The sequence below is a fragment of the Actinophytocola sp. genome, from assembly GCF_050699935.1.
GTDB lineage: Bacteria > Actinomycetota > Actinomycetes > Mycobacteriales > Pseudonocardiaceae > Actinophytocola.
In genome coordinates this window covers 1-113,208 of the sequence record NZ_JBOHGB010000004.1, presented here as the reverse complement: position 1 = coordinate 113,208, position 113,208 = coordinate 1, and the positions used below count along the sequence as shown (strand labels likewise).

The 113,208-nt window shown below is 67.4% G+C and carries 109 protein-coding genes and 1 pseudogene (1 of these 110 only partly in view); 52 read left to right on the top strand and 58 right to left on the bottom strand.

What is annotated here, in order from left to right; translation table 11 throughout:
- The 3 genes in view from ACRDTB_RS03145 to ACRDTB_RS03135 are tightly spaced (each overlapping or abutting the next) and all read right to left on the bottom strand, a layout consistent with a single transcriptional unit that may run on beyond the window.
- Nucleotides 1-1,300, bottom strand: the 5' portion of a protein-coding gene (locus ACRDTB_RS03145; protein ID WP_431428364.1) for a UGSC family (seleno)protein. 425 nt of this gene lie to the left of the window's left edge; only the first 1,300 of its 1,725 coding nucleotides appear in the window; its start codon is at nt 1,298-1,300; its stop codon lies beyond the left edge, outside the window.
- Nucleotides 1,297-2,172, bottom strand: a complete 876-nt coding sequence (locus ACRDTB_RS03140; RefSeq protein WP_431428363.1) for an alpha/beta fold hydrolase — start codon at nt 2,170-2,172, stop codon at nt 1,297-1,299. Before ACRDTB_RS03140 ends, ACRDTB_RS03145 begins: the two co-directional genes overlap by 4 nt.
- Nucleotides 2,169-2,588: a hypothetical protein gene (locus ACRDTB_RS03135; protein WP_431428362.1), complete on the bottom strand. Its 420-nt coding sequence runs from the start codon at nt 2,586-2,588 to the stop codon at nt 2,169-2,171. Before ACRDTB_RS03135 ends, ACRDTB_RS03140 begins: the two co-directional genes overlap by 4 nt.
- 816 nt (nt 2,589-3,404) lie before the next feature.
- Here ACRDTB_RS03135 and ACRDTB_RS03130 point away from each other — a divergent pair.
- Nucleotides 3,405-4,016, top strand: coding sequence for a MarR family winged helix-turn-helix transcriptional regulator (locus tag ACRDTB_RS03130; protein WP_431428361.1), 612 nt, complete (start codon nt 3,405-3,407; stop codon nt 4,014-4,016).
- A gap of 13 nt (nt 4,017-4,029) precedes the next feature.
- Here ACRDTB_RS03130 and ACRDTB_RS03125 read toward each other — a convergent pair whose 3' ends face one another.
- From ACRDTB_RS03125 to ACRDTB_RS03080, 10 genes are all read right to left on the bottom strand, one after another.
- Nucleotides 4,030-4,770 (bottom strand): SDR family oxidoreductase, encoded by a 741-nt coding sequence (locus tag ACRDTB_RS03125; protein WP_431428360.1) that lies wholly within the window; start codon nt 4,768-4,770, stop codon nt 4,030-4,032.
- A 25-nt stretch (nt 4,771-4,795) separates the two neighbouring features.
- Nucleotides 4,796-5,101: a DUF1330 domain-containing protein gene (locus ACRDTB_RS03120; protein WP_431428359.1), complete on the bottom strand. Its 306-nt coding sequence runs from the start codon at nt 5,099-5,101 to the stop codon at nt 4,796-4,798.
- Nucleotides 5,102-5,123: 22 nt separating this feature from the next.
- The gene (locus ACRDTB_RS03115; RefSeq protein ID WP_431428358.1) at nt 5,124-5,930 is read right to left on the bottom strand and encodes an ABC transporter permease; all 807 of its coding nucleotides are present in this window, start codon (nt 5,928-5,930) and stop codon (nt 5,124-5,126) included.
- 16 nt (nt 5,931-5,946) lie between these two features.
- Entirely contained in the window at nt 5,947-6,777 is an 831-nt protein-coding gene (locus ACRDTB_RS03110; RefSeq protein ID WP_431428357.1) for an ABC transporter permease, read from the bottom strand.
- A 1-nt stretch (nt 6,778) separates the two neighbouring features.
- Entirely contained in the window at nt 6,779-7,675 is an 897-nt protein-coding gene (locus ACRDTB_RS03105) for an ABC transporter ATP-binding protein (protein WP_431428356.1), read from the bottom strand.
- On the bottom strand, nt 7,672-8,517 hold the full coding sequence (locus ACRDTB_RS03100; RefSeq protein WP_431428355.1) for an ABC transporter substrate-binding protein: 846 nt from the start codon (nt 8,515-8,517) through the stop codon (nt 7,672-7,674). The genes ACRDTB_RS03105 and ACRDTB_RS03100 overlap by 4 nt, the downstream gene beginning before the upstream one ends.
- A gap of 483 nt (nt 8,518-9,000) precedes the next feature.
- Entirely contained in the window at nt 9,001-9,603 is a 603-nt protein-coding gene (locus ACRDTB_RS03095) for a class I SAM-dependent methyltransferase (RefSeq protein WP_431428354.1), read from the bottom strand.
- Between the two features lie 112 nt (nt 9,604-9,715).
- Complete coding sequence (locus ACRDTB_RS03090) at nt 9,716-10,714, bottom strand: extradiol ring-cleavage dioxygenase (RefSeq protein WP_431428353.1); 999 nt, start codon at nt 10,712-10,714, stop codon at nt 9,716-9,718.
- Nucleotides 10,715-10,815: 101 nt separating this feature from the next.
- Nucleotides 10,816-12,132 (bottom strand): hypothetical protein, encoded by a 1,317-nt coding sequence (locus ACRDTB_RS03085; RefSeq protein ID WP_431428352.1) that lies wholly within the window; start codon nt 12,130-12,132, stop codon nt 10,816-10,818.
- A gap of 186 nt (nt 12,133-12,318) precedes the next feature.
- The gene (locus ACRDTB_RS03080) at nt 12,319-12,840 is read right to left on the bottom strand and encodes an oxidoreductase C-terminal domain-containing protein (protein WP_431428351.1); all 522 of its coding nucleotides are present in this window, start codon (nt 12,838-12,840) and stop codon (nt 12,319-12,321) included.
- A 221-nt stretch (nt 12,841-13,061) separates the two neighbouring features.
- Between ACRDTB_RS03080 and ACRDTB_RS03075 the strand changes: the two genes are divergently transcribed.
- Nucleotides 13,062-14,189, top strand: coding sequence for a zinc-dependent alcohol dehydrogenase (locus ACRDTB_RS03075; RefSeq protein ID WP_431428350.1), 1,128 nt, complete (start codon nt 13,062-13,064; stop codon nt 14,187-14,189).
- Nucleotides 14,190-14,211: 22 nt separating this feature from the next.
- Entirely contained in the window at nt 14,212-14,850 is a 639-nt protein-coding gene (locus tag ACRDTB_RS03070; RefSeq protein WP_431428349.1) for a MarR family winged helix-turn-helix transcriptional regulator, read from the top strand.
- On the opposite strand, the gene ACRDTB_RS03065 is transcribed toward ACRDTB_RS03070, so the two are convergent.
- Nucleotides 14,847-15,314, bottom strand: a complete 468-nt coding sequence (locus ACRDTB_RS03065; RefSeq protein WP_431428348.1) for an Lrp/AsnC family transcriptional regulator — start codon at nt 15,312-15,314, stop codon at nt 14,847-14,849. The genes ACRDTB_RS03070 and ACRDTB_RS03065 overlap by 4 nt on opposite strands.
- 144 nt (nt 15,315-15,458) lie before the next feature.
- On the opposite strand from ACRDTB_RS03065, the gene ACRDTB_RS03060 reads away from it, so the two are divergent.
- The 6 genes from ACRDTB_RS03060 to ACRDTB_RS03035 all read left to right on the top strand — a co-directional run bounded on the left by ACRDTB_RS03060 (nt 15,459) and on the right by ACRDTB_RS03035 (nt 23,161).
- Nucleotides 15,459-18,824, top strand: coding sequence for an indolepyruvate ferredoxin oxidoreductase family protein (locus tag ACRDTB_RS03060; RefSeq protein WP_431428347.1), 3,366 nt, complete (start codon nt 15,459-15,461; stop codon nt 18,822-18,824).
- Between the two features lie 140 nt (nt 18,825-18,964).
- A complete protein-coding gene (locus tag ACRDTB_RS03055; protein ID WP_431428346.1) occupies nt 18,965-20,260 on the top strand; it encodes an aromatic ring-hydroxylating oxygenase subunit alpha in 1,296 nt (431 codons plus the stop codon).
- A 23-nt stretch (nt 20,261-20,283) separates the two neighbouring features.
- Nucleotides 20,284-20,763 (top strand): aromatic-ring-hydroxylating dioxygenase subunit beta, encoded by a 480-nt coding sequence (locus tag ACRDTB_RS03050; protein ID WP_431428345.1) that lies wholly within the window; start codon nt 20,284-20,286, stop codon nt 20,761-20,763.
- A 71-nt stretch (nt 20,764-20,834) separates the two neighbouring features.
- Nucleotides 20,835-21,686 carry an alpha/beta fold hydrolase gene (locus ACRDTB_RS03045; RefSeq protein WP_431428344.1) on the top strand — a complete coding sequence of 284 codons (852 nt, stop codon included), beginning with the start codon at nt 20,835-20,837 and terminating at the stop codon, nt 21,684-21,686.
- Between the two features lie 3 nt (nt 21,687-21,689).
- On the top strand, nt 21,690-22,718 hold the full coding sequence (locus ACRDTB_RS03040; protein ID WP_431428343.1) for an amidohydrolase family protein: 1,029 nt from the start codon (nt 21,690-21,692) through the stop codon (nt 22,716-22,718).
- 167 nt (nt 22,719-22,885) lie between these two features.
- On the top strand, nt 22,886-23,161 hold the full coding sequence (locus tag ACRDTB_RS03035; RefSeq protein WP_431428342.1) for a hypothetical protein: 276 nt from the start codon (nt 22,886-22,888) through the stop codon (nt 23,159-23,161).
- A gap of 49 nt (nt 23,162-23,210) precedes the next feature.
- Here ACRDTB_RS03035 and ACRDTB_RS03030 read toward each other — a convergent pair whose 3' ends face one another.
- The 6 genes from ACRDTB_RS03030 to ACRDTB_RS03005 all read right to left on the bottom strand — a co-directional run bounded on the left by ACRDTB_RS03030 (nt 23,211) and on the right by ACRDTB_RS03005 (nt 29,029).
- Nucleotides 23,211-23,939 carry a FadR/GntR family transcriptional regulator gene (locus ACRDTB_RS03030; RefSeq protein WP_431428341.1) on the bottom strand — a complete coding sequence of 243 codons (729 nt, stop codon included), beginning with the start codon at nt 23,937-23,939 and terminating at the stop codon, nt 23,211-23,213.
- A 116-nt stretch (nt 23,940-24,055) separates the two neighbouring features.
- The gene (locus ACRDTB_RS03025) at nt 24,056-24,436 is read right to left on the bottom strand and encodes a hypothetical protein (RefSeq protein WP_431428340.1); all 381 of its coding nucleotides are present in this window, start codon (nt 24,434-24,436) and stop codon (nt 24,056-24,058) included.
- Between the two features lie 103 nt (nt 24,437-24,539).
- Nucleotides 24,540-26,237 (bottom strand): methylmalonyl-CoA mutase family protein, encoded by a 1,698-nt coding sequence (locus ACRDTB_RS03020; RefSeq protein WP_431428339.1) that lies wholly within the window; start codon nt 26,235-26,237, stop codon nt 24,540-24,542.
- 24 nt (nt 26,238-26,261) lie between these two features.
- On the bottom strand, nt 26,262-27,200 hold the full coding sequence (gene meaB, locus ACRDTB_RS03015) for a methylmalonyl Co-A mutase-associated GTPase MeaB (protein ID WP_431428338.1): 939 nt from the start codon (nt 27,198-27,200) through the stop codon (nt 26,262-26,264).
- Nucleotides 27,197-28,594 carry a phenylacetate--CoA ligase family protein gene (locus ACRDTB_RS03010; protein WP_431428337.1) on the bottom strand — a complete coding sequence of 466 codons (1,398 nt, stop codon included), beginning with the start codon at nt 28,592-28,594 and terminating at the stop codon, nt 27,197-27,199. Before ACRDTB_RS03010 ends, meaB begins: the two co-directional genes overlap by 4 nt.
- A gap of 12 nt (nt 28,595-28,606) precedes the next feature.
- Complete coding sequence (locus ACRDTB_RS03005; protein ID WP_431428336.1) at nt 28,607-29,029, bottom strand: cobalamin B12-binding domain-containing protein; 423 nt, start codon at nt 29,027-29,029, stop codon at nt 28,607-28,609.
- Between ACRDTB_RS03005 and ACRDTB_RS03000 the strand changes: the two genes are divergently transcribed.
- Both ACRDTB_RS03000 and ACRDTB_RS02995 read left to right on the top strand, forming a co-directional pair.
- On the top strand, nt 28,986-29,393 hold the full coding sequence (locus tag ACRDTB_RS03000; protein ID WP_431428335.1) for an oligopeptide/dipeptide ABC transporter ATP-binding protein: 408 nt from the start codon (nt 28,986-28,988) through the stop codon (nt 29,391-29,393). The genes ACRDTB_RS03005 and ACRDTB_RS03000 overlap by 44 nt on opposite strands.
- 336 nt (nt 29,394-29,729) lie before the next feature.
- Nucleotides 29,730-30,197 (top strand): annotated as a pseudogene (locus tag ACRDTB_RS02995) (ECF transporter S component); the annotation flags it as partial.
- Nucleotides 30,198-30,339: 142 nt separating this feature from the next.
- Here ACRDTB_RS02995 and ACRDTB_RS02990 read toward each other — a convergent pair.
- The 15 genes from ACRDTB_RS02990 to ACRDTB_RS02920 form a co-directional block, all read right to left on the bottom strand.
- Nucleotides 30,340-31,272 (bottom strand): LLM class flavin-dependent oxidoreductase, encoded by a 933-nt coding sequence (locus tag ACRDTB_RS02990; protein WP_431428334.1) that lies wholly within the window; start codon nt 31,270-31,272, stop codon nt 30,340-30,342.
- Nucleotides 31,273-31,284: 12 nt separating this feature from the next.
- A complete protein-coding gene (locus ACRDTB_RS02985) occupies nt 31,285-32,013 on the bottom strand; it encodes an IclR family transcriptional regulator (protein WP_431428333.1) in 729 nt (242 codons plus the stop codon).
- A 145-nt stretch (nt 32,014-32,158) separates the two neighbouring features.
- The gene (locus ACRDTB_RS02980; RefSeq protein ID WP_431428332.1) at nt 32,159-32,947 is read right to left on the bottom strand and encodes an enoyl-CoA hydratase/isomerase family protein; all 789 of its coding nucleotides are present in this window, start codon (nt 32,945-32,947) and stop codon (nt 32,159-32,161) included.
- A gap of 10 nt (nt 32,948-32,957) precedes the next feature.
- Nucleotides 32,958-33,767, bottom strand: coding sequence for an ABC transporter ATP-binding protein (locus ACRDTB_RS02975; RefSeq protein ID WP_431428331.1), 810 nt, complete (start codon nt 33,765-33,767; stop codon nt 32,958-32,960).
- A 17-nt stretch (nt 33,768-33,784) separates the two neighbouring features.
- Entirely contained in the window at nt 33,785-35,056 is a 1,272-nt protein-coding gene (locus tag ACRDTB_RS02970) for an MmgE/PrpD family protein (RefSeq protein ID WP_431428330.1), read from the bottom strand.
- A gap of 17 nt (nt 35,057-35,073) precedes the next feature.
- Complete coding sequence (locus ACRDTB_RS02965) at nt 35,074-37,152, bottom strand: acetate--CoA ligase family protein (RefSeq protein WP_431428329.1); 2,079 nt, start codon at nt 37,150-37,152, stop codon at nt 35,074-35,076.
- The gene (locus ACRDTB_RS02960; protein ID WP_431428328.1) at nt 37,149-38,912 is read right to left on the bottom strand and encodes a thiamine pyrophosphate-binding protein; all 1,764 of its coding nucleotides are present in this window, start codon (nt 38,910-38,912) and stop codon (nt 37,149-37,151) included. Before ACRDTB_RS02960 ends, ACRDTB_RS02965 begins: the two co-directional genes overlap by 4 nt.
- The gene (locus tag ACRDTB_RS02955; RefSeq protein WP_431428327.1) at nt 38,912-40,396 is read right to left on the bottom strand and encodes an aldehyde dehydrogenase family protein; all 1,485 of its coding nucleotides are present in this window, start codon (nt 40,394-40,396) and stop codon (nt 38,912-38,914) included. The genes ACRDTB_RS02960 and ACRDTB_RS02955 overlap by 1 nt, the downstream gene beginning before the upstream one ends.
- Nucleotides 40,380-41,318: an ABC transporter permease gene (locus tag ACRDTB_RS02950; RefSeq protein ID WP_431428326.1), complete on the bottom strand. Its 939-nt coding sequence runs from the start codon at nt 41,316-41,318 to the stop codon at nt 40,380-40,382. Before ACRDTB_RS02950 ends, ACRDTB_RS02955 begins: the two co-directional genes overlap by 17 nt.
- A gap of 4 nt (nt 41,319-41,322) precedes the next feature.
- A complete protein-coding gene (locus ACRDTB_RS02945; protein WP_431428325.1) occupies nt 41,323-42,213 on the bottom strand; it encodes a cyclase family protein in 891 nt (296 codons plus the stop codon).
- Nucleotides 42,214-42,236: 23 nt separating this feature from the next.
- On the bottom strand, nt 42,237-43,388 hold the full coding sequence (locus ACRDTB_RS02940; RefSeq protein ID WP_431428324.1) for a thiolase family protein: 1,152 nt from the start codon (nt 43,386-43,388) through the stop codon (nt 42,237-42,239).
- Nucleotides 43,385-43,813 carry a Zn-ribbon domain-containing OB-fold protein gene (locus ACRDTB_RS02935; RefSeq protein WP_431428323.1) on the bottom strand — a complete coding sequence of 143 codons (429 nt, stop codon included), beginning with the start codon at nt 43,811-43,813 and terminating at the stop codon, nt 43,385-43,387. The genes ACRDTB_RS02940 and ACRDTB_RS02935 overlap by 4 nt, the downstream gene beginning before the upstream one ends.
- Entirely contained in the window at nt 43,795-45,438 is a 1,644-nt protein-coding gene (locus ACRDTB_RS02930) for a class I adenylate-forming enzyme family protein (protein ID WP_431428322.1), read from the bottom strand. Before ACRDTB_RS02930 ends, ACRDTB_RS02935 begins: the two co-directional genes overlap by 19 nt.
- A 38-nt stretch (nt 45,439-45,476) precedes the next feature.
- Nucleotides 45,477-46,559, bottom strand: coding sequence for an ABC transporter substrate-binding protein (locus ACRDTB_RS02925; protein ID WP_431428321.1), 1,083 nt, complete (start codon nt 46,557-46,559; stop codon nt 45,477-45,479).
- A 118-nt stretch (nt 46,560-46,677) separates the two neighbouring features.
- Nucleotides 46,678-47,601: a phosphosulfolactate synthase gene (locus ACRDTB_RS02920; protein WP_431428320.1), complete on the bottom strand. Its 924-nt coding sequence runs from the start codon at nt 47,599-47,601 to the stop codon at nt 46,678-46,680.
- Between the two features lie 255 nt (nt 47,602-47,856).
- Between ACRDTB_RS02920 and ACRDTB_RS02915 the strand changes: the two genes are divergently transcribed.
- The 12 genes from ACRDTB_RS02915 to ACRDTB_RS02860 all read left to right on the top strand — a co-directional run bounded on the left by ACRDTB_RS02915 (nt 47,857) and on the right by ACRDTB_RS02860 (nt 60,479).
- On the top strand, nt 47,857-48,597 hold the full coding sequence (locus ACRDTB_RS02915) for a FadR/GntR family transcriptional regulator (protein WP_431428319.1): 741 nt from the start codon (nt 47,857-47,859) through the stop codon (nt 48,595-48,597).
- 310 nt (nt 48,598-48,907) lie between these two features.
- A complete protein-coding gene (locus ACRDTB_RS02910; protein ID WP_431428318.1) occupies nt 48,908-50,425 on the top strand; it encodes an ABC transporter permease in 1,518 nt (505 codons plus the stop codon).
- 5 nt (nt 50,426-50,430) lie between these two features.
- On the top strand, nt 50,431-51,597 hold the full coding sequence (locus tag ACRDTB_RS02905) for an ABC transporter ATP-binding protein (RefSeq protein ID WP_431428317.1): 1,167 nt from the start codon (nt 50,431-50,433) through the stop codon (nt 51,595-51,597).
- A gap of 62 nt (nt 51,598-51,659) precedes the next feature.
- Nucleotides 51,660-52,721 (top strand): ABC transporter substrate-binding protein, encoded by a 1,062-nt coding sequence (locus ACRDTB_RS02900; protein WP_431428316.1) that lies wholly within the window; start codon nt 51,660-51,662, stop codon nt 52,719-52,721.
- Complete coding sequence (locus ACRDTB_RS02895) at nt 52,714-53,511, top strand: SDR family NAD(P)-dependent oxidoreductase (RefSeq protein ID WP_431428315.1); 798 nt, start codon at nt 52,714-52,716, stop codon at nt 53,509-53,511. The genes ACRDTB_RS02900 and ACRDTB_RS02895 overlap by 8 nt, the downstream gene beginning before the upstream one ends.
- Nucleotides 53,511-54,869: an MmgE/PrpD family protein gene (locus ACRDTB_RS02890; RefSeq protein ID WP_431428314.1), complete on the top strand. Its 1,359-nt coding sequence runs from the start codon at nt 53,511-53,513 to the stop codon at nt 54,867-54,869. Before ACRDTB_RS02895 ends, ACRDTB_RS02890 begins: the two co-directional genes overlap by 1 nt.
- Nucleotides 54,866-55,354 carry a MaoC family dehydratase gene (locus ACRDTB_RS02885; RefSeq protein ID WP_431428313.1) on the top strand — a complete coding sequence of 163 codons (489 nt, stop codon included), beginning with the start codon at nt 54,866-54,868 and terminating at the stop codon, nt 55,352-55,354. The genes ACRDTB_RS02890 and ACRDTB_RS02885 overlap by 4 nt, the downstream gene beginning before the upstream one ends.
- Nucleotides 55,348-56,514: an acyl-CoA dehydrogenase family protein gene (locus ACRDTB_RS02880; RefSeq protein WP_431428312.1), complete on the top strand. Its 1,167-nt coding sequence runs from the start codon at nt 55,348-55,350 to the stop codon at nt 56,512-56,514. The genes ACRDTB_RS02885 and ACRDTB_RS02880 overlap by 7 nt, the downstream gene beginning before the upstream one ends.
- 1 nt (nt 56,515) lies before the next feature.
- Nucleotides 56,516-57,025, top strand: a complete 510-nt coding sequence (locus ACRDTB_RS02875) for a MaoC family dehydratase (protein WP_431428311.1) — start codon at nt 56,516-56,518, stop codon at nt 57,023-57,025.
- A gap of 14 nt (nt 57,026-57,039) precedes the next feature.
- Entirely contained in the window at nt 57,040-58,245 is a 1,206-nt protein-coding gene (locus tag ACRDTB_RS02870; protein ID WP_431428310.1) for a CaiB/BaiF CoA transferase family protein, read from the top strand.
- Entirely contained in the window at nt 58,246-59,628 is a 1,383-nt protein-coding gene (locus ACRDTB_RS02865) for an MmgE/PrpD family protein (RefSeq protein WP_431428309.1), read from the top strand.
- Nucleotides 59,625-60,479: an HpcH/HpaI aldolase/citrate lyase family protein gene (locus ACRDTB_RS02860; RefSeq protein WP_431428308.1), complete on the top strand. Its 855-nt coding sequence runs from the start codon at nt 59,625-59,627 to the stop codon at nt 60,477-60,479. Before ACRDTB_RS02865 ends, ACRDTB_RS02860 begins: the two co-directional genes overlap by 4 nt.
- 352 nt (nt 60,480-60,831) lie before the next feature.
- Here ACRDTB_RS02860 and ACRDTB_RS02855 read toward each other — a convergent pair whose 3' ends face one another.
- The 14 genes from ACRDTB_RS02855 to ACRDTB_RS02790 form a co-directional block, all read right to left on the bottom strand.
- A complete protein-coding gene (locus ACRDTB_RS02855; protein WP_431428307.1) occupies nt 60,832-61,752 on the bottom strand; it encodes an amidohydrolase family protein in 921 nt (306 codons plus the stop codon).
- Entirely contained in the window at nt 61,752-62,753 is a 1,002-nt protein-coding gene (locus ACRDTB_RS02850) for an isocitrate/isopropylmalate family dehydrogenase (RefSeq protein WP_431428306.1), read from the bottom strand. Before ACRDTB_RS02850 ends, ACRDTB_RS02855 begins: the two co-directional genes overlap by 1 nt.
- On the bottom strand, nt 62,750-64,039 hold the full coding sequence (locus tag ACRDTB_RS02845) for an acetyl-CoA hydrolase/transferase family protein (protein ID WP_431428305.1): 1,290 nt from the start codon (nt 64,037-64,039) through the stop codon (nt 62,750-62,752). Before ACRDTB_RS02845 ends, ACRDTB_RS02850 begins: the two co-directional genes overlap by 4 nt.
- Nucleotides 64,040-64,084: 45 nt before the next feature.
- Nucleotides 64,085-64,336: a hypothetical protein gene (locus tag ACRDTB_RS02840; RefSeq protein WP_431428304.1), complete on the bottom strand. Its 252-nt coding sequence runs from the start codon at nt 64,334-64,336 to the stop codon at nt 64,085-64,087.
- Nucleotides 64,336-64,740, bottom strand: coding sequence for a cysteine hydrolase family protein (locus ACRDTB_RS02835; protein ID WP_431428303.1), 405 nt, complete (start codon nt 64,738-64,740; stop codon nt 64,336-64,338). The genes ACRDTB_RS02840 and ACRDTB_RS02835 overlap by 1 nt, the downstream gene beginning before the upstream one ends.
- Nucleotides 64,703-65,956, bottom strand: a complete 1,254-nt coding sequence (locus ACRDTB_RS02830; protein ID WP_431428302.1) for a CaiB/BaiF CoA transferase family protein — start codon at nt 65,954-65,956, stop codon at nt 64,703-64,705. The genes ACRDTB_RS02835 and ACRDTB_RS02830 overlap by 38 nt, the downstream gene beginning before the upstream one ends.
- Nucleotides 65,946-67,130, bottom strand: a complete 1,185-nt coding sequence (locus tag ACRDTB_RS02825; RefSeq protein ID WP_431428301.1) for an FAS1-like dehydratase domain-containing protein — start codon at nt 67,128-67,130, stop codon at nt 65,946-65,948. The genes ACRDTB_RS02830 and ACRDTB_RS02825 overlap by 11 nt, the downstream gene beginning before the upstream one ends.
- Before the next feature lie 6 nt (nt 67,131-67,136).
- On the bottom strand, nt 67,137-68,624 hold the full coding sequence (locus tag ACRDTB_RS02820) for a tripartite tricarboxylate transporter permease (protein WP_431428300.1): 1,488 nt from the start codon (nt 68,622-68,624) through the stop codon (nt 67,137-67,139).
- A 63-nt stretch (nt 68,625-68,687) separates the two neighbouring features.
- Nucleotides 68,688-69,290: a tripartite tricarboxylate transporter TctB family protein gene (locus ACRDTB_RS02815; protein WP_431428398.1), complete on the bottom strand. Its 603-nt coding sequence runs from the start codon at nt 69,288-69,290 to the stop codon at nt 68,688-68,690.
- 44 nt (nt 69,291-69,334) lie between these two features.
- Entirely contained in the window at nt 69,335-70,330 is a 996-nt protein-coding gene (locus ACRDTB_RS02810) for a Bug family tripartite tricarboxylate transporter substrate binding protein (protein ID WP_431428299.1), read from the bottom strand.
- A gap of 43 nt (nt 70,331-70,373) precedes the next feature.
- Entirely contained in the window at nt 70,374-71,453 is a 1,080-nt protein-coding gene (locus ACRDTB_RS02805; RefSeq protein ID WP_431428298.1) for a hypothetical protein, read from the bottom strand.
- A gap of 47 nt (nt 71,454-71,500) precedes the next feature.
- Entirely contained in the window at nt 71,501-72,043 is a 543-nt protein-coding gene (locus ACRDTB_RS02800; protein WP_431428297.1) for a UGSC family (seleno)protein, read from the bottom strand.
- Between the two features lie 39 nt (nt 72,044-72,082).
- Nucleotides 72,083-73,702, bottom strand: coding sequence for a UGSC family (seleno)protein (locus tag ACRDTB_RS02795; RefSeq protein ID WP_431428296.1), 1,620 nt, complete (start codon nt 73,700-73,702; stop codon nt 72,083-72,085).
- On the bottom strand, nt 73,699-74,382 hold the full coding sequence (locus tag ACRDTB_RS02790; RefSeq protein ID WP_431428295.1) for a GntR family transcriptional regulator: 684 nt from the start codon (nt 74,380-74,382) through the stop codon (nt 73,699-73,701). The genes ACRDTB_RS02795 and ACRDTB_RS02790 overlap by 4 nt, the downstream gene beginning before the upstream one ends.
- Nucleotides 74,383-74,592: 210 nt before the next feature.
- Here ACRDTB_RS02790 and ACRDTB_RS02785 point away from each other — a divergent pair, with 210 nt between their 5' ends.
- Nucleotides 74,593-74,934 (top strand): NAD(P)-dependent oxidoreductase, encoded by a 342-nt coding sequence (locus tag ACRDTB_RS02785; RefSeq protein WP_431428294.1) that lies wholly within the window; start codon nt 74,593-74,595, stop codon nt 74,932-74,934.
- A gap of 71 nt (nt 74,935-75,005) precedes the next feature.
- Here ACRDTB_RS02785 and ACRDTB_RS02780 read toward each other — a convergent pair whose 3' ends face one another.
- The gene (locus ACRDTB_RS02780) at nt 75,006-75,206 is read right to left on the bottom strand and encodes an acetyl-CoA carboxylase biotin carboxyl carrier protein subunit (protein ID WP_431428293.1); all 201 of its coding nucleotides are present in this window, start codon (nt 75,204-75,206) and stop codon (nt 75,006-75,008) included.
- A 305-nt stretch (nt 75,207-75,511) separates the two neighbouring features.
- On the opposite strand from ACRDTB_RS02780, the gene ACRDTB_RS02775 reads away from it, so the two are divergent.
- On the top strand, nt 75,512-75,721 hold the full coding sequence (locus ACRDTB_RS02775; RefSeq protein ID WP_431428292.1) for a hypothetical protein: 210 nt from the start codon (nt 75,512-75,514) through the stop codon (nt 75,719-75,721).
- 54 nt (nt 75,722-75,775) lie between these two features.
- Here ACRDTB_RS02775 and ACRDTB_RS02770 read toward each other — a convergent pair whose 3' ends face one another.
- Together ACRDTB_RS02770 and ACRDTB_RS02765 are read right to left on the bottom strand one after the other, a co-directional pair.
- Nucleotides 75,776-76,036 (bottom strand): hypothetical protein, encoded by a 261-nt coding sequence (locus tag ACRDTB_RS02770; RefSeq protein ID WP_431428291.1) that lies wholly within the window; start codon nt 76,034-76,036, stop codon nt 75,776-75,778.
- A 646-nt stretch (nt 76,037-76,682) separates the two neighbouring features.
- A complete protein-coding gene (locus ACRDTB_RS02765) occupies nt 76,683-77,570 on the bottom strand; it encodes an alpha/beta fold hydrolase (RefSeq protein ID WP_431428290.1) in 888 nt (295 codons plus the stop codon).
- A 233-nt stretch (nt 77,571-77,803) separates the two neighbouring features.
- Here ACRDTB_RS02765 and ACRDTB_RS02760 point away from each other — a divergent pair, with 233 nt between their 5' ends.
- From ACRDTB_RS02760 to ACRDTB_RS02735, 6 genes are read left to right on the top strand one after another with little or no spacing between them, the layout of a single operon-like run.
- Nucleotides 77,804-78,994: an ABC transporter substrate-binding protein gene (locus ACRDTB_RS02760; protein WP_431428288.1), complete on the top strand. Its 1,191-nt coding sequence runs from the start codon at nt 77,804-77,806 to the stop codon at nt 78,992-78,994.
- A 33-nt stretch (nt 78,995-79,027) separates the two neighbouring features.
- Entirely contained in the window at nt 79,028-79,894 is an 867-nt protein-coding gene (locus tag ACRDTB_RS02755; protein WP_431428287.1) for a branched-chain amino acid ABC transporter permease, read from the top strand.
- Complete coding sequence (locus ACRDTB_RS02750) at nt 79,891-81,711, top strand: branched-chain amino acid ABC transporter ATP-binding protein/permease (RefSeq protein WP_431428286.1); 1,821 nt, start codon at nt 79,891-79,893, stop codon at nt 81,709-81,711. The genes ACRDTB_RS02755 and ACRDTB_RS02750 overlap by 4 nt, the downstream gene beginning before the upstream one ends.
- Nucleotides 81,689-82,393: an ABC transporter ATP-binding protein gene (locus ACRDTB_RS02745; protein ID WP_431428285.1), complete on the top strand. Its 705-nt coding sequence runs from the start codon at nt 81,689-81,691 to the stop codon at nt 82,391-82,393. Before ACRDTB_RS02750 ends, ACRDTB_RS02745 begins: the two co-directional genes overlap by 23 nt.
- A 4-nt stretch (nt 82,394-82,397) precedes the next feature.
- Complete coding sequence (locus ACRDTB_RS02740; protein WP_431428284.1) at nt 82,398-83,219, top strand: alpha/beta fold hydrolase; 822 nt, start codon at nt 82,398-82,400, stop codon at nt 83,217-83,219.
- A complete protein-coding gene (locus ACRDTB_RS02735; RefSeq protein ID WP_431428283.1) occupies nt 83,216-84,502 on the top strand; it encodes an FAD-dependent oxidoreductase in 1,287 nt (428 codons plus the stop codon). The genes ACRDTB_RS02740 and ACRDTB_RS02735 overlap by 4 nt, the downstream gene beginning before the upstream one ends.
- 6 nt (nt 84,503-84,508) lie before the next feature.
- Here ACRDTB_RS02735 and ACRDTB_RS02730 read toward each other — a convergent pair whose 3' ends face one another.
- Entirely contained in the window at nt 84,509-84,829 is a 321-nt protein-coding gene (locus tag ACRDTB_RS02730) for a carboxymuconolactone decarboxylase family protein (RefSeq protein ID WP_431428282.1), read from the bottom strand.
- 197 nt (nt 84,830-85,026) lie between these two features.
- Here ACRDTB_RS02730 and ACRDTB_RS02725 point away from each other — a divergent pair, with 197 nt between their 5' ends.
- The 8 genes from ACRDTB_RS02725 to ACRDTB_RS02690 all read left to right on the top strand — a co-directional run bounded on the left by ACRDTB_RS02725 (nt 85,027) and on the right by ACRDTB_RS02690 (nt 91,262).
- Nucleotides 85,027-85,905, top strand: coding sequence for a hypothetical protein (locus ACRDTB_RS02725; RefSeq protein WP_431428280.1), 879 nt, complete (start codon nt 85,027-85,029; stop codon nt 85,903-85,905).
- Between the two features lie 31 nt (nt 85,906-85,936).
- On the top strand, nt 85,937-86,974 hold the full coding sequence (locus ACRDTB_RS02720) for an ABC transporter substrate-binding protein (RefSeq protein ID WP_431428278.1): 1,038 nt from the start codon (nt 85,937-85,939) through the stop codon (nt 86,972-86,974).
- Nucleotides 86,975-87,077: 103 nt separating this feature from the next.
- On the top strand, nt 87,078-87,812 hold the full coding sequence (locus ACRDTB_RS02715) for an ABC transporter permease (RefSeq protein ID WP_431428277.1): 735 nt from the start codon (nt 87,078-87,080) through the stop codon (nt 87,810-87,812).
- Between the two features lie 9 nt (nt 87,813-87,821).
- Nucleotides 87,822-88,628: an ABC transporter ATP-binding protein gene (locus ACRDTB_RS02710; protein ID WP_431428276.1), complete on the top strand. Its 807-nt coding sequence runs from the start codon at nt 87,822-87,824 to the stop codon at nt 88,626-88,628.
- Nucleotides 88,629-88,678: 50 nt separating this feature from the next.
- A complete protein-coding gene (locus tag ACRDTB_RS02705; RefSeq protein WP_431428275.1) occupies nt 88,679-89,425 on the top strand; it encodes an ABC transporter permease in 747 nt (248 codons plus the stop codon).
- On the top strand, nt 89,416-90,084 hold the full coding sequence (locus ACRDTB_RS02700; protein ID WP_431428273.1) for a cysteine hydrolase family protein: 669 nt from the start codon (nt 89,416-89,418) through the stop codon (nt 90,082-90,084). Before ACRDTB_RS02705 ends, ACRDTB_RS02700 begins: the two co-directional genes overlap by 10 nt.
- A gap of 12 nt (nt 90,085-90,096) precedes the next feature.
- On the top strand, nt 90,097-90,474 hold the full coding sequence (locus ACRDTB_RS02695; protein ID WP_431428272.1) for a hypothetical protein: 378 nt from the start codon (nt 90,097-90,099) through the stop codon (nt 90,472-90,474).
- Between the two features lie 95 nt (nt 90,475-90,569).
- The gene (locus ACRDTB_RS02690) at nt 90,570-91,262 is read left to right on the top strand and encodes a GntR family transcriptional regulator (protein WP_431428271.1); all 693 of its coding nucleotides are present in this window, start codon (nt 90,570-90,572) and stop codon (nt 91,260-91,262) included.
- On the opposite strand, the gene ACRDTB_RS02685 is transcribed toward ACRDTB_RS02690, so the two are convergent.
- Genes ACRDTB_RS02685 through ACRDTB_RS02670 form a run of 4 tightly spaced genes read right to left on the bottom strand, consistent with a single transcriptional unit; the run spans nt 91,241 to nt 95,488 of the window.
- Nucleotides 91,241-93,082, bottom strand: a complete 1,842-nt coding sequence (locus ACRDTB_RS02685) for a CoA-transferase (RefSeq protein WP_431428270.1) — start codon at nt 93,080-93,082, stop codon at nt 91,241-91,243. The two genes, ACRDTB_RS02690 and ACRDTB_RS02685, sit on opposite strands and share 22 nt — an antisense overlap.
- A complete protein-coding gene (locus ACRDTB_RS02680; RefSeq protein ID WP_431428269.1) occupies nt 93,079-93,864 on the bottom strand; it encodes an enoyl-CoA hydratase-related protein in 786 nt (261 codons plus the stop codon). Before ACRDTB_RS02680 ends, ACRDTB_RS02685 begins: the two co-directional genes overlap by 4 nt.
- A gap of 24 nt (nt 93,865-93,888) precedes the next feature.
- Nucleotides 93,889-94,287, bottom strand: coding sequence for a Zn-ribbon domain-containing OB-fold protein (locus tag ACRDTB_RS02675; protein WP_431428268.1), 399 nt, complete (start codon nt 94,285-94,287; stop codon nt 93,889-93,891).
- A 25-nt stretch (nt 94,288-94,312) separates the two neighbouring features.
- Nucleotides 94,313-95,488 carry a thiolase family protein gene (locus ACRDTB_RS02670; protein ID WP_431428267.1) on the bottom strand — a complete coding sequence of 392 codons (1,176 nt, stop codon included), beginning with the start codon at nt 95,486-95,488 and terminating at the stop codon, nt 94,313-94,315.
- Nucleotides 95,489-95,730: 242 nt separating this feature from the next.
- Between ACRDTB_RS02670 and ACRDTB_RS02665 the strand changes: the two genes are divergently transcribed.
- The 13 genes from ACRDTB_RS02665 to ACRDTB_RS02605 all read left to right on the top strand — a co-directional run bounded on the left by ACRDTB_RS02665 (nt 95,731) and on the right by ACRDTB_RS02605 (nt 111,891).
- Complete coding sequence (locus ACRDTB_RS02665) at nt 95,731-97,044, top strand: hypothetical protein (RefSeq protein ID WP_431428266.1); 1,314 nt, start codon at nt 95,731-95,733, stop codon at nt 97,042-97,044.
- Nucleotides 97,037-98,251, top strand: a complete 1,215-nt coding sequence (locus tag ACRDTB_RS02660) for a thiolase C-terminal domain-containing protein (protein ID WP_431428265.1) — start codon at nt 97,037-97,039, stop codon at nt 98,249-98,251. Before ACRDTB_RS02665 ends, ACRDTB_RS02660 begins: the two co-directional genes overlap by 8 nt.
- Nucleotides 98,248-99,879, top strand: a complete 1,632-nt coding sequence (locus tag ACRDTB_RS02655; RefSeq protein ID WP_431428263.1) for a class I adenylate-forming enzyme family protein — start codon at nt 98,248-98,250, stop codon at nt 99,877-99,879. The genes ACRDTB_RS02660 and ACRDTB_RS02655 overlap by 4 nt, the downstream gene beginning before the upstream one ends.
- Before the next feature lie 1,773 nt (nt 99,880-101,652).
- The gene (locus ACRDTB_RS02650) at nt 101,653-102,243 is read left to right on the top strand and encodes a UGSC family (seleno)protein (protein ID WP_431428262.1); all 591 of its coding nucleotides are present in this window, start codon (nt 101,653-101,655) and stop codon (nt 102,241-102,243) included.
- A gap of 127 nt (nt 102,244-102,370) precedes the next feature.
- Nucleotides 102,371-103,306 (top strand): ABC transporter substrate-binding protein, encoded by a 936-nt coding sequence (locus ACRDTB_RS02645; protein WP_431428261.1) that lies wholly within the window; start codon nt 102,371-102,373, stop codon nt 103,304-103,306.
- A gap of 12 nt (nt 103,307-103,318) precedes the next feature.
- Nucleotides 103,319-104,497, top strand: coding sequence for an FAS1-like dehydratase domain-containing protein (locus ACRDTB_RS02640; protein WP_431428260.1), 1,179 nt, complete (start codon nt 103,319-103,321; stop codon nt 104,495-104,497).
- Nucleotides 104,497-105,723: a CaiB/BaiF CoA transferase family protein gene (locus ACRDTB_RS02635; RefSeq protein WP_431428259.1), complete on the top strand. Its 1,227-nt coding sequence runs from the start codon at nt 104,497-104,499 to the stop codon at nt 105,721-105,723. The genes ACRDTB_RS02640 and ACRDTB_RS02635 overlap by 1 nt, the downstream gene beginning before the upstream one ends.
- Before the next feature lie 62 nt (nt 105,724-105,785).
- Complete coding sequence (locus tag ACRDTB_RS02630) at nt 105,786-106,868, top strand: hypothetical protein (RefSeq protein ID WP_431428257.1); 1,083 nt, start codon at nt 105,786-105,788, stop codon at nt 106,866-106,868.
- Nucleotides 106,868-108,127 (top strand): CaiB/BaiF CoA transferase family protein, encoded by a 1,260-nt coding sequence (locus ACRDTB_RS02625; RefSeq protein WP_431428256.1) that lies wholly within the window; start codon nt 106,868-106,870, stop codon nt 108,125-108,127. The genes ACRDTB_RS02630 and ACRDTB_RS02625 overlap by 1 nt, the downstream gene beginning before the upstream one ends.
- A complete protein-coding gene (locus ACRDTB_RS02620; RefSeq protein WP_431428254.1) occupies nt 108,124-108,981 on the top strand; it encodes an ABC transporter permease in 858 nt (285 codons plus the stop codon). Before ACRDTB_RS02625 ends, ACRDTB_RS02620 begins: the two co-directional genes overlap by 4 nt.
- A 26-nt stretch (nt 108,982-109,007) precedes the next feature.
- Nucleotides 109,008-109,874 (top strand): ABC transporter ATP-binding protein, encoded by an 867-nt coding sequence (locus ACRDTB_RS02615; protein WP_431428253.1) that lies wholly within the window; start codon nt 109,008-109,010, stop codon nt 109,872-109,874.
- Nucleotides 109,875-109,936: 62 nt separating this feature from the next.
- On the top strand, nt 109,937-110,692 hold the full coding sequence (locus ACRDTB_RS02610) for an SDR family oxidoreductase (RefSeq protein ID WP_431428252.1): 756 nt from the start codon (nt 109,937-109,939) through the stop codon (nt 110,690-110,692).
- Nucleotides 110,689-111,891, top strand: a complete 1,203-nt coding sequence (locus ACRDTB_RS02605; RefSeq protein WP_431428251.1) for an acyl-CoA dehydrogenase family protein — start codon at nt 110,689-110,691, stop codon at nt 111,889-111,891. The genes ACRDTB_RS02610 and ACRDTB_RS02605 overlap by 4 nt, the downstream gene beginning before the upstream one ends.
- A gap of 23 nt (nt 111,892-111,914) precedes the next feature.
- On the opposite strand, the gene ACRDTB_RS02600 is transcribed toward ACRDTB_RS02605, so the two are convergent.
- Entirely contained in the window at nt 111,915-112,493 is a 579-nt protein-coding gene (locus ACRDTB_RS02600; protein ID WP_431428250.1) for a TetR/AcrR family transcriptional regulator, read from the bottom strand.
- Nucleotides 112,494-113,208 lie beyond the last annotated feature (715 nt).

The window sequence follows — 113,208 nt, the reverse complement described above, 5'->3', positions numbered from 1 at the left end:
CGGTGCAGTGCGAGGCAATCGCCTTCGCCAGCTGCTGGGAATCGGTGTGTCCCTGAATGCTGAGGTCCCATTCCCCGCCGGTGAAGAAGACGGTGACCACACTGTCCGTCGGGTCGAAACCCTGGCGGACGTGGTGCGGTTCCCACGGGCTCTCCGCCTCGTTCTCCGCCAGCACCACGATGTTCTTCCTCGGCGTACCGATCGAGTCGAGGTCCATGACGCCGTGCCGCCACTTGCCCAGGTTGCGCAGGCACAGCCCGATCGCCCTGCTGATGCGGATGTTCGCCGCGTTCTGCTTGCCCGGCCCGAGACAACCACGGCCGCCGTTGACCCCCGCCCGAGCGGCGATCGGCCCGTTCACCAGAACCAGCGGGGCGTGCGCACTGGTGGACATGAGCGCGACCCTGGTGGTGGTGCGGTGGTGGTTGGCGATGGCGCGGAGTGCCGCGGTGACGATGGGCACCTCGGCGGGACGGCAGCCCGCCATTGCGCAGTTGACGACCACGCGAGCCAGCGTGGCCTCGCCGTTGCCGGGCGGCAGCAGGCAGATCACCTCGTCTGGGTCCGCATCGATGGCGTCGAGCAGCCCGTCGACCCGGTCCCGCGTGGGTGGCCGTACGGGGTAGCCGTCGGTGCAGTCCCGCTCGAGCAGGAACTCGTCGACGGCTTCGTGCCATGACTCGCCGTCCACGACGGAAATATCCAGTGTGGACATTCGCTGCCGTTCTCCGGGCTCGGTGCCCGCCTCGCGGGGTTGCGTGGTGAGCAGGGTGATCAACTCGTCGATCACCGGGTCGGTCTGCGCCCGCGACTGCTCGGCGGTGAGGTTCGTGTAGGGGCGTTCAACCACGACGTACTGGAGTCCAGGCAACGCGAACGCGGCCGCGGTGGCGTCTATGTCGTCCTCGAAGCCGTCGGATGCGACGAGAATCGCCGGGCACTTCATGCGCTCCAACTGAACGCAATCGTGGGCCAGCCACGATGTGCAAGCGCCTCAATCGGCGGTGAGCGCGATGACGGCATCGGCCTCTGTGGCGGCTTGCTCCAGCAGTGACCGGTCGGACGGCATCGCTCCCGTGTACAGGTTCACGGTGAGGTCCGGGAAGTCGGCCGCGATCCTGGCGGCCGCATGCTTGAGGGCGACATCGCCGTTCGGCTTGCCGTTCCAGAGCAGCCCGAGTGTCTTGCCCTCAAGGCTGTCCGGTCGCGCGGCGAGGTGGCTGGACTGAGTCCGCTCACCGAAGTTGCTCGCCCGCGGATCGAGTATCTCGACGTTGCCCCGAGTGTGGTCAGCGCTCACGGCACAGGCCTCTCTGCTGAGTGGTGGAGGTGGGTTCGCATGGCGAAGTCGTGCTCGGCGGCGTCAGCGACGATGCCGGCGACGGTGTCCGGGCTCTCCACCATGGGAAAGTGCCCGACGCCACTGATGACTCCGGAGGTGACAGGGGCGAACAGCGCCACGGCCTCATCCAAATCGGACGGTAGGCAGGAGTAGTCGTACTCACCGGTGTGCAGGTGGACCGGACACCCGGCGTCCTCCGACTCGCGCGCGACGCGGCGAGCATCCCACTCGTCGCTGTAGAAACGCAGGTCGCCGTCGTAGACGCCCGGAGCGGACTGAGCATAGATCCAGCTGGTGTACCGCCTACGTGCTTCGGGCGTCCGCGGTGCGTTCAGCCCGAGCACATAGGTCGCGACCACCGTCGATCCGTCACACTGTGGATGATGAAGGAACGGGTTGCGCCGACCCGGCGACCGGGTCGGCGCTCCGAATGCGACGGCGCCCCGAACGGATGTCGACCGAGTGCGGGCCAGCAGCAAGGCGAGGCAGGCACCCATGGAGCACCCGACGACCACAGGCCGACGTAGGCCCACGGCAGCCATGAAATCCAGCACGGTGTCGCGGTAGTCCATCGTGGTGAGAACATGCTCACGACACCACCACTCACCGGCTGGCATGGACCGGCCATGCGCCGGCAGATCGAACGTGACGAGCTGATACCTGGCCAGAAGCGGGTGCCGCATCACCGGATGCCACTGACGGCCGTCGGCTCCCGCGGTGTGCAGGAACAGAATCGGCCGGCCACTCCCGACGGTCTCGTAGTAGACGGTGGCGATGCCGTGAGCCGTCGGCAGGTCCACGTAACGACCGACGATCTCGCGGCGGGTCATGGTGCCACCGACCGGAAGAGCGTGAGCCAGCGCTGGACCGCGGCCGCGTTCTGCATGAGTGCCAGCCGATCGCCCAACAGCAGGAACTCGGGTACCCGAAGCACGAGCGAGAACAGGTCCGCGTGCAGCGGCGGCGGAACAGGTTGACAGACCTGTCGCCACGTGGCCAGCGGAGCCATGAAACCGAAGCGCCACCCATGGCCGAGTGGTTCGACGGGGTGCCGCTCCATGCCGCCGGCGTGCAGCCGGACCCAGTGCTCGGTCGTGTCGACGAACAGCCCGAGCACACAGTCGCACTGCCGCGCGGCCACCGCGAACGGGCCATCCGACGCGGTCCGGGCGACGAGACCGGCGAACCACTCGTCTCCGAACAGCGCCCCGCACACCGGAACCGGTTCGGACAGCTCAGTTCGCATCCTCGCGCCTTTCACCCCACACCCGTAATACCGTAATACGGTATTACGGGTGAGTCCAGCCCTCACGTTGGGACGTTGGTGCGCCTCGGCACACCGTCGAGACGTTGGTCAGCGCCGGCCGCCGCTGGATCATCGACCGAGCCCACGAGCGCGGAGCACCGCATGACCGGGTTGTCGATGAGCGCCGCGTAGTCGATAGCGCGTCCTCTGGCGCACGCGCCCGCAGATCCGGGTATGAGTGCTTGGGCTCGAGCGGCGCTGGCCGGTGGCGCGGTCGTTGAACCTCGATGCCGGTGTCGACTGCTTCGGCCCCGGCAACTACGGCGACGCGGTGCTCGGCCGGGCAGGTACACGTTCCGCGCCGCGGAGAACACCGCCGCGACGAAATGGGCACCGTTCCATATCCGGCGTGGACTGTCGCAGGGTGACAGTGCGGCGGTGATCACCCGAATGGCGGCTGTTCGAGATGCAACCGGCTTCCGTCAAGGCTGGTCTCCTCCCGAAGCTCGCGGAGTGGGCCGATGGCTCCACGAGTCCACCGCGCTCCGCCTGACCTACGTCCTCCGGCACATCCACGACCTTGATGACCGCCGACGGCATCCCCGAAATCGCCCGGGTGCTACGCCTGGCCTACACAATGTGCTGGCGAGGTGATCTTGGTAGCGCGCCGGGTTTCGATCGGACGGAGAGCATGTGCATCGAGCGACCGGGTTGCCGAGGCCACTGTGGGGCGGCGTCAGCGGCGCGTGGGCGATACGCGAATCAACTTCGGAGTACCTACCTGGTTGCCGGACCTGTCGCCTTACGATTACCCGAATGAATCCGACACCTCGGACCGGGCGGCACACATTGACGGCACAGGGCAAGCAGCGAGGGTTCCGGTCGGCCAACCAGTTGCTCGACCAGCATCTGCAGCGCGCTCAAGCAGAGCATGGCGATGAGTTCGACGTGGTTCCGCTGTCGCTGACGTTGCTGCTGCACCGCGTCACCGGCATGTTGACCAGGGCAACCAGCATGGATCTCGAGCCGTTACAGCTCAGCCCGACGCAGTTCAACGTGCTTGCCGTGCTGCACCGTTCGGACGAGCCATTGACGATGCGGACTCTCGCGGCCTACTTATCGGTGCGTCCTCCAAACCTCACTTCGGTCGTGGACCAGATGGTGGCCAGAAAGCTAATCGCCAAGCAGGTCAGTCCCAACGACCGCCGTTCGTACCTCGTCGTCACGACCCCTCGTGGTGACCGGCTGATGGCAAGGTTCCTGCCCGGCCATTGGCAGATGATGAATGAATTCTACGGAGGGTTGAGCGCGACGGAGCGTCACCAGCTTGCTCGCCTGCTGGACAAGCTGCTCGCCAGCGTCCAGCCGGAGGACGACTCCGCCCAGGTCGCCGAGCGAATCGTCCAAGCCGCACTCGAGGCAACGTGACTTTGCCGTGTGGTTACATGAGGCCGCGATTGCTTCCGCCATCCACCGGTATGGATGCGCCGGTGATGAACCGGGCGTGCTCGGAGCACAGGAAAGCCGCGACGGCCCCGAAGTCCGCCGGCCTGCCCAGGGTCTGTGCCGGGATCGCCCTGCTCTCCATTTCTAGGTGCTCGCCGTAGACCTGGACGAGCCGGTCGGTCGAATGCAGTCCGGCTTGCAGTGAGTTCACCGTCACGCCATGAGCGGCGTACGCGGTCGCGGTGCTCTTGAGATAGCCCGTCAACGCCGCGCGCGCCGTCGTCGACGGGACCAGCTCGGGTATCGGCTGCTTGACGGTGATGGAGCTGATCGCCAGAACCCGACCCCAGTGGCGGTCCGCCATGCCGGGCACAGCAGCTCGACACATCGCGATGGCCGGCAACGCCGTGCCCTGCAACGCGTCGGCGTACGACTCCAGCGGAGCGGCCACGGCGTCGCCCGGAGGCGGGCCTCCGCCGTTCAACACGAGGATGTCGGGCGGCCCGACCTTGTCGTCGACCATGTCGAGAAACCGCTCGGCGCCCTCGACGGTGGATACGTCGGCTATGAGTGGCACCGCGCCCAGCCGCTGCGCCGCTCCGTTGAGGCGCGCCTCGCCGCGCCCGCACATGGCCACTCGAACGCCTTCCGCGGCCAACGCCGTCGCCACGGCCAGGCCGAGGCCGGCCGACGCGGCCGGGACGGCGGCGATCCGGCCGGTGATCCCTAGGTCCATCGGGCGGTCCTTGGCCGCTCGCGGGTCACGATTGGCCCTGGTCGTCGGCGCCCTGGACGATCACGCCGCGGCTGGTGGACGCCCGGTGCCTGATCTGTACGACCTCCTGGTACTCGGGGGAGTCGTACCAGGCTCGTGCCGCGCTGAGGTCGGGGAACTCGATTAGTACGACCCGGCCGGGCTGCCAGTCACCTTCGAGTCTCTCGGCATGGCCACCCCGCGCCAGGAAGCGGCCGCCGTGCGCCTCGACCAGCGCTGTGGAACGGGGGACGTACGTCTTGTATTCCTGCGGGTCGTCGACCTGAACGTCCACGATCACGTAAACTGACACAGTTCCGTCCTGTCCTCGCGGCTCAGCTCGTCGCCGACGTGATCCAGCGCTCGAGTCTCCAGAGCAGCATGCTGACACCCATGGCGATGATCAGAGCGAGCATCATGAGCGCGAACATGCGCTCGGTCTGCTGCAGTCCGTAGGCGTTCAGCAGCTCCTGTCCGAGCCCGGTGTCGGCGACGAACATCTCCGCGGACACGACCGTCACGAATGAGACGCTGAACCCGAGCCGGAGCGCGGCAACGATGGATGCCGCAGTAGACGGCAGGTAGACCTTGAAGACCGTTTGCAGCCGAGTACAGCCCAGAGTGCGTGCGACATGGGTCAGGATCGGCCGGATGTTGCCGACCGCCGCGATCGTCGTGATCAGAATGGGGAAGAAACCCGAGATCGCGGCCAACGCCAGCTTCGATGGCACGCCAATACCGAACAGTGCCAGCATCGCCGGATAAATCAGGATCCGCGGGATGCTGAACACGGCCGAGATCAACGGATCGAAGGCCTTGCGCAGGTAGGGTGACCGCCCGACGAGGACGCCTGCGGGCAGTGCGACCGCCGCGCCGACGAGGAAGCCCACCAGCACCGCTCTGAACGTGCTCCAGAGTGGGTCCAGCAAGGTGTCATCCGCGAACTCCGCGGCGAGCGCGTCGAACGTGGGAAACACGGTTGGCACCAGCCCGCCGCTCACGAGGCCGACACATTGCCAGACGATCAGTACGACAAGGAGAAGCGCGGCGTGCCCGAGTACGACCGCCGTTCGCTTGTGCCGAGGCGCTCCCTCGCGCAGTTGCGCCGGCAGGACCGCTTCTTGCGGGACCCTCACGCTCACGTCCTCACCTTCCAGGTCACGAAGTGACGGTGTCACGCCGAACACGACGCTCGGCGCGCGAGAGAGCCCAGCTGACGGCCATGGCCAGCACAGCCACGACAACGATCATCGACCACATGTCCGTGACTCGGAACTGTCGGTACGCTTCACCGGCCCGAAACCCGAGACCGCTGTCGGACTGGATGAATTCCATGGCGATGGTGGCGATGACGGCGTAGATACAGCTCAGGCGCACACCGGGGATGGCCAGGGGCAGTGCGGAAGGCACGATGATCGATCGCGTCATCCGCAGTCTTGAGCAGTTGAGCGAGCGGCCGAGGTTGAGCAGCGCCTGCGGAACTGCTCGTAGTGCGATGCAGGTGCTGACCGCGGCTGGGACGACGGCGGCGAAGGTCGCGATCAGGACGGGCGGCCAGATGGTTATTCCGAAGACGACCATCAAGATTGGGTAGAACACCACGATGGGCATCGCGTACAGGGCGATCAGGTAGGGCTCGAGAACCTTCCAGACAAACGGCAGCCGCCATCCGAACGTGCCCAGGAGAACCCCGATGACGCAACCGGCGGCCGACGACATCGCCACGGTGAGCCCGGTTCGGGCAAGGTCGCTGCCGAACTGGGCAGTGGGAAGCACGTCGACCATGCCGAGCAGGATCTCCGAGGGTGGTGAAAGGATCAGTGAGCTGATCGCCTCGAGCCGGGTCAACACCTCGAGACCCAGGATGGCGACGATCACCACCACCACGCGGAGGATGGCCGGAGAAGGAAGCCACCTTCTCGCCCGCATGGCCTTCCGGCGGCGGTTGGTCGGCGTGGCCGATTGCCGCGACGGCGCAGTCGTGACCATCTCAGCTACGTCCTCGGCGTTTCTTTGGTCCCTTGGCGGCGACCTCTGACCGGGACTGGACGCGTTGGTTAGCCACCTCTTCCGCGATGAATCCCCACAATGTGTCGACGTACTTGTGGAACTCGGGCGTCCGTCGCATCTCCGGGTGGCGTGGGCGGTCGAGATCGATCGCGACCTTGGACCGGACCTGCGACGGTCTTGCGCTCAGGACCCAGACCTCGTCGGAGAGGTACACCGACTCCTGAATGTCATGGGTGATGAACATGACGGTCTTGCGGGTTTCTTCCCATATTCGCACGAGCTCTTGGCCGATGAAGGTGCGAGTCTGCTGGTCCAACGCTCCGAACGGCTCGTCCATCAGTAGCACGCGTGGATCGAGCAGCAAGGCCCGTGCGATGGCCACGCGCTGTTTCATGCCACCCGAGAGTTGGCTCGGACGATGATGTTCGAAGTCCTCGAGCCCCACGAGGCGGATGAGTTCACGGGCTCGTTCGCGGCGCTCCTTGCCCGGAATCCCCTGTACCTCGAGTCCGAAGGCGACGTTGTCGATCACCGTGCGCCAAGGAAGGGTCGAGTCCTCCTGGAACACGACGGCCAGATCGCGTCGTGGCCCCTCAACCGCTTCGCCGTCGATACGAATCGCGCCACTGGTGACCGGCTCCAAGCCGGCCACCATGTACAGCAGCGTGGTCTTTCCGCATCCACTCGGACCGATGACGGATACGAACCGTCCCTGTTCGATGTGGCCGGACACGTCGCCGATAGCCTGCACTCTGCCCGCGGCGGCTTCGAACGTCTTGCTGACGCCGTCGAGATACACGCCCTGTCGGTCACCGGGCGTGGGCGAACCTTGTGTGGACGTATCGCTCACGCGGCCGCCTGCCAACCGCTGGCTCATTCGGTGACACCTCCTGGAAGGTACCGATCGTCGATGAGCGCATCGAGGTCTACGTCCTTCTCCACGAACCCGCCCACCTTGGCCGCTTCCGCGACGCTCTCCAGGCCTTCGCGGTCGATGCTCAGGTTCAGGATGTCCCCGTGCTGGTGAAGCACCTCCGCCGCCACGTCTTCCGGGAGACCGGTGTGCTCGGCCCAGATGGCGGCCGCTTCATCGGGTGTGCTGTGCACGAACTCGACGGCCTCCTTGAGCGCCAAGAGAAGCCTTCGCGTCGCATCGGGGTGCTCGGCCAGGTGTTGCTCGGTCGCGATGACCTGGTTGTCGACCCATCGCGGAACCAGTTCGCTGTTGCTGTACACCACCGCGAGCTTGTTCTTCTGCGTCTCCGAGAACGGGAGCGCGGACCAGCCAACGTCGACGACTCCGCGTTCCACCGCCGTCGCGGAACCGGCTGCCTCGGCGACGTAGGTGATCTTGACGTCGCTGTTCGAGTCGAGGCCGGCGTCCTTGGTGATTCGTCGAGCGAAGTACGTCGCGATCGAGTCCGGGGACGGACAGGCGATGGTCTTGCCCCGGAGATCGTCGAAGGGGTTCGGTTGGTCCTGCTTGCCGAGCCAGTTCGTCGTCTGACCGTTGATCAGACCGCCGACGGCACGGAACATCGTGACTCCTCGCGACTGCGCCGCCATCGCGGCGATCGGCGCTGCGACCCCGATACCCGTGTTCGTCTGGATGACCTGAAGCGAGGAGGACCCGCCACCCGAGTTAATCAACTCGATCTCGAGATCGTGCTTGGCGAAGTACCCTTTGTCACTTGCCGAGTACAGGACCGGGCCGCCCATGCTGAAGTCCAGGTGGCTGACGGACAGCTTGCCGGTGTAGGGCTGGCCCTTGTCCGGTGCGTCAGCCGGGTCACCTGAGGGCGAAGAGTCGCCGCAACCAGCCAACCCACCGAGAGCAGCGGCCCCGCCGACGAATGCGACGCCACTACCAGCCAACCGAACGAACCGACGCCGAGAGATGTTCATAGTCACGGACGCTCCAAGATCCAGGGCCGAACATGGCATTCCTCGATGCCATGCCAAACGTGAATTCCCACCCCGACCTCCTTGTCGCGGTACTGTGCGGGGGAGTCCGCCGGATGCTTGTCCACATCCACCAAAGGAACGTTCTGAACCATAACTGTTTGCGTACTCGGTGCCAAGACCTACATCTGTGGCGAAGAAACGAGATTTCCAGCGCCTGAACGCATGAATGAACCGATCGACGCCTCGACCGATGGTTTGGGCGACGACCCAGCAAGTGTTACGTCGTCTTCGCTATTCCTACCCGAACTCACCTCCGCCGTTGATGGGCCGGCGCGCCATGAACAAGCACATCCCGAATGCCCGCCACGGCATGTCGACGTCGTCGAGGCCGGCAGCCCGAAGAGCTTCGAAGTGCTCGGGAACCGTTGCGAACCGATACCTGTGCTCATGGCTGGGCTGTGAGCGTGCTTCCGGAACCATGTCCATGTAGGTGTCGAGAAGCCGCTCGCTCCAAGGCTTCGCCAGGCCGACGTGGTCGAGGTTGATGAGCCATCCGGGATCCGAGAGGCGGTCCGCGGCTTCGGTATAGAACCGGCGGACCTGACTGACTGGTAGATGGTGCAGGGCTCGTGATGTGACGATGACATCGACGTTCGACGGAAGTCCCGAGGTGTTCTCGAACCCGGCCAGTGTGAATGAGACGCGATCGCCGTATCGAGCCAGCCGCTCCTTGGCGAGTGTCATCATGGGCTCGGATATGTCATACCAGATCCCTCGTGTGGTGTTGAACCGTGCGAGGAATGCCGAGAGGAAGCTCCCCGGCCCGCCGCCCACGTCGACGACCAGACCGGGTTCGCCGAGTTCCTTCTCGACGATGTTGAGGGCGATCTGCCTTGGCAACTCCAGAATGCTTTCGCGCGTGTCCGAGCGTGCCCAACGGGTAACGGTTGTCAGGTCATTCCAGTCGCTATCGCTCTCGTTGTGTCCTCGCGTCATCGTTGACAGCATCTTCCTACTTGTACACGGCGAAGCACTTGTTGGAGTTGAACACGTCGGTGGTACGGAAGGTCGACCACTCCCGCTCGAGGCCGAGTTCTTGAACCGCGCCAAGCATGCAGAACCAGTTGAGCATCTCGTGCTGCCCCGCCTCGACCACCTCCTTGATGGTCACGGAGGCCAAGGTCTCGTAGTCGTCGACGAGCAGGGCTTCGTACAGGCGCTGGTCTGCTTCGGTGTCCGGCCACAGATGCCAGTCCTTGTCGTTGAGAAAGGCGTGTGACCAGCTGGACGACGCGACCAGCGCGACCCGCTTGTCCGAGCTTCGGAGTGCCGCCGCAGTCGCTTTGCCGAGGGCGACGCACCGTGCCGGTGACGGGCCGACGGGGTCGAGCTCCTCGTCCTTGATCTCGGCGAACCGGGCGAGACCACCGCGGCGAGCGATCGCGTGCTGGCCATAGCAGTTCACCGTGATCGGCAGAATCTTGTACGGGAACGCTCGTCCGGCGTTGTCGTAGTCGAGGAAGAGCTGGGTGTTTGCGATCGCGTGGGGAAATCGCGAGTCCTCGCGCTTCTCATAGGAGTACGCGACGTCGAAACCACGCCTGAGCAGATCGTCGGCGAGCGCGCGCGATGACCTCGGGTCGCCGTGCAGTGTGATCGTCATGTCGTCCGGGAGTCCCCACGCGTTCGGATTTCCGAACTCGTTCATGTGGTGGAAGGGGTGTATGTCCAGGTCCGGATAGACCAGGACGCAGAACGACGGGACGATCTCCTCACGGAAGTTCTCGTATTGATCGTCACCCCAGATCACAACAAGGTCCGGATCGAAGGCATCGAGGGCCTGACGGCATCTGCGCAGGTCCTCGCACAGGACGCGGCGGTGCTCCGCGGCGGCGGCGGTCCCATGGTCGGCGGCCCACTCCTCGCGCATTGCCACCGGCCAGTTGGCTGGGTCCTTCAGGTCGCTTGGAATGTCTGGGTCACGTAACGTCCACGCGAGAAGGTCGGCCATGTGGTCGTCTCTCCCGGCGAGGAGGGGAAAGTGCGTCATTCCGATAGCGAGAAATTCCGCCACTGGGTCTCCTTCGTCGCGCTGGAGGGCACGTTTCTACGTCAGGCGTAGATGTACGCCGCGGGGTCAGCGGCATACTTCTTGTAGCTGCCAGGCATCGATATTCCGGGAATGGGAGCCTCCCAAGGGGCGGACAGGACCTCCTTCGGATCGCCGTACCGCGCGGCTGTCTCGACCACCTCAGGGTCATCGAGGGCCGTCAGGTGGCCGTTCTCGATGACGGTGAGCGTTTCCCCATCTACGGTCGTGATCGTGAGTGTCGGGAAGAGCAGATGTACGTGGAGATGGCCGTAGGGCACCTTCTTCTCCGCGGCCCACTTCTCCTCGTCACCGCCCCAGGCGCTACCCAGTCCGAGGTGGATCACTCCGGAACGCCGCCGTTCCCACTCGAAGCCGCCGGAGCTGAGGTGGCTGATGTTCGCCGGGCGCTGGATCTTGGGATGGGTACCGATCGCCACTTCCCAGAGGTAGAACAGCCCTGGCTCGGGGAAGCAGGGATACTTGATGCCGCTGGTCTCGTCGAGGAGCTCGCGCCAGGCGTCGCCGTAGCCACCACCCCCGTGAACGGCGACCACCCGACCGTTGATCAGCTCGAGGTGAACGCGCGGGAACGCTCGTGAGAAGTGGTTCGTCGTCCCGGCGATGACTCCCGTCGCGTCTTCTTCCGGAAGGATCGGAGTGGGCCCGTGGCCCATGAGATGGCCCCAGAACGGCGTTTCGGAGTAGGCCCGAGCCGAGACACCGTCGCCGGTCCGTCGATACCCGGTCCAGAGCGTGTACTCGATGTCGGTGCCCTCTGGATCGGTCAACTTGACCCGGCCGCCCGCTCCCTTGTTCCAGAACTTGTCCCAGGTCTTGATATTGACAAGGCGGTGCACGTCGCGTGGGAAGTAGTTTCCGACATCGCCGAACTGGTCTGGCTGTTGCCACGGCACCGCCTCGTAGCGGTGATCTGTGACGGGTATGCCGCCGCCCTTCTTGTGGATGAGCAGGTCGTAGCCGCCCTCCGCCGCTCGGCGTTCGATCCACGGGATGGCGTCCCACCGGCGCGGGTTGATCTCGATGGAGCCGCGGCGGATGAGGACGTCGATCTCGTCCGTCTCATTGAAGACGCGATCAGGGCCGATGTCGGAGATCACGACGTCCACCCGTGCGCCTCGCTCACGCAGCGGTTCGACCAGGCCGCTAATGACCGCCGGGTGGTAGTGGTTGTCCACTCCGACCAGAATGCGATCGCCTGGCTTGACCTCTCCGTAGCCGATGAAGCCAACCCCGGTTCGTCGTATTCCAGGCTGTTCGGAGAGGAACGCTCCGATCTGGTGCTCCAGAGACTCTTGTTGGCTGTGTTCCTCGCACACCGGCTTCCTCCTCGCGTGGCCGCAGCGGACTCACGTGATCCGGAACTACTGGCCCATGTGGACGTTCGATGATTTCCTCGCACTGGACTGGTCACCGTTGTGTCCGGTTGACACGCAAGCCCGCCGATGCGTACCCCGGGACGTCCGGGTGCCGTGACACGCGGTTGCGTACTCCGCACAAGAAGGTTATGAGATGTAAGCAGATTTCGCAAGGGGGTGGCAGCCCGCCAGCGAGGTGGCCGCGTCCAGTCCACGCGGGACTTCCGCGTGCATCGGCGCGTGGTGGGCCGGACTGTTCGCCAATGCGGCACCCGTGCCGCGTCCGCGGTGGCGGTACTCGATGACGAATCGGGATCCGTTCACGTCACCGTCGAGCACCCGTGCCTCGTCGGAGCAACGTGGTATTCCGAGTATCTGCAAGCGCAGTGAGTACTGATCGGACCACCGCGTTGTCCCAATGCTCGAGGCGAAGGGTCCGACTGTAGCCGTGTCCAGGAGCAAGACCTCCTTGCCGGGCGTGCGACACGTCGCGGCTACCTCTGTACCGATGAAGCCCGCGCCCACGACCGCCACCCGGCGAGCGTCGACGAGCCCGGCGCGGAGTCTGTCGACAAGGTGCGCGTCTCGAAGTACGTCACCTGGTGTCCGAGTAGTACCTCGGCGGCCGGCGGCCTCGACACACGCGGCGTCGTCTGCTCGCGTCTTCATCGTCCAGCGAGGTATTGCCTCGACAGCGCGGCCGGCCGGCGGCAACGGCGAGCTCCAGGCCGATCACCGCCGGCCGGCCGCGTGGTCGAGGGCCGGGCGAGCTCATCGGGCCATCGCGTGGCGAACGTTCCCGAACATAATCGTTCCCGAACATAATCATCGGCCGGTCTCGGCGCAAGCTTATGAGTTATAATAGGTTGACAGCTGTCCCTGTCCACGGCGTGGCCCAGCTCCTGACCGGGGGTACCGACAACGTGTCAACTGCTCGTGCGGCGGTGCTGACGGCTCCGCGGACCTTCGACATCCAAGACCTCGAGATTCCGGCTCCCGGCGCGGATGCGGGCCTGATGCGTATCGAGGCGTGCGGCATCTGTGCGGCCGACGTCCCTGTGTGGCGGGGTGAGACATCGTTCGAGCTTCCTGTCGTACTCGGGCATGAGATCGTCGGTCGGGCGGAGCAAGTGGGACCCGATGCGGCTCGCAGGTGGCAGATCGACAACGGTGATCGGATCATCGTCGAGCGATGGATTCCATGCGGGCACTGCACGAACTGCCTAGCCGGCAACTATCGGCTCTGTGTGCGGGAGATCGATGGTCACCGACTGTTCTACGGCGGGGCGCCGACGATGTTGGCTCCCTCGCTGTACGGCGGATATGCCGAGTACCTGTACCTCCATCCGAACTCCGTGGTCTACAAGGTGTCGCCCGATGTGCCGGCGTCCGTGGTGCCCCTGTTCACACCGCTCGGCAACGCCATCTCCTGGATTCAGAAGGTCGGTGGCGCGGGGATGGGCGACACGATCGTCATTCAGGGTCCCGGCCAGGAGGGGCTTGCCGCAGTCGTCGTCGCCAAGGCGTCAGGTGCCGCCCAGATCATTGTCACCGGTCTGGCGCAGGACGCGGCCAGACTGGAGATGGCGAAGGAGTTGGGCGCCACCGCTGTGATCAACGTCGAGGAGGCAGACCAGGTCGACGTCGTGCGGCGGCTCACTAGGGGCGAAATGGCGAACGTCGTCCTCGAGTTGACCAGTAGCCCGGACCTGCGGCCCCTTGAGGCCGCGATGGAGATGGCGGGAACCGGTGCCACGATCGTACTACCGTCGCTCCACGCGGAGCGCGGTCTGCGGTTCGACAGCGAGCGGTTCGCCAACAAGATGCTGACTCTGCGGGGCGCATGGGGCCGCGACAGGTCCTCAGTCTTCGCGGCGATCGCGATGATCGAGTCGGGTCGTTTTGGGCTCGATCGGTTGTCGACGCACCACTTCGGGCTGGACGAAATCGACTTGGCATTACGTACGGTCGCTCGTGAAGCAAACCCCGACGCGCTGCATGCGTCGATCGTCTTCTGACGTACCAACAGGAGAGCCGCCAGTGAGCAACCCGACTCTGCCCCGAAAGTCAACGCATCGTCCGGAAGATCCCGGGCGCGATATCGTCAGTTCGGACGTGTTCGACCACTTGCGTAATGACGAGGTGCGACGGCAGGTTGCCCGCGCCCGCAACGAGTACGGTGAGGAGTTCGACGCAGCGCCTCTGACAATGATTCTGCTTCTGCACAGGGTCGCCTCGGCACTCCGGAGCGCCGAGTCCTACGAGCTGGAGTCCATCGGCCTCACGCAGACGGGGTTCAACATCTTGATGGTGCTGCATCGCGCACCGGCCCCGCTGACGATGAGTCAGCTCTCGGTGGCGGTCTCGGTCAAACCACCGAACCTGTCCGCCGTCGTTCGTGAGCTCGTCTCGGACGGGCTCGTTCGCAGGAATGGCAACTCGCGCGACAAGCGCTCACTGATGGTCGAGATCGCACCCGAGGGGCGGCGTCTCCTGAAGCCGTTCCTGCCGGGTCATTTCGACTTCCTGGACTGCCTTTTCGAAGATGTCGACGCGACGGCTCGGACAGACCTCATCCTGATTCTGGATCGAGTTCTCGCGTCGCTCTCGGATGACAGTGGACTTCGAGGAGTCCCGCAGAGGATCATTCGCGCGGCGTCACACGCGCGCGGCGACTAGGGCCGGTCCTGCCGCGCCTGCTGGGTGCGGAACCAGGAGTCGAGCACTATCATGGTCTTGCTGCTCGTGACGCGCCGGCTGCGCCGTATCTCGTCGATCGTGCGCTGAAGATGGACCATGTCCCGCACGCGCAGCCACACCAACGCGTCCGCGTCGCCGGCGATGGTGAACACCGCCTGAGTCTCGGGCATCCTCAATGCGGTCGCCACGATGTCGTGGACGTTGGTCGTGCCCAGGAAGCGTAGTTCAGTGAAGGCCTGGACGCCCCAGCCGAGCTTGGCGTAGTCGATCTGCACGGTGAATCCGGTGATGACACCCGATCCCCGCATCCGGTCGATCCGGCGTTTGACAGCCGCCACGGACAGAGTGACACGCTCCGCTATGTCGGACAGCGTTCTGCGCGCGTCCTCATGGAGCAATGCCAAGATCTCGTGATCGGTTGGATCGAGAAGATCGTCAGCCATGGACTGTCATGATAACGCAAAAGATCTGATGCATAAGTACTCTCTTGGGTCCCACATTTGCGTCCCCCGCAGGATTCGGCCGCCTTGAGTTGCGCGTCGTGGTGATCATTCGATGTGCTCGTCATCGATGAGAGGAGCTCGGTGATGGACGCGTTCGGCCTCGAGGATCGGTATCTGCGCGAGGACGGCGAGGTCTATCTCACCGGTATCCAGGCGTTGGTACGGGTCCTCTTCGACCGACTCCGGCACGATCGTCGCATGGGGATGGCCACATCCGTGTTCGCCTCTGGGTACGAGGGATCCCCGCTGGGCGGGTTCGATCTGGAACTGACCCGGAGGCGTGGCCTGCTGGGCATAGACCACGTGGTACACCAACCCGGCTTGAACGAGGAGCTGGCAGCCGCGTCGGTGATGGGAAGTCAGCTGGCGGCTCGCGTCGGTCTGCGAACCGATGGTGTGACCGGGTTCTGGTACGGCAAGTCCCCAGGGCTGGATCGGGCGAGCGACGCCATGCGTCACGCGAACCTCGCCGGTACCGATCCGCGTGGTGGTGCTGTGGCCTTCGTCGGAGACGATCCGAACGCGAAGTCGTCGAGCGTGCCATCGGCGTCGGAGCTCGCGCTGGCCGATCTGGCTATCCCGGTGCTGTTCCCGGCGGACTCACAGGACATCATCGACCTGGGCCGGCATGCCGTTGAGTTGTCACGCGTGAGCGGATTGTGGTCGGCGCTGAAGGTCGTCGCCAACGTCGCCGACGCGGCCGGCACGGTGGTGGTCCGCGGTGAATGGACTGCGCCGGCCCTGGCGGAGGGCGCCTACCGGCACCAGCCCGACGCTCGGCTGTTGGGTGGGAACCTCGCTCGCATGGAGCGGAGCCTGCACCGGGTTCGGCTTCCACTGGCCCTGGAGTACATCCGGGCGAGCGGGCTCAACCAGTTCGTGAGCCGCGGCGGCCACGACCGACTTGGCATCGTGACGGCGGGCAAGTCCTATCTGGATGTTCGGCAGGCGTTGCGGACCATCGGACTGACGGACAGTGACCTGACCCAGTTCGGCATCCGGCTGTTGAAGCTCGGGGCGATTCACCCCCTGGAGCCGGGAATCGTGCGGGAGCTCGCCGACGGACTGGACGAGATCGTTGTGGTCGAGGAGAAGCGCGCGTTCCTCGAACCCGCCGTGAAGGCGATCCTCTACGGGCGCCGCGACGCACCGGCGGTCTGGGGCAAGGAGCTGTTCAGCGAGCTCGGGGAGTTGGATCCAGACATGATCGCCCAAGGGTTGCGCAAGCGGTTGGGCCGCTACCTGGAACTCGCGCCGGTCCGGTCCCGGGAACGCGAGCGGATAGACCTCCCACTGCTGGTCCGCACGCCCTACTTCTGTTCGGGCTGCCCGCACAACTCGTCGACCAAGGTCCCGGACGGGGCGATCGTGGGTGCCGGTATCGGATGCCACACGTTGGCGCTGTTCATGGCGCCCGAGTCCGTGGGGGACGTCGTGGGCCTCACCCAGATGGGCGGCGAGGGGGCCCAATGGCTTGGGATGGCGCCGTTCGTCGAACCGCGTCATTTCGTGCAGAACATCGGCGACGGGACATTTGCCCACTCCGGCAGCCTTGCCGTCCGTGCGGCGGTCGCGGCCGGTGCGAACATCACCTACAAGCTGCTGTACAACTCCGCTGTCGCGATGACCGGCGGACAGGATCCGATCGGTGCCATGCCGGTGCACAAGCTGGCCCAGCTGTTGTTGCTGGAAGGGGCGGCGCGGGTGGTGATCACCAGCGATGCGCCCGGCCAGATTGAACGTGTCAAAGGAGTCGAGGTCCGCCACCGTGACGAGCTGCTGCGCACCCAGGCCGAGCTGGCCGCGGTCCCTGGGGTCACCGTGCTCATCCACGAGCAGGAGTGTGCCGCGGAGAAGCGCCGCAAGCGGCGCCGCGGCAAGGAGTCCGCACCGGCCGCCAAGGTGTTCATCAACGAACGGGTCTGCGAAGGCTGCGGTGACTGTGGTGTCAAGTCGAACTGCCTTTCCGTTCAGCCGGTCGAGACCGAGTTCGGACGCAAGACGGCGATCAACCAGTCCTCATGCAACCTGGACTATTCCTGCCTCGACGGTGACTGCCCGTCGTTCCTGACGATTGTCCCCAGCGGGCGGCGGCAGCATCGTGTACTCGACGCGCTCCCGGCGGACGCCTTCCCGAACCCGGTACCTTCGGGGCCCGACTTCACCGTCCGAATCACCGGGATCGGCGGTACTGGCGTGGTCACGGTGTCGCAGGTTCTGGCGACCGCGGCGTTCCTGGACGGGTGGCAGGTGCGGACGCTGGACCAGATCGGTCTTGCTCAGAAGGGCGGGGCGGTGGTGTCCGACGTCAAGGTCACCGCCAAACCGGTCGAGCAGGCGCCGAAGCTCACCACTGGTGAATGCGACCTCTACCTTGCGTGTGACGTTCTGGTCGGTGCCGATCAGACGCATCTGCGCGCCGCCGATCCTGGCCGCACCACCGCCGTCGTGTCCACAACAGAGGTGCCCACGGGACAGATGATCGTCGATCCCAGCGTGTCGTTCCCCAGCCAGGCAAGCATCCGGTCGCAGTTGGACGCGGCGACCGCGCGCACGTACTACCTGGACGCGCGAGGTCTCGCACAGGCACTGTTCGACGACGAGCAGTTCGCCAACATCCTCCAGTTGGGTGCCGCGTACCAAACCGGCACCATCGCCGTCACCGCCGCGAGCATCGAGCGAGCCATCGAGGTCAACGGCGCCGCGGTAGCCGACAACATCCAGGCGTTTCGCCGTGGCCGCCAGGCCATCGCGGACCCCGGGAGCTTGGCGCGCCAGCTCCGCCCCTCGGCGCTGCCGTCGACGCTTCCCGAGGCGCCGGCGATCCGGTCCGTGGTCGCGGCCGAACCCGACACGGAACTCGCTCGCCTGCTCGACATCCGCATCCCCGACCTGGTCGCGTACCAGAGCGAGGCCTACGCCGCCGAGTATGCCCACTTCGTCGAGCGCGTGCGACGCCGAGCACCCGAGCTCGCCGAGGCGGTCGCAAAGAACCTGTACAAGCTCGTGGCCTACAAGGACGAGTACGAAGTCGCACGGCTGTGCCTGGATCCACGGCTGCGGACCGAGGTAGCGGAGCGGTTCGGCGCCGGCTCGCGCATGTCGTACCACCTGCGTCCGCCGATCCTGTGTGCCCTCGGCATGCGCGGCAAGATCACCCTTGGCCCGTGGTTCCGTGTCGTGTTGCGCATGTTGCGGACACTTCGCAGGCTTCGCGGCACGCCACTCGACCCCTTCGGCTACACCCACATCCGCCGTACGGAACGCGCGTTGATCTCCGAGTACCGCGATGCGATCGAGCACGCGCTCGACATCGCTCCGGGGCACCCGCTCATCCAGGAGTTGGCCGAACTGCCCGACCTGGTACGCGGCTACGAACGCATCAAGCTGACCAACGTGATCAAGTATCGCGAGCAGCAGGCGGAGATCATCGCTGCCCTCGACTCCTGACGGCGACCGCCCATATGCGACGAACGGTGCCGCACGGCGGAGATTCGGGTGGGCGCTTGGCAACCTGTCCGGAAACAGTTATGTTGTACAACAAGCCTTGCTGAACGGCCTGATCAGGGCTGAGTGACGGAGGACGCGCGATGTCGATCGATTACCGCGACTACGTGAAGGAGGACAGGGTTCACTCCCGGATCTTCACCGATCCAGCGGTCTTCGAGGACGAGCTGCGAAACATCTTCTACCGCACGTGGGTCTTCCTGGGACACGAGGACGAGGTCGCGCACCCCGGCGACTACAAGCTGAAATGGATGGGGCGCCAGTCCGTCATCATGAGTCGCGACGAAGACGGTGTGGTGCATGCGCTGATGAACCGGTGCCGCCACAGGGGCAACGCCGTCTGTGCCGCCGAGCAGGGAAATGCCTCCTTCTTCCGCTGCCAGTACCACGGATGGACGTATCGGAATTCCGGTGAGCTGGTGGGGGTGACCTTCCCAGACGGATTCGGGGGCGACTTCGACAAGTCGAAGCTCGGGCTTTCGCCGGTACCGAGACTGGCGATCTACCAAGGACTGGTCTTCGGCAGCTTGTCTCCGGAAGGTCCGAGTCTCCAGGAGCATCTCGGTCTCGCACGCGATGTCATCGATCTTGCCGTACAAGGTTCGCCCACGGGGAAGCTGCGGCTGAGCAGTGGTGTTCACAAGACCGTCTTCAAGGGCAACTGGAAGTACGTGGGCATGGACGGGTACCACGTGAACTTCACACACGCGAGCATCAAGCGACTCAACCGTCGCAAGGAGGCATCCAAGCGAGAGGTGGTCGCCTCGGACAACGACTTCTCCGGCAGCTCCGAGAACCGGACTGTCGACCTCGGCAACGGACACGTACGTCTCGACACGACGATCAACCTCGCGATCGGCTACGACCAGGCCATCGCACCCGCATTGCAGACGCCAGGCGGACAGGAGTGGATCCGTGCCCTGGAGGCCGCGTACGGACCGGATAGAGTTCGGCAGATCGTCGTGGTGGCGAACGACCCGCACATCGGAATATTCCCCAATCTTCAGCTGATCAACTCACAGATCAGGGTGATACGCCCGCTCGCCCCGGATCTCACCGAGGTGTACATCTACCCCACGAGCCTCGACGGTGCGCCCGACGAGATCAACGAGACCCGGCTCCGCAAGCACGAATGGTTCTACGGGCCGGCTGGGTTCGGGCAGCCGGACGACAGCGAGATCTTCGAACGAAACCAGCTCGGCCTGCAGGCGGAGGTCGACCCGTGGATCTTGCTAGCGCGGGGCCTGCATCGGGAGAAGCACCTGTCGGACGGAAGCGTGGTGGGCCACATCAGTGATGAGCTCACGCAGCGGGCTCAGATGAGAGCCTGGTTGAACGCGATGACGGCGGTCACGGAGACGCCTGCCGGCAGCAGCTAGGATCACGAGCTTCGAGGAGCTACATGTCATATCCCGCCGACGACGCCGAGATCCTGAAGTTCATCTACCGGGAGGCAAGGCTGATCGACGAGGGCCGCCTGAAGGAATGGCATGCCCTCTGGACGGACGACCCCCTGTACCTTGTTCCCTGCAACGACGCCAACGTCGACACGGCCAAGCAAGTATCGATCATCTTCGACGACGGTAGGCGGCTCGAGGAGCGGATCTTCCGTCTGACGAACGCCGACGCACATTCGCAGGAACCCCGCTCGAGGGTGACTCATCTGGTGACTGGCGTCGAGGTGTACCGCGACGATCCCGGTGAGGTTCGTGTCCATGCCGCGCTGATCATCGTCGAGGTACGCAAGGGCGAGCAGGAGATCTACGCGGGGCGGGCCGACTATCGGCTGGCCGTGCTGGACGGCGAGATCAAGCTGGCGGAGAAGCGAGTCTTCCTGACGCGCAACGACTCTCCGCTGGGGAATCTGACGTTCATCATCTAGCGTGGCTGGGACGCCATCGTGATGTGCCTCGTGCAAGCGCTCTGCATCGACGAAGGGGACCAGGTGGCGGCATGATCGACGAACGCGAAGGTAGTCGATACGTCGAGGTCGACGGACTCAAGCTGCACCTGCATGACATCGGGGATGGACCGGCCTTGGTGCTGCTGCACGGCGGTGGCCCCGGTGCCTCGGGTTGGAGCAACTTCAAGCAGAACGTGCCGGCCCTGTCCAAGCACTTCCGGGTGCTCGTCATCGACCTGCTGGGGTACGGTCACAGCGACAAGCCGGAGTTCAACGAGCCCTACTACACGATGAGCGCGCGGGCGCTCCGGGGTGTGCTGTCCGCTCTCTGGATCGAGAAGGCGCATTTCATCGGAAACTCACTTGGCGGTGGAACCGCGATACGGCTGGCGCTTGACTATCCGGAGTGCGTGGGAAAGCTCATCCTGATGGGGCCGGGTGGTGCCTCTCCCAGCCTGTTCACGCCCGAGCCGACAGAGGGTCTCAAGCACCTGATCCACTTCTACGACGATCCCGGGCCGAGCCGCGACAAGATGCGGAATATCGTGAGCACAATGGTCTTCGACGACTCGTTCGTCACCGACGAGCTGATCCGGGAACGGTACGACGCGGCCCTCGCCCCGGGAGCGCGCGAGGGAACGCTACGGGCCCTCACCTCCATCGCGTCCAAATCGGATCCTGACGATGTTCAACTGTGGCGGCACTTCGGCCGGTTGGACAAGCCCGTGCTGCTCATCTGGGGCCGTGACGACCGAACGATCCCGCTCGACGGTGCCTTCCTCGGTCTGCGCCAGATGCCCGATGCGCGCTTGTACGTGATACCCAAGTGCGGTCACTGGGCCCAGTTGGAGCACAGAGACACCTTCGACCGGCTGGCGATCGACTTCCTCACGCAGGCCTGAGCGATGGGCGCCGCGCGCAGGCTCGCCACGTCGCAAGCCGGAATGATCGATGTGCACACACATGCCATCGACCCCGATCTGGCCGACGTCAGCGCTCGCTTTCCGGGTGTCTACCCGACGGTGCAACGGACCTCGGAGGACACGGCGCAGATCTGGCTCGATGGTCGCATGTACCGGGAGATCGACAGCCGCTGTTGGTCGGCGGCCGACCGGGTTCGCGACATGGACGCCGAAGGCGTAGCCATGCAAGTGGTCTCGCCGATTCCGGTGACGCTGTCGCATTCGGAACCTGCCGACGGCGCGGCCGCTCTCGCCGAGGCACAGAACAACTTCCTGGCGAAGCTCGTCGAGGACGCGCCGGGCCGGTTGGCGGCCTTTGGCTGTGTCCCGTTGCAGTCGCCGCGGCGGGCCATCGCGGAGCTGGCGCGGTGTATCGAGGACCTGGGCTTCGTCGGTGTCGAGATCGGAACGCGTGTCGGCGATCGTGAGCTGTCCGACCCGGAGTTCTTGCCATTCTTCCAGGCGGCGGGCGAGTTGGGCGCGACGGTGTTCATTCACCCGGTGGACAGGACTCTGGACACACGATTGGCCAAGCTTCGCCTCACCTTCGGCATGGGCATGCCGACCGAGACCGCGATAGCCGCCGCAGGACTTCTCGTGGCGGGGGTGCTCTCGGCGGCGCCGAACGTTCGCATCTGCCTGGCCCATGCGGGCGGAGCGTTGCCCTCCGTGCTGCCCAGGGTCGCGTTCGGTCAGCGCATCGTGGAGGGGGTGACCGTGGACGAGTACATGGCAACCCGGCAGGCGCGCAAGCTCTGGTCCGACTCCCTCACCTATGACATCAACAGTCTGCGGCTCGCACTGACTCGGTACGGCGAGGACCACGTCGTACTCGGGACGGACTATCCGTTCACGGCAATGGAGACCCCCGCCGGCGCCGTCCTCGCGGATGTGCTGAGCCAGTTGGGTCGGTCCACCCACGATGCCATCGCCCGGGGAAACGCTCTGTCCTTGTTCCCGGATCCGGCGTGAACGCAAGCGGAGGAGAGCCGTGACATCGGGCGGCGTGGCCGAGTACCTTCGACGCGACCGTGGAGGGGAGTGCGCGCCCTTCGCGATCTCGGCGCGTAGCTCGGTGCAGCGCTGGTGTTCTGGTCCACAACAGACAACAACCGCCGCGAGAGTGGGTGTCAAGCGCCATGATCGGTTCCGACCGGGTCGAGTCCGGGTGCAACGGTGCACCGCCGTCGATGGTGCTCCACAACGAGTTCGCGACCGTGACCCTGAGCGTGGACTCGGACGCCAATGGTCCTCGCCTGAAGATCGTCGACCAGCGTTCGGGTCAGGTCGGGTTCCTCGACCCGCTGGAGCTGGAGAGTCTCGTGTGGGCGCGAAGGAACCAACTCGAGGCGCTGCTTGATCCCGGCGCGACACGGTGGACCGGCCCGGTGGACCTACGACTGGATGAGTTCTAGCCGCATGGGGCCGCGGTACGACTCCTCGTATGTGCGCGGGTGGCGGATGTCAGGTGGCCAGGATGCGGTCCTGGTAGAAGCGGGTGATGTGATCGGCGACCAGGTCGGCGGCTCGGTCGCCGTCTCCCTTCTCGATGGCGCGGAGGATGCCCTCATGCTCGGTGGCCAGTGAGTCGGCGACACTGCGCCAGTCCGATAACCGGGCGAACGCGGCTGCCATTTCCGACTCCACAGCGCCGCGCAACGCCTGCATCAGGTCGGCGGCCAGCGCGTTGCCCGAGATGCGGGTGATGCCGACATGGAACTCCGCGTCCAGCGCGTTGAACTCGCGGTACTCCTCCCCGGTCGCACGCATGGCGTCTATCAGCGCTGCCAGCCGTTTCAGATCCTCGGGTGTGTGGGTCGACGCTGCGGCGCGGGCGGCGTTGCGCTCCAGTTGCACACGGATCTCGACGAGGTCGGCGAGGCTGATCTGGGCCAATGCGATGTGGAGCCGCAGCAGGTTCGTCAACGCCGTCGTGGACTGTGACGTGATCACAGAGCCGGCGTCCGGACCGGAGCCCGTGCGGGCCTCGACGATCCCCATCGCCTCGAGTGCTCGCAGTGCTTCGCGGACGCTCGTCCGGCTCACGCCCAGCGCGGCGACGAGTTCCCGCTCGCTCGGTAGCTTCTGGCCTGGGCGTAGGCTTCCGTCGAGGATCTTCCGTTCTATCTGCTCCAGCACCTGCTCGTGGGTGCGTACTCGTCGGACGGGCTCCCAGGCGGCTTCGCTGGTCACTGTCGGTTGCTCCTTCGGCTCATGCCGGAGTGCTCTTCATCGTGAATCGTCACTCAAGGTAACCAGAGGTCTGAGGGACCTGTCAATGTGACCTCTCTGATGGTATGACCACACGGTCAACAGATGCCGAAGGGTACTCGTGCGCTTTCCTCCTGCTCTGTGTGGAAGGCGATGACCAGCAGCACGTCGGGCAGGACACGCAGGTACTCCGAACTCGTCTGCCGTGCGGCGCGGCGGCTGATCGCGGCAGCGAGCTTGAGCAGCCCGGCGGCGGCGCTGTATCCGCCAAGCACCGGGAAGCCGTGCGGCGGCTCGACGCCGTGGCGGCGCAGCGCGAAACGCAGCCGATCGGTGGACGGCGCGCCGCCGTCGGCGTGATCCAGCAATTCGTACTGGATCTCGCTCAGTAGCGACCGGAACTCGCGGTGCAGCGAACCTGTTGAGATCGCGGCGCCGATCGCCGCGTTCGCTTCGTCGACGGCGTCGCGCGCGCTCATGAAGGCACCATCCGAGGCACGACAGGCGTGGCCGGCGGTGCGGAAATCTGTCGGTACATGGAAACCTCTGCGATCTCTCGACATCGCGAGTTCAGGGACGAGCTCAGAACACGGGTGTCTCCGTGTAGGAGCCGAAGATCTCGCGCAGAGCACCGGTGATCTCGCCCATCGACAGCTGCGCCTCGACTGCCTCGATCGTCGCCGGCATCAGGTTGGCATCGGGGTCCTTCGCCACGGCGAGCAGCCGGTCCATCGCCGCGGCCGCCCGGTCCGGATCCCGGTCTACGCGGACCTGCTTGAGCCGCGCGAGTTGGCGGGCCTCGGACTCGGGATCGAGCTTGTGGGTCTCGATCTTCTCGCCTTCTCCCTCGTCGACGTAGGAGTTCACACCGATCACCGGGCGGTCACCGCTGGCCTTGCGGCGTGCGAAGTCGTAGGCGGTGTCTGAGATCTCGCGCTGGAAGTAGCCTTGCTCGATGGCGTTGACGACTCCGCCGAGCTCCTCGATCCTGGTGAGGTACTCGGAGATACCGCGATCCAGCCGGTCGGTCATGTTCTCCAGGTAATAGGAGCCGCCGAGCGGGTCGATCACGTTCGTCACTCCGGTCTCGTGGGCGATGACCTGCTGGGTGCGTAGGGCTACCTTCATCGCCTGCTCGCTCGGAATCGTGTACGCCTCGTCCAACCCATTGGTGTGCAACGACTGCGCGCCACCCAGCACCGCAGACAGTGCCTGCAGCGTCGTGCGGATGATGTTGTTCAACGGCTGAGGTTTGGTCAGCGTGGCCGCTGCGGTCTGTGCGTGGAACCGAAGCCGCATCGACTGCGGGTTGGCGGCGCCGAAGGTCTCCTTCATCATTCGTGCGTAGAACCGCCGCACCGCGCGAAACTTCGCCACTTCCTCGAATAGGTCGGCTTGGCTGACGAAGAAGAACGACAACCTGGGGGCGAAACTGTCCACGTCCACGCCGGTCGCCACCACGTCCTCGACGTACGCTTTGGTGATGGCCATCGTGAAGGCGATCTCCTGTAGCGCGTTCGCCCCGGCCTCACTGATGTGATAGCCGCTGATGTTGACCGGGTTGTACCTTGCCATGTGTTGGGAGCAGTAGACGATCGTGTCGCGCACGATCCGCATGCTCGGCCGAACGGGAAAGATCCATTCCTTCTGCGCTACGTACTCCTTGAGGATGTCGTTCTGGATCGTGCCGGATAGCTTGTCGAGATCGTAGCCGCGCCGGCGTGCCACCACGATGTACATCGCGAGCAGTATCCAGGCGGACGGATTGATCGTCATGGACACGCTGATCCGCTCGAGGTCGATCCCGTCGAAGAGCGCCTCCATGTCGGGCAGTGTGTCTATGGCGACACCCTCGCGTCCCACCTCGCCGAGGCTCATCGGGTCGTCGCTGTCCAGCCCCATGAGCGTCGGCATGTCGAAGTCGACCGACAGCCCGGTCTGGCCCTGCGCGATCAGGTATTGGAAGCGTTTGTTGGTCTCCTCCGCCTGCCCGAAGCCGGCGATCTGCCGCATAGTCCAAGTGCGACCGCGGTACATCGTCGGGTAGGGCCCACGGGTGTACGGGTACCGGCCGGGCAGACCGATGTCGTGCCAGTCGGTCGGCAGGTCTGCCGGCGTGTAGACGCGCTTGACCGGCATGCTGCTGCCCGAGCGGTACTCCTCGCGCGACTCAGGCTGGCGTCGCACGAATGCCGCGAGCTCGTCACGTTCCCAGCCCACGAGCTCTTCGGTCACGGCATCGGCGAGAGCATCGGTGGTCAGCCGGAACTCCTCGTTCACCACAGTCTCCTCGTGTCGCTCGTTTCACAGCTGGGCGACCAGCCGGCGCGCGGCCGACAGCGGGTCGCCGCGACGGGCGGTCACGTCGTCGACCGCATCGTCGAAGTCGGGGATGCCGGGGCGAAGCCGGTCGAGCACGAGCTGCTCGGCTAGCCACCGGATGCGTGTCGCGGTGTTGCGCCGGTCGCGACGTTGCCGCTCGCCGTGCTGTGTCATCCACGCCAGGTGTTCGGCGAATCGGTCGGCGAGTTCGGGCACGCCGAGCCCCGAGGTCGCGACGGTCTGCTCGATCGGCACGTTCCACTGGTGTGGGCGGCGGCGTGCCAGACGCAGCATGTCGCGCAGCTCGGCAACGGTCTTGACCGCACCCTCGCGGTCGGCCTTGTTCACGACGTGCACGTCGGCGATCTCCAGGAGCCCGGCCTTGATCGCTTGGACGTCGTCGCCCATGCCGGGCACGCTGACCACCGCGACCGTTTGCGCGGCGCTGATCACGTCCACTTCGGCCTGGCCGACGCCGACCGTCTCCAGCAGGATGACATCCTTGCCGGCGGCGTCGAGCACGGTGATCGCGTCGAGCGTCGCGCGTGACAGCCCGCCGAGCGCACCTCGCGTCGCGATCGAGCGGATGAACACGCCGCGGTCGCCGGCCAGGTCGGTCATCCGGATGCGGTCGCCGAGTATGGCGCCGCCGCTGAACACACTAGATGGGTCCACGGCGAGGATTCCGATACTGCGCCCTTGCCGTCTGTAGTGCGCCGCCAGGGCCGTGACAAGCGTGCTCTTGCCGCTGCCCGGCGGGCCGGTGAGTCCGAGCACGTGGGCGGAGCCGGTGTGCCGGTGCAGCGTCGCGAGCGCGTGCTCGATACCGTCGACGCGTCTCTCGACGAATGTGAGCATGCGGGCGATCGCGGCGTGTTCGCCGCCCAGCACGCGATCGGTCAAGTCCGCCGGTGCCGTCATCGACTGCTCCAGAGGTTGCGGAGCAGGTCCCGGTCGTCGATTACCCTGCGGGCCTTGAACTCCGTGCGGTCGAACGTGAGGTGCTCGACCGGTACCACGATGGCGCCGACCCCCAGCACCTTGCGCAGCCGATCGGCGATCCCCGCCGCCCAACCGGAGAGGTCCGGTACGTCCTGGTACTCGACTTGAACGACCAGTTTGTCCATCGTGGACTCGCGGCTGATGACGATTCGATGCTCGCCGCCGTAGCCGTCCGCCGCTATCACGACATCGTCTATCGCGCTCGGATAGACGTTCTCGCCGCGCACGGTGAACATGTCGTCGATGCGGCCGTAGATTCCGTGTGGCAGGAACGGATAGGTGCGTCCGCGGTCGGCAGACGGAGCTTCCCAGCGGGTGAGATCGTTGGACAGCAACCGGATCATCGGTTGGCTCGTACGTTCCAGCGTCGTGTAGACCGGCGTGCCCTCGCCGCCGTACTCGACCCGGCGATGGCCGACTGGGTCGCACACCTCGGTGTACACGAGGTCTTGCCAAGCGAACACGCCCGGCTCATTGCTGCCGGCGCCAAGGTGCATCCACGGGCTGACCTCGGCCATGCTTCCCGAGTCGTACACTTCCGCCTGGAACGCGTCGACGATCCGCGCGCGGATCGCGGGAACGCTCGCACCTGGCTCACCGGAGAAGAACAGCTTGCGCAGTCCCAGATCCGCGGGGTCCACCCCTTCGTCCACCGCGACCTCGGCCAAGTGCAGGGCGTAGGACGGCGTACCGTAGAACACGGTCACGCCCATCTGCCGCATCCATCGCACGGTGCGCGCGGTCTGTCCCGGATTGCCCGCACCGAACGGAAAAACCCGTGCACCGAGCCGCTCGGCTCCGATGTAGGCACCCCATGAGCCCCAGTACAAGCTCAGGGGGGAGGCCACCAGCACCGTGTCGTCGGCACGGATGCCCATCGCCCACATGACCCGCGCGTGCGCGTTGGCGACGCTGCGCCAGTCCCGTTCGCAGATGCCGAAGGCGGTCGGCCGGCCCGTCGTACCGGACGTGCCGTTGATGTGCTTGATCTCCGACGGCGTCACCGCGAGGTAGCTGCCGAACGGTTCGTGCTCGGCCTGGTCCGCCCGCAGCTCCTCCTTGCGCACAACGGGAACCTTCTCGAAGTCGGACAGGCTCCTGATGGACGATGGGTGGACCCCCGCCTCGCTCCACTTGCGTCGATAGAACGGCGCGTTGTCCCACGCGTAGGCCATCACCTCGCGGATGCGGGCGAGGATCGCGTCGTCGCGCTCCTCCGCCGGCATCGTCTCGCGCCGCGGGAACCAATGTCGCCGCGATTCCGGCGGGACGTAGGTCTCGTCGTATCGCGGGGGCCAGCTCCACTGCTCCATCACGCCTCCCGATCAACGGTCCGTGGCCAGCTCGTGGATGCGGCTGACGATCGCCTCTGGCGTGGTGTCCTGCCCGAGCACGTCGGCCACCCCTAGTTTCCTGAGCTCGTCGACGTCCTCGTCCGGCATAACCCCGCCGGCGACGATCGCGAACCGCGGCCGTTCCGGCAGCTCGTCGATCAGCTGGAAGATCCGCGTGAAGATCGGCAGGTGCGCGCCGGAGAGGAGGCTGACACCGAGCACGTCGACGTCCTCCTGGACTGCCGCCTCGAGCACCTGCTCCGGGCTACGGTGCAGGCCGGTGTAAACGACTTCCATACCCGCGTCCCGAAGGGTGCGGGCGACCACCTTCACACCCCGGTCGTGCCCGTCAAGGCCGATCTTGGCCAGCATGACCCGGATCGGCTCCTGGTCGACGACCCGCGCATGGTCCATGCCCACCTCCCATGGCGTACCTCGCATGAGGTCAGACCATAGCCCTGGTCAGGCGTCACGACAAGATGTCCGCAAATCTGGCCAAAGAGCCCAGGTAAGCGGGTTGCCGAGCCCGCTTCCTCGCTTCACATGTCCGCAAAGCCACGTGAGGACGAGACTCCCGGGACGAATCGATTCCGAACCTCGCGCCCGCCGACCCCGACGCCTACTGACCGGGGACCTGCCGAACCCGGTGGATCGGCCGACCGGATGCGCGTTCCGAGGCCGGTGCTGGAAGTCCGAGGAGGTATGCACGAACCGCGAGCCGATCCTGCTCAGCCCGCGTCAGGCAGGGCACGCCGTCGCGTGCCACGTGCCCGAGTAGCGTCCGTCAACAGCGGTAGGCTCGTGACCGTTCACGCGTCTGGTCCCGCGGACCCCGGGCGACCTTCTCTACCTCGGCACCCGTGCGCGCCGAATGCGACCAGGCGGACGCCGGGCCGGCCGCCGAACCGGGTTCCTGCCAGGCACTGCTCGACGAACTCACCCGCGGCCTGGACTACCGGGCCAAACGGCAACGTACCGCGGTGGTCGCCGGGCTCGCCGCCACGGCAAGGCGATCGTGCTGGCATCCCACGACGTCGAGGTCGTCGCGAGCGTCGCCGACCGCGTCATCGTGCTCGCCGAGGGCGAGACTGTCGCCGACGGCCCGACCGCGCAGGTGGTCGTCGCCTCCCGGCTTTCGCGCCCCAGGTGGCCAAAGTGCTCCATCCGGACCACGCCGCGTACGGCCGTGACGCTGAGCCTGGCCTCCGTCGCCGGCGTCGCCATGTTCTTCTGGCCTCTGTTTCGCCGCACCCGAGCCGGAGGCCATGGCACACTCCGCCGATGCGCCGCTGATCTTCGTCAGCACGCTGCCGGTGCTGATCGCGGTCGCGCTGGCCGAGATGTCCAGCGGCGGCATCGACTCGAATGCCCTCGCGATGCTCGGCGTCGTGTCCGCGGTTGACGTCGCACGTAGAACGCTCGGCGCCGGCACCGCCGGCATCGAGACCGTGTTCTTCGTGCTCGCCGGCCGCGTGTTCGGCCCCGTTTCGGCTTCCTCCCCGGCGCGACCAGCCGGTTCGCATCCGCGCTGCTCGCTGCGGGCGTGGGCCCGTGGCGGCCCTTCCAGATGATCGCGTCGGCCCGGGGTCGGACTGTTCGCCGGGCCTGCTCTGCTCGCCGTCCTCCGCCGAGCCTCTCCCGCGGGCGGCGTTCGACGCACCGGTCACATTCGCCTCCCATTACAGGCGCGACGTTGTCCCTTTGTCCCGCTCTGAGTGGTGGCGTTAGGTATCGGAGCCAAGCTCAGGGCAGGCGCTGGAACGGAGAAGTGGCCATACCTCCTTGGCGAGCAGCTCGATCATCGCGGGGCGGGCGTTGTCGGGGCAGGCCAGGGCGCAGATGACGTGGTCGGCGCCGGCCGTGGCGTACTCGCGTAGCCGGGCGGCGACCTGTGATGGGTCGCCGGTGGGGACGTACCTGTCCAGTAGCCGGTCGGTGTTCTGGCGGTACACGGCGGCAAGTTTGGCTTCGGCGACGTGGCGGGCGTGGGTTGCGTCGTGGTCGACGGCGAGCCAGGTGAAGACCGCGCCCGTGACCGGCGGTCGTCCCGCGGTCGTGGTCATGTCGCGGATCCGGTGCAGGCTGGTTGCCAGCATGTCCGGTGTGTACATGTACGGCATCCAGACGTCGCCGTGCTCGGCGGCTCGGCGCATCGCCGCCTCGCTGCGGCCGCCGATCCACACGGGTGGGCGCGGACGCTGGACCGGTGTCGGTTGCAGGGCAAGCCCGCTCACCTCGGTGTACCGGCCGTGGAAGGTGATCGGTTCGCCGGTGAAGAGCTTCTCGAGCAGGAGCAGGGCTTCGTTGGTGCGCGCGCCTCGTTCGGCGACGGGCACCCCGCAGGCGGCGAACTCCGCCGCGGACTCGCCGCCGACACCGATGCCGAGGTTGAACCTGCCGCCGGAGATCCGGTCGACGGTGGCAGCGAGCTTGGCAGCGAGGGGTACCGGGTAGAGCGGCAGCAGCGTGACCGTGGAGACGAGCCGCACCGACGTGGTCGCGGCCGCCGCGGCGGCGAGGGTCACGAACGCGTTGGACGTGGGGCCGGTGAAGAAGACATGCTCGCCCGCGGCCACATGGGACAGGCCAAGCGACTCCGCCAGTCGTGCCTCGGCGACGACATCGGTATGTCCTGACAGGACGATGCCGAGCTCCATGGGTGGTCCCCTTCAGCCGATGCGGGCCTCAATGGTGCTCGCCGCCCGCAGAACGGTCGCGGCCAGGTCGGACTCCTGCGCGGAGTCGAAGCGGTGCACGGGGATGTTCAGCCCGATGTCCGCGACGGGCGCGCCGGTGGCGGTGCGGATCGGCGCGAAAATGCCAACCGCCCCGCTGACACGCTGTCCGGAGGTGATGGCGTACCCATGTTCCCGCACGTGGGCGAGCGTGTCCTCCAGTTCGGCACGGTCGCGCCACGGTGAGGTGCCGGCACGCATCTCGTCCTCGGCCTGCGCGAAGGCGTCCTCGAGTTGGTCCGCCTCGGCGTAGGCCATGACGGCCACGCCGCTCGCCGCGCGGTGGATGGACATCCACCGGTGCAGTTCGGCCACGTAGCGGACGGGGTGCTTGGACTCGGCCATGGTGGTGAACATGATCTGCCGGCGGGCAGGGTCGTACTCGGCGAACAGGGCGGTCTCGTTGGTCACCGCGGCCAGCTCACGCAGCGCGGGGTCGGCGAGCTCGACCAGGCCGTAGCGAGCGCTGATCCGCCGCGTCAGCCGCAGGAAGTCGTCGGCGAAGCAGTATCCCTCGCTGTCGTCCTTGGTCAGCACGCCGCATTCGGCGAGAGTGCTGACCAGCCGCTGTGCGGCCGCGGGACCGATGCCGAGATGCCGGGCGATCTCGCGCACCCCGGTGTGGCGCCGCGGGCTGCCGGCGAGATACTCGATGATCGCCATGGCGCGCACGATGGGTTCCCGGCGACCGGGCTCCGCCTCACGTCGGGCGGTGCCGTCTCGATTCTTGTCCGATGTGGACAGTTCGCGGCTTGGCGGTTGCATCGGTGCTCCCGAAATCGGGGGGTCCGTCGGCGGTCGGACGCGGTCAGCCCGCACCGCGGCCGTTTCCGATCTCGGCGAGCCGCGCGCGAACCTCCGGCAGATCCCGCAGCAGGGCCGCGTCGGAGGCTATCACCGCGAATGCCTCGCTCCGTGACAGGCGGGCGGAGTCGTAGACCGACCGCTTGACGGCCCGGACGAGTTCGGCGGGCTTGGCGGCGATCTCTGTGGCGAGCCGGACGGTGATCGCGAGCACCTCCCGTGCGGGGACCGCGTCCAGCGCGAGCCCGCATCGGACCGCCTCCCGCCCGGTCAGCCGGCGTCCGGTCCAGAGCAGCTCGAGCGCGCGCTCGGTGCCGACGATGCGCGGCAGCAGGTGGGTGGCGCCGTTTCCGGGGAACAGGCCGACGTTGACGTAGCTCGCGGCCAGGACGGCGTCCGCGGCGACGAGTCGGATGTCGGTCTGCAGCGCGAGGTCGAAGCCGGCACCAACCGCGGCACCGTTGACCGCGCCGAGAACCGGCGTCTCCATCGCGAACAGTTGCTCGGCGACGGCGTGTGCGCCGATGCGCAGCCGGTGGCGGAACCGGGGTCCGGTCTCGCCTGGGTCGATGGTGTCGAGGTCCACGCCGGAGCAGAAGCCCTTGCCGGCGCCGGTGAGCACGACCGCCCGGCACTCCGGGTCGCCTTCGCAGTGCGCCAGCCGCGCGCGCAGTACCTTGAGCATCGGCTGGTCGAAGGCGTTGCGCTTGGCCGGCCGGTTGAGCGTCAGCACGGTTACCGCACCCTCGGCCGCGCGTGCGGTCAGCACCGGGTCGTCGTTGTCCTCCGCCATGATTCTCCGTTCAGACGTCCAACAGTGACCGGATCTCGCGGCCGAGTTCGGCGATCTCCGGCCTGGCCAGCATGTCCAGCTGCCGTGGCCGGTCACCGGGCACGTCGTGAACGCTGACGATCCGGCCCGGCCGGGCGGACATGACCACGACGCGGTCGGCGAGGAACAGCGCCTCGTTGACGCTGTGGGTGATCAGGAACACCGTGGTGCGTTCCTTGAGCCAGATGTCCTGCAGCAGCAGGTTCAGCCGGTCGCGGGTGAGCGCGTCGAGCGCGCCGAACGGCTCGTCGAGCAGCAGCAGGCTCGGCCGGTGGATGAGCGCGCGGACCAGCGCCGTCCGCTGTTGCATACCGCCGGACAGTTCGAACGGGTACCGCGTCACGAAGTCGCTAAGGCCCACCGCCTCCAGGAGCTCGAGGGCCCGGTCGCGCGTGCCCGGCGGCATGCGGCGATGCATCCGCAGCGGCAGCAACACGTTGTCCAGCACCGTCTTCCACGGCAGCAGCGAGTAGCCCTGGAACACCACGCCGCAGCCCCGCCGCGGTCCAGTGAGGCGGTCGCCGTAGTAGTAAGCCTCACCGCTGCTGGGCATGACCAGGCCGGCGAGGATGCGCAACACGGTCGTCTTGCCGCAGCCGCTCGGGCCGACCACGGCGACGAACTCCCGATCGGCGATGTCGAGGTCGAGCGGTCCGACGGCGTGGATGTGGCCCTTGCTCGTCGGGTAGTGCATCTGCAGGGTGCGCAGCCGCACGGCCGGCGGGGTCTCGGCGGGCCGCGCGGCTGCTGACTCGGGGGTGGTGGTGTTCCGGGTGCGCATGGCTCTGCTCCCAGCGTTCATCGGCTGCGGTCGGCGTCGGTGTGGCGGAACAGGTCGAGCACCGCGCCGAACGCGTGGGCGTGGTCGAGGCGGTAGATCGAGTCGACCAGCGCGGCGTCGACGACGCCCGAAGTGAGCGCGGCGGCGTGGTCGGCTCCCCACGGACCGAGCTCGCTCATGGCGTGCTCGCTGGTGTGCCCGCCGGGGCCGCTGACTCGCACGATCGCCTCGTCCAGTCGAGTGCTGAGCGCGGTATCCATGTGCAGGGCGACCTGGTTCGCCGCATCGGTGACCGAACCTGTCGGCTCCCACCGGTCGGCGGCGCCGCAGAACGCGGCGTAGCCGGTGCCCGCACCGGACACGATCCCGGCGACCGCCTGGGCACTGTTGCGCGCCGCGCGCACGCCGGCCGGCTTGGGGTTGTCCAGATGCGGGATCAGCGGCATGTCAATGCGGAGCAGGCCGGCGCCGTCCGGAGGGAGATCCCGCAGCGCCAGGACGACCAGGTTCAGGTAGATGTTGCACGGGTAGTGCTTGAAGATCACGTCCCCCGCGGTGAGGGCCGGTCTGGACTCCGGGGGTGGTTCGGTGGCCATGCCGGGGAACAGCGTGTCGAGGGCCTTGCCGAGGTCGTGCGATGCCGTCCAGCCCTGGGCGGCGAGGAGCGCGGCCTCGAGGCCGTGTGCGGTGCCCCAGCCGAAGTGGGTCAGCCCGATGCGCGTGGCGGCGCTGTTGACGGCCAGCCCACCCGCGCGGGTCAGGGCGATCGCGACAGCGTCGGCACACGCCGCACGGCTCAGGCACAGCGTGCGGGCGGCGGCGGCCGCCGCGGCCACCGTGCCGAACACGCCGGGGCTGTGGAAGCCGACGCCCGGCCGGGTGCCGGTGATCGTCCGGCGTAGCCGCAGCGCCACGTCGATTCCGGCGAGCACGCCGTCGGCGATCCGTTCACCCGGCGCGCCGGAGACGGTCGCCGCGAGCCCGCTCGCCAGCGTGGCCGACAGTGGGGTGTGCGACGGGCCGATGTCCATGGGGTCGAGGTCGGCGGCACCGGCCAGCGTGCCGAGTGCGACCGCGGTGCCCAGCAGGTCGCGGTCAGCCGTGCCGTCCAGGTCCGGCCACCGTTGCGGCAGTACCCACCACTCGCCGGCGATGCCGAGCGCGGTGCACACCAGCACCGCTCGCAGCGCCTTGTCCACGGTGTTCCGCAACGGTTCCGGTGTCCGGTCGAACGACGTCAGCGCGACCGCGGCGCCGAGCGGTTCGAGGTGGTCGACGGGTCGGGGCATGGCGTTCGGCCTTCCGGTCAGGAGGTGATGCGGATGTCGACGGCGACCGCGCGTGCGGGTGTGACGATCACGGGGTTCAGCTCGATGCTGGACCAACCCGCGGTCGGCAGGCCCGTTGCCCAGCGGGAGAAGCGGGCGACGAGCTCGGCCAGCGGGTCGATCGGGCACGGTGGCAGGTCGCGGAACCCGGCGAGCACGCGCCGCCCGATCGCGAGCTCGGCGACCCACTCCCGGCTGTCGCGGGCGGAGAGTGGGGCGAGCCGGAAGGCGGCGTCGTCGACGAGGTCGGTGAGCACCCCGCCCGAGCCGACTACCGTCAACACGGCGCCGTCTGCGTTGTTGACCGCGCCCACGAGGACTTCGTGCCCGGTGATCTGGGGCTGCACCACGATGCGCGGTTGGTGCCCCGCGGCCGCTGCTGCGGCGGTGAGCCGGCGGAATGCCGACCGGATGCCGGCGGCGTCACCGACGTGGGTGACGACGCCGCCCCAGTCTGTCTTGGCGCCGAACCCGTCCGGCAGGCTCTTGAGCACCGCCTCGCGGCCGGCTGCGGCGGCGACGGCATCGTCCGGAGTGGACACCGCGACGGTGGGCACCACCGGCACACCGGCTGTCGCCAGATCCTCGGCGGCTGCGGGGAAGTCGACCGGTATCCGCCCGTGTCGCCGCTCCTGCCGGCGTGGCGGTGCGACGGTGTCGCCGTGCCTGGGAGGTGCCAGCGCGGCGGCCATGACCGCGGCGGCGCCGCGTGCGGTCGTGGCCCATCCGGTGCGGCTCCGGTTCAGCAGGGCGCGGTTGGCCTCGGTCGGCTCCGTGTAGGACCAGACCACCAGCGGCTTGCCCGACTCGGCGAGTACTCGCGGCCACGGCTCGGTGGTCAGGTCGCGGTAGCCGAGCAGACCGACCAGCAGCACGCCGTCCACCTCGGCGGCGCGCATCAGCCGCTCCACCACCGATGCGGCCACCGGGCCCAGCGCCACCTGAGCGCTCACGTCCACCGGGTTGGCGGTGGCCGCGTACGGTGGCAGCAGTTCGTCCAGTGTGGACCGAAGAGACGCCGGCAGCTCGGGAACCTCGAATCCCGCGGCCAGCAGGTGGTCGGCGGCCAGGATTGCCGGGCCGCCGGCCGCGGATACCACCGCCACTCGCCGCCCACCGGACGATCCCGGTGCCGTCGGTGGCCGGTGCGCGGCCAGCGCGACGAGTGTGTCGAGATCGTCGGCGACGGCGATGCCGCAGCGGTCGAATACGGCCCGGGTGATGCGGGCGGATGTGGTGGCACGACCGGTGTGCGACTCGACCGCGGCCCGGGTTCCCGCGCTCGTGCCCAGCCACAACGCGACCAGCTGGCAGCCGGCCGCCCGCGCGACGTCCACCGAGCACAGGAACCTCGGCACGGCGCCGAGCGACTCCACGGTCAGCGCCAGCACGTCGCAGCCACCGGACGTGGCGCCGTACTCGAGGAAGTCGCACAGGTCGAGGTCCGCTTCGTCCCCCGTGGACACCACGGTCGTCACCCGCGCGCCGCGCGCGTCGAGTCCGGCGAGTGCCGCGAACGCGAGCGCGCCACTGTGCGAGACGATCCCGATGCGTGGCCGCGGGTCCGGCTCGTCCGTCCCGGTCGCCGTGGGCGGTGCGGCGCCGATCGCGTTGAATGTCAACGGAATCGGCCGTGTCCAGTCCACCAGGCCCTCGCTGTTCGGGCCTACCAGCCGGGTGCCGGTGCCGGAGACGAGGGCCCGCAGGCGGTCGCGGCCGGCCTGGTCGAAGCCGGCACTGCCGACGATCACGTACGGCACACCGAGGCCGATGGCCGCGCCGACCGCGTCGAACGTCAGGGCGGCGCGCACGAGCACGATCGCCACGTCCGGTACGACGGGAAGCTCGGCGAGCGAGGCGTACACGCGCCGGCCGTCGATCTCGGCCCGGCGCGGGTTCACCAGGTACAGCTCCGGTCGCGGGCAGGCGCGCAGAAGGGCGCGGTACTGCCGGTCGCCGATGCTGCTTGGCGTGGCCGACGCGCCGACCAGCGCGACGCTCTTCGGTGCGAACAGCCGATCGAGCGCCCGCGGATCGGTGCGGTCGGGCTGGTTCATCGCGGGGTGACTCCCACCCACGGGAAGATCGGGTGGTTCCATACGTCGCCGAGCTTGAATCCACCACCGGGCGGGGCCGACGACGCGCGGTCCACGATGACGTCGATAAGCGCGGGACCGTCGTGGTGCAGGCCCCAGTCGAGGGCGGACTTGCAGTCGTCGATGGTCTCCACACGGCGGGCGGGAACCCCGGCCGCCTCGGCAACCGCGGCCAGGTCCAGCCGGTAGTCCCGGGTGCCGCCGCCGTTGAACTCCGCGAACGACGTCCGGCCGTACCGGTTGAGCTGGGAGTTGACCACCGCTCCGTAGGCGCCGTCGTCGATCACCACGAACAGCACGGGCACGTTGTGCTCGGCGACCGTCGGCAGGACGGGGAGCGACATCGACATGCCGCCGTCGCCAACCCAGGCGATCGTCCGTGCCCTCGGCCGGCCGAGCGCGGCACCGACCGCACCGCACGGTCCAATGCCCATGGTGCCCGCGCCCATGCTGCTGACCACCATGTCACCGGCGTGCACCGGGAACTGCTGCGCGACCCACTTGTGGTGCTTGCCCACGTCGCACACGATGTTGAGGGGCTGGTTCGCGGTCTGGTCGCGCAGCGCGGACAGCACCGGACCGACCGGCATGGGCTGGCCGGACTTGCTGAGCGCGTTCAGTGCGACCTGTGCCCATTCGTCGCGGCGGCGACCGACCTCGTCGCGCCAGTCACGCGGAGTTGTCCACGCGTCGAGAGCTTCCCGCAGGTCGGTGAGCACGGCGGACGCATCGCCGAGCAGACCAGCGCCGACGGGGAAGACGTTCCCGATCTCGGTCGGCTCGATATCGCTCTGGATCAGCACCGTGCGGTTCGGGTCGAAGGCACCGTTCGGCTGCCACGAACTGGTGGCGGACTCGGTCATCCGCGCGCCGACGGCCAGCACGACGTCGGCATGCTGGGCGGTCCAGTTCGCGACCTCGGTGCCGACCCAGCCGACCACGCCGACGGACTGCACGTGGTCCTCCGGGAACGCGCCCTTGCCCGTGACCGTGGTGGCGACGGGAATCCCGGTCGCCTCGGCGAGGGCGAGGAGCTCGGGCTGCGCGCGCCCGAGGTTGATGCCGTTGCCCGCGACGATCAGCGGTCGCCGCGCCTTCGTCAGCGTCGCCACCGCGCGGTCCACGGCGGCCGTGGTAGGGCGGGACTCGCCCGTGGCGGGCAGGTAACCGGTGAGGTCCGGCCACTGGGGGATCTCGGCCTCCTGCTCCCACAGCTCGAAGAACACGCTCAACGACACCGGGCCGGGACGGCCGGTCGTCGCGGTACGCAGCGCGCGCAGCGTCTGCTCGACGATCTGCAGCGGGGTGTGGCACTGCCACGCCCGCTTGGTCACGTGCCGCAGCACCTGCGCCATGTCGGCGTCCATGCCGCGGGAGAATTCCTGGTAGGCGCCGCGGCCGAGGGTCGCGCGCACCTCCTCGCCGTGGATGACCAGCATCGCGGAGGAGTCGGCGTAGGCGGTCCCGATCCCGGTCACGAGGTTCGCGGTCCCGGCGAAGGTGTGCGCGAACACCGCCATCAGCTTTCCGGACACGCGGTAATAGGCGTCCGCGGCGAACGAGGCGATGCTCTCGTGTCGGATCAGGAAGGGCCGGATCCGCGGCTCGTCGAGCAGTGCGTCGGCGAGGGCGAACGTGGTGTGGCCGGGGATGCCGGCCACCACCTCCACGCCGGCGTCGGCCAGGGTCCGCACCATCAGTTGCGCTGTCGTGGCTCGCATCAAGACCTCCCGGAATCGCTCGCGGTACCGACCACATGGGTCTGCGGAACGGAGTACTCGTGCATGGCCTCGAGCCCGTTCTCCAGGCCGAAGCCGCTGTTCTTGCGGCCGCCGTAGGGAACCTGCCAGTGGCCGGGGCGGTAGGCGTTCACACATACGACGCCGGTCTCGAGCGCGTGCGACACCCGGCCCGCGCGATGCGTGTCGGTCGTGCACACGGCGGCGACCAGTCCATAGTCCGAGTCATTGGCCAGCGCGACCGCCTCCTCCTCGGTGTCGAACGCCAGGACCGCGACGACGGGACCGAAGATCTCCGCCCGCCACAGCGGTGAATCGGGGCCGGCGTCGGCGAAGATCGTTGGTGTCACGAAGAATCCGGGCCGGCCGGTGACCGGTGTCCCGCCGCGGATCAACCGGTGCCCGGCACGCCTGCCGGCCTCGATGCTCGCGGTGATGCGGTCACGTGCCGCGGCCGAGATCACGGGCCCGACATCGGTCTCCATCGCGGTGGGGTCGCCGAGGCGCAGCGCGCCGGCCCGATCCGCGAACCGGCCGAGGAACCGCTCGTACACCGGGCGCGCGACCAGCACCCTGGACACTTGGGCGCAGGACTGGCCGGCGGAGCGGAAGCCCACCCGCGCGGCGATGTCGACGGCCAGGTCGAGGTCGGCGTCGGCGAACACAAGCAGGGGTGTCTTGCCGCCGCTCTCCACCGTGGCGGGGACCAGGCGATGGCCGGCGGCGGCGGCGACCGTGCGGGCGGTGCCCGTGCCCCCGGTGAAGGTGACCTTGTCGACCCCGGGCGAGTTGACGAGCGCGGCGCCGACCGTGCCGTCCCCCGTAACCACGTTCACCGCGCCGGGCGGGAATCCCGCCTCGTCGATGAGCCCCGCCAGCACGGTCGCCGTCACCGGCGCCAGCTGCGATGGCTTGAGCACGACCGTGTTCCCGGCCGCCAGTGTCGGACCGAGCTTCCAAACGTACTGGTAGATCGGCGAGTTCCACGGGGTGATCGCCGCGATCACCCCGTAGGGCTTGCGATAGGTGCGGACCTCGAGCCCGTCGCCCATCGGAATGGTGTGGCCGTACAGCTTGTCCGCGGCGCCTGCGAAGAACCGGAGCCACCGCGCGGCGCGAAGGATCTCCTCGCGGGTGTCGCGCAGTGGCTTGCCGTTGTCGGTGGTCTCCAGGAGGGCCAGCATGTCGCGGTGGGTGACCAGCCGATCGGCCAGCCGGTACAGGCAGGCGCCGCGCTCACCCGGCTCCACCCGCGCCCAGGCGGTGTCCAGGCAGCGCCGGGCGACGGCGACGGCCTCAGCGACCTGCTCGGGTCCGGCGGCGTCGATCCGTGCCCACACCTGTCCCGTGGCCGGGTCGACCGACTCGACCGGCTCCGGCGCGGTGCCCGTGCGGTGCTCGCCGTCGATGTACACGCCGTCGAACTCCCGCGCCCCGGCGGTGGTGTTCCTACGCGCCGACGACATCCGTGCTCCGTTCCTCGGCCCAGAACAGCAACCTGCGCTCGATCACTCGCACGATCAGGAACAGCGTGACGCCGATCATGGTCAGCAGGACGAGTGCCGCGAACACACCGGCCTGGTCGAACACGGTGGTGTAGATCTGCACCCGGCCGCCGAGCCCGTCACCGCCGGTGGCGAACTCGCCGACCACGGCTCCGGTCAGGGAGAACACGACGGCCACGTTGAGGCCCGCGAAGATCATGGGCAGTCCGGAGCGGAGCTTGACGTGCCAGAACACCTGCCACCGCGTGCCACCGAGTGCGCGCACGATGTCCAGCCTCTCGGCCGGCACGATCTGGAACCCGGAGCGGGCGTTGACGAGCATCGGGAAGAACGTCAGCAGCGCCACGATGGTGAACTTCGGCAGGTACCCGGGGCCGAGCAGCAGCAGGAACAGCGGCGCGATGGCGACCTTCGGCGTCACCTGCATGGCCACGATGTAGGGCGCGAGGACCGCCCACGCGCCGGCGAACTCGGCCAGCAGCGCCGCGACGAGCACCCCGGCCACGCTTCCGACCGCCAGGCCTCCCATGGCTTCCTGCAGCGTCTCGAGGATGCTGCCGTACCAGGCGCCGGGCGAGTCGATCGGCTGGGTGAACCCCGACACCAGCGAGTTCCACACGTCGACCGGAGAGGCCAGCACGACCGGGCTGATGTCGAACACCACGATGGCGAGCTGCCAGCCACCGACGATCACCACGAGCACCAGCGCCTGCCAGAGCAGCAGCAGCCGGTGGCGCTTGCGTCTGCGGACTGGCGGCGCCGCAGGCGCCTCGTCGCCGGCCGGCCGCGTGGTCTCTGCCGCGGTCCCGTTCGGCTCTCCGGCAGGGGAGTCGGCGGGGGAGTTGTCGTGCACGTCGCCGGACACGCCACTGGGTCTGGTCATGGCCTCACACCACCGCGATCGGGGCGAGCGGGCCGCCGGTGCCGCCGACGACCGGTAGCGGGTTGAACGCCAGCAGGAACTCGAAATGGCCGGCCGCGGCCAGCTCGTCGAGCGCGAGGAGCTCGATCAGCGGCAGCCCCTGGTTTCGCAGGAGTTCCAGGTGTAACGGCATCGTCGTGCCGTCCTCGCCGGGCACCACCTCGACAGCGGCGGTGTCCGCACCGACCACGCACGCCTCCCCGTCCACCAGCCATTCGGCGACCTCGCGGCCAATACCGGGCCGGGAGCCGCCCTCGAACAACTCGGCGCCGAGCTCGTCGTAGGCGCCGAGCCAGCCGGTCCGGAACAGCACCGCGTCACCCGACTCGAGCCCGCCGACACCCTGCCGCGCGAGGGCCTCCTCGACGTGATCGCGTCCGATGACGAGACCGGGTTCCAGGTACGGCACACCGAGCAGGCCGGCGACGTCGACGAGGACACCGCGGGTCAACACCGGGCCCATCGTGTGCACACTGAGCTTGCGCGCCCCGGAGCTACGCACGGTCGAGGACGGAAAACCGTTGTACAGCACGCCGTCCGACCATGCGTGGCAGAGCGCGTCGATGTGGGTGCAGCCGTGCGTGGGCAGGAAGACGTAGTCGTCGGCGACGCACAGCTGGCCCTCCGCGGCATCGGTGTAGTCGCCGCCGGTCAGCCGCATCAGGTGCAGCGGCCGGTTGCGGGTGCGCGTGCCGGCGAACGGGCCGGATCGGCGGATCGGGATGCACAGCGAGAAGCACTCGCCGCGGCTGACCAGCCCGATGCCGCGCAACGTCGCGGCGGTGTCGACGAAGTTGAGCGCACCGCGCTCGTCGTCGCCGCCCCAGCGGCCCCATCGCGACTTCAGAGAGTCCATTGTGTACTCCTCAGATCCCACTTCTACCGCCTGGCCAGGACGACGGTGCTGTGCAGGTTGAGCGGCCCACCGAACCCGTGCACGACGGCGAACTCGGGGTCGCGCACCTGGCGCTCGTCCGCCCGACCCTGCAGCTGACGCACCGACTCGATCACGTGCGCCAGCGAGTTGATGCTGTTGCCCCAGGACAGCGCACCGCCGTGAGTGTTGAGCGCGACACTGCCGCCGGGCGCGAGCTCACCCGCCTCGGCGAGCTCGGCTGCCTCTCCCGGGGTGCAGTAGCCGATCTGCTCCAACAGGAGTAACGGCATGAAGCTGAACGGGTCGTACAGGCCGAACAGCTGCACGTCCCGGGCGGTCACGCCGGCCGACCGCCACGCGCGGTTCGCCGACATCGCCGCGCCACCGTCGTCCAGGGCCGTGAAGACGTCGGTGTAGCCGCGCCGCGTGTAACACTCGCCGGAGCCGAGCACGGTCACCGGTGCGCGTCCCGTGCGGCGGGCCCGCTCGGGCGTGGTGACCACGACCGCGCCCGCGCCGTTGTTGGTCTGGCAGCAGTCGAACTTGCGCAGCGGCTCGGCGATCATCGGTGCCGCCCGGACGTCCTCCATGGACAGTGGGGTTCGGCGCAGCGCCTGCGGGTGGTGCAGTGCCCACTTCCGGGCCGCGACCGCCACGTGGCCGAGGTGGTCCATCGTGACGTGGTGGCGGCGCTGGAACTCGCGCGCGATCATGGCGAACCAGGACGCGGCGAGGCTGCCCCACGAGGCGTCGAACTCGCCGTGCATGTAGGCCATCTCACGGACGATCTCCTTGCGGCTGCCGCGGATCCAGCCGCTCACCACGACCACCGTGTCGCACAGTCCGGCCGAGACGTGCGCCGCGGCGTGCGCGACGCACGCGCCGTGCGAGGCGCCGGCGACGTCCACCATGTGGTGGTAGTGCAGCGGCCTGTCGAGCAGCTCGGCCCACAGGCCCGGCGCGGAGACCGCGGCGCTCTTGCTCTCCGAGCGAACGTTGGCCACGCCGTCGACCTCCGCCAGGTCGATCTCCGCGTCGGCCAGCGCACCGAGGATCGCTTCGCGCAGCACGTCGTGGTGGGTCCGGCCGGTCAGCTCACCCTGGTCGGTGGTGTACACGCCGGCGATGGCCGCCCCGCGTCCGTGGTCGGTCATGCCGGCCCGCCTCCCACCGGTGCGAAGAAGTAGAGCGTGCGGCCGTCCACGTCACGGAACACCGTGCGTACCCGCGTACCGACGTCCACAGTGGATGGATCGCAGTCGATGACATTGCTGAGCAGCCGGACCCCAGCGTCGGCGAGCTCGACGAGGGCGATCACGTAGGGCGCCTCGAACACCGGCAGTGGTGGCCGGTGCACCACGGTGAACGCGCTGACGGCCCCGTCTCCGGACACCTGCCGCCAGCCAGGGTCGCCGAGGCCGCAGCCCGGGCAGATCGGCAGCGGCGGATGTATCCAGCGTGTGCAGGCGTCGCAGTGCTGGATCACGAGCCGCTTCTGTTCGACGGCCTCCCAGAACGGCCGGGTGCCCGTGCTCACCTCCGGCAGCGGCCGGCCGGTGGTCACCTCGCCGGCAGCCATGCGTCCACCTCCTGTCCTCCGTCCCGACCACCCTCTGCCGCCGGGGGCCACAGCTCGCGGCCCCACGTACGCAGCTGGCTCCTGCTCACCCGCCCGGCGGCGCCGCGCGGGAAGTCCTCCACGAGCACGATTCGGCGGGGCAGCTTGAAATCCGCCAGGGCGGCCCGGCAGTACGCGCGCAGTTCGGACACGTCCGGCGACGCGCCGCGCTCGGCCCGGACGAAGGCGATCGGCACCTCCTCCAGGCGCGGGTCCGGCACGCCGACCGCGTAGCACTGCTCCACCTGCGGGTGTTGTGCCAAGATGGCCTCGACCTCGGTCACCGACACGTTCTCGCCGCCGACGCGGATCTTCTCGCCCAGCCGTCCCGTGTAGATGATGTGACCGGTCGGCAGCACGGCGCCCGTGTCGCCGGTGTGCAGCCAGCCCTCCTCGTCGATGCTCGTCGACGTGGCGGTCGCGTCGCCGTAGTAGCCGTTGAAGACGCAGCCACCGCGGACCAGCAGCTGGCCCTCCTGCTCCGGTGGGAGTCGTCGACCGGTGTGCGGGTCGGCCGCGACCACCTCGATCCCCGGATGCGGGAGGCCGAACGTGTTGTCCTGCGCCCACAGCGTGTCCAGCGGACCCGTGAGCGAGACGTTGCCGTGCGCCTCGGACAGACCCCACATCGACAGGATGGTCGGCACCCGATAGGCGGCACGCACCTGCCGGCGCAGCTCCGGGTCGGCACCGGCGGCGCACACCCGGAGGCTGGACAGGTCGAACCGGTCCACTCCGAACCGAAGCTCGTCGTACATCATGGTGGCGACCGCGAAATGCAGGGTGCAGCGGTAGCGCTCGAGCGCCGTCAGCGCCGTCTCGGCGGTGAACGCCTCCAGCTGGACGAGCGTCGCGCCGCGCAGCACGCAGCAGAGCAGGCCCCACACGTGGCCGCCGATGTGGAAGAACGGCAGGCCACTGCACCAGCGGTCGCCGGGCCCGAGACGCAACCGCCGGGTGCACTCGGCGATGTTGGCCCGCACGCCGTCGTGGCGCAGCACCGCAGCCTTGGGAAAGCCCGTGCTCCCGGAGGTGAACACCAGCTCGGCGACATCACCCGGCCGGACCGCGGCGACCCGCCGGTCGAGCTCGGCGTCCACCGCGTCCCCCGTCCCGTCGGCGATCTCTCCCAGCAGCACCGCACCCGCGGGTCCACTCTCGCCGAGCGACATCATCGTGTCTACTGTGGATCCTCCCGCCGAGGCAGCGGCGAGGGTCGCGGCAATGTCGCGCGTGCGGACTCGCGGTTCGAACAACACCGCCCGCGTGCCGGTCACCCGTAGCGCGTGCGCGAACTCCTCGGCCGACCACCGGGTGTTCAGCAGCACTGCCACCGCGCCCACCCGCAGGATCGCGAAGTAGGCCACGACCCACCGATAGGTGTTGCCGGCGGCGAGGGCGACCCGGTCCCGCGCCGCGATGTCGAGGCAGACGAGCCGGCGAGCCAAGTCCTCCACATCCGCCGCCAGCGTGCGGTAGGTGATCGCGCCCTGCTCAGAGCGCAGTGCGACGGAGTCGGGATAGCGCCGCGCCGAGTCCCGCAGACACGCCCAGATCCCGCCGCCTGCGCCGCCGTGCTGAGTCATCGTCACCTCCCGGTTCGCCGTCCGCCGCGGTCGGCCGGTCATGGCTTGAAGTCGCGCGCGAATGCTTCGATCTCGGCCCGGTCGAAGTCGTTCGCCGCCTTGATCAGGTCGTTCGTGTAGTACTGCTCCGGGTCCACCTTGGACAGACCTTGGTAGGACAGGTAGTCGCGCCAGCCGTTCGGCGGGTACTCGCCGATGGCTAGGCCCTGCGGCGGCAGCACGATCTCCATCCGCTTTTGCAGGCCGGGTACGAACTGCTCCACAGCGTCGTCAACCGAGGTATTGGTCGGCAGGGTGTCCGGGTACATGTCGAAATGCAGCCGCAGTGCGGCCTCCGGGTTCACCGAGGTGAAGACCTCGGCCTTGGCGGTGACCCGCGCGGCGCCGACCGCCGCCTCCCGGTGCTGCTCCAGGAACGTGTTCGCGCAGCCGAGAGAGTTGCCCACGCGCAGCTTCTTGATGAAGTCCGGCTGTTCGAGCAGCCGGATCTCGTGGCCGTACACCGTCTCGTCGGCGACGAAGTCGGTGTCGAACGACACGATGCAGTCGATCGTGCCCTTCTCCAGGGCGACCGCGGCGCCCGGCCCGTACAGGGGCACGAACTTGACGTCCGTCTGCGGGTTGATCCCGACCGACTCCAGCACCTTCTGCGCGTAGTAGTGGCTGGCGCTGCCGAGCGCCTGCACGGCGAGCTGTTTGCCACGCAGCTGCTCGAACGTCGTGATCGGGCTGTCGGGTAGTACGCCGAACCAGTAGAGGATCCCGTACGTGGCGTTGAAGAACATCTTGTACGGCTGGGCGACGCCCTTGTTCACCGCCTGGAACATGGGGTCCTGGAACCCGACGCCGATCTGGACCGCACCCTGCTGTATCGCCGTAAGCTGCACGGTGGCGCCGTTGTAGCCGGTCCACTCCGCGTCGATGCTCTCGTCGGCGTACCAGTCGAGCTTGGGGCTCAGGCCGATCCAGTAGTAGCAAATGGACGGATTGAGGATCGTGTTCGCCAGCGCGAACTTGACGGAGGTCCTGCCACCCGAGCTGGGCGGGGCGGTCTGCTGCCGTCCCGCGCAGGCGGCTAGCGCCGGCGTCGACACCGCCGCCGCGCCCGCCAACGCCGCCACACCGAGGAAGTTCCGTCTGGATATCGAAGAAGAACGCATGATCTGACCTCGCGAATTCGCGCAAGACCCCCGCCGACAATTCCCCGCCGCTGACACACGACCGTCGGAGGGCGACTCCTCAGGCGCGCCACCAGCGCTCGACCGAGCTCCCTGTCCGCATCCATGGGTAGTTCCCGGCGTTGCCGAACCCGAAGATCGGGTGGTTGCCACGCCGGATCGCCTCCAGGTTGGCCATCTCCTCGATCCGCGCGTTCGCGATGTTGACGTCCGGGCCGAAGGTGCGGACCAGCCAGAACTGCAGCCATTGCCGGTTCTGCTTCGGCCGCAGCCCGGAGACCTCGAACATGATGTTGTCCTGACCGACCTGTCTGGCCACCTCGAGGACCTGCTGCGTACCCGTTCCGGCCTGCGCACGGATCCCGTCCGGGTCGTCACCCATCACCATCCGCAGCAGGTGCCCCTCCCAGTACACCTTCCACGCGCCCGCCTCGAGCAGGCGGGTGAACTCGCCGACCGTCACGTCGATGTCGATCACGTGCTCGGCCAGCCGGGTCTCGTCGCCGTCCGCGAACTTGCGGCCGACCTCGCCGACCACCCGGTAGCCCAGGTCCACGGCGGCACGCACGAGCTCGCTGTGCTCGTCCAGGGTTCCTCTCGTGGAGGTCGTGCTGGACACCTCGACACAGTCGAAACCGAAGTCGCGCAGGCGCTTGAGCACCTCGCCGGTCTTGTCCTGTTGCTCGGCCACCTCCAGGAACAATCCGCCAGGCTGCACCAGCACGTCGTGCTTGAGGTAGGCCTCCACGCGGCGTCGGACATGACGCACCGAGCTGAGCAGCAGGGGGTCCCACAACTTCACGACGTCGAGATAGGACCCGAACGCGTCGAGCATCCCGTCGACGAACTCGATCGGCCACCCCTGGTCCATGACCATGGTGAGGCCCTTCTCGCGAGGCTTGCCCTCGGTTCGAGGCGCGACGGCCAGGTGAAGGAAGTCCAGCGCGGCCGTGTTGTCGTCCGGGACCGCCGTCTGCGAGCTCATGGAGCCTCCTTGGTCCGACTACGCCACGTGTTCGTCCGATCGCGACTGTTCGCTTCAACGAAACGGGCGTTCCAGAACTGTAGATCGGTCACCCTCCTCAGTCAACGGGGTGCTGGCGGCGATCGCCGAAATTCACCCGGTCGTACCCCTGCGGCGGCTGCGGAGCGTCTGTCCAAAGTGGACGAACGGAAGCTTGTCGGGCTACGATCACGAAGCGCCCGTTCGCCCGCGGTCCAAACGGGCCGGCGATGTGCGATGCTGGGCGGCATCCGCGCACGACAGGGGCCAGGAACCATGCCGACGGTCAATGAGTCATCACGGATTGCCCGACTGCTTCGAGACTTGATCCTCAGCAAGGAGATCGGCGACGGCGGGAAGCTACCGCCGGAGGTGGCGCTGTCGTCGAGCTTCGGAGTCAGCCGCGCGACCGTTCGCGAAGCCCTGCGCATACTCGCCGCCGAAGGACTGATCGTTTCGAGGCGGGGCGTGGGCGGTGGCACCTACGTCGTGTTCCCCGATGTCGACTTCGTGAGCGATCAGGTCAAGAACAACATCGAGCTGCTCTCCTACGGTAGGACCGTCGACGTGTCCCACCTGCTGGAGAGCCGGATCCTGCTAGAGGTACCGGCTGCCGGCAAGGCCGCCGAACGGCGCTCCGACGCCGATGTCGCCGAGCTGTACTCGCTGCTGCTGGAGCCGGGCGAGGTGCCCAACACCGAGATCTGGGCCGCCAACAAGGCGTTCCACCGCAAGATCCTCCAGGCGACCGGCAATCCCATCCTCGAACTGCTCGCTTCCCCCCTTCACCTGGTGGTGCACGAGCGGTTCGCCCGCGGAAAGGTGGACGATGCCTTCTGGCGCAAGATCACGGCCGAGCATCGCGGCATCACGCAGGCGATCGAGCGGCGCGACGCCGAGGAATGCGGTGCACTCATGCTCCGTCACCTTGAGCGACTGACCACCCTGTACATGGAGATCGACAGCCGCGAGGGTTGACCTCGTCTTGACAGAGACGATTCCCTGTCCCATAGTCTGACCTTGGAACGCAGAGCAGCGTGAGGATCGATTATGGACGGCCAAAAGTATGTCCGGGACTGACCTGTCCCGGACTCTCATCGACCCGGAGACGACCGTGACGGCTCCGTCTCGCGCAGACACCTCCGCTCGCATTCGGGCTATTGTCCGCGGTCCGGCAGCGCGTGTAATTGTTTTTGGGAGCACGGTCGCTCTGCTCGCGCTGGTCCTCTATCCCATCGTGATACTGCTTTACCGGAGTTTCGCGGATTTCACACACAGCTCGACCGCCGTGCTCGGCGTCTACGGGTTGTCCCGGATCGTGGTCAACACGGTCGCCCTGGCCCTCGGGTCGGTCGTGCTCGCCTTGCTGGCGGGCCTCGGCCTGGCGGTGGCGGTCGCCGAGCTGCCCAACCGGTGGCAGCCGCGCACGGTACTGGTGGCGGTGTTTCCCATGCTGCTGCCACCGATGGCCGGCATCACCGGCTGGGCGTTCGTCTTCGCGCCCACGGTCGGCTACGGCAACCAGGTGCTTCGCGCGCTCACCGGCAGTGAAGCGTCCAGCGGACCGCTGAACATCTACACCGTGCCGGCCATCACGCTGGTTACCGCCCTGTACCTGACGCCGTACGCGTTCATCTTCCTCTTCCCGGCGGTGCGTGGTATCGACCCGCGGCTGTTGGACGCCGCGCGGGTACACGGCTCGGCCGGCTTCGTCACCCACCTGAGGGTGACCGTGCCGCTGATCCGGCCGGCGCTCACCTTTGCCACGGCGATCCTGCTGCTGCTCGGCCTCGGGCAGTTCGCCGCGCCGCTGCTGCTCGGTCGCGCCGAGGGGATCGACGTGCTCACCACCAGCATGTTCCGGTTCGCGGTGGTCTTCCCGGTCGACCGCAACGCGGCCGCACTGCTGTCACTGCCGCTGGTGCTGGCCGCCCTCGCTCTGGTCCTCGCCCACTCCCGGCTGCTCGCGCAGCGCACGAAGTACCAGACCGTCGCCTCGGTTCGGACGCCGCGGGCGAGTACCCGCCGTTGGCCGGCGATCGTGGTGTTCGGCTATGGCGTCATCGCGGTGGTGCCACCGGTCGCCGCTCTCGTGCTGGTGTCGCTGCAGCCGTTCTGGTCGGGCCGGATCTCGCTCGCCGACGTGACCTTCCGCCACTTCGAGGAGTTGTGGAGCAACCCGACCAACCGCGCGGCGGTGTGGAACACGATCGAGTTCTCCGTACTCGGCACGGTTGTCGGCGTGGTGCTGTCGGCATGGCTCGGCCTGGTCATCGTGCGTGGCCGAGGGGTCGTGAAGCGACTCGCCGATCTCGTGGTCAACCTGCCGCTCGCGGTGCCCGGCGTCGTGCTCGGCATGGGTGTGTTGCTCGCCTACGGGCTCGGGCCGCTCGGCCTGTACGGCTCGCGGGTGGTGTTCGTCCTGGCCTTCGCGGTGATCTTCCTGCCGCTCGGGGTGCGCATGGTCGCCGCGTCGCTCATGCAGGTGGGCCCTCAGTACGAGGCAGCGGCCCGTACCTGTGGTGCGGGCCCGCTGCGAGCCGCCGGGCGCATCCTCCTGCCGTTGGTCCGGCCTGGGATCGCGGGTGCGGCGATGCTGTTGTTCGTCATGATGAGTCACGAGTTCGCGGCGGCGCAGTTGCTCGCGACGTCGGGTACCCAGGTGATGTCCACCCAGCTGTGGGGCCTGTGGGAGAACGGGTCCTACCCGGCGGTGGCCGCGGTCAGCCTCGTGATGACCGCCATCTCGTTCGCGGGGGCGCTACTGCTGGCTCGGCTGGGCGCCATCGACGCCCTGGGAAGGTGAACGGCGTGCTTCGAGGTGCCCAACACACCCGTGAGGAGACCGGGGCCGCCGCCGCTTCGGACGCCCTCCGAACAGGCGACCTGCTGATCGACCGGCTGACCGTGGAGTATTCCAAGGGATCGCGGGACGGCCACGCCGTCGTCGCCGTTGACGAGGTCGACCTGACCGTGCCCGCCGGCAAGATCCTCGCCCTGCTCGGGCCAAGCGGCTGCGGGAAGACCTCGCTGCTCAACGCCGTGGCCGGGCTGCTCCGGCCCGCGGGCGGGACGATCACCGTCGGTGCTACCCCGTTCTTCGACGCCGGACGCCGGATCCTGCTGCCGCCCGAGCGGCGTGAGCTCGGCATGGTGTTCCAGAGCTATTCGCTGTGGCCACACCTGTCCGTGTCCGAGAACGTGGCCTACCCGCTGCGCCGGCGCACCAGGCTCGGCCGCGACGAGATCGCCGCACGGGTGGCCGGCGCACTCGAGCTGGTGCGCTGCGCCGGCCTCGGCGACCGGTTGCCCGGCCAGCTCAGCGGTGGTCAGCAGCAGCGGATAGCCCTGGCCAGGGCGTTGGTCTCTCGGCCACCGCTGGTGCTGTTCGACGAACCGCTGAGCAACCTCGATGCGCGGCTGCGGGCCGAGTTGCGGGTGGACGTACGCCGGCTGCACGGCGACATCGAGTTCACCGGCCTCTACGTCACTCACGACCAGACCGAGGCGTTCGCCGTCGGCGACATCGTCGCGGTCATGCGCGACGGCAGGGTCGCCCAGTTCGGCGAACCGAGCGAGGTCTTCCGCTCACCCAGGTCCAGTTGGGTCGCCGGTTTCCTCGGCGCTCATCTGGTCCCCGGCCGGCTCGGCCCCGGAGGTGTCGTGCGAACCGCGTTCGGGACCTTCGAGCCGACGCCACGGCCGCACCAACCGGACGGCGAGGTGACGGTCGCGTTCTACCCCGGTTCGGTCGCACTGCACCCAGAGCCGGACGGTCCGGCCAGGCTCCTGCTCGCCAGGGAGCTGGGGCACGGCACCGAGATCACCCTGCAGAGCTGTGACGGGACGGACGAGCGGCTGATCGTCGCACTCGCCGATCCCATCTCGAAATTGGGCACGGAAATTGGACAACGAGTCCGACTCGTGCTCCCAGGCAACGAAGTAAAGGTCTTTCGCGAAGATCCGGACGATCATTAGAACGCTATCAATTCTGGCCCTGCGTCCTCTTTACTGACAAACGAAGCCACGAGAGGTTCGTCATGCTATTTGAGCTGCGCTCCGGGCTGCGGAAGAGAACTGCTTTCGCCGCCGCCCTGCTCGTTCTCGCGTCGCTTAGCGCGTGCGGAGACGACGAGGCCCAGGCGGGCGGCGAGGTCGCCACCGGCGGGTGGGACAGTGTCGTCGCGGCCGCCGAGAAGGAGGGTTCCGTCGTCTTCTACGGCGGTAAGGGCGAAGAGGTGCTGCGGCGGGTCGCGGACGCGTTCGAGAAGAAGTACCCGAACATCCAGGCCGAGTTCGTCAGGCTCACGAGCGGTGAGCTCGCCGAGCGCGTGGACGAGGAACGCACGGCCGGCAACCTGGGCGCGGACGTGGTCTGGAACGCCGAGATCCGCTGGCAGGAAAAGCACATCGAGGCCGGCGACGTGATCAAGCCGGACGGGCCGTCCACCGATGGCTGGAATCAGGAGGACTACGCGAGCGGGCGGGTCCGGCTGTCCACCGACCCGATCGGGATCATGTACAACACCGAGCGGGTCAGCAAGCCTCCGACCGACTGGCCCGACCTGATCGACGACGCGTACCGGGGCGCGATCGTCTCCATCGACACGGTCGCCACGCCGACCCTCGCGTTCTACGACTTCCTCGAGACCAAGTTCGGTCGCGAGTACCTGGAGGATCTGGGCGAGCTCGGCGTGGTGCTGCAGCCGAGCTCGGCACCGAGCGCGCAGAGCGTGGCCTCGGGCGAGTCCGCGATCTGCCCGTATGGCTACTCGTGGCTGGCCGTGCCGCTCGCCGAGCAGGGCGCGCCGGTCGAGATCGTGTACCCGTCGTCTGGCACGGTCACGTTCGATCAGAGCGCGGTGGTATTCAACGACGCACCACATCCGAACGCGGCCCGAGTACTGCTCGACTACATGATGAGCGAAGAAGGCCAGCTGGTGATCAATGGAGACAAGCAGGGCTTCAGCGTCGTGCCCGGCCTCGACACCGGCCTGGACATCGCACCCGAGCTGCTGAACGTGCCGGACTGGGAACGTTACGACGATCCCGCGGTGCGGCAGCGGATCGAAGCCACAGTGGACGAGCTGCTCCGTGGTTGAGACGGGCGGAGCGGCAATCGTCACCGGCGCGTCCGGCGGTATCGGCAGAGCGATCGCGGTCCGGCTCGCCGCGGACGGCTATGCGGTCATCTGCGGCTACCGTACGTCGGCGGCATCGGCGGAGGCGACCGTCGCCGAGATCGCCAGCTTCGGCGGCAGGGCGGTGACACAGTGCGTGGACGTCACCAGCGAGTCGGACGTGGCCCGGCTGGTGTCCGCGGCCGTCGACCGCTTCGGGCGGCTCGACACGCTGGTGAACTCGGCCGGGGTCAACCGGATGGCCGGCGGTGCGGAGCTGTCCTTCGACGAATGGCGTTCGATCCTTGACGTCAACCTGGACGGCCCCTTCCTGTGCGCGCGGCATGCGGTGCCGGCGATGCGGGCCGGTGGGGGTGGTGTGATCGTGAATATCGGTTCGGTCGCCTCGCGCCTGGCGCCTGTGGGTGCCAGCGCGTACGCAGCGGCGAAGGCGGGCCTGCTCGCGTTCGGACGGACACTCGCCGGCGAGGTCGCCGGCTTCGGCATCCGCGTGGTCACCTGTACGCCCGGCATGGTCGAGACCGAGATGACACGACGGACGTTCAGCGCCGACCGCGGCGGGCGGCTCGGCCGGATCGCCTTGGGCAGGTTCGGCCGGCCGGAGGAGATCGCCGCGGCGGTCTCGTTCCTCGCCTCACCGGCGGCGAGCTACGTCACCGGAACGGAGTTCGAGGTGACCGGCGGGCTCTACGCCGTACAGGACGTGGCGGTGCCCGCGCGGGTGCCGGCCGAGCAAGGAGGACAACAGTGATGACCACCACGGCTGTCGGCGCTGTCGCGGACTTCGCTCTATCTACTGTGGACATCAGTGGGGTCGTGCACGAATACGAGCGCTGCATCCTCAACGCCTTCGGAGCCGCCGGCAACGCGGCCCGCACCGAACCGATCGACGCGTTGCGCCGAGTCGCCGGGCCGGGGCCCTGCACGGCGATCTTCTCCGACCGCGGGCACCCGGTGGAGGAGACGGCACTGATCAACGCCGCCACCATTCACCTGCTGGACTTCGACGACACCTACGTCCGGGCGCTGTGTCACGCGACGTCGCCGGTGCTCGGGGCAGTGCTCGCGGCCGCGCAGGCCGCTCCCGGACCGGTTTCCGGGCGTGAGTTCCTGGAGGCGTTCGCGGTCGGGTTCGAGGTCGAGGTGGCGTTGGCGGACATCTTGTGGGAGCCGGTGTACGACCGCGGCTTCCACGTCACGCCGTTCGTCGGTGCACCCGGCGTGGCCGCCGCGATCTCGCGTCTGTGGCGGCTCACACCGGCACAGGCCCGGCACGCGATCGGGATATCCGTGACTGGTGCGGTGTCCTATATGGAGAACTTCGGGTCACACGTAAAGGCCTACGGCATCGGCAACTCGACGCGCAGCGGTATCCGCGCCGTGCAGTTGGCCATGGCGGGCTTCACGAGCATGGAGTCCGCGTTGGATGGTCCAAGCGGGATGTTGAGGGCCCTCGCCACCGACCCCGCTCGAATAGACCTCGGCCCGCTGGCCGAGCTCGGCCGCAACTGGCGGGTGCGCGACTCCATGTTGCTCAAGTACTACAGCACCGGGACGATCATGCAGGCCGCGCTGCAGGCCGCTCTCGCCGAGCGGCCGAAGGCCAACGGCACGGACGTAGCCGCCATCCGCGTCCGCGGGTTCCGCGGGATCCGCCAGGTCTGCGTGCCCGAGCGGCCACCGGCCAGCTCCCTCGAGGCGAAGTTCGACTTTCCCTACTGCGTGGCGGCCGCGTGGGTGGACGGTCAGTTCCTCGAGCATCAGATGAGTGCCGATCGATACCTGGACCAGGAAGTGCTGCGCGTGCGCTCACTGGTCGACGTCGTCACCGGCGACGAACTCGGCCCGCTGGACTGTGACATGGAGATCGAGCTCGTCGACGGCCGGACACTGTCCTCGAGCGTGCGCCAGGCCAAGGGTTCCCCGCAGGCGCCACTGACCGACAGCGAACTGGAGGACAAGCTGCGGTTGTCCACGTCGGACCTACCGGTGGACCCGAAACGGATCGCCGACGAGGCATGGCGGTTGGAGTCCGCGCCGAGCCTCGAGCCGCTCCAGTCGAGCCTCACCCCGAGCCCCGCACACGCTGGGGCACGGTCGGGCCGATGACCACGACGCGCCGGGAGCGTGGCTTCCTGTTCGAGGACTTCGAGATCGACAGGACGTTCGACCATCACTGGGGCCGAACATTCACGGCCGCGGAGAGCATGGTGTTCGCCACCTCGACGATGCACTACAACCCGCTTTACTTCGACGACGAGTACGCGCGCTCGGTCGGGTTCACGCGGGCGCCGGTCATCCCTTTCCTCGTGTTCGCCACCGTACTCGGCCTGAGCGTGGAGGACCTGTCCGAAGCCGGCGGACCGTTCCTCGGACTCGAGGATCTCCGTTACGGCCAGACCGTCTATCCGGGAGACACCGTCCGCGCCAGTTCTGTCGTGGTCGCGGCACGTCCATCCGCGTCCCGTCCGGGCTGGGGGATCGTGGAGTGGGAGACCACCGGTACCAACCAGCGCGAGGAGATGGTCATCCGGTACCGCCGCACGAACCTGTCACGGCGGCGCGCACAAGCCGAGGAGGAGCCGAGATGTTGACTGCCGCGCAGCAGGAACTTCGTGATGCGACAAGGGAGTTCACCGAACGGGAGGTGGTCCCGATCGCGGCCGTGATGGACCGCGAGGATGGGCAGATTCCAGCTGAGCTGCTGGAGAAGATGGCTCGGATCGGCTACTTCGGGGTCAACATCTCCGAGGAGTACAGCGGGCTCGGACTGGACACGGTCAGCCTCTGCGTGATCACCGAGGAGCTGTGCCGGGGGAGTCTCTCGGTGGGCAGCGTGATCCACCGCAACGCGACCTGCGGCAAGATCCTCGAGCTCGCCGGCACCGAGACGCAACGGCAGCGCTGGCTCGCCGACATCGCCACCGGCCGGATCCAGACGGCCTCTGCCGGCACCGAGCCGCAGGCCGGCTCCGATGCGGGCAACATCCAGACCAGGGCGCGCCGCAACGGTGACAACTACGTGATCACGGGTGCGAAGCAGTGGTGCACGTTCGCCAACCGGGCGGACGCGTTGTTCACCTACGCACGCACCAGCGACGCGAGCAAGCATGGCGGCATCAGCCTGTTCGTGGTGGAGAAGAAACCCGGCGACGACTTCGCTCCGCCGGAGTTGACCGGCACCAGGATACCCACGGTCGGCTACCACGGCATGTACTCCTACAGCCTGCACTTCGACGGCCTGGAAGTATCGGCGGACAACCTCGTCGGGGGAGTAGAGGGACAGGGCTTCCGGCAGTTGATGGGTGGGTACGAGGTGGCCCGGACGACATTCGCCGCCCGGTGCGTCGGCGTCGCACAGGCGGCCTATGAGGCCGCGCTGCGCTACGCCACCGACCGAGTGCAGTTCGGCAAGCCAATCAAGGAGTTCCAGGCGGTGCGGTTCCGGCTCGCGGACATGGCGACCCAGATCCGCGCGGCGCGGGCGCTGACCCTCGACGCGGCCAGGATGGTCGACGGGGCACACCGGGCCGACGTGCAGGCCGGCATGGCCAAGCTGTTCGCCTCGGAAATGGCCCAGCAGGTGTGCTGGTCGGCGCTTTATATCCACGGCGGCAACGGATACGCGGTCGACTCGGACGTCAACCGGTACTGGCGGGACGCCGCGCTGCTGCCGATCGGCGAGGGCACCAGTGACATTCAGCGTGAGGTCATCGCACGCGGCATCGTCGACCGACGCGTGGAGTGGAGCTGACGTGGGCTATACCTCAACCGGTAGCTACTTCGAGGAGTTCGCGGCCGGCGACACGTTTGAGCACGCGAGGGGCCGGACGGTGACCCAGGCCGACAACCTGGCGGCCACCCACGGCACGCTCAACACCGCGCAGGCACATTTCGATCTCCGCTACAGCACCAGCATGATGGACGGAGCGTTCGCCGAGCGGTTGGTCATGGGCGGTCTCACGCTGGCGATCGTCGTCGGCCTCACCTCGGCGGATCTGAGCGAGAACGCACTGGGCGACCTGGGGCTCACCGGTGTCCGGTTCCCCAACCCCGTCTACCCCGGCGACACGCTCTGCGCGCGCAGTGAGGTGCTCGCCGTGGCGGACGTGCCCGAACGGTCCGACGCCGGCTCGGTCCAGTACCGGTTCACCGGTTCGAAGGACGACGGCTCGACGGTCGTCGAGGGTGTGCGCACGATCTTGGTGAAGCGGCGGATGGTCTACGGCGAGCGGGACGGCAACGCGGCCGTGCGGGAGGTCTGAGGGTGTCCGGAGGCATGGAGCACATCACCGTCGTCGACCTCACTCAGGGGGTGTCCGGCCCGTTCGCGACCAGGTTGCTCGCACAGATGGGGGCGCGGGTGATCAAGGTGGAGCGGCCGGGGCAGGGCGACTTGATCCGGTCCTGGGACAACTACGTGAACGGCATGTGTTCAGGACACGCGTGGGTCAACCCGGGCAAGGAGAGTCTCGCCGTCGATCTGTCCACTCCGGAGGGTCGGGAGGTGCTGCTTCGCCTGGTGGCTCGGGCGGACGTGCTCGTGGAGAACTTCGTACCGGGCACGCTCGAGAAGTGGGGGCTGGCACCGGATCTGCTCCGCGAGCACAGCCCAGACCTGATCTGTTGCCGCATCTCCGGGTTCGGTCAGACCGGTCCCTACCGGGATCACCCAGCGTTGGACCTGATCATGCAGGGCGAGGCTGGGCTCATCTCGACCAATGGTGCGCCCGATGCGCCGGCGAAGATCTCGCTGTCGGTGGCGGATATCTCCGGCGCGATGTACTCCGTGATCGCCGTCCTGCAGGCGCTCCTGCACCGGCAGCGGGGCGGGCCGGGACAAGTCATCGACCTCGCCCTGTTCGACACGATCATGACCTGGAGCGGCTACTTCCCCTACATGTGGTGGTACGGGAGACGTACGCCCGGCCGGGTAGGGCTGCACCACCACACGATGGCGCCGTACGGGCCGTACCGGGCGGGCGACGGGAAGATCGTGATCGTCGCGGGCGGAGCCGGCAACTACGAACAGTGGCGGCGACTGTGCGAGTGCCTGGAATGCCCCGAGATCGTCGACGACCCACGATTCATCGACAACGCCGGCCGCATCGCCAACCGGGAGGAGTTGAACCGCTGTATCGAGGAGGCGTTGGCCAGGCGCGGCCGCGACGAGTGGCTGACCCGGCTACTGGCGGCGGGAATTCCGGCAGGTGCATTGAACGAGTTCGACGAAGCGCTGACCCATCCCCGCATCGCGCATCGCGGCCTGGTCACCGAGGTGCCCAGCGCGGTAGGACCGATCAAGGTCATGGACTACCCGCCGCAGATGTCCTCGTTGCGGGCCGTCAACGACCTCGGTCCGCCGCTGCTCGGCGAGCACACCCGCGCCATCCTCGCCGAGCTCGATCTGGCTGGTGAGACCGACGAACTCGCCCGGCGCGCGATCGTGCAGCTCGGTGAGCCGCGCGATGAGCAGGTGAGCTGAGTGGGCACGCCCGTCGAGGTGACCCGGCGGTTGGCCGAGTTCGCCGCCGGCATCCGGTCGACTGATCTGCCCGCCGAGGCCGTCGGCCTGCTGAAGATGTGCTGGCTGGACTTCGTCGGCCTGACCGCATACGCGAGCCGGCACGCGGACTCCGGCCCGGCCGTGCTGGCCGCGGTTCGGGCATTGGGCAGTTCGTGCGGGGGCCCGGGCACGGTGGTCGGGTCCGCCGAGACCTTCGCACCGGCGCACGCGGCCCTGCTCAACGGAACGAACGCGCACAGCTTCGACTTCGACGACACCAACGCCTATGGGACCCTGCACCCGGGCGCGCCGGTGATCGCGGCAGGGTTGGCGGCGGCCGAGTCAGTCGGCGCATCCGGCCGGGAGCTGCTCGTAGGTCTGGCCGCCGGCTACGAGGTGGCGGCACGGGTTGGCGCCGCGCTCGGCGAAACCGCCTACGACCGTGGGTTCCACCCCACAGGCGTCGCGGGGATCTTCGGTGCTGTCGCGGCGGGCGCCCGCGTGCTCGGGTTGTCGGAGCGGGAGCTGCTGTCCGCATGGGGCGCGGCTGGCTCCTTCGCATCGGGCTCGATGCAGTACCTGGCCGACGGCGCGTGGAACAAGCGCGTGCATCCGGGTTGGGCGGCGCATGCCGCGCTGTTCGCCGTACTGCTTGCGAAGTCGGGCTTCCACGGCGCGGATCTGCCGCTGGAGGGCCGTTACGGGGTGCTCAACGCCTATGGCGACGCGCCCAGGCCGGAGTTGGCGACCGCCGAGCTCGGCGAGCGCTGGGTGCTGCTGCTGACGGCGATCAAGCCGTACCCGTCGTGCCGGTACACCCACGCCGCCGTCGACGCGGCGCTCATGCTTCGGAAACGAGTGGGCGCCGCGTTCCGCGCGGGTGGCACGGTGTCACTGCGACTCTCGCCGTACGCACACCAGATCGTCGGCGAGCGCGTCGGACCCAAGCTGCGGCCGCGCAATCTTGTGGACGCGCAGTTCAGTGTGTACTTCCAGGTGGTGGCCGCGCTGCTGGACGGTCGCGTCGGCCTTGACGCCTACGCCCACATTCGTGACGGCGAACGGGAGGACCTGACGGCCCGGGTGTTCGCCGAACCCGATCCGGAGCTACCGGCCCTCGCGGCGGTGGCCACCTACCGGTCGCCGCTCGGCGAGGAAACCACCGTGCGGGTTGACGCGCCGGTCGGCGAACCGCCCGAGGGAATGCCGTGGGGCGCGATCGAGGACAAGTTTCACTCGCTCGCGCGAAGCTGCTTCGCCGAGGACGTGCGGACTCGCATCGTCACGTCCGCGCACGAGCTCGAGGGCGTCGTGGACCTCCGCCCCGTGTTGGCCGACCTGCGAACGGTGGTGGCGCGGTGACCCGCGGTCTGGCTCGATCGGTGTTGATCACCCCCGCGACCTCGGAGCGCATGCTGGAGCGCGCTGCGGGGTCGGCCGCGGACATCGTCGTGATCGACCTGGAGGACTCGGTCACCGCGTCGGACAAGGCAGCCGCGCGGGGCCGTGCCGTGGCGGCGGTGCGAGGGCTGGACTGGGGCGGGTCCTCCGTAGCCTGTCGGATCAACGCTCTCGACGGGCGCTGGGGTGCGGCGGATCTCGACGCCTTGCTCGGTGAGTGCGCTGACCTGCTCGACTCGGTCGTCGTGCCGAAGGTCCGCCTGCCGGAGGACCTCGCGCCGGTGCGCGGCGTGCACGCGAGCGTGATGGTCGAGGATGCCCGCGCCTACGCGTTCCTACGGGAGATCTGCGCAGTCGATGGCGTGAGGTCACTGATCTTCGGGCACGGCGACTTCGCGGCTTCGCTCGGCGTCGCGTCTGCCGTCTTGACGCCCGGTGCGGCGCCGGACCCGGCCGGACCCTTCCCTTCCGTTCGGGCCCACTTCGCGGTGATGGTGAAGGCCTTCGGCCATGTCGCGGTGGACACGCCGTACCCCGATTTCCACGATCCGGACGGATTCCGCGCGGAGGCACGTTGGGCGAAGTCAGCGGGGTTCGACGGCAAGCTGTGCATCCATCCCGATCAGGTGCCACTCGCGAACGACGTATTCGGGCCGACCGGTACGGAACTCGCCGCCGCCGCGGAGATGATCCAGGCGTTCGAAGTCCAGGAAGCCTCGGTGTTCGCCTGGCGGGGGCGCATGGTCGACGAGGTGGCGCTGCGGGTCGCGCGGGACACCTGGGAGCGGGGGAGGCAGGCCGGTCTGGTGTGATCCGGTCAGCCGGGCTACTCCTCGGCGGGGACCCGGAGCCGGGGAAGCGCGCACTTTCCATGAGGCAACGAACCCACCTACACGAGAATCCCGGGGCCAACGGCTACCGGTCTCCGGGCTGCGGTTCCCGGGCACCGAGGCCGGGCTCCGGCCGGAGGATGGCGCATCACCGCCACTCGCACAGGGGCGACGGGTCCTTGCGGCGGGCATGGATCAGCAGTGTGTCGACGACTGGGTCGCGTCCGCCCGCGCGGCTGCCCCGGGGAGTCAGTGAGGTATTTCGACGCAGCGCTGCGGGAACACGATCCTGGCGCGTACATCACCTACCGTCGGCTCACCAGGCCCGGCGTTTTCACGTGCTGTCATCGGTAGTTGCGGGCGCAGGTGGTCGTATTTGTTGTTCCGGTGGCATACGGCGAGTTGGAGTCGAGCGACGTGGCCGCAGCCTCCGATGAGGCGTTTGCCGAGGCGGCCAGTCCAGCCACTCCGAGATCCCACGGCCCATGACCCAGTCGATGTCGTCGCCCCACACTGGACGGAGGTCTTCGGTCATCTGCCGGACCGAGGTGCTGTAGTCGCAGGGCAGCCGCGTCAGGTCGGATCCCCAGAATATCCGTCGTACTCCGAAGGCGTCGCGGAGCGCGCGGACACTGTTCGCCAGAAGGGAGGCCGGGTAGTCGGTCGTGAAATGGCGGGGGAGCGCGGAGAGCTTGACCGCTAGGTTCGGGTACTGGGCCATCCGGCACAGCCGGGTGATCCAGGTGGCAGCCGCCTGGTTCCGTGCCCCGGTCGGCAGGTTCGCATGATCGAGGATGAGTCGCAGCGCCGGTTGCTGGGCGAGAAGCGCTTCGATTGCGTGCATGCCTTGCGGTGCGTACATCATTACCGGTATGTCGGCGCGGTCTGCGAGCTGCCATAGCCAGTCGAGGGTACCGTCCGCCAAGGTTCGTAGTCGGTTCTCGGTGTGCAGTGCTACCCGGACTCCTCGGAAGGACTCGTGACGCCACCTGGTCAGCACGTGCTCTCGGTCAGCCGGTTCGAACGGGGACAGTCTTGCGATGAATGCCAGCCGGTGCGGCACCTTTGACACGGCGGAGAGCAGGATCTCGTTGTCGTCGGCGCTCCACGTGGGCAGTAGGGCCATGGCGCGGTCGACTCCCGCACCGTTCATCGCCGACAGAAGCCGGGACGGGGTGAGGGGCGTGGTCTGATGTGGTCGCGCGCCGGGCGTGACCCGCCACCAGACGTGGACTTGGGAGTCTGTAACGATCATCAGCGCATGGCAGCCAGGACGGCTGCCATCACTTCGTTTGTGGTGGCGTGGCCTCCCTGGTCCACTGGCAGCGTCCGGCCCTCCCGCATGACGTCGGCGACGGCGGTACGCACCTGTTTGGCTGCCCGGTCCAACCCGATGTGCTCGAGGAGGAGGACTCCCGAGAGCAGGAACCCGATGGGGTTGGCGCGTTGCAGCCCTGCGTACTTCGGCGCGTTCCCGTGGCCTGGCTCGAACACCGTCGTGCGTTCTCCGTCGGTGTTGAATCCCGGCATCATGCCGACGCCGCCGGTGATGCCCGAGCACAGGCCGGCGAGCACACCGCCGTAGGAGCTCGGGCAGAGCAGGATCTGGTACGCCAGCGGGTCGAGTGCGAGGTGCATGGTGAGTACATCCATCGCCTCGCCGGCGATCTTAAGGTCGGGAAACTCCTCGGCCACATCCATCGCGGCGGCGAGGAACAAGCCGTCGGTCGCTCTGTTGGTCGGGGCCTGGTTGGCGACCGTCACCCGGTTCAGGCCATGGTGGAGTGCGTAAGAGTAGGCGTAGCGAGCCACCCGTTCGGCCCCGCGTCGGGTGATGAACTTCAGTTTGACGCCGGCATCGGGACCTATCGGCTGCTCCGCGCCTCTGGTGTCCTCGGTGACGTCCCTGATGATGACGATCTCGGTGCCGGGGAACCGTGTTCGGGCACCATCGAAGCTCGATGCCACGCGTACGTTGCACCACAGGCCAAGTTCCGCTCGTAGCCGGGAGTTGGGGCTGGTGTAGCCGGTCATCGGCACGCCCATCGGGCCCTTGACGCACAGTCCGTGGTGGCGTACCGACTCGACCACGTCGTTCGGCAGTGCGACACCACGGCGTTCGTACGCGGACTCGCCGGCTTCTACCTCGTCCCATTCGAGATCGGGAGCGGCTGCGTGCAGCACCGGCATGCTGGCGGAGACGATCTCCGGACCGATGCCGTCGCCTGGGATGAGCGTTACGCGGCGAGATGTCATTGCGATTGCTCCTTGTCGACCCGGTCACGATGATCTGGATGACATATGGACAGCAGCGCTTGTGCGCGTTCCTGCGCGGTGTGTCCGCGAAGTTCTGCTACGCCGTACTCGGTCACGACGTAGTCGACCAGTGTCGCCGGGAGCGTGGCGACCGGGTCGTCCGTGAGTCGGGCGACGATCCTGGAGTAGCGCCCGCCGCCGGCGGTCGACGGTAGGGCGACGATGGACCTGCCGCCTGGTGACAGTGCGGCGCCGATGGCGAAGTCGAGCGAGCCTCCCGTGCCGGCGACCTGACGGCCGCGCAGCGACTCGGCGTTTACCTGGCCACGTAGGTCCACTTGCAGGGCTGAGTTCAGTGCGGTGAAGCGCGGGAGCTTGGCGAGGACGGTCGGGTCATGGGTGTAGGTCGCCGACCGCATCTCGACCGCCGGGCAGGACTCCGCGAACGCGAACAGGTCCGCGGTGCCGATGACCTGATTGGCGATCATGAGGCCGCGGTCTACCGGCTTCCTCGCGCCGGTGATCGCCCCCGCGTGGTAGAGCCACATCATGCCGTCGGTCAGGAGGCCGGAGTGGATGCCGAGATCGCGGTGCGTCTTCAGGGCCCGCAAGGTCGCGTCCGGTACGCCCCCGATGCCGACTTCGAGCGTCGCCCCGTCCGGTACCAGCTCGGCGATGAACGCGCCGATTCGTTCTGCCACCTCGTCTACTGCCGGCGGGGTCGCCGGTGTCGGCGGCTGCGCGACCTCGACGATCCGATCCAGCTGGGTGACGTGTATGCGTGGCACGCCGCGGATCTTCGGCATGCTGGAGTTGACCTGGGCGACGACGGTGCGGGCCCGAAGCGCGGCGATCGCGGTGAAGTCGACCGAGGTGCCGAACGAGCAGTATCCGTCCTCGTCTGGGGTCGAGACGTTGACCAGTGCCACGTCCGGCGTGATGACGCCGTCTTCCAACCAGCGGCACGCGCGGTACACCGAGCACGGCAGGTAGTCCGCGTGACCGTTGGCTACCTGCGCTACGGCTTGGCCGGCTGGGGCGTAGGTGATCAGCCGGAAGCCGCCCGAGCCGATCGGGTCAGCGAGAATCTCGCGAGTTCCACGCACTGCCTGAAACCCGCGGCACCCAGCGAGTCTTGACTCGGTCACCAATGCGTCGATCAGCTCCTGCGGTTCCCCGCCGTAGGAAGTGAATACGAGCAGGCTTCCCGGCTCCACCACCTGGATCGCGGCCCGTGCGTCCACGCAACGATCTCGGTACACGGCCCGCCAGCTTGGTTCGCTCACAATGCTCCTACCTTGGCTCCCATCGCGGCGCGACGGCATGTCGCGCTACTCATTCGGATACCGCAATGACACGTGTCGGACCGTCGCCGGGAGCCGGTCCTTGATCATCTCGAGCATGATCGCCTTCGGCACGAGGCAGTCGGCGCAGGCGTCCGGGCCGGCGACGATGCTGACCGCCACGTTCCCCGCGGCCACGGTCTCGATCGCCATCTCGTATCCATCGGCGGCGAGCACCCGTGTCACGTCCGCAATCGCCCGCGAGACGTCTCCCGCCATCTTCCGGTTCGCGTCTTCCATCAGACCGCCAGTTCCGCCACGTCGATGACGTTCGCCAGCCGAGGTAGCACTTTCTCGAGAGTGAATGTGTGAATCTCCGGGTCGGGCGCGGCGCAGCAGTCCTTGAGCACCGTGACGGCCAGGTCGCGGTCCACCGCCGGTCGCACCGTCGATTCGACGCCCAGGTCGGTGCGCACCCCACCGATGATCAACTCCCGCACGCCGAAACCGCGCAGAAACAGGCAGGCGGCGGGCGACCGCAGGCGGCTGGTGGAAGGTGAGCATGGCAGGTACCGTCTGGGGCCCTCAGCACGTCGTTCTGCATGTCGATGACAACCAGAGCCGAGCGTGAGTCGTTGTCTCGCATGCCGATACCGCCCTTGCCGCTCACATTTCCGTGCCTCTCTCGTCCAGAGAGGTGGCACCGGACGCGACGAGCTTGGAGATGTCGTCGCGGTCGTAGCCGAGGAGGCTGGTGAGGATCTCCACCGTGTGCTCGCCCAGGGTTGGCGCCGGCCGCAGCGGCGGACGTCGGTGGCCGGGGTACTTGATCGGCCGTCCAGTGATCTGCAGGCGACCCGCTTTCGGATGCTCGACCTCCTCGATCATCTGTCGGGCGAGCGCGTGTGGGTGACTGGCGACTTCCCCGACGGAGAGGATGGGCGCGTTGGGGATGTCCTCGCGATCGAGGATCTCGCACCATTCCGCCCGGGACTTGGTGCGAAACGCGTTCGCCAAGATCGCGCTGAGCTCACCCTTGTGCTCCACCCGGAGGTCATTGGTCGCGAACCGCTCGTCGCGAGCCAGCTCCGCGACGCCGAGGGCATTGCACAGTCGCCGCCAGAAGGAAGTCTGGAAGGCCGCGACGACGATGAAGCCGTCATTGGCTCGGAATCCGCCGTACGGATAGATGCTGGGGTTCCCCGAGCCCGCCTTGGGCGGCTCTTTCTCAGTGAGCAGGTAGTCGGTGTAGTAGTAGTGCATCACGCTCATCATCGAGTCGTACAGGCTGATGTCTATCGGACCGCCGACACCGGTGACGGATCTCCTGTGCAGTGCGGCGAGCACCGCGATGGCGCCGAACATGCCACCCGCGATGTCGCCCATCGGAGCGCCGAGCCGGACTGGAGGTCCGTCTACTTCCCCGGTGACCGCCATGGCACCAGTCATGGCCTGGGTTACGACATCGAACGACGGGCGGTCACGCAGGGGCCCGGTACCTCCGAACCCGGAGATCGAGCAGACGATCAGGCCCGGCATGTCCGCCTCCAGCTGGTCGTAACTGAGGCGGAGGCGACGCAGAACGCCTGGCCGGAAGTTCTCGACGAGCACGTCGCACCGCGCGGCCAGTTCGCGGGCGACACGCAGGCCATCCTCGTTCTTCAGGTCGAGCACGATGCTTCGCTTGTTCCGGTTGGCGGTCATGAAGTGCGTGCTCTCCCCGCCCACCTTCGGCCCGCTGTACCGCGATTCGTCACCCTTGCCCGGACGCTCGACCTTCAGTACCTCCGCTCCGAGATCCGCGAGCACCTGCGTGCTGAACGGGCCGGCCAGCACCCGAGTCAGGTCCAGTACCCGTACTCCGTCGAGCGGCCCGCGGCTGTGGTCTTCTCCTCGGTTCTCGTAACTGTCAGTCGGCACGCCGAATCACCCCTTCACGTTCCATGGACAGGTCCTCGTCTTTCCCGGTCGTGGCCGAGGGAAGCGCGATTGTGGCGGTGGCGGTGGCCGTGGCTTCGCCCCGCTGGTCCACCGCGCGCAGGTCGCATTCCACGGTGTGGGTACCGTCGTCGATACCCTTCGCCGTGACGACTCCGGACAGGGTTGTCAGATCGCCTTCCAGGTTGAACCGCCGTACCTCGACGCGAAGGCGCTGAAGCCAGCCGTCATCTCCGCACCAGTACGTCGCCAACGTGCAGAACCAGCCAATTCGTTCCGGCCCGAGGTCATATGCTGCCGGCACGCCGATGGAACGGGCGAACTCGCTGTCCCAGTGGCCTCTCGACGGGCCCTCCGGAATGCCTTGGCCATTCAGCACGCCGGCTCGTGGATGACGCCGTAGAAAATCGAACCAGTATCCGTGCGATTTCAGGAACTGCCCGCCGTAGGCCCGCAGGAAACCGATCGACGTGGTGGCGGTCCACGGCCCGCGGATGAGCGGACCGATGGTGTCGCCGACCCGTACGTCCTCCCAGTAACGCGGGGTCGATCCCCGTATCAGAGTTGGCTCCTGGGCGTACTGGTCCGAGATTCGCTCGATCTCCTCGGGGGGGTATGTCGCGGGTGTCAGTGTGCTGGTCGAGCCGTTCGTGGAGCTCCGTTGTCGCTCCATCCGAAGACCCCATGGCCAGGTGCGTGCGACGACTTCCTGGTGCTGGTTGACGAATTCCACCTCGGAGACCTGTTTTATCATCCGGCCGCCAGATCGCCGTCTCAGTTCCACTACGTCACTCAATGACATCGTCACGGAGATCGAGTCATTGCGCCGGACCGGTAGGTACCATTCGTGATCGGCGCCCGCGAAGAACGAGTGGACACCGGGCAGTCCGCTCCGGTCGCCGATCGCCTGCAGGCTGAAGCCGTACAGCATGCTCGGCTGGGCGATGATCCCGCCATAACGCGTGGCCGAGCTGTACTCCTCGTCAGTCCACAGTGGATTAAGGTCGCCTATCGCCCGAGCCCAGATGCGAATCGCGTCCTTCGTTGCCTCCTCGAGTGTCGGCTCCTCCCGGGTCCGCCGCACGGCTCCGATCCGCTCCCGTAGGCGTGTGACGGCTTCATCGGTTATGCGGACCGCCGTGTCGTTCTTCTGCACCGAAGGTCACTCCCCTTGGTTCATAGTCGTACTGCTCGCAACGTTCGATGCTTTTCTGGGCCGCCGACGAAATCGGCGGGGCAGCCAGGACTGCCAGACCAGCAAGACGACGGCAAGGATCAGTAGTGTCAGAGTCACCGGGCGGGTGAGGAAATCCTGCAGGCTGCCACCACTGGTCAACAACCCTCGCCGGAACGACGACTCGAGCAGGCTGCCCAGGATGAAACCTATCGCCGTCGCCGCGACCGGAATCCTGTACACGCGCAGGAAGTAGCCGAGCACGCCGAAAGCCATCGCCGTGTACACGTCGAACCACGACCCACGCACCGTGTACCCGCCGAGCAGAATGAGCAAGACGCTTGTCACCGCGACCACCGGTGGCCAGACCAGCTCGATCCGTTTGGACAGGCTGCACGCCAGGTACCCGATGGGAAGTAGCGCGACACCCGCCAGCAGCAGTCCGGCAGCGGTGATTCCGACCAACTCGGGGCGGTTCGCATACAACAGCGGGCCTGGCTGGACCCCCTGCACCACCAGGGCGCCTAGCAGGACCGCCATCGACGCGGACCCCGGGATGCCAAGGCCGAGCGTGGGTACCAGGTCGCCGCCGAAGCAGCTGTTGTCCGCTGTGTTCTGAGCGAACAGGGCTTCCTTCGAACCCTTCCCGAACAGCTCCGGCCGTTTCGCCACCAGCCGTGACTGCTGGTACACGATGAAGCAGGCGGCCGTGGCGCCAACGCCAGGGATGATGCCGAAGACGAATGCGATCGCGGCACCGAGCAGCCCGATCGTGGCGTAGGCGCGAAGTTCAGAGAAGGGGACGGAGATTCGCCCGAACCGGGGCCAGGACTCTCCACCGGTGCTCGCCGAGCCGCTCGCGAACGTTCCCTGGTCGATCTTGTGCAGCAGCTCCCCCAGCCCGAGCAGCCCGACGATCACCGGGACGACCTGGAAGCCCCCGAACAGATCGTTGACACCGAACGTGAACCGCGGTACCGACGAGATCGGATCGGCGCCGATCGTCGCGGTGATCGCCCCGAGCAAGACCGCGCCGATTCCTTTCAGCACATCGCCCTCCGCGAGTCCGGCGACGGAAAGCAGGCCGAACACGGTGATCGCGAAGATTTCCGGCGGCAGTACCGACTTGGCGACGAAGGTGAGCGGCAGAATGGTCAGCGTGAACATCAGCGCGCCGAAGATCTGCCCGAACACCGCTCCGATCAGGTTCAGGTACAGGGCGGCACCGCCCTCCCCGCGGCGAGTCAGCGCGTGTCCCTCGATCGCCGTAATGGCGGCCGGCGGTGTGCCCGGCACTCCGATGAGCGTGGCGGTGAGGCCGTCGCCCAGGTGCGCCCCGGCAGCCGTCGCCACGATGAGCACGATGCCGTGGCCAGGGTCCATCGCGAAGGTGAAGGGAATGACGAGCGTGATCCCGATGAGGGTGGACACGCCGGGTAGCGCTCCGACGATGATGCCCCACACCACGCCGATCACGAGCAGCCCGAGAACCGAGGGCGTCAGGACCTCGCGAACACCGTCCAGCAGAAGTTCCACGAGCTACCTCCACTGGCTTACAAAGTATGGCCACAACGGAATGTCGTACCCGAGGAAGAGGACGAAGACGGCATAGCAGATCGCACTACACAACAGGCTGAACACGACGAACCGCAACCACTGGTTCGATCTCGCTGTCGCCCGGGTGAGGGCGAGCAGGAACAGTGGTGCCGTTACGAGATATCCGAGGTAGGGCAACAGCAGCACGAAAGGAATCGCGGTCGCCACTGAGTACCACCGACCACGCGCGACCGTGCCGATGGGCGCGGTGTCAGCCGTCTCGCTCTCGCCCGTTTCGGCCGTGCCGATCTTTTCGGTGTCGCGTACCTGGGCGGCACCTTTTCGCCGTCGACGCCCGTATGCGGCGAAACCGCGTCCGAGAACGGCGATGCCGACGGCGGCGAGCAGGATGCCGAGAGCTCTTGGCATGGTCGCCGGCCCAACCGCCCCTGTGCCGGACAGCATTCCCGTGTCGCGTATCGTCTGCGCCCCAACGAAGAGTGACACACCGACGATGACAAAGAACGTGCCAGGAACCAGGTCGATGGACGCCCCTCGGGTCGCCTGCTCGTCACGAGCGCCGGGTGGCCGTGGCTCGTCCGGCATGCGCACCGGTCGCAATCTGCTCGTCATGTCTGGGCACCGAGGAGCTAGGCCAGGCCAAGATCTTTGGCGAACTGCTGCGCTTGCTCGTAGATGTCCGTCATGTCCTCCTGCGTCTGCTCGGCGTCGACGTAGCCCGCATGCCACTGCAGCTTGCCTTCGAAGAGGTCGTTGAACGCCTTGTTGTCGACACCCTGATGGACGAGATCGCTCAGCACCGAGATGCGGTTGTCGGGCACCTTGCTCGACGCCACGACCATGAACATGTTCTCGATCTCGATCTCGTACCCAAGCTCGGTGAGCGTCGGGACGTCCTCGGCGAGCGGACTGCGTTCGGCACTTGTGGAGGCGAGCACGCGGGCGTCGTTCGACTCGATGTACTGGGTGAGTCCGGACAGCGACCCGATGGCGATGTCGGCGCCGCCGCCGAGCAGCGTCAGCATTGACGAACCCGCATCCGGATGTGGAATAACGGTGAACGGTGCCGCCGTCGCGCCGACGGCATCACCGAGCCGTGCGATCGTCAGGTGGTGGATGGAGCCGACGGACGCCGGCAACGCGACCCTGATCTTCGCCGGGTCTTTCCGTGCAGCGGCCGCGAAGTCGTCCACGGACCGCCACGGTGAATCGGATGGCACGGCGAGCGCGAGCGGGCTGCTGCCCAGAGCTGCGACGCCGCGGAACTGATCGAACGCGAACGGCGCCTCGCCGACGGCCGTCGCCACGACTGTTGCGTTCGTGATGATCGCCAGCCGGTGCCCCGAGTCGGCCTCCGGCTCGGCCAGCATCCTTCCGACCGCGTCATTGGTGCCGGCTCCCTGTACGGCGTTGACGCGCACATCGACCGGCGAGATGGGCCGTATTCCGGACTCGGCCAGGGAGCGCCCAACGATCTCGGCGGTCCCGCCGGGATTGGGAAGCGTGAAAACGATCGGTTCGGTCGGAAAGTCGGCCGACTGCTGGTCGGAGCCTGGGCCGGTCGCTCCGCAACCTGCCAGGACAAGTGTTGTGATGGCAAGCAGGATGCTTGGTCTGCGTCTCATGGTGTACCTCTACGGCGTTGTAGGTGAGCTCGACTAAGGGGAGTCAGGGTTTGATCAGCCGGGTAACGGCACGTGTGGCGCCGTAGGTGGGAATGAACGCTGAGTGCCGTCCGGGGCCTCCGGACACCACCAGCATGATGTCCTCCCATTTCTCGGCAATCGGCATTGTCGCGTCCTCTCCGCCACCGTCCAGGTAGGACATCGCCGCCTCGCGTCGAAATCCGGTCCAACGGCCGACATGGTGGCGTTCGACGAGTGATCGTGAGAACCTCGAGAGCCTGATTCCGCTCAGCTCGAACAGTGCCCTCTTGGCATCATCCTTTGTGTAGCCGTCGTTGGCGATCGTCGCGGCATGCTCCGGCGAGAGCATGACCAGGGGCTCGGCGTCGTAGTAGACGTTGTTCGACCCGGTGGTGGCCATCGCCCCGGCAATCGTCGTCAGCATGCCTATGGCATCCGTCGACCCGTGGTCATTGATGTTGTGCGGAGCCTCGGCGCCGACGATGGTGACCGTGCTCTCCGAGTCCGCGAATCCCCGCTCCGCCCGCAGGCTTGGCCATGGGCTTTCTTCTTCGTTCTCCCCGGCGCAGTAGCTGTACTTCGCCGGCGACCCATGCGTCGCCTTGTCCGAATCGCCCGGTCGACAGTTCCCCGCGTTCATCAGGACGAGTCGCAGTGCTCTGCCGATGCACGCGTTCGCCCGCGTGCCCTGCCCGAGGACGTTGTAGCCGCTGTTGATCCCGACCTGTTGCCGAACGGGGCCGTTCACGATGATCAGCGGGGATACGGGATGGGTGGTGGTCTGGATTCCCGCGATGTTGAGCTCGGGCGCCATGGTGGCCTCGACGGCGGCGAGGACGACAGGGAGGTGCCCGGGTTTGCAGCCCGCCATGACGGCGTTCACCGCGACCTTTTCGACGGTCAGCAGGCCCATCGCGGGCGGCACGAGCCCGAGAACTTCGGCCGGTTGCCGCGATGTCCCGGACAGCATCGCGGCCACCCGGTCATAGGTGGGCGCGACGACCGGTAGTCCGTCCGTCCATCCGTTCGTTTCCGCGAAATCCAGGAATTCCTCGTCCTCGACGAGGATCCGCGTCGATTCCAATGAACGCGTGGTAGGCATGAGTCTCCCGTTCTCTGAACCTCGGTGTTCTCGACGGCCCGGTCGCGTCAGCTGGGACTGCTGGCGAGCAGGAGATTGGCGACTTCGGGGATGATCTTTCTGGCAAGGTCCACGACATCGGATGCTTCCGGAACGTCGAACGGGTGCGGGACCTCGATCATTGAGATGCTCGGCAGACCGTTGGCCAATGCCTCGGCGGTGGCCAGGTTCACGAAGACCTGGCTGGCGATGAGTACGGTAGGAATGCCGACTTCCTCCAAGGCGAGCATGTCCCGGACGAGCCAGGACGTGCACGAGCCGCAGTCAGCTACCGCCAGGATCACGGCATCGCATTTCTGCTCGAAGTGCCGAAGGTCGTCGGCACTGATCCGTACCGGTGCTTGTGGCTTCCGTACTCGCAGCGCCTCGGTCATTTCATACTGCTCGCCAAGTTGGCTGGACAGTTCGTCGAACAGCACCGGGACGTTCGGCTTGTTGTTGTTCACAAAACCTAGACTGCGTCCATTCAGCTTCGCGAGTCTGGGAGCTGGTGTAATCGCCAATGCCGACCTCGGCGGCACAGTCGGGTCGAGGACCTCAATGCTTACCATTTTTCTTCCTTTTCTTGTCGACCCCCGACACGTGCGAGTTCAGAGCGCTATCAACGCCGTGGCGGCACGGGACACGCCGAAGGTCGGAATCCAGCACGAGTGTTTTCCAGATCCACCGGCGACTACCACGAGGATGTCTCGCCAGTCCGCGGTGATGGGCACGAGGCTGTCGCTGTCCCCGTCTTCGATCCACCTGTCCCAGAACTTCACGAACGAACCGCGGTCTCGTACGGCGGCCATCGGCTTTCGCGCGTTCTCGTACAGGAACCTGCGTACATCGTCCTTGGTCCAGCCGTCAGCACGGATCCGACGGGCGTGGTAAGGGCAGAGCACGACCACGACCTCCGACCCGTGGTGGTGGATGTTGTTTCCCGCGCTCGCCGCCATGCTGTCGGCGACGGTCCGCACGATGCCGTGTGCGCTCCCGTGGACATGCTCGTTGATGTTGTGCGGCGCTTCGGCGGCGATGACGGTCACCGTGCTGTCCGACGTTTGGAACCCCAGTTCGACGTGCAGTGGCGACCACGGGTTGGCGCCTTCGTTCTCGGCCATGCAGTAGCTGTACTTCCCAGGCATGCCTTGTGTGGCGCGGTCGACCTTTTCGGGCACCGCTCCACCTATGTTCGTCAGGCACAGGCGCAACGCACGCCCGATCGCCGCGTTCGCGATGTTGCCTTGGCCGAGGACGTTCGCTCCAGAGTTCATGCCGGTGGCCTCAGCCCACGGGCCGTTGACGATCAACAGTGGCGTGCATGGATTGGTCGTCGTCTGGATGCTCTCCAACATGAACTCTTCGGCCGACGTCGCCTGCACAGCCGCGACGACCGCGGGGAAATGCGCAGGCCGGCAACCGGCGATGGCGGCATTGACCGCGACCTTCTCGACGGTGGCGAGGCCATATCGCGGGGGCAGCACGCCGAGCACATGGTCGGCCGGATAGGACGAGCACGCGACCAGTTCGGCTACGTACTTGGGCGTCGGTAGGCCAATGGGCAGTCCGTCCGCCCATCCGCGCGCGTAGAATTCCGCATTGGCCTCGGTGACGCCGTCGATATCGTTGGAGACGCTGAGGTACTCCGGCCCGGGGCGCGGCGCGCTCCTGGCCGCGTCGGCGAGCGCAGCGGCGACCAGATTGTCCACTGGGTCGGTCAGCACCTCGAAGATGTCCCGCACGACAGCCTCGGCCAGGCCAACCACCTCGTCCTGCGGAAGCTGGGACAGAGCGGGCACGACGACGACGGGCAGGCCGGGCAGCCCTTCGGCGGCAAGGGTGAACCTGCACTCGGTGATCACCTCGGTGCAGGCGATGAGTGCCGTCGGTGTCCCCGACCGCTCGAGCCGAACCGCGTCGCGTACGGTCCAGGACATCGCCGCGCCGATGTCGGCCGCCGCGACGAGCACCAGGTCGCAGTCCTCGAACATGTCGAGGTCCGGTTCGGGGACGCCGACATGTCGTTTCGTACGCCATGTCGTCAGCTGTGCCGACGTCGTGGCCACGATCTCTTCCACGCAGGCGCGAAGAAGAACGTCCGCATTCGGTCGGTTGTTGTACAGAACGCCGATCCGCGCGCCGTCCAGCTTGACCAACCGCGGGGCGATATCCGACCGTTCGGGAATTTCCGGGGCCGCGGCGGGGCTCAACAACTGAATGAATTTCATGCGGTCTGCTCTTTGCTCATCGCCGAGATAAGAAATTCATGTGCGCGCTGCAGGTGGGAAGCTATTTCGTTCTCCGCCGTGCCTACGTCCCCGTCTCGCACAGCAGCGATGATTCTTTCGTGCTCCTCATCGGTATGGTGCAGCCGTGGCGGGCCCTGGCCGCTGCTGGAGAAACGGTACTGGTCGACCCGGTTGTACACCTGAATGAGAAATCGCTCGAGCATTTCGTTGTTCGTCATGCGATAAATGGTCTCGTGAAACGCCCGGGCCGCGTCGACGGCGGCCATGGTATCGCCGCCAAGCAGTTCGTACCGCATGTCGTGCAACGTCTTTTCCAGCTGGCGCGCCAGTTTCTTCCGGTCTCCCGCCATCGCTTGGCGGATCGCCAACTTCTCCAGCGACAGGCGAATGAGATGGATGTTCGTCGCCTCGGTGATCGTAAGGCCTGCGACCACGAGCCTGCCTTGCTGCCGGACCGCCAGGCCTTCCGACTCCAGCTGCTGAAACGCCTCCCGCACCGGCGTTCGGCTGACGTTGAGCCGGGCGCTGACGTCTGGCTCCGACAACCGCTCCCCAGGAGCGAGCTCCCCTCGGAGGATCTCGTTCCGGAGGGCGTCAAAGGCCAGCTCAGAGGCAGACCGTGATGCTCGTCCAGTCCTACGGGGTGGCGTCGTCAGCATACATGTATACTTGCATGCACGGATACACGAGTCAAACGATCTTCCAGTGTTCGACCACTGAGTGCACCTGTGTGTTTGGCATTGAGAAGCGCGTGAACCACGCTCGTGCCGCGGGGCGGCACACTGGCTGCCGCCGCCCATGGGTGGCGTGCGGGATTCGCGGCACCGCCTCCGGTCTAGGACCCGCACGTCGCGAACAGCGAGCCTGAGGTGTCCCAAGTGGACGATTTGAGTACCTTCACGGAACGCAGCGACGTGGTGACCATCCACACCCCGCTGCTGCCGGAGACCACGGGCCTGATCGGCGCGGAGGAGCTGCGTCGGCTCGGATCGGACGACCTACTGATCAACGTAGCGCGCGGCGGGATCGTCGACCAGCAGGCGCTGGTGGAGGCGCTGGAGGCCGGCACCATCGGCGGGGCGGTCATCGACGTCTACGATCCAAAGCCGGCCGACGAGCATGAGCAACCCCGCGGTGGTGTTCCCGTGACGGTGAACCGCGAGTCCGCCGAGCAGCTCGGTAAGGGTCCGCCCGAAATGGTCATCTGGTAGTCAGACACCATGATTCGTCGCAGACCGACAGTACGTGCGCATTGATGAAGTCGATGCGCGGTAGCGCCGCATCAGCGCGACGAAGTTCTCCACGAGTCTTCCCCTTGGGATGTCTCAATCTTGGCGAGCACCGCGCCGGTGTCCACGACCTCGCCTATCGCGTGGGTCAGGGCCGTGATCTCCATCTTCATGGCCTCGAGCACGGCGATCGGGCTGCCAGCCGTGACGGTGTCTCCCTCTGTGACGGCGAATGCGACGACAACGCCATGCATGGGAGCCGACGATCTCCCGTGTGTCGGACTTCACCGGGTCTGGCGCGTTGGGCGTCTCGTCGCTGGGCCGGATTCGGGCAGCGCGACCGGCCGGACGGCGGCCGTTGCGGACTCCGTCGGGTGTCGGCGAGCCGTGCACCGTGACTCGAATGGTGCGGTCGGCGAGGCGCAGCTCGATCTCGCGGGGTGGGCCGGCGCCGTTCCGCGCGTGGGTGCCGCGTCGTTCGTTCTGTGGTCGCAGGGACGAAAGGTCCCATTCGGACTCCACGGAACCGTCGAGTGGTGGCCGGCGACGAACGCGGGACATGCGCGCGGTCACTCCCGACCTGTTCGGTGCCTACACGACCAACTTTCCGATCATGGAGTCGTACTCGGGTGGCACGGTCGATCGCGTGACCGTGCATGCGTACGGTGTTCTGGTCGAAGCCGAGCCGTCGCTTGGGGAGAGCCGCAACTGTGCCTGGACGATGTCGATTCCGGTCACCAAACTCGGTGACCGGATGCTCGACCTGTAGCCGGGTGTTCATCTCCGGGAACTGGAAGACTCACCGTCGTCGTCGAGCAGGAACTCACAGGTTTCCAGCGTTGACGTAGCCGGCGCGCTTGACGAGGCGAACGGCGGCCTCGGCGAGCTGCGCTCGGATGTGGTCGAGCACACCGGCAGCGGGAGTTTCCTCGACGAGCTTCTGCTGCCGTCGTTGCAGTGAGCAGTCGCGTTCGCCGAGGTGCACGACGGTGCCATTCTGGTCCGCGAGGATCTGTATCTCGACATGGCGAGGTCGGGTGAGGTAGCGCTCCAGGTGGCATTCGTCGCGGCCGAAGGCGGCCAACGACTGTGTTCGTCGGCGAAGGCCGTGGCGTCCTCGAGGCTGTCCGTTGGCTGCCCGGTGCTGGGGATGACTGGGACATCAGCAGCCCTGGCGATCGCGTGTGCGGTGAGCTTGTCGCCAAGCTGGGAGATAACATCTGGCGGCGGTCCGACGAAGACCATCCCCGCTTCGGCCACGGCCCGGGCGAAATCGTCGTGGGCGACGCCGATGGCGTGGGTCGCCATCTTCGCTGCCCGAGGTGACCGGGTTCGCCACTGGACACCGTTCAGGACGACGGCCTCTTCGGCCCTGGCTGTGAGCCGGGGCTCGCGGAGGTGGACCCGGTGCTGCGTCCCGGCGGCTCGCTGGTGATCGTCGACCTCGAAATGCGGCGCAGGTCCACGGCGACTGGATACGCACGGACATGCCCAGGTACGACACCGCGGAGGTCGACGCGTTCTTCGACCGGGGTTCACCGCCCGCCAGGTCGAGACGGTCTGGCGGGCGCCGACCATGCGGACCTGGTCGCGATGCTTCGGATCGAGTTCTCCGCGCGGGTCGCCGTGCGGAGCGATCGGCGAGGTCGTGGGCCTCCGGTCGGCTACCGGGTTGTACCGGCGCGTGCCGACCGGCTCGCCGCGTCCGTAGCAGGGTCACTCCCTGCGGATCATCTCGCCAGGAAGCTCCCGATGAGCCCAGCGAGCTCGGCGGGCCGGTCGAACTGGACGAAGTGGCCGCACTTCGAGAAGAGATGGAACTCGACGTCCTGGATGGTGTCGATCAGCGGCAGGGCGCGCTGGTAGGGCGAGTTGGCGTCCTCGCGGCCGAACACCATGAGGCACGGCTGGCGAATCGAGCGCATTCGCTCGCGAAACTCGGCGGCGTTGTGTCGGTGGTAGAAGGTGAGCACGTCGGAGTCGGACATGCGACGCAGATAGCGGTCCATTTGGCCGTCGTGGACGAAATGCTCGTAGGACGCGGTCAACCACTCGTTGTCGAGCCGGTCCGGGTGGTATACCTCGCCGCGCCACACGGTCATGAAGTTCGCCAGGCTGTTATCCGTCGTGACGCCGAAGCCGACCAGCCGGGAGACCTGGGCGGTGTAGCCGTTTCCGTCCAACGCCAGGTGCCCGTCGGGAGCTATCGACCCGGCGCCGAAGCCGACCAGCCGTGAGACGAGGTCGGGGAAGGCAGCGGCCAGCTCGATCGCCACCCGCGCGCCGCGGGAATGCCCCACCACCGCCACGTCGGACACCTGCAACGCCGCGCAGAGCCGGCTCAGGTGCCGCGCGACGTTGGCCGGCTCGTCGGGTACTGCCATCGGCTCGGAGCGGCCGTAACCCGGCAGGTCCGCCACGATGAGCCGGTAGTCGGGCAGCCGGGGCAGCAGCGGAGCCCACGACATCATCCCGGTGTTCCCTGGCCCGGAGCCATGCACCAGCAGGACCGGCTGACCGGTCCCGATGTCCGCGCCGATGTGCGTCCGGACACCGTCCACATCGATGATCTCGCCGATCGTGCGTGGATGATGGCTCGTCGGAGCTGGATCGTTCATGCGACCTTCCTGGTTATCCGAAGGCTCGATCGACAAACCGTATACCGTCGTCGGGCAGTGGTCAAAGCTGGATCACGGCACGCAGGTCAGCGTGCCGCTGCGGCTTCTAGCTGGCATGAAGAGCCGAATCATGGCTTGACCGAGAATTGAAATACGGTATACGGTCAGCACTGTTGATCGCCAGGGGTAGCCAGCCGGGCGACGTATACCCGGTATTTCCTCGGGAGTGGGTCGTGAACAACAGACATCGCCTTGTTCGCCTGGCACTCGCGCCGGTGCTGGTGCTCGCGGCCGCCTGCGGCGGGAACGACTCGGACGGCGCGGGCGGCGGCGAGCCGGTCATCACCCTCGGCGGGATCTTCCCGTTGACCGGTGGCATCGCCTCATTGGGACAGTCCATGGCGAACGGTACGAATATCGCCATCAAGGAGATCAACGATGCCGGCGGCATCGAGATCGACGGCCGGCGTCACCGGCTGGCAATGGACACCTGCGACGACGAGGGAACCGCGGAGGCGGCCATCGCCTGTGCGAGGAGGCTCGCCGCCGACGGACCGCCGGCGATCATCACGTTGGGCACCTACGCCGCGCTGCCGATGCTGGGCTTCAACGAACGCGACGGATACGTCCTGCTCGCCGCCAGCTCGGTACCGGAGCTGACCGAGCGGGGCAACAAGCTGGTCATGCGCATCGTGCACAAGACGAGCGACTCGGTGCCCAACCTTGCGGCGAGCACGGCCAAGCACTACGAGGAAGGCTCTGCCGAGGTGACCAACGCCGTCGCGCTTCGGGTCAACACCGACCTTGGTGCGGAGTGGGTCGAGGCATTCCGGAACGGATGGCAAAAGGCGGGGAAGGTCGCCGACAAGGTGATCGACTACGACCAGAACGCCACCGACTTCTCCCCACAGGTGGGCGCGGCTCTGAACAGCGACCCCGACGTGATCGCCTTCTCGGCCGGCTGCAAGCCAACAGCGATCTTCATCAACCAGGCGATACAGCAGGGATACGACGGCAAGTTCGTCTTCGGCTCCCCGTGCGCGGATCTGCCGACCCTGACCCCGCTGCTGGACGACATCGAGGTACTCGAGGACGCCGTGCTCGAGGTGACACCGTGGACACTTGGCGGGCCGGAGGTCGAACGGGTCCGCGACGCGATCCAGCGAGAGTACGGCGGTGAGCCCGAGTGGGTCGCGGGTCTCGGCTACGACGGGCTCCGAGTCCTGGCCAGGGCGATCGAGCTCGCCGCGTCGTCCTCGGACCCGCAGCAGATCCACGACAGGCTCCCCGATGCGCTGACCGAGTTGCGCTCCGAGTTGCTGATGGGTGCGCAGCAGATGGATCCCGAGACCGGGGACACGACCTTCAAGACGTCGGCTGCCGCGTATCAGCAGGGCGAGTTGGTCGAGATCGACGCGGGCTGACCGCCTAGCCCGCCGGCAGGAGGTGATCGGAGCGTGGAGCTGTTCGCGCAGCAAGTCGTCAACAGCGTGATGTTGGGCTCGACCTACGCCCTGATCGCGGTCGGCATCACGCTGATCTACGGCGTGCTCGACATCGCGCACGTCGCGATCATGCAGGTTGGTGTGATCGGTGCGCTCACCATGACCACGGTGATCGGCTGGGTGGGCAACTACTGGATCGCGCTGGCCGTCTGCGTCGTGGTGGCGACAGTGGTCGGAATGGGGTCCGGCCTGCTGGTGTTCCGGCCACTGGCCAACGATCCGCCGGTGAACGCCTTCATCGCCGGATTCGGGCTCCTCGTCTTCCTGGAGGCCGTCGGGCTTCTGCTGTGGGGGCCCGACCCGATCCGCGTGCCGGCGGCGATCACCGGCGTGGGCGAGATCTTCGGCGTGCGTGTCGTGCTGCACGGGCTGGTGGTCGCAGTCGTGGCCAACGCACTGCTGGCCGCTCTCGCGGTGTTCCTGAGGAGGTCGAGGCTCGGGCTGGGCATGCGCGCGCTCGCGCAGGACCGGTACAGCGCCGCGCTGATGGGCATCAGCCGGCCCCGGATCGAGCTACTAACGATGGCCGTGGCCAGTGCTTTCGCCGGTCTTGCCGCCGGCCTGCTGGCACCGACGACCTTCGTCCAGCCGGCGATCGGGCTGCTGTTGGTGGTCAAGGCGTTCGCCATCGTCGTCGTCGGGGGTATGGGGAGCATCAAGGGCGCGCTGATCGCGGCATACCTGCTTGGCTTCACGGAGAGCCTCGGTGCGGTCTACGGGTCGCCAGCGCTGGTCGACTTCTACGCGCTCGGCATGCTCCTGCTGGTGCTGGTGGTGCGCCCGAGAGGGTTCTTCGGTCGGCTGGAGGAGGTCCGATGAACCGGCCGGCTCGGCTCGGCGCACTCGCCTCCCGGCTCGCCCTGTGGTTCGTGGCGATCGGCGTGCCGGCCGTGTTCATGTGGTCGCTGTGGGGGATCAGTGGGGGATATCTGGTCACCGTCCTGCAGCTGACCATCGTCCTGGCCATCCTTACCTACTCGGTCGACCTCGTACTCGGCTACGGCGGCCTGGTCTCCGTGGCGCACGGATGCCTCTACGGCATCGGCCTCTACACGGTCGCCATCCTCACCACGAGGTTCGGCACCGGTTTCTGGCTGGCCTTGCTCTGCGGATGCCTGGCCGCGTGTGTCGTCGGCGGCGTGTTCGCGGTGATCACGCTGCGGCTGTCAGGGCACTACTTCACCTTCGCTTCGGTCGTTTTCGGCGCCGCCGCGTTCACCGCCTTCGACCGGTTCGACGGGCTGACCGGCGGGCCCCGGGGCATCTCGGGGGTGCCGCGCATCCCGCCGATCGGCCCGCTGCGGTTCGACTCGGACCTGTCACTGACCTTGTTGCTGCTGTTCGCGCTCGGCCTGGTGGTGCTGCTGATCAGCGCGATAGCCCGCAGCCAGGTCGGCGACCGGCTCGTCGCCTCGCGCGACAACGCGAGGCTGGCCCAGTCGCTCGGGGTGAACGTCGCCCGCGTGCGGATCTTCGTGTTCCTGATGAGCGCACCCATCGCGGCGTTCGCCGGTGGCCTGTACGTCTCGCTCATCGGTTACGCCAGCCCGGCCGACGCGGACGTGCTCACCGGCTTCGACAGCGTGATGTACGCGCTGCTCGGAGGGTCGGGGCAATTACTGGGCCCGAGCGTCGGCGCAGTGCTCGGCGGGTTCGTCCCCGAGGCACTGCGGGCCGTTCCAGAGCTGCGTCTGGCTCTGTTCGGCCTGGTGCTGATCATCGTGATCGTCTGGCGGCCCAAGGGAATCGTCGGCATCTACCGGGAACTGTTCGCGCCACTGCGAGCGGTGCGCCGCTCACCAACGGCGTCCGGGGTTGTGTCCTCCGACGAGCTCGTCGCCCGGCCGAGCCTGCGGCAGGTGCGGCACCCGAGCGGGCCCGAGGTCGTGCTGGCAGTCGAGTCGCTCAAGGTCAGGTACGGCGGTGTCACCGCCCTGGACGACGTGGCGCTGACCGTTGGGTGCGGCGAACTGCTCGCGGTAATCGGGCCGAACGGGGCCGGCAAGAGCACCCTCTTCGACGCCGTCGCCGGTCGTGTCCAGCCAGAGCGCGGCACCATCCGGTTGCTGGGGGAGAACATCTCCCGGGCGCCGGTGCATCGACGTGCGGCAATGGGTGTCTGCCGAACTTTCCAGGCGGTGGAACTGTTCAGGTCGCGGACGGTCTTTGGGCACCTGCGAATGGCCGCCCGCCACACCGACCTGGGAGCCGACCGCGTCGACGGCGCCCGCCCCTGCGTTCTGCGTCCGGATGAGTCCGGCCTGCGGTTCCTCGGCCTCTACGAGCGCAGGCACGAGTATCCCGAGACATTGAGCCTGAGCGAGCAGCAGCGGCTGGCTATCGGCTTGGCCCTGGTGCGGCGGCCGGCGGTGCTGCTGCTCGACGAGCCGTTCGCCGGCCTCAGCGGCGCCGGGCAGCGCGAGCTCATGGAAATCATCCGGGAGTTGAAGGACGGCGGCCTGTCGATCTGCCTGATCGAGCACAAGATGCACGCGGTCATGGCGCTGGCCGACCGGATCGTGGTGCTCAACGAGGGCAAGGTGCTCAGGACCGGCACACCGGAGGCGGTCCGCGGCGATGAGACCGTGCTGAAGGCATACCTGGGAGCGAAATATGCTCAAGTTCGAGAATCTTGACGTCTCCTACGGCCTCCGGGCGGCCCTGCGGGACGTGACGATCTCGGTCGGCGCGGGTGAGATCGTGGCGGTGCTGGGCGCGAACGGCGCAGGTAAGACCACGCTGCTGAACACCATGTCGGGCATCGTCAGGTCATCGTCGGGCCGGATCGTGTTCGATGGCCAGGACGTCACATCGTGGCAGACATTCCGGCGGGTGACGGCCGGCATCGTGCACTGCCCGGAGGGTCGGCACGTGTTCGCCGGCATGACGGTCGAGGAGAACTTGATCGTCGGCGCCTACCGCCGGCCGGCGGCGGGCCGCACCGAGGCTCTGGAGCGGGTGTACGCGCTGTTCCCGGCATTGGTGCGGCGAAGATCGATGGCTGCCGGCGTGCTGTCCGGCGGCGAGCAGCAGATGGTCGCCATCGGGCGCAGCCTCATGGCGCGACCGCGCTTGCTCGCTCTGGACGAGCCGTCGCTGGGTCTGGCGCCGTACGTGATCGAGGAAATGTACCAGGCGATCCTGGAGATTCGCCGGTCAGAGGAGTTGAGCATGCTGCTCGTCGAGCAGAACGCCGCGGCCGCGCTGGACGTCGCGGACCGGGGATATGTCATCGAGTCGGGATCGATACGGCTGTCCGGCACCGGGCCGGAGCTGGCCGGCGATCCCCGGGTGCGCGCGGCGTATCTCGGTGGGTAGGCCGGTGGTCGAACCCGCGGCACCCGGGTACCTGGTGGCCAGGGCGGTGCGCATGGCGTTCCTGGCGCGCGGGACGGGCCCGCGGCACCTCACGTTCCTGCCCGGAAACTTGTGCACCGTGCACTCCTGGTCGGAAGTGCTGCGGCGGCTGCCCGAGCCGGAGTATCGCTGTCTGGCGGTGGACTACCTGGTCGGGTCGGATCGGCCCTGGGGCGGTTGGACCGTGTCGGGCATCGCCGACCTGACCCGGGACGTGCTCGACACCTCGGGTGTCAGTCGGACCGTGCTGGTCGGCCATTCCGCCGGTGGGCTGGCCGCGCTGCTGTTCGCGCTCCGATTCCCGGAACGCCTCGCCGGATTGGTGGTCGTGGCGTCGGGCGCCAGGATGACAGGGCACCGGACCTTCGATGGGCTGGCCGAGGCGCTGTCCAGGCCCGAGGTGCCGCAAGGGTTTCTCGAGCGGGCACTGACCGGCATGTGGTCCGTGCCGCCCCCGGTCGAGGTGCTGGTCCGCGACCTTGGCCTGCTGGGCGCGGTGCGGGAGCGGATGCGGGATGTGCTGCTCTCGTGTGCCGACTACGACCTGCGCGGCCAACTCGGGTCGCTGTCGGTCCCCACGCTGGTGTGCCAGGCGGAGCTGGACCGCGGCCGGCCGCTGGCCCACGGCCAGGAACTGGCCGAGGGCATACCCGGCGCGCAGCTGGTCCGGTTCGACACCGGGCACATGATCCCGCTGGAGGATCCGGCCGGACTCGCGCACGCCCTGCGTGTGTTCGTGGGGACCGACGCCTGGGATGAGGAGACGGATCAACGGGAGAAGCGATGACGGCTGCTGAAGTCACCGCGGAGGCGGACCTGGTCGTACTCGGCGGTGGCATGGCCGGCCTGACCGCGGGCGCGTTCGCGGCCCGCCGGGGTCGGCGGGTCCTGTTGGTGGAGAAGGCGCCGCAGATCGGTGGCAGCGCGGTGCTCTCCAGTGGCTACGTGTGGACCGCGCCCTCGATGGCGGCCCTGCGCGAACGGGCGCCGCGCGGCAGCGTCGCGCTCGGAGAGGTGCTGCTCGAGGAGTTCCCAGCCACGATCGAGTTCATCCGGTCCTCGGGCGTGTGGATGTCGGAGGAGGTGACGGTGCTCGGCTTCGGGCGCGGGCACCGCATCGACGTCCTTGCCTACCTTCGACGCTGCGTGTCGATCATCGAGAATGCCGGTGGGCACGTGGTCCTGGCCGCACGGACTGTCACACTGCGCCAGCGCGAAGGGTGCGTGATCGGTGTGTCCCTGCTGGAGAACGGCGCGGAGGTCGAGGTCACCGCGCCGGCGACGATCCTCGCCACCGGCGGATTCCAGGGAGATCGCGCCCTGGTGGCGGAGGCCATGGGCCAGCAGGCCCCTGACCGCCTGCTGCTCAGGGCGAATCCGTACAGCACCGGGGACGCGCTGCGGTTGGCCAGGGCGATCGGCGCCGCCACCGCGGGGGACATGGACTGCTTCTATGGCCACCTGGTGGTGTCCCCGCTGGCCAGCTTCACCCAGCCGGACTTCGCCCGGCTGGCTGCCTACTGCTCGGACCGCTGCCTGCTGTTCAACATCGCCGGCAAGCGGTTCACCGACGAGTCTGCCGGCGACTTCGCGAACGCGCAGCAGGTGCTGCGCCAGGAGCAGGGGCGCGCGGTCATGATCATGAGCAACACCGTGCGGCACACCGCGGCGGTGGCGCCGGCGGTGCCCGGCCTGGAGGCGATCGACCTGATTCGGGAGGCGACCGCCGCCGGAGCCCGAGTCTGCTCGGCGCGCCGGCTCGACGAGTTGGTGGGACAGATTGAGTCCTGGCAGTTCCGAGCGCAGCCGATCGGGGACGCCCTGCGGGCCCGTCCCGACCCGCTTGACCCGCCGTTGTTCGCACTCGAGGTGCGGCCGGCGATCACCTTCACCCAGGGTGGGCTGGCGGTCGACCGTGACGCGGCTGTGCTCGACACCTCCGGAGTCCAGATCGACGGACTTTACGCCGCCGGCGCCGATGTGGGTGGGGTGTATCAGGGCGGGTACGCGGGCGGGTTGTCGCTCGCGGGGGGATTCGGGTTGCGGGCGGTTAGGAGCGTGACGGGTTGATGAGCTTCAGCCGTCGGGCGAGGCGTCGAGGTCGCGCAGCACCTGGACGACCTCGATCATGGTGGTGAAACCGGTGCTGAGCGCCACCAGCGCACCGGCCTGGAACAGCTGGTCGGAGGTTGCTCCGGCGGCGAGTGCCCGGCGGGCGTGGGTCTGCATGCTGATCCGGTAGCGGATCGCGGCGGCTCCGGCGAACAGCAGCAGCTCCCGGTACAGCGGTGGGATGTCTGCCTTCGTGGTGATGTGCGCGATGTAGTCGACCATCTTCCCGTGCGCCGTCTCGTCATGCCGGGCGACGAGCTCCTGCCAGGTGGGTTGTCCGGCCACGGTGGCTCCTAATCCATCAACGAGATTAGGATACGGTATACCGACCGTGAGTGTGACGCAACGTACCGATGGCTCAGGCAGTACCTCCAGATCGGGGTACGACATTCACTTATCGTAGCGAATCGGGTGTATGCAGTTTCGATTGACCGATCACAGGATCCGGTATACCGTCGTCCGTGCTGCAGAGGTGGTGTCCAATGGTCGAGCGGAAGCGGTTGTACATGGCAACCGAGCAGAACTGGGACTCGGCGGAGATATCCGATCAGGAATGGGCGTCGATGTCGTCCTGGTACGCCGAGACCCACGGCGAGGGCGGTCTGGACCTCGTGCCGTTCCTGCCGTTCATGCGGGAGCACCGTCCGGACGCGCTCAAGCGCTACCGGCAGTGGAACGAGATCGTCCAGGAGGGCGCCGGGCTGCGGAGTCCGCTGCCGGGCACCGTCATAGCGCTGCTCTACCTGCACTACTACACCACCCGCGCCTACCGGCACGGAATCCTCTACGAGGTGATCACCTCGCGCATGTGGCAGGCGAACAAGGCTGAGGTGCGGGACGTGCTCACCTTCGCGTGGCTGCACGCCGGTCCGCTCGGCATCACCGCGGCAGCGGAGTCCTCCGGCGAGTACCTGTCCACATGGGACGAGCAGGACGGCGCGCCGAGCACGGTGGACTGGCCGGCCGGCTGGGCGTTCGACTCGGACACCTTCGCCGCCGGCCTGGACTTCAGCCACCGCGAGCTCAGCACGGACGAACTGGCCGCCCTGAAGGACTGGCACCGTCGGACCGAGGGCGAGGTGCCCCCGTATGTGTCCTACCTGGGCGATCACTACCCGGAGGCGCTGAAGGTCTTCAGGTACCGCTATGAGACGGCCATCAAGGTGCTGCCCAAGCAGATGATCCCGTTAATGGAGCTGCACCTCGCGTTCCTGACCCAACGTCCGGCGGCTGCGCGCCGCGCCGCGCACCACGCGGCGACAATCGGTGTGACCGCACAGCAACTGGCGCATGTAGGTGCCAGTGTCCAGGTCTATCTCGGTTCGACCGGGATGGACATCGTCGCCGAAGTGCTCGCTTAGCTGGTCAAAGTCCGAACCCTTGGAGTCAGTCATGCTCAGACGTACTCTCGCGATCATGCTGGCCGGCCTGCTGCTGGCCGCGGGCTGCTCATCCGATGACGGGAACGGTGCTGGCGGCGCGGACGGGGCCGAGCCCGGGACGGTCGAAGTGTCGATCGGGATCAACAGGAACCTGCTGTTCCTCCCGGTGTGGGTAGCGGAGGAGCAAGCATTCTTCGCTAAGCACGGCGTGGATGCCTCGCTCGACGAGGTCGGGCTCGGCCCGGCTCTGCGGACCGCTCTGCTCAGCCGCACCGTCGACATGATCGCCCAGTCGCCCGAGGGGTCAGCGCTGCTGTGGGAGCAGGGTGAGACGGTGGTCAACCTGGTTGCGACGCAGGGAAAGCTGAGCTGGCAGCTGATACTGCGGCCGGGTCTGGAGGGCCAGGTCACCCCGGGTGACTACGAGGACCTGCGCGGGCTGCGGCTGGCCATGGTGGCCCAGGCAACCGGTCCCGACTATTACCTGCAGGCACTGCTTCGCGAGCATGGCCTCGAGCCTGGCAAGGACGTCACGCTGGTCGGTCAGGGCGCCGACTTCGCCTCGGGCCTCGCCCTGCTGGACCGAGGCGAGATCGACGGCATGATGACCGTCGAGCCAGCCACCTCGCAAGGCATCAACGACCACGACGCGTTCTCGTTCATCAACTTCGGCACCGACGAGACGTTCCAGAACGCCGGTGAGGTACCGATGGCCGCGGTGGCGAGCCTCGGCTCGTATCTGGAGGAGAACGAGGATGCGGCGCGGCGGGTGGTAGCGGCCGTCGTGGACGCGATGAACTACATCTCCGAGAACCCGAAGGAAGTGGCGGCCTACGCTGCCGAGCTGACCGGGCTCCCTGTGGAGGTCGCCTCGGGGATCATCGATCGAGAATTGGTGGACAACCGTGCGGCGATCTCCAAGGAGGGCTGGGACGCCCTGACCAAGGCCCTGCGGGACGGTGGGCTGGAGAAGCGCGCTCCTTACGAGTCTGTCGTGGCCACGCAACTCGCCGACGCGTGGGATGAGTACGGGGCGGACGGGTCCTAGGCGAGTTCTAGGTGAGTTTGACTCGGCCCGCCCATCGGGGAAGGAGGAGTCAGAGGTGGCAAGCACGAGGTTCGATCGCCGCCCGGTGGCTTATGGGTACCGCATGCTCCGAACCTTCGGTTGGCTGCTGGCCGTCGCAGTGATCCTGCTCGCCTGGCAGCTGGTCACTGGATTGGGACTCGTCGATCGCTCGGTCCTGCCCTCGGTCACCGACACGGTCGCCGCCGTGTACACCGACGTCCGGTCGGCCGCGTTCTGGCAGGACGTGGCGCATACGTCGCTCTACACCGCGGTGGGCCTGGTGGTGGGTATGGTGATCGGCATCGTCGGTGCGGTGATCTGCTTCGCGATACCGGGTGCGTTCCGCCTCCTCAGCCCGTACCTCACGTTCCTGAACTCGATGCCGCGAGTGATCCTGGTCCCGCTCTTCGTACTGTTCTTTGGGCTCGGCGCGTCCAGCGAGGTCGCCGTGGCGGCCTCGCTGGTGCTGTTCCCGGTCCTGTTCGGCGCGTACGGCGGGTTCGCCGAGCGGCGGGAGGACCTGGTGCAGTCCATCCGCATTCTCGGTGGCAGGGCGTCCAGCGTGTGGCGGTTGGTGATAGTTCCCTCCGCGCTGTCGTCACTGATCGCCGCGGCGCGGCTGGGTTTGTCCCTGGCCCTGCTGGGCACGGTGATCACCGAGATGTTGATCGTCCCCTACGGGCTCGGAGCGCTACTTCGGTTGCGCGCGGGCGTCTTCGACGTCGCGGGGCTGTTCAGTGTGGTGCTGGTGCTCGCGGTCATCACGCTCGTCGCGAACGCCGTGGTCGATGCTGTGGCCGCCCGGCTGAGGCACTAAGGAGTACGGATGACCTCAGTAACTGTGGACCGGCTCTCGGTTGAGTTCCGGCCGAAGTTGAGCGAGCCCGCGGTGCTCGCGCTGGACGACCTGTCGTTCGAGGTGGGTGAAGGCGAGATCCTGTGCCTCGTCGGACCAAGTGGTTGCGGCAAGTCGACCGTACTGAACGTGCTGGCCGGCATCACGAAGTCCAAGATGGACGGTTCGGTAGCGGTCTCGGGCAAGGCCGTGGTGGACGACTCACGCGGTGCGTCGCGTGGCAAGTCCATCGGCTACATGTTCCAGCGCGACACACTGTTGCCCTGGCTGACCACATTGGACAACGTCGCGCTGCCGCTGCGGTTCCAGGGCGTCAAGGACCGGGCCGGCATCGCGCTCGGCCTGCTGCGTACCGCCGGACTCGAACAGTTCGCCAAGATGTATCCCAACGCGCTCTCCGGCGGTATGCGCAAGCGGGTGCAACTGGTGCAGGTGCTCGCTCAGGATCCCACGGTCCTGCTGATGGACGAGCCGTTCGGTGCCTTGGACGCGCAGACCAGACTCCTGATGCAGCTGGAATTTCTCGCGGCATGGGAGCGGGACCGCAAGACGGTCATCTTCGTCACCCATGATCTCAACGAGGCGATCCTGGTCGGCGATCGGATAATCTGTATGAGCGCGCGGCCGGGTCGGGCCAAGTTCGAGCTGCCGGTCTCGATCAAGCGTCCGCGTTCGATCGAGACGCTGGCCGGGACCAAGGAGTGGGTGGAGCTGTACGAGTCGCTGTGGCTCGCGCTCAAGGACGAGGCCCAAATCGCGCTGTCGGGCCGGACATGAACCGGGCGGTGACAACTCGAGCACGCCTCTCGAGAGTCGACGCAGGGGGCGTGCGGCTGCGTCGCGCTGGGCTGCACGCCCTGCTCGTGATCTTCGTGTTGGCCTGCTGGGAAGGCTACGTGCGTAGCGGTTTGGGACGGGCGATCGTGGTCAGTCGCCCGTCGGACGTGCTCCCCGAGATGATGACGATAGGCCGCGATCCCGAGTCGTGGCAAGCCATCGGCACCACGGCGCTCGGTGTCGGCGTCGGGATGGGCCTGGGGCTGGTCATCGGCGTCGTGGCGGCCGTGACACTGAGTCGGTCCGAGTTGGTGCGCCGGGCGATCGACCCGGTCCTCATGGCGTTCTACACCGTCCCCCGGCTGGCCCTGATCCCGCTGTTCATCGTCTGGTTCGGCACCGGGCTCGCGTCCTCGATCGTGGTGGTCTTCTCCCAGGCCGTCATCGTCTTCCTGCTCAGCACCTACGCCTCGCTGGACAATGTGGATGATGCCTCGGCGAGTTCTATGCGGCTGATGGGCGCCCGGCCGTGGATGCTGCTGCGGTGCCTCTACGTCCCCAACGCGCTGCCGTTCCTGTTCTCCGCATTCCGGCAGGCGCTGGCGCTTGGGCTCGGCGCGGCGATCATCGCGGAGATGTTCGGCACGCTGGGCGGGGTCGGGGCGCGGATGGCGGTCGCGCTGGCCCGATTCGACATGACCGAGGTGCTCGGCTGGGTGATCGTGACCGCCCTGCTCGCGCTGGTCCTGGACATCGTCTCGAGCTTGCTGGAGAAGCGGATGATCCGATGGCGTTGAACGCGTCCCTGCTGGGCGTGCGGGTCGAGCGGCTCGCACCGGTGGACACCGCGCTGCTCGTGGTCGACATGCAGGTGGCCTACCTTGACCAGGAGACCGGCTGGACCCGGTACTTGCGCGAGCGGGATCCGGCCGGCCATGCGTATTTCGCCGAGCGTGCCGCCGGCACGCTCGTGCCAAACGTGGCCACGCTGGTGCGGGCGGCGCGGGAGGCCGGCGTTTCCGTCGTCTACACCGCCAACGGATACGTCATGGACGGCGCGCGGGACTACCTCCGGACCCGGCGCGGTCACGTCCTCGACATCGGGTTCGTGCCGCGGGTGGACACCCACGAGTACCGGATCGTCGACAGCTGCCGGCCCGGTGCGGCGGAGATCGTCCTGCGGAAGTTCTCCACCAGCGCGTTCACCACCACGGGCCTGGATGCCCTGCTGCGCAATCTCGAGGTGGCGAACCTGGTGGTATGTGGTACAGCGACGGACGCGTGCGTCGGGCTGACCGCCCGGGACGCGGCCGACCGCGGGTATGTGACCGTGCTCGCCGCGGACGCGACCGCGACTTACAGCCAGGCACGCCAGGAACACTTCGTGGAAATGTTCGGAAGCTACCACGGCGGCGTGTGGTCGACCGGTGCCATTGTCGAAGAATGGCGGAGTTGAAGGAAGTGGAAATTGTACAAGGCCATTGTGTTGCTCAAACGGAGAGCGCATATCTCCAGTGATGACTTTGAGAGCTGGTTTCTCGGGGAGCATGCTCGGCACGCCGCTGAGGTCGGCGGCGAGCGCCTGCTCAAGTACACGGGATCCTTCGTGGTGGCACCGGGGCCCCGGTCGCCGTGGCCGAACAACGAACCGGCCGTGGATGTGGTCAGCGAGTTTTGGTGCACCGATCGCGCCACCGTCGAGGCGACCTATGCCGACCTGGCTGGTGCGCGGGGCGAGGTGAACAACGTGCTGGGCATGGTGTCGTGGCGGGAGGCGTTCGTGGCCGAGGAGATCGACCTGCTCGCCGACCTGAGGCACCGCCCGCGGCGCCTCAGGTCGGATTGATCTTTGCCGACTATAGTGACGCACCGGCCGACGCCAACATACGGTAGTACCCCCTCGCCCCTGCGTGTGGCGCCCCTGTGTTCGGGAGGAGAACAGTGGATGTCAATTCAAATCGTGCCCGCGGGCGGAATTCGGTGCATCGGGCTTTCCTCGGAAGCCAGATAGCCGACGTTCTTCGCCGCGACATTCTGCTCGGACGCATCAAGCCAGGGACCCGGCTGGCCCAACAGCAGCTGTGCGAGCAGTTCGGCACCAGCCGCATGCCGGTGCGGGACGGGTTGCGCGCCCTCTCACACGAGGGCCTGCTCACTGTCGACAGCGGCCAGCACACCGTCGTCGCGCCGCTGAGCAAGGCGGACCTGGCCGACTCGTTCCTGGTCGAGGGGATGCTGACCGGACTGGCGGCACGCCGGGCCTCGGAGCGGGCTTCGGACGCCGAGCTCGACGAGCTCGACGAGCTGCACCGCAAGATGATCGCCGCGGCCAAGTCGCGTGACCAGTCCGCTATGGCGGGGCTGAACTGGTCGTTGCACCGTCAGATCAACCGCCTGTCGGGGTCGCGCAAGCTGCTCGCCGCAATCCGCGCGGTGTCCCTCGACGTGCCACAGGACTTCCTGGTCCAGGTGCCGGACTGGTCGATCAAGTCCAACCGAGAGCATTACCAGATCCTGTTAGCCATGCGGGAGGGCAGGCATGACGATGTCGAGCGGCTGATGCTGGAGCACGTTGTCGCGTCTGGCAACGGACTGATCGCCTACCTGGAGTCTCAGGGGCTCAAGCTGGAGTGACGCCCGAGGAACAACGACTGTGGATCGAAGACCCGCAGCTGGTCGAGCTCGGTGCGGGTGGGTGGCGGCTCCGACGACAGGTCTCGGGCGAGGTCGAAGTCCCAGCCGGTACACGAGCGGATCCGGTCGACTGCCGCGCGCTGGTCCTGGCCCGCGGCCGGCGACGTGCGGCTCAGCACGAACTCGGCGCCTTCCGCCCGCTCGAAGACACCCAGCGTGGTCACGATGCTGCGCACCCGGTCGCCCGGACAGGTCACGTAGGGCACCTCGGCCACGAGCCGCCCCGGCAGGTGGCTGACCGTGACCACGACCTCCTGAGCGGCCGTCATGAGATCGTTCGCGCCGCCGGAGCCGACGATGAAGCTGCCGGTGGGTGAGTAGGTGGAGTTGGTGGCGCCGGTGCGGTCGATCTGACCCGCGCCGATGACGCCGATCGAGCGGGTCGCATCGCCGGCGACGAGTGTGCCGAGCACCCCCATGACGTCGGTGAGCATGGTGCAGGTGGGCACGTTCCGGTTGGCGAAGATGAACGGCTCGCCGGGCCGCGGCGTGTAGCCGAACATGCCGATCTCGGACATCAGCTGCACGTCCACGCCGGTGTCGCGCAGGTTCTCCACGCCCACCCACGCCGAGAGGTTGGCCAAGCCAACGCCGGCAAGCACCGCCTGGTGGTCACCTGCCCGCACCCGGCGGGCGAGCTGCCGCGCGGTCAGCACCACCTGGGTCTCGAGGTCGGTCGCGGGGGCGCCGGAGGACCAATGGGGGCTCAACTCCGCGCGCCATACGTCCTCGCCGGCCGAGTCAGCCAGCCGGGCCAGCCGGGCCGAACCGAGGCGGTCCAGGTACCCCGAGTGGTCCCTGACGCCGAGTATCCAGCTCTCGATCCAGTCCAGGAACCCATCCGGGTCGCCGGCGGCGGCCAGCGCGTCGGCGACGAACTCCTCGTCCTCGACGTAGCTGTGCACATCGGGGACGCCCGGGTTGTACAGCCCGTATGGATGGCTGCCGAACGGTACCTCACAGACCGCCAGCACGGCATGAGCTGGGACGCGCACCAGCGTGTTGAGCTGCCTGATGGTCGCCGTGTCGACGATCCGCTCGACGCAGGCGATGACGCCGCGCCGCGCGGCCAGCGCTCCCCAGTGGCTCTCCCCGTAGGGCGCCGACATGATCACGTTGCCCTGCGGGTCCGCAGCCACCGCCTGCATGACCACGACGTCCGGCCGCAGAGCGGAGACCAGGCTGGTGGGTTCCGCGGAATCGTCTCCTGCCAGCTCCATGTACTCGCCGCGGGCGGCGGCCTCGATGGCCATCGAGCTACCGGCCAGGGAGCGGACGGGAAAGTGCGACACGCCGAGCGCGCCCGCGGCCAGACGCGCGATGAGGCTCCACAGCGACCAGTTCTCGATCCGGACCCGCCCTTCGCGGACCGCGCGCACCATCGCCGGGTTCGGCCGCGCAAGCGGGTAGTTCTCCCCGGCGAAGGACGCGATCACCCGGTCCACCACGCCGAGCTCGAGCAGCGCGTGCTGCGCGTTCACCAGCCCCGCCGTGACCAGTGTCAGCCTTGGCTTCGTGCCGGCGAAGACCCGGGCCAGCTCGAACAGTGCCGCGTTGGGCCTGGCGTCGGAGTACGCCACATGCACCGTCGAGCCGGGTGTGACATGGGTGCGCAGCGCCTCGGCAAGCGTGGTGACCTTGGAAGTCCCGCTGTTCGCCGGCAACCGGAAGCGGTGCTCGAGCCGATCCGCCAGGCTGGCCATGTCCTGCTCGGGCGTGCGGTCCGTACCTCCCGGGCCACCCCGGCCTCGTGCCGTCACCTCCGAAACCGACCGAAGTTCGGCGGGCGCTTCTCTAGGAATGCCTTCGTGCCCTCGTGAAACTCGTCCGTATCGTGGATGAACGAGATCATCTGATGGCCGTGCAGCACCGAGGGCCACAGCTGGTCGGACTCGAAGTTGAGGGACAGCTTGGCCACACGCAGCGCCTGCGGGCTCAGCGAGAGCAGGCGCTGGCACCAGGTGTCGACCGCGGTGTCGAGTTCCTCGGCCGGCACCACCTTGTTGATCCAGCCCATCTCCAGCGCCTGAGCGGCGGTGTACTGCTCGCAGAGCATGACGATCTCGCGGGCGCGTTTCTCACCCACGAGCCGGGGGAGTAGCTGGGTCCCCCACCAGATCGGAACGCTACCCATCTTTGGGCCGGCCTGCCCGAACTTGGCGTCCTCGGAGGCCACGGTCAGGTCGCAGAGCAGCTGGAGCTCGTTGCCGCCACCGACAGCGTAGCCACGTACCCGGGCGATGACCGGCTTCCCGCAGCCGCGCATGATCATCGACAGGGTCGTGGTGCGGCGGTTCATCTGCACCGCACCCGCCGAGTCGGAGTCGTCTTCCCAGCTGATGTCGCCGCCGGAGCAGAACGCCTTCTCGCCGGCTCCGGTCAGCACGACAACTCCGACTTGCGGGTCGGCCTCGGCCTGGCTGAAGGACTGGATCAACTCGTCCAGGGTCTCCCTTCGGAACGCGTTGTACCTCTCTGGCCTGTTGATGGTGATTCGGGCAACACCCTCGGCCGCCTCGTATCGCACGTCATGGAATTCCATCTTGGTTCCTTCTGCTCGGGGTGCTCAGCGTTGGTGGAACACAGGCCGGACGAACTGGTCGGTTCCGTCTCCGAAGGAGTGGAACTCGACCCTGACCCGGTCGCCGTGTTTCGGTTCCGGTGCGCCCTCGGCAACGGCCAGCGGGGCGAACACCCGCACTCCTTCGGCCATGTCGACGTAGCCGACCCAGTAGGGCGCCTGAAAACCGCTGGGAGCGAGCGCCACCAGCACCGCCTCATAGACGACTCCGTGCCCGGACAGGGCGTGTCGCCGCATCTCACCCAGGTCGATCGGACACAGCTCCCGATACGGGTATCGGATCTCTCCGCAGCTGTCGCAGCGACCGCCGATCAGACACAGCCGGCCGGACTCGTCCTGCCCAACCACCTGCTCTAGTGCTCGGCTGCCCTCGCGGTCGACCATCGCCCCACACCTCCCTTGACGCGCGTCAGGCGCTGAGTCGCTCCAGAATCGTCACGCCGCTGGTGGCGAAGTCGCCCTCGTGGAAGCCGCCGGAGATGTGCGCCAGACCGACCCGGGCGTCGGTCACCTGGCGTGGCCCGGACCGGCCCCGAAGCTGGTCGGTCAGTTCCACGATCTGGGCCACGCCCGTGGCGCCGAGTGGGTGGCCTCGGGTGAGCAGGCCGCCGCTGGTGCTCACCGGCAGCTTGCCGCCCAGCGTGGTCACCCCTTCGGCGACCAGCCGTCCGCCCTCGCCGCGCGCGCAGAACCCGAGGTCCTCGTAGTGGATGATCTCCGCGATGGAGAACGAGTCGTGCACCTCGGCCACGCTGATGTCCGCCGGGCCGAGTCCTGCCTGCTCGTAGGCGCGGCGGGCACATGACTCATCCAGTGAGAAGGAGGTCAGGTCGCGGGCCTGGTCACGGTATAGGCCGGTGCCGGCAACCGCGGCCGACACTCGCACTCGCGGCGTCAGGCGGAGCCGAGCAGCGCCCTCGTCACTGACGATCACCGCGGCCGCGGCGCCGTCCCCGGTCGGGCAGCAGTCCAGCAGGTGCAGCGGGCCGGCGACCTGGCGCGAGGCCAGAACGTCGGCCACCGTGATCGGGTCACGGTACTGCGCTATCGGGTTCAGCGCCGCGGCCTGGCGGTTCTTCACCGCGACCTGCGCGATCTGCTCGCGAGTGGTGCCGTGCTCGGCCATGTGCCGACGCGCGGCCAGCGCGTAGTAGACCGGGGGCGTGAAACCGAGCTCAGTCTCCAGTTGCATGCCGTCGGAGGTGATCGGCCGCCCCTTGCCGTCGCGGCGGGACATCTGCTCCACGCCGACGACCAGTGCCACGTCGTGGAACCCGCCGGCCACGGCCATGTTGGCCACGTTGAACGCCATCGCGCCGGAGGCACAGTAGGCCTTCTCGTTGTACACCGGAACACCCTCGATGCCCAGCGTCCAGCCGACCAGCTGACCAACCCCGCTCTCCCGGCCCTGCAGGATGCCGCTGCGCGCGCAGCCGCAAGCGATCACCTCGATCGCGCGCTGCGGGACGCCGGCGTCCCGCAGCGCCAGGTACGCGGCGTCGCGGCCCAGGGTTTGCAGCTGGGCGTCCGGAAACTTGCCGAAGGGTGTCATGCCGACACCGGCAACATACGTGGGTCGCGTCAACAAAACTCACCTCACGGATACGGTATACCGATGCTTGCTGGTTCGGCAACCTGCCGACCGGGCGGCGCGGCTCACCCCATTGTCCGCAGGGTGTTGACCTCCTTCGACAATCGCGGCGCCGTTGCGGTGGGTTGTTGTCGCGAAATAGTTCGACTGGTTGACTCCGACACCACACGGACATACGGTATACCGTATTTAGATCAGTGATCCACGGACTCCTCTATGACGGCGAAGGGACGCGGATGACGATCGGGATCGAGTTGGCTGGCGCCTACGTCCCGCGCTACCGCCTGGAACCGACCCTGGCGCAGGCGTTGGGTTGCCCATCGGACATCCCGCTGCATGCGCCGGACGAGGACGCGCTAACCCTGCTGTGGACCGCGCTGGAACAGCTCACCGACCACGCCGCGTCGTCCGGCCCGCTGATCCTGCGCTCGCCGGCCGGCGAGCTGGAGCCGAGGGCGCTGGTCGCGTACCTCGCGGTCGCCGGACGGCTGACCGAACCGCGGTCCGTGCTGGCGATGTCGCCACAGACCGGCGCGGCGGGGGTGATCCGCGCCGCGGCCGGGCACGGTTCGGCGATCGCCGCGCTCGCCGACCAGGAACGGCCGGCAGACCTCACGGCGGCGCCGAGTTCCGACTGCTCGATAGCGTTGCGGTTCGGCGCGCCACGAGCGGCGGAGGTGCTGGGCGTGGCGTCCCTGGCCGTGCTGAGCTTCGACCGCTGGGCGCGGATGGCCGCGGACGGTCCGCCGGACACCCGGTTCGTCGAGGAGACACTGGTAGCCGGTGACGGTGCCGAGCTGCTAGGACAGCTCCTCGCCGGAGCTCGGGTCGCCTCGGGGCAGTTGGTCGGCGTGGTGGTCAGCGCAGCGGTGGGGATCAGGCACCATCGGCTGGCCAAACAGTGGCAGGTGCCGCGGGTGTGGAGCCCGCTCGGGGTCGAGCGCACCGCCGGCCGGCTGGCCGGCGCGACCCTGCTGGCCGCGTTCGAGCGGCTGCGCGAGGCCGGGCCCGGGGCGTTGTTGGCCGTCCTGGAGTTGGGTTGGGGCGGCGACGGGCTGCTGCTGCGCGCAGGGCCAGAGATCGGCACCGCGGTGCGTACCCTGGCCGATCCGCCGTGTGGCAGCTATGACTACCGGCGCTGGCTGCGGGCGGGTGCCGACACCCCCGACACCTGGACCTCACCGGCCAAGCTGCGCCGGGAAACCGGCAACCTGCTCGGCCTCGCCGCGAGGCGATGCGCGAGCTGCCGCGTGGTCACCTTTCCGGTCAACGAGAGCTGCGAGGGCTGCGGTTCGACGGACACCTCGGCATTCACCCTGGCTCGCCGCGGCACGGTGGTCAGCCACAACCTGGACCGGTTGTTCGCCGCGCCTGAGGAGGTCCAGATGGTCGTGGTGGACCTGGACGGCGGCGGCCGGTTCTTCGGCCAGCTGGTCGCCGACACCAGCCGGTGGGTCGTGGTCGGTGACCGGGTTCGGCTGGCGCTGCGCCTGCTGCACCGCGGTGCCGGCATGCCGCACTACTTCTGGAAGGTGGAACTCGATGACTGACCCGACCGGCGGCGGCGACGTGGTGATTGTCGGCGCCGCCAGCACCCCCTTCGGTGAGTTGTTCGGTGATGGATTCGCCGACCTGGCCAGGCGTGCCGCGACCGCCGCGCTGGCCGACGCGGCGGTGCCCCTTGACGAGGTGGACGCGGGGTGGCTGGCCACCGCGTTCGCCTACACCTACTCTGACGACGGCAACGCCGGCACCTCGCTGGCTGAACCGCTCGCCATGTACGGCCGGCCGGTGAGTCGGGTGGCGTCCTACTGCGCGTCCGGACTGGACGCGATCCGCCAGGCGAGTGCCGCGCTGCGGGGCCGTGTCTGTGACGTCGCGCTTGTGGTCGGGGCTGAGAAGATGCGCGATGTCGGGCCGCGAGGGAGCCTGGTGTTGCAGCACGTCGACCGCGGGCACCCGGTGCTGAGCAAGGGCCGGACCGCGCCCGGGATCTTCGGCATCGTGGCCGAGCGGTACGCCGCCGTCTACGGAGAGGTGCGTTCCGCGATGACCGCGGTGGCCAGGAAGAACCACGCGTTCGGTGTGTGCAACCCGCGGGCCCACTTTCGTGCCGAGGTCACTGCCGAACAGGTGGAGTCGGCGCCGCCGCTGGCCGGGCCGATCGGCCTGTACGACGCCTGTCCCACCACCGACGGCGCGGCTGCGGTCGTGCTGAGGAGGGCCACCGAAGCGCGCGGTGCGCGAGCGGCCACGATCGAGGGCATCGCCATGTCCAACGACCTGGGCTACTTCACCGCGAACATGTCCAGCCGGTTCGACATGCTGGGCTTCGAGTCGACCCGCAACGCCGCCGCGGCCGCCTACGCGCAGGCGGGGATCACTGATCCGCTCGACCAGTTCGATGTGGTGGAGTGCCACGACTGCTTCACCATCACCGAGATCGTCAACTACGAGGACCTCGGGCTGTGCGGCCGTGGGGAGGGCCGGGACCTGGTGCTCTCCGGCGCGACCGGCGTCGGCGGGAAGGTCGAGGTGAACACTTCGGGAGGGCTCAAGGCGTGCGGCCATCCGATCGGCGCGACCGGGGTGCGGATGGTGGTGGACCTCTGCGACCAGCTTTGGGCCCGCGCTGGCGAGCGGCAGGTGAGCGGGGCGCGGCGGGGTCTGGCACACGCACTCGGCGGTCCTGGCTCGCTGTCCTGCGTCGCGGTGCTCGCGGACGCGAGTCCGGTGGGGGGAGGTGCCGTCGAGTGAGTGCCGAACCAGGCGCGGCCCGCCACTGGATCGACGTGTTCGTTGCCAGGACGGAGGCCAGCCCTGAGGCGACCTACGCCGCGGTCGGCGATGTGACCATGAGCTACCAGGAGCTGCGCCGGTCGGTGGACACGCTGGCCAGCGCGCTGCTCGGAGTGGGCGTTCGGCCCGGCCAGGTGCTGGCCGTATGGATGACCAACAGCCTGGAGTTCCTGGTTGCGCAGTGGGCGACCTACCGGCTCGGTTGCGCGCTGCTGCCGCTCTACTCCTACTACCGCGAGGTCGAACTGCGTCACGCGCTGACCGAGTCGCGGGCCTCGGTGCTGTTCACCTCGAGTGAGTTCGCCGGCAAGGTCGACTCGGTGGCGATCCTGCGCCGGCTGCTTCCCGAGCTGGTCGAGGCCGATCCCGAGTTCGCCGGTTGTCCGGATCTGCGCCTGGTGGTATCGGCGGAGGAGTTGGGTCTGCCCGGTGTGCGGATCCTGGCGCGGTTGGTCGACGGTGTACCGATCGAGCACGGTGGGCTGGCGTGGGTGCGGTCGAGGATCGCGCCGACCGACGTCATGAACATCATGTACACCTCGGGCACCACCGGGGCACCGAAGGCCGGCCTGTCCATGCACGCGAACAACCTGGCGACCATCCGGGGCTGGAGCGAGCTGGCCGGGCTCGGCCAGTCCGACGTGATCCTCGCCCACGTGCCCATGTTCACCAACTTCGGCTGTCTCTACACCAACGGTCTGGCCATGTACAACGGCTGCCGAATGGAGATAACCAGGACTTTCGACGCCGGGAGCAGCCTGGACCTGATCGCGCGCCGGCGAGTGAGCTACATTCCCGGCGCCCCGGAGATGTTCCGCATGCTGCTGGCCCACGAGGACTTTGCCGGCACCGACACCTCCTCGGTGCGCGCCGCGCATATCGCCGGGTCCGCGGCGGATCCGGACCTGATGCGCCAGGTGATCGAGTTCGCGCCGAACGCCATGCAGGCCTACGGGATGAGCGAGTGCGGTGGGGTGTCCACGGTGAGCAGCGACCGCGACCCGATGGACCGGCGGACGACATCGGTGGGGCGACCGCTGCCGAGCGCTTTGGTGCGGGTCGTCGACCCGGAGACCGGGGCGGAGCTGCCGCCGGAGAGCGTCGGGGAGATCTGGTTCGGCGATGCCACGCCGGGCTCGTGCGTCGGAAAGGGTTACCTGGCCAGTCCGGCGGCGACCGCGATGGCGATCACCCCGGACGGCTGGTTCCGGTCCGGCGATTTCGGCAGGATGGATGCAGAGGGCTACCTGCATTTCGTCGGCCGCCGGAAGAACATGATCACGGTGGGCGGGTTCAACGTCTACCCGGCCGAGGTCGAGCGGCACCTGATGGCCTGCCCGGGGGTGGCCGCGTCCTTCGTGGTCGGCGCTCCGGACGCTCGGCTCGGCACCGTGCCGGTCGCGTTCGTGGTGCCCTACGGCGAGGTGTCCGAGACGGCGGTGATTGAGTTCATGCGCGAGCGTGTGTCCAGCCAGAAGCGGCCGCGGCGGGTCTGGCTGGTCGCCGAGGACGAGCTGCCGAGAACGCCGTCGGGCAAGGTGCGGGTGGTGGACCTGGCCAGGATGGCCGCCGCGCGCATGGGATGAGCGGCGATGACGTCTCTGCCGTTGGTCTCTCCTGTGCTGCGCTGCTGATTCACCATTCGGACGCGGGGAGTGTTATTCAGAAGTGTTGATCATGGGCAGGTAACACAACGGCCCCGCCTGGTTGAGATCGATTCCTTCCACCGGACACGATCACCAGGGGATGGTGGGGTGCGTGGTCGGCCTGCTGCTCTGGGGTTGTACCGATCGGTGTTGGTCACGTTGCTGTTGTCGCGGCAGAACTTGAGCCAGGCATTGGTCGCGGACTGGTTCGGGTATCGCAAGCGACCGTGTCGCGGACCTACGGCGCCTGCTGCCGTTGATCGAACAGGTCACCCGCGTGCACCGAGCACCCCCTGCCCGAGGCGTTGCGCGGCCGGGTGGAGCTGGTGGACGGCACCCTGGTGCCGATCGGCGATCGGACGGCGTTCACCACCGCCGGGTTCGCCGAACTCCTCGCCGACATCCCGACCATCGGCGACCTCGGCTACCAAGGCACCACCGCGTTCCGACCCCGCCGCAAACCACCCGGCCGCGCCCAAATCACAGCCAACGACACGTGGAACCGCGGCATCGTCACCCCCGCCGGGTCGCCGTCGAACGCGCCATCGCGCACTGGAAGGGCTGGAAATCCTCGCCTACGGCTACCGCGGCCGCCTCACCGAACTCCCCAACATCATCCGCATCGTCGCCACCCTTGGGGTACTACCGACTCAGCTGGTAACCCACTTCTGAATAGCGCTCGGGGAGTCGGTATACGTGTGTGGCGTTTACTGAATCCCCCGAGCGTCATCTGGGCGAGGCCAGGGTCGTCGTGTGCGTGCCGTCGTTGATCGACTTCGCCGCGTCCGTCTCGGTGCGCGGCTGGTCCTTCGAACGTGGGTGGAAAGCTCCGAGTGGAGTCGTGTTCTGTCGAGGGTCACGGGTATGAACCGCTCCGCCAGGCAGGTCCAATCGTTGGGCGGAGAGGTTGTGCGACGAGCGCTTGACGACCAGCGGCAACGGAGGTAATGTACCGATCAGTCCAACCGGATTTGGCCCTTCAAGTAGACCCCTCTCGAATGTGGAGCGGCGAGCGTCACTTGCGGTCGCGAGCCATCTCCTCGTAAATGTCACGTTCGACGCCGTTACCAGGTTTGTCGGACGTCAATCCCTCGTTGTGCGGGCGTGTTGACCTGCGTTTGACCGCGCGGCGGTCCGATGATCGTTATCGGGGTTTCGCAACGCTGCTGAGCACGATACATTCACGGCCGTGATCGGCCACGTAGGGCGTGTGGCCAGGTTTCGACGCCGGTCCCCGGGAAAGTCGAGGGCTGTGGATTCGCGCGTGTATTCCTTGTGGGACAAACACTCGAACAGTTGCCAGCGGCACCGTTGTCACGTCCTGGACTGGGGCGATGACGCTGGGGTGGCCGGTGCAACCTCCGGTGGAACGGACCCAACGTTCGCACGGCTGATGGTGGGGGTGGTCTACGGCCGATCGCCAAATCCGACCGGCTTGTAGCCGCGTGATCCCGAGCCGCGACACGGCTGCTGGTTCGGGCGTCCTCGATGTCGTTCGGCCGCATTGCTCAGACTCCTGATTTCGTTGTATCTCGCAAGCAATAACAGCAATTATTGATCTTCATCCCGTCGTGGTTGCGACCTATTCTTGGCCGGTGGAGGAACGCTTGACCGGCCGCGGGTCGCAGTTGTATTGTATCGATCAGTACAGAGCCATTCAGCGCCGTTAGTCGCAATGGGCTGGTCCCATGCTCCAGCGTGGAGGTATGTCTCGTGTCTATCAAGGTCGTGCGACCAGTTCCCATTCATCAGGCTCGACCGGCGACGTCACCATTGGCGTCGCGCCCGAGCACGCTCGATGGGAAGACGGTTGGCCTTCTGTTCAATTCCAAGGTCAACGCAGATATCTACCTCGAGCGCATGCAAGAACTACTTGATGCGAAGTACACCGGGATCAAGTTCGTCAACCGAACGAAGCCGACCGCGACCCGACCGACGGCTCCTGCCCTGCTCCGTGAGGTCTCCACCTGCGACGTTGTGGTGAACGCGTTCGGGGATTGCGGGTCGTGTAGTTCATGGAGCGTGCACGACGGCGTCGCCCTGGAACGTGCCGGCGTACCGAGCATAAGCGTTATCTCCGAACCGTTCGGTATCAAGGTTCGCCTGGAGGTCGAGAGTTGGGGTGTGCCTGAATTGCCTGTTCAGATTCTGCCGCATCCCATCGGGCAGCTGCCCCGCGAACGAATGCGGGCCATCGCCGACGATGCATTCGACGAAGTCGTGTTCGCGCTCACCAATGAGGCTAGCGTCGTGGCTGACGCGTATCGGGACGCAGTTTCGCCGAGATCGACCTACGATGTATAGGCAGTGGATTGGTTCACGACGGCCTCGCGCGCTCATCTTTTCCGCTCTGGCCGTGCTTTTGTTCACCGTGCCCGCATGCGGTGACGACTCCGCGGCCACTGGTTCCGGTTCGGGTGGCCTGCGGCATATGACCGTGACATTCGGCGGAAAGGTGATGACCTGGGCGCCGGCTCTGTTGACGGAGCGAATGGGCTTCGCTGAGGAAGAGGGCCTGGACGTCGAACACATCGTCTCTCAACAGGGTACCGCGTCCGCCCTGGCCGCTCTGATCAGCGGTAGCACTGATGCGGTGCTGGCCGGTGCTCCGGCATCGATGGCGCCGGTCAGGGAAGGCGCACCGGTCAAGCTGATCGGCGGGCCGCTGGTCGGCTATGGCGTCGAGATCACCGTGTCCAACGAGTTCCTCAAGCGTGCCGGTGTCACTCTCGATGATCCGCTCGACAAACGGATCGCCGCGTTGCGCGGCGCGAAGCTCGGCATTTACAACCCGGGTGATTCGGTGGACCAGCTCTACCGGGCGATCCTGCCAAAGGCTGGTATCGACCCTGACCGGGACGTGGAGATCGTGACGCTGCAAAACGCCGCGGGGGAGCTCGCAGCGCTGGCCAAGGGCCAGATCGACGCCATGGGCGCGTCCCCGCCGGGCGGCGCGCAGGCCGAGCAGGAGAAGTTCGGCACGATCCTGATCGACGGTCGAGAGGTGCCTGGCCTGGACGTCTATCCCTACGGTGTGCTGTCGGTCAACACCCGCGACCTCACCGGGGACAAGGCCGAGCTGATCAAGTCCTATGTCCGGGCGCTCAACAAGGCGCTGCAGACGATCCGGGATGATCCGGAGAGCACCAAGAGGCACCTGCACGAGGAGTTCCCCGACCTCGACGACTTCACCTTTGACATCACGTTCGAGGACATGCGGCGCAGCATGCCCGACTCGCTTGAGCTGAGCGAGGACCGCTTCCAGTCGTTGGCGAAGTTCGCCAAGGACCAGGGTAAAGACCTCGGGCTGGACTATGGCGAACTGATCGACACGACGCTGGTGAAGTCCGCACTGGACGGGAAGTAGAGGGCGGGGCACATGACCGAGCTCGACGGCCGGATCACCGATGAGGCGCTGAGCAAGCTCCGCGGCCGGTTCGGCCAGCAGTTTCCCATCGAGTACCCACATATCCGCTTCGTCAATGCGGACAGCATCCGCAACATCGCTTACGGCATTGGCGACACCAACCCGCTCTACACCGACCCGAACCACGCCGCCCGTTCCCGGTTTGGCCGGCTCGTCGCCCCGCCGGCGATGCTCTACGGAGCCGGCTGGGGCAGCGCGGACCTGCGGCGCGGCGACGGACTGCCCGGTGTGCACGCACTGCATTCCGGGGACGTCTGGTGGTACTACCGGCCGATCCTTGACGGCGACGAGATCCACGCGGTGAAGAGCCACATCAAGGCCGATCCGATGACCGGGCGCCTTGCCGGGAAGCGGATGGTCATGCAGGTCAAGGAGATTCTGTTCTACAACCAGGATAATGCGCTGGTTGCCAAGCAGCACATGCCGGTTATTCGCGCTGAGCGGGCGGCGTCGCGGGGGAAGGGCAGGTACGCCGGAGTCGAGCGTGCCATGTGGAACGCGGAGGACATCGCCAGCGTCGACGTCGAGCTCGACAGCGAGAGCGCGCGCGGCGCGAAGACCCGTTACTGGGAGGAGGTGTCGCTTGGCGACGAACTCGACCCAGTGGTGAAGGGGCCGCTGACGGGGTCGGACATGCTGGTGTGGCTGATCGCCGTTGGCGCGGCCTACAACCGGACCGGCAAGTATTGGCTCCGGCTGCGCCGTGAGCTGCCCAACATCTTCTACACCGACCCTGCGTCCGGTGTGCCGCAAGCCGTCGAGCGGGTCCACTGGGACGAGTACATGGCTGCCCAGATCGGGATGCCGGGCCCGTACGACTACGGCTCACAGCGCGGCGCGTTCGCCACCTACTTCGCCACCAACTGGGTCGGCGACGACGGATGGGTTGCCCACCTGGATGTTCAGTACCGGTCGATGTTCTTCGTCGGCGACGTCATGCGGATCGGCGGCAAGGTCACCGACAAGTGGCGAGGTGCCAAGAGCGGCACCGGTTTCGTCGAGTTCACCATCTCCTCGCGCAACCACAGAGGCGAGGACATCATGCCCGGCAAGGGTGTGGCGGCGCTCCCGACGCGGGACGGCGGTCCGCCGGCTTTTCCAGTCGATGTCGCGGCCGAGGGGCGGGCGTGATGGCCGCCGACAATACCCGGCCCGTGCTCAAGGGGCTGCGTATCCTCGACATCGCCCACCAGTACTCAGCGGCGCTGTCCGCCGGCCTGCTGGCCGACCTCGGCGCGGACGTGGTGGCCGTCGAGCATCCAAGCCGGCCGACCGCCGCCCGCACGATGATCCCCCGCAAGGACGGCGAGTCGTTGTGGTGGAAGGTGATGCAGCGCAACAAGCGGCTGGTCACCCTCGACCTGAGCACCGAGCGCGGGCGGGAGATCCTGCTGGAGCTGGCGCCGCACTTCGACGTCATCGTGGAGAACTTCCGCCCAGGCACACTGGAGCGCTGGCACCTCGGTCCGGCCGATCTCGAGGCTGCCGGTCTGAACGTCGTGTTGCTGCGGGTCAGCGGGTTCGGCCAGACCGGGCCCTACCGCGACCGGCCGGGCTTCGGCACGATCGCGGAGGCGTTCAGTGGCTTCGCACACCTGAACGGGGAGACAACGGGCCCGCCCACGTTCCCGTCCACCACGCTGGCCGACGGAGTCGCCGGTACGTTCGGTGCGCTCGGCATCCTCGCGGCGATGTGGAACCGGGCCACAGGTGACGCGGCCGGCGTCCAGGTAATCGACCTGGCACTGTTCGAGGGGCTCTTCCGGCTCATCCCGATCCAGATCCCCACGGTCGACCAGCTTGGCGTGGCCCCCATACGGCCGGGGAACAAGCTCACCAGCCACGGGGCGCTGCGCAACCTCTACACCTCGCGGGATAAGCGGAACTTCTGCGTCAGCGCGGTCGGGACGGACACGATTCGGCGAATCCTGGTCGCCGCCTCGGCCTCCGAACTGGTGGAGCGCCTCGACGGCGGCGCGATGTTCGACACGAATGAGAACGTGATCACGTTCCTCGAGAAGTGCGACGAACGGGTCGATGCCTGGGCGAGCGCGCTGGACTACGCGGACATTTCCCGCGCGCTCGCCGAGTCCGGAGCGGTGTACCAGGAGATCTACTCCGCTGAGGAGATCTACCGCGATCCGCACTACCAGGCCAGGGGCGACCTCGTGTCGGCGCCGGATTCAAAGCTGGGCCCGATCATGATGCAGGGGGTCGTACCCAAGTTCGTGGGCCGTGAGCACGTCGTCTCGCACGCCGGGCCGGCCAGGGGCACGCATACCGCGGAGGTGTATCGAGACCTCCTCGGCATGTCCGAGAGCGAGCTCGACGCCTTGCGAGAGCAGGGCGTGATCTGACTCGGTCGCCCTTGGCCGAAACACCATTTTCAGACCAGCAAACCGCGAACGAGGTGACTGCGTTGACCGACCTGCTGTCGATCGAGGGCACGACCGAGAGTGTCTCCGACTGGTACTACAAGGAGGGCTGGACGGACGGACTGCCCATCGTGGCCCCGACCGAGGAGGCGGTGGCGCGCTTCCTGGCCCACACGGACCGGCCGGACGACGAGGTGATCGCCACGATCGCGCCGACCAACGCCGAAGCCACGGTGTACCTCATCGCGGCCAACGCGGTAATGGCCGGCTGCCTGCCGGAGTACTTCCCCGTCGTACTCACCGCCGTGCGCGCACTGGCCCAGGCCGAGTACAACCTGCTCGCCGTGCAGACCACGACGAACCCGATCACCCCGCTGTACCTGGTGAACGGTCCGGCAGCGCGCGATCTCGGCTTCAACGGGGGCGCCGACTGCCTCGGGCCGGGTGTGCGGGCGAACGCCACGGTGGGTCGAGCGCTGCGTCTGTGCCTGGTGAACATCGGCGGTGCACGCCCGGGCCCGATCGACAAGTCCACACAGGGCCAGCCGGGCAAGTACACGCTGTGCTTCGCCGAGAATGAGGCGGAGAGTCCCTGGGAGCCGTACCACGTCGAGCGCGGCCTGGACCCCGCCGCCAGCGCCGTGTCGGTCTTCGGGGTCACCGGCACGCAGGCCATCGTCGACCTGTCCAGCAAGTCGGCGCTGGGCGTACTGAAGACCATCGCGAACTCCTGCGCGCACGTCGGTTCGGGCAGCATGCTGTATGGCGGTGGCGCGTTGTTGATCCTGTGCCCCGAGCACGCGCACATGATTGCCGACGCCGGGTTCACCAAGCGCGAGGTCGCCGAGTTCCTGTACGAGCACAGCCGGGTACGGGTCTCGGAGTTCCCACCGGATGTATACGAGGGTGTCGTGCGACGGCGGCGGCCGAGGCGGTACTACTCCCACGACGCCGACTCCACCGTGCCGCTGGCGGACGGCCCCGACGACATCCGGATCGTCGTGGCCGGTGGACCCGGTCCGCACTCGACCTACTGCTCTGGCGCGTCCGAGGCGATCGTCCCGGTTACCGAAGCCATCCAACCGGCCGACGGCGCGATCGTCGCCAAAGCCGGGCCCGAGGCGTGATGCCGGGGCCGGGGCGGGGCGGACCGCCGCTCGCGGGTATCCGGGTGCTGGACTTCACCCATGCGGCGGCGGGCCCCTTCGCGACCATGTTTCTCGGCGACCTGGGCGCTCAGGTGATCAAGATCGAGAAGCCCGGTCGCGGCGACGGCAGCCGGCACATGGGTTCGCCCATGCTCGGCCCGCTGGATTCGGAATACTACATCTCACTCAACCGCAACAAGCGGAGTGTTCTGATCGATCTGTCCACATCGGATGGTGTGCGAATCGCGCGGGACCTGGCCGCCGTGTCCGATGTAGTCGTGCAGAACTTCCGTCCGGGCGTGATGGACAGGCTCGGCCTCGGCTACGAGGACCTGCGGGCAGTGCGTCCAGGCTTGGTCTACTGCTCGGTGTCGGCTTTCGGTGACTTGGGGCCATGGCGGGATCGCCCGGCCAACGACATCATCATGCAAAGCGTGTCCGGCCTGATGGGCATCACCGGCGAGGTGGGCGGCGGTCCGGTGCGTATCGGTGCGCCGATCTCCGACTTCTCCTCCGGTCTCTTCGCACTGTCCGGCATCCTCACCGCACTCCTCGCCCGGTACAACCATCCCGATGGGCAGCACGTTGAAGTGTCCATGTTGGATGCTTCGATCGCGATGATGTCGAACTACATCCCGTCGGTCGTCACGCTGGGTGCGCGGGTTCCCCGGCTGGGACGCGGCCACGCACAGATCGTTCCGTACCAGGCGTTCCAGTGCGCTGACGGCGAGTATGTGATGGTCGGCGCGTTCACCAACGGGTTCTGGCGCCGGCTGGCCGAGGCGGTCGGGCATCCCGAGTGGCTGACCGACGAGCGGTTCGGGTCCAACGCCAGGCGCCTCGAGCACCGCGATGAGTTGCTTTCCCAGCTCGAAGAGATCTTCCAGGCCCGCCCGCGTGATGAGTGGATCGAGGTTCTGGAGGAGGCCGACGTGCCGAACAGTCCGGTGCTGGAGCTGCACGACGCGGTCGTCTCCGAGCAGGCGCTGGAAAGCTGTTCGACACAGCGGATCGAGGCCGACGGCGCGGTCGTCGACGTCGTCGGCCTGCCGATCCGGGGAGAGCACTGGGAACTCCACCCACCCACCATGCCACCGTCGATGGGGGACCACACCGGAGAAGTCATGCGAGACGTGTTGGGCGTCGACAGCGCGACCATCCAAGGCCTCGTCGAGCGGGGAGTGCTTGGCGTCGCAGAGTCCTCGATCAACCCGCAGGGCGCGAGGAGTACACCATGACCGCATCGGTTCCGTCGGTGAGCGACCCGGACGTAGTCCCACGCCGCGCGGCCCGCGACGGTGGCATGCGGGAGGAGCCCGAAGGCCGGCGTAGTGGTCTCACGATGGCCGCCGGCCGCATTGTGCTGGTCGTGGCGATCTGCGCGCTGTGGGAGTGGATCGCCGTCACCACCGGCGCCGAGTTCTGGATCAGCCGGCCAACCCTCGTGTTCGAGCAACTCGGCGAGTGGATCGGCAACGGCTACCTGGCCACCCACATTGGCATCACGCTCCAGGAGATGTTGCTCGGCTTTCTGCTCGGGGCGAGCGTAGGCATCGCTGTCGGCTTCATCCTCGGGTTGACCCCCGTCCTCGGCCGGCTGCTCGACCCGTTTATCACCGCGGTGTACAGCCTGCCAAAGATCGCGCTCGCGCCGCTTTTTGTGCTGTGGTTCGGCGTTGGGCTATCGATGAAGGTGATCCTGACGGCGGTGATCGTGTTCTTCCTCGTCTTCTGGAACACCTACACCGGCGTCCTTGAACGCAATCGGGAACTGGTTGATGTGCTCAGCGTCATGGGAGCCAGACGGCGGCATATCATCCGCAAGGTTGTGCTACCTGGTGCACTGACGTATATCTACGTCGGACTCAAGCTCGCGATCCCATACGCGCTGATCGGCGCGGTGGTGGGGGAGATCATCGCCTCCAACCGGGGGATCGGTTACATCCTGATGTCCGCCGCGGGCGCGTTCAACACGGCTGGCCTGTTCGCCGCTCTGCTCGTACTCACGATCATCTCGACAATTCTCAACGAGATTCTCAACCGAAGCGAACGGTACGTGCTGCGCTGGAAGCGGGCGGGGTACAAGTCATGAGCCGCCGCGCGGTAAGAAGCGAGGCCGTGGACGTGCCGGTCGAGAGCACCATGGGGGCCGACCACCGGTCCGCGCCAGCCAGTCAGGTGAGTCAGAACTCGGTAGCGGGCTCCGACTCGATGATCATTTTCGACCACGTCGGCAAACAGTTCTTCAAGCACGGTGAGCCAATGCAAGCGCTCGAGGATGCACATTTCACCGTCGCGCGAGGTGAGTTCGTCAGCATCGTCGGACCGAGCGGTTGCGGCAAATCGACACTACTGAACATCATCACCGGCTTGATGAAGCCCACCAGCGGGCAGGCACGGTACCGAGGTCGGCCGGTCGCGTCGGTCAACACCGCGGTCGGCTACGTGACCCAGCACGACACGCTTCTGCCCTGGCGGACCGTGCGGGCCAACATCGCCGTCCCGCTGGAGATCCGCGGCACCGGCGGGCAGAGAAGGCGCGACCTTGTCGACAGCGTGATCGACCAGGTCGGCTTGAGTGGGTTCGGCGATCACTATCCAGCCGAGCTCTCCGGTGGTATGCGCAAGCGCGTCATTCTCGCTCGAGCACTGGTCTACGGACCCGAGTCGCTGGCGATGGACGAGCCGTTCGGCGCCCTCGACGCCCAGCTGAAACTCGTGTTGCAAATGGAGCTGCTCAATCTCTGGTACGAGTCGGAGCGCACCATTCTCTTTGTCACGCATGACTTGGCCGAGGCTGTGACACTGTCCGATCGAGTTGTGGTGATGTCGTCCCGGCCCGGACGGGTTCGCGCCATAGAAGAAATCGACATTCCCCGGCCAAGAGACGTGATGAAGGTTCGTTTCGACAAGCGTTACAACGAGCTGAGCCACCATCTGTGGGAAATGATCCAGGACGACATGCTCGAAGGTGAGGACATGTAGAGGGTCGGTCCTCGCAACCGTCCTGCCACGTCCGCCGCGGCACCGACCCGACCGGGAAACCCATGCCTCATGAACTTGCGTACCAAGCGGCCTCAAACCGTCGTGTCGCCCTGGTCACCGGCGCGTCTCGAGGCATCGGCGCCGCGATTGCGCGACAATTACTCGACAGGGACTGCCTGGTCGCCGGTGGCTACCGCACCGGACACGCGGCAGTGGCCGGGCTCAGCGACGAGTATCCGGACCGGGTGCTGCCCGTCGCCATGGACCTTGCCGATGACACGTCCGCGGTGCTCGCCGTCGAGCAGGTGCTGAGCGCCTGGTCCGGGCTGGACTCGCTGGTGCTCAACGCCGGCATTTGGCAGGGCGGCCAGCTCGTCGACATGGACAGTGCCGACTGGTGGCGCGTGGTCGAGGTCAACGTCCGCGGCACTACGGCACTCGCGAGGGCCGCGCTGCCGGCGCTCATGTGCGGCCGCGAACCCAGCATCCTGCTGGTGTCCTCCGTCGTGGGCCTGGTCGGCTACGCCGGTGACACCTCCTACGCCAGTGCGAAGGCCGCGGTGATCGGCTTTGCCCGTTCCCTGGCCAAAGAAGTCGGTCGTGCCGGGATACGGGTGAACGTGCTCGCGCCCGGATTCGTCGACACCGAGATGACGGCAAAGGTGCCGGCACGCTCCCGGGCCGCCATCGTGAAGGACACCGTGCTACGCCGCTTCGGCACGGTGGAGGAGATCGCCAAGGCGGCGGTGTTCCTGTCCGAGGACGCCACCTACTGCACCGGAACAGTGCTCACCGCGGACGGAGGCTGGTCGACATGACCGCGATCGACGAGCAGACGGGGAGTGGGTTGCCCCCACGGGAGTACGACCTGCTTCGCGCCGCCATCCGGGACACGATCTGGACCGTGCTCGACCCGCTGGCCGAGCAGATCGACCGAACCGAGTCGATCCCGTACGACATCGTGCTGCCGGCATTGCGCGAGTGCGGGGCCTTCGGTCTGCTGGTGCCGGCCGAGTACGGCGGTTCGGGCCTCTCGATAGCCCAATACCTGCCGATCATCGCGGAGTTCGCGAAGTCCCATGGCGGCATTCGAGCGCTCGTACACGTGCACAACTCCTTCGCCCACGCGCTATCGGAGATTGGCAACACCGAGCAGCGCGCCGCCGTGCTGCACGGCGCGGTCACCGGCGAACGCTCACTCGCGTTCGCGCTGACCGAACCGGGCCATGGGACCGGAGCCGACCTCGGCTCCACCGCCGTGCGCGACGGCGACAGCTACCTGATCAACGGAGCCAAGTGGCTGATCACGAACTCAGATCTAGCATCACACTTCCTGGTGTTTGCCAAGACCAACCCCAGCCAGGTCTCGGCCTTCCTGGTCGAACGGCACGCGCCCGGCCTGACGATCGAGGCGATGCCCGAGACGATGGGTTGCAAGGGCGGAGAGCACGGCCGACTCACGTTCACCGACACCAGGGTGCCCAAGTCGGCCCTGGTCGGCGCCGATGGAGACGGGCGTGTCCACCTCGAGCGCGCGCTGGAGGTCAGCCGGGTCTTCATCGCGGCCAGCTCCCTCGGCACCGCAGAACAGGCCCTCGACCTGTCGCTGCGCCACGCTCGGCAGCGGGTCACGTTCGGCAAGCCGATCGCCGAGCGTCAAGCGGTTCAGCGGTATCTCGCCGAGATGGCGATCGATGTCTATGCGTTACGCGGGATGCTGGCCGACGCCGCAGCCAAGTGGGACGCCGGCCACCGGCTTCCCGCCGAGTCGGCGATGGTCAAGCAATTCGGCCTGGAGGCGGTGGGCCGCGTCACCGACCGAGCCCTGCTGGTGCACGGCGGAATCGGCTACACCCGTCAGCTCCCCATCGAACGGCTCTACCGGGACGCCCGGCTGAACTGGCTCGAGGAAGGCCCACCAACCATCCAGTACCTGGTGGCCGCGCGCGAGCTCGTCGCCGGCTATACCTTCGACGACGCGTTCGACCCAGCCCATGGCGACCTGACCTGGGGTTGATGCCGCCGCCGCGCGTGCGGCGCTCAGGCCCGGATCCCGTAGAGCAGCGCATCGATGAACTGATCGGCCAGCTCGTCCGGACTCAGCGGTCCATCCGGCTCGAACCACAGATAGGTGTAGTTGAGCATGCCGAGTATCCCCTTGAGCAACAGAGGCGGCGTCTCCTTCAGCTTGCCAGCCTCGACGCCCCGGTCCATAGCCCGCCGCCAGTGGCCCTCGTAAGCTTTACGCGCGGCCAACACGCGCTCGCGCCGCTCCCCGGTCAGCGCCGAGAACTCCCGAAAGAAGACCGTCCACTCTGCTCGGTGGTCGGCAATGTTGCGCAACAGCGCCCGAGCCATTTCATGTAGAAGTTTCTCCGGTGTAAGCGCGAGCGTAAGGATCTCCGCGGCGCGGTTGTTCATTCGATCGACTTGCCCACTGCAGATCGCGAACAGCAAGGACTCCTTGCTGCCGATGTAGTGATACAGGGCGCCCCGGCCGAGTCCGACGACCTCGCCGAGTTCCGCGACCCCGGTCCCATGATATCCGTTCTTGGCAAAGAGATCAGCAGCGGCCGCGATGACACGCCCCTGATTGAACTCATATGCGGTCTTGGTCATCAGATCCTGCCGTCATCCAATTTGTGTCGATCGCACCTTCGGCCATTTTACCTTGCCGGGGCTGTACATCGACAGCGCCCAACATGTGCGGGATGTCTAGTGCTGTGACCGGGAAGGTTCGCCGGGTTTGTCAGGCTGCGGTGGCGAAGGGTCGTCCGACCCAGCGGACACCTCTTCGCCGCGGATGCGGGCTCGTTCGCGGCGTTGCGCGGCGAGAACGTCGGGGTGGCGGGCGTTGGCGTTGCGCCAGTCGAGGTAGCGGTGCAGCGCACGAGTCCGCACCGTGTGGTTCGGGTGTTCGGCGTCGGCCAGGGTGAATCGCCGCAGGGGCCCGAAGTGCGCCTCGATGGGTTTGGCTCAGGAGGCGTCGGTCCTTTATGGCCTGACAGGTTGTCCAGGATCACGTAGAACGGAGCACCGTTGGGGCGGGCGGCGTGGATCGTTCTTCAGCGCGGCGACCCGGTCGGGTGTGCCGGGGTGGCTCAGCAGAGCTTGGCGTCTGGATCGGGATCGGTGGACTGCAATCGTAAGAAGCCCGTCCGCACCCCCGTCCCGGTGGGGCCCTCAGCTGACGTGTCCTGTTTGCGCGATCGCTACGGTGAGTAGGTGGGCGGCTGGGCCGGTGAGGCGGCGGCCGCTGGGCCATACCGCGCGTAGGGTGCGGCGGAGTTCGATGCCGGTGATGGGGACGGTGACGAGTCGGTGGGTGGCGAGG

What these genes read in the sequence shown, in the direction of transcription:
- ACRDTB_RS03140 (WP_431428363.1), bottom strand. Translation starts at nt 2,172, where the DNA reads ATGACCCGCCGCGAGATCGTCGGTCGTTACGTGGACCTGCCGACGGCT.
- ACRDTB_RS03135 (WP_431428362.1), bottom strand. Translation starts at nt 2,588, where the DNA reads ATGCGAACTGAGCTGTCCGAACCGGTTCCGGTGTGCGGGGCGCTGTTC.
- ACRDTB_RS03130 (WP_431428361.1), top strand. Translation starts at nt 3,405, where the DNA reads ATGAATCCGACACCTCGGACCGGGCGGCACACATTGACGGCACAGGGC.
- ACRDTB_RS03125 (WP_431428360.1), bottom strand. Translation starts at nt 4,770, where the DNA reads ATGGACCTAGGGATCACCGGCCGGATCGCCGCCGTCCCGGCCGCGTCG.
- ACRDTB_RS03110 (WP_431428357.1), bottom strand. Translation starts at nt 6,777, where the DNA reads ATGGTCACGACTGCGCCGTCGCGGCAATCGGCCACGCCGACCAACCGC.
- ACRDTB_RS03105 (WP_431428356.1), bottom strand. Translation starts at nt 7,675, where the DNA reads ATGAGCCAGCGGTTGGCAGGCGGCCGCGTGAGCGATACGTCCACACAA.
- ACRDTB_RS03100 (WP_431428355.1), bottom strand. Translation starts at nt 8,517, where the DNA reads ATGGGCGGCCCGGTCCTGTACTCGGCAAGTGACAAAGGGTACTTCGCC.
- ACRDTB_RS03090 (WP_431428353.1), bottom strand. Translation starts at nt 10,714, where the DNA reads ATGGCCGACCTTCTCGCGTGGACGTTACGTGACCCAGACATTCCAAGC.
- ACRDTB_RS03080 (WP_431428351.1), bottom strand. Translation starts at nt 12,840, where the DNA reads ATGAAGACGCGAGCAGACGACGCCGCGTGTGTCGAGGCCGCCGGCCGC.
- ACRDTB_RS03065 (WP_431428348.1), bottom strand. Translation starts at nt 15,314, where the DNA reads ATGGCTGACGATCTTCTCGATCCAACCGATCACGAGATCTTGGCATTG.
- ACRDTB_RS03060 (WP_431428347.1), top strand. Translation starts at nt 15,459, where the DNA reads ATGGACGCGTTCGGCCTCGAGGATCGGTATCTGCGCGAGGACGGCGAG.
- ACRDTB_RS03055 (WP_431428346.1), top strand. Translation starts at nt 18,965, where the DNA reads ATGTCGATCGATTACCGCGACTACGTGAAGGAGGACAGGGTTCACTCC.
- ACRDTB_RS03050 (WP_431428345.1), top strand. Translation starts at nt 20,284, where the DNA reads ATGTCATATCCCGCCGACGACGCCGAGATCCTGAAGTTCATCTACCGG.
- ACRDTB_RS03045 (WP_431428344.1), top strand. Translation starts at nt 20,835, where the DNA reads ATGATCGACGAACGCGAAGGTAGTCGATACGTCGAGGTCGACGGACTC.
- ACRDTB_RS03040 (WP_431428343.1), top strand. Translation starts at nt 21,690, where the DNA reads ATGGGCGCCGCGCGCAGGCTCGCCACGTCGCAAGCCGGAATGATCGAT.
- ACRDTB_RS03035 (WP_431428342.1), top strand. Translation starts at nt 22,886, where the DNA reads ATGATCGGTTCCGACCGGGTCGAGTCCGGGTGCAACGGTGCACCGCCG.
- ACRDTB_RS03025 (WP_431428340.1), bottom strand. Translation starts at nt 24,436, where the DNA reads ATGAGCGCGCGCGACGCCGTCGACGAAGCGAACGCGGCGATCGGCGCC.
- meaB (WP_431428338.1), bottom strand. Translation starts at nt 27,200, where the DNA reads ATGACGGCACCGGCGGACTTGACCGATCGCGTGCTGGGCGGCGAACAC.
- ACRDTB_RS03010 (WP_431428337.1), bottom strand. Translation starts at nt 28,594, where the DNA reads ATGGAGCAGTGGAGCTGGCCCCCGCGATACGACGAGACCTACGTCCCG.
- ACRDTB_RS03000 (WP_431428335.1), top strand. Translation starts at nt 28,986, where the DNA reads ATGACCCGGATCGGCTCCTGGTCGACGACCCGCGCATGGTCCATGCCC.
- ACRDTB_RS03005 (WP_431428336.1), bottom strand. Translation starts at nt 29,029, where the DNA reads ATGGACCATGCGCGGGTCGTCGACCAGGAGCCGATCCGGGTCATGCTG.
- ACRDTB_RS02990 (WP_431428334.1), bottom strand. Translation starts at nt 31,272, where the DNA reads ATGGAGCTCGGCATCGTCCTGTCAGGACATACCGATGTCGTCGCCGAG.
- ACRDTB_RS02985 (WP_431428333.1), bottom strand. Translation starts at nt 32,013, where the DNA reads ATGGCGATCATCGAGTATCTCGCCGGCAGCCCGCGGCGCCACACCGGG.
- ACRDTB_RS02980 (WP_431428332.1), bottom strand. Translation starts at nt 32,947, where the DNA reads ATGGCGGAGGACAACGACGACCCGGTGCTGACCGCACGCGCGGCCGAG.
- ACRDTB_RS02975 (WP_431428331.1), bottom strand. Translation starts at nt 33,767, where the DNA reads ATGCGCACCCGGAACACCACCACCCCCGAGTCAGCAGCCGCGCGGCCC.
- ACRDTB_RS02970 (WP_431428330.1), bottom strand. Translation starts at nt 35,056, where the DNA reads ATGCCCCGACCCGTCGACCACCTCGAACCGCTCGGCGCCGCGGTCGCG.
- ACRDTB_RS02965 (WP_431428329.1), bottom strand. Translation starts at nt 37,152, where the DNA reads ATGAACCAGCCCGACCGCACCGATCCGCGGGCGCTCGATCGGCTGTTC.
- ACRDTB_RS02960 (WP_431428328.1), bottom strand. Translation starts at nt 38,912, where the DNA reads ATGCGAGCCACGACAGCGCAACTGATGGTGCGGACCCTGGCCGACGCC.
- ACRDTB_RS02955 (WP_431428327.1), bottom strand. Translation starts at nt 40,396, where the DNA reads ATGTCGTCGGCGCGTAGGAACACCACCGCCGGGGCGCGGGAGTTCGAC.
- ACRDTB_RS02950 (WP_431428326.1), bottom strand. Translation starts at nt 41,318, where the DNA reads ATGACCAGACCCAGTGGCGTGTCCGGCGACGTGCACGACAACTCCCCC.
- ACRDTB_RS02945 (WP_431428325.1), bottom strand. Translation starts at nt 42,213, where the DNA reads ATGGACTCTCTGAAGTCGCGATGGGGCCGCTGGGGCGGCGACGACGAG.
- ACRDTB_RS02940 (WP_431428324.1), bottom strand. Translation starts at nt 43,388, where the DNA reads ATGACCGACCACGGACGCGGGGCGGCCATCGCCGGCGTGTACACCACC.
- ACRDTB_RS02935 (WP_431428323.1), bottom strand. Translation starts at nt 43,813, where the DNA reads ATGGCTGCCGGCGAGGTGACCACCGGCCGGCCGCTGCCGGAGGTGAGC.
- ACRDTB_RS02930 (WP_431428322.1), bottom strand. Translation starts at nt 45,438, where the DNA reads ATGACTCAGCACGGCGGCGCAGGCGGCGGGATCTGGGCGTGTCTGCGG.
- ACRDTB_RS02920 (WP_431428320.1), bottom strand. Translation starts at nt 47,601, where the DNA reads ATGAGCTCGCAGACGGCGGTCCCGGACGACAACACGGCCGCGCTGGAC.
- ACRDTB_RS02915 (WP_431428319.1), top strand. Translation starts at nt 47,857, where the DNA reads ATGCTGGGCGGCATCCGCGCACGACAGGGGCCAGGAACCATGCCGACG.
- ACRDTB_RS02900 (WP_431428316.1), top strand. Translation starts at nt 51,660, where the DNA reads ATGCTATTTGAGCTGCGCTCCGGGCTGCGGAAGAGAACTGCTTTCGCC.
- ACRDTB_RS02890 (WP_431428314.1), top strand. Translation starts at nt 53,511, where the DNA reads ATGACCACCACGGCTGTCGGCGCTGTCGCGGACTTCGCTCTATCTACT.
- ACRDTB_RS02885 (WP_431428313.1), top strand. Translation starts at nt 54,866, where the DNA reads ATGACCACGACGCGCCGGGAGCGTGGCTTCCTGTTCGAGGACTTCGAG.
- ACRDTB_RS02880 (WP_431428312.1), top strand. Translation starts at nt 55,348, where the DNA reads ATGTTGACTGCCGCGCAGCAGGAACTTCGTGATGCGACAAGGGAGTTC.
- ACRDTB_RS02870 (WP_431428310.1), top strand. Translation starts at nt 57,040, where the DNA reads ATGGAGCACATCACCGTCGTCGACCTCACTCAGGGGGTGTCCGGCCCG.
- ACRDTB_RS02855 (WP_431428307.1), bottom strand. Translation starts at nt 61,752, where the DNA reads ATGATCGTTACAGACTCCCAAGTCCACGTCTGGTGGCGGGTCACGCCC.
- ACRDTB_RS02850 (WP_431428306.1), bottom strand. Translation starts at nt 62,753, where the DNA reads ATGACATCTCGCCGCGTAACGCTCATCCCAGGCGACGGCATCGGTCCG.
- ACRDTB_RS02840 (WP_431428304.1), bottom strand. Translation starts at nt 64,336, where the DNA reads ATGGAAGACGCGAACCGGAAGATGGCGGGAGACGTCTCGCGGGCGATT.
- ACRDTB_RS02815 (WP_431428398.1), bottom strand. Translation starts at nt 69,290, where the DNA reads ATGCCGGACGAGCCACGGCCACCCGGCGCTCGTGACGAGCAGGCGACC.
- ACRDTB_RS02810 (WP_431428299.1), bottom strand. Translation starts at nt 70,330, where the DNA reads ATGAGACGCAGACCAAGCATCCTGCTTGCCATCACAACACTTGTCCTG.
- ACRDTB_RS02805 (WP_431428298.1), bottom strand. Translation starts at nt 71,453, where the DNA reads ATGCCTACCACGCGTTCATTGGAATCGACGCGGATCCTCGTCGAGGAC.
- ACRDTB_RS02800 (WP_431428297.1), bottom strand. Translation starts at nt 72,043, where the DNA reads ATGGTAAGCATTGAGGTCCTCGACCCGACTGTGCCGCCGAGGTCGGCA.
- ACRDTB_RS02795 (WP_431428296.1), bottom strand. Translation starts at nt 73,702, where the DNA reads ATGAAATTCATTCAGTTGTTGAGCCCCGCCGCGGCCCCGGAAATTCCC.
- ACRDTB_RS02790 (WP_431428295.1), bottom strand. Translation starts at nt 74,382, where the DNA reads ATGCTGACGACGCCACCCCGTAGGACTGGACGAGCATCACGGTCTGCC.
- ACRDTB_RS02780 (WP_431428293.1), bottom strand. Translation starts at nt 75,206, where the DNA reads ATGCATGGCGTTGTCGTCGCATTCGCCGTCACAGAGGGAGACACCGTC.
- ACRDTB_RS02775 (WP_431428292.1), top strand. Translation starts at nt 75,512, where the DNA reads ATGCGCGCGGTCACTCCCGACCTGTTCGGTGCCTACACGACCAACTTT.
- ACRDTB_RS02765 (WP_431428290.1), bottom strand. Translation starts at nt 77,570, where the DNA reads ATGAACGATCCAGCTCCGACGAGCCATCATCCACGCACGATCGGCGAG.
- ACRDTB_RS02750 (WP_431428286.1), top strand. Translation starts at nt 79,891, where the DNA reads ATGAACCGGCCGGCTCGGCTCGGCGCACTCGCCTCCCGGCTCGCCCTG.
- ACRDTB_RS02745 (WP_431428285.1), top strand. Translation starts at nt 81,689, where the DNA reads ATGCTCAAGTTCGAGAATCTTGACGTCTCCTACGGCCTCCGGGCGGCC.
- ACRDTB_RS02735 (WP_431428283.1), top strand. Translation starts at nt 83,216, where the DNA reads ATGACGGCTGCTGAAGTCACCGCGGAGGCGGACCTGGTCGTACTCGGC.
- ACRDTB_RS02725 (WP_431428280.1), top strand. Translation starts at nt 85,027, where the DNA reads ATGGTCGAGCGGAAGCGGTTGTACATGGCAACCGAGCAGAACTGGGAC.
- ACRDTB_RS02720 (WP_431428278.1), top strand. Translation starts at nt 85,937, where the DNA reads ATGCTCAGACGTACTCTCGCGATCATGCTGGCCGGCCTGCTGCTGGCC.
- ACRDTB_RS02715 (WP_431428277.1), top strand. Translation starts at nt 87,078, where the DNA reads ATGCTCCGAACCTTCGGTTGGCTGCTGGCCGTCGCAGTGATCCTGCTC.
- ACRDTB_RS02710 (WP_431428276.1), top strand. Translation starts at nt 87,822, where the DNA reads ATGACCTCAGTAACTGTGGACCGGCTCTCGGTTGAGTTCCGGCCGAAG.
- ACRDTB_RS02700 (WP_431428273.1), top strand. Translation starts at nt 89,416, where the DNA reads ATGGCGTTGAACGCGTCCCTGCTGGGCGTGCGGGTCGAGCGGCTCGCA.
- ACRDTB_RS02680 (WP_431428269.1), bottom strand. Translation starts at nt 93,864, where the DNA reads ATGGAATTCCATGACGTGCGATACGAGGCGGCCGAGGGTGTTGCCCGA.
- ACRDTB_RS02675 (WP_431428268.1), bottom strand. Translation starts at nt 94,287, where the DNA reads ATGGTCGACCGCGAGGGCAGCCGAGCACTAGAGCAGGTGGTTGGGCAG.
- ACRDTB_RS02665 (WP_431428266.1), top strand. Translation starts at nt 95,731, where the DNA reads ATGACGATCGGGATCGAGTTGGCTGGCGCCTACGTCCCGCGCTACCGC.
- ACRDTB_RS02660 (WP_431428265.1), top strand. Translation starts at nt 97,037, where the DNA reads ATGACTGACCCGACCGGCGGCGGCGACGTGGTGATTGTCGGCGCCGCC.
- ACRDTB_RS02645 (WP_431428261.1), top strand. Translation starts at nt 102,371, where the DNA reads ATGACCGTGACATTCGGCGGAAAGGTGATGACCTGGGCGCCGGCTCTG.
- ACRDTB_RS02640 (WP_431428260.1), top strand. Translation starts at nt 103,319, where the DNA reads ATGACCGAGCTCGACGGCCGGATCACCGATGAGGCGCTGAGCAAGCTC.
- ACRDTB_RS02635 (WP_431428259.1), top strand. Translation starts at nt 104,497, where the DNA reads ATGGCCGCCGACAATACCCGGCCCGTGCTCAAGGGGCTGCGTATCCTC.
- ACRDTB_RS02625 (WP_431428256.1), top strand. Translation starts at nt 106,868, where the DNA reads ATGCCGGGGCCGGGGCGGGGCGGACCGCCGCTCGCGGGTATCCGGGTG.
- ACRDTB_RS02620 (WP_431428254.1), top strand. Translation starts at nt 108,124, where the DNA reads ATGACCGCATCGGTTCCGTCGGTGAGCGACCCGGACGTAGTCCCACGC.
- ACRDTB_RS02610 (WP_431428252.1), top strand. Translation starts at nt 109,937, where the DNA reads ATGCCTCATGAACTTGCGTACCAAGCGGCCTCAAACCGTCGTGTCGCC.
- ACRDTB_RS02605 (WP_431428251.1), top strand. Translation starts at nt 110,689, where the DNA reads ATGACCGCGATCGACGAGCAGACGGGGAGTGGGTTGCCCCCACGGGAG.
- ACRDTB_RS02600 (WP_431428250.1), bottom strand. Translation starts at nt 112,493, where the DNA reads ATGACCAAGACCGCATATGAGTTCAATCAGGGGCGTGTCATCGCGGCC.